67 protein-coding genes and 1 pseudogene (1 of these 68 cut by a window edge) are annotated in these 93,049 nt (G+C 72.8%); 14 read left to right on the top strand and 54 right to left on the bottom strand.

What is annotated here, in order from left to right:
• Positions 1–402: 402 nt before the first annotated feature.
• The 3 genes from CD790_RS05635 to thyX all read right to left on the bottom strand — a co-directional run bounded on the left by CD790_RS05635 (position 403) and on the right by thyX (position 4,030).
• Positions 403–2,088: a ribonuclease J gene (locus tag CD790_RS05635; protein ID WP_144381808.1), complete on the bottom strand. Its 1,686-nt coding sequence runs from the start codon at positions 2,086–2,088 to the stop codon at positions 403–405.
• 105 nt (positions 2,089–2,193) lie between these two features.
• Complete coding sequence (gene dapA, locus CD790_RS05630) at positions 2,194–3,093, bottom strand: 4-hydroxy-tetrahydrodipicolinate synthase (protein ID WP_144381807.1); 900 nt, start codon at positions 3,091–3,093, stop codon at positions 2,194–2,196.
• A gap of 184 nt (positions 3,094–3,277) precedes the next feature.
• Positions 3,278–4,030 carry an FAD-dependent thymidylate synthase gene (gene thyX / locus CD790_RS05625; RefSeq protein ID WP_144381806.1) on the bottom strand — a complete coding sequence of 251 codons (753 nt, stop codon included), beginning with the start codon at positions 4,028–4,030 and terminating at the stop codon, positions 3,278–3,280.
• 279 nt (positions 4,031–4,309) lie between these two features.
• Here thyX and CD790_RS05620 point away from each other — a divergent pair, with 279 nt between their 5' ends.
• Positions 4,310–4,552, top strand: coding sequence for a hypothetical protein (locus tag CD790_RS05620; protein WP_144381805.1), 243 nt, complete (start codon positions 4,310–4,312; stop codon positions 4,550–4,552).
• Positions 4,553–4,629: 77 nt separating this feature from the next.
• Entirely contained in the window at positions 4,630–5,187 is a 558-nt protein-coding gene (locus CD790_RS05615) for a hypothetical protein (protein ID WP_144381804.1), read from the top strand.
• 70 nt (positions 5,188–5,257) lie between these two features.
• Here CD790_RS05615 and CD790_RS05610 read toward each other — a convergent pair whose 3' ends face one another.
• The 7 genes from CD790_RS05610 to eccD form a co-directional block, all read right to left on the bottom strand.
• Positions 5,258–5,710, bottom strand: a complete 453-nt coding sequence (locus CD790_RS05610) for a tetratricopeptide repeat protein (RefSeq protein WP_144381803.1) — start codon at positions 5,708–5,710, stop codon at positions 5,258–5,260.
• A 10-nt stretch (positions 5,711–5,720) separates the two neighbouring features.
• Positions 5,721–6,476: a 4-hydroxy-tetrahydrodipicolinate reductase gene (gene dapB / locus CD790_RS05605; RefSeq protein ID WP_144381802.1), complete on the bottom strand. Its 756-nt coding sequence runs from the start codon at positions 6,474–6,476 to the stop codon at positions 5,721–5,723.
• A gap of 57 nt (positions 6,477–6,533) precedes the next feature.
• The gene (locus CD790_RS05600; RefSeq protein ID WP_144381801.1) at positions 6,534–7,913 is read right to left on the bottom strand and encodes a pitrilysin family protein; all 1,380 of its coding nucleotides are present in this window, start codon (positions 7,911–7,913) and stop codon (positions 6,534–6,536) included.
• Positions 7,910–10,129, bottom strand: coding sequence for a polyribonucleotide nucleotidyltransferase (locus CD790_RS05595; protein WP_144381800.1), 2,220 nt, complete (start codon positions 10,127–10,129; stop codon positions 7,910–7,912). The genes CD790_RS05600 and CD790_RS05595 overlap by 4 nt, the downstream gene beginning before the upstream one ends.
• A 392-nt stretch (positions 10,130–10,521) precedes the next feature.
• A complete protein-coding gene (gene rpsO / locus CD790_RS05590) occupies positions 10,522–10,809 on the bottom strand; it encodes a 30S ribosomal protein S15 (protein ID WP_144381799.1) in 288 nt (95 codons plus the stop codon).
• Between the two features lie 208 nt (positions 10,810–11,017).
• Positions 11,018–12,478, bottom strand: a complete 1,461-nt coding sequence (locus tag CD790_RS05585) for a PQQ-binding-like beta-propeller repeat protein (RefSeq protein WP_144381798.1) — start codon at positions 12,476–12,478, stop codon at positions 11,018–11,020.
• A 494-nt stretch (positions 12,479–12,972) separates the two neighbouring features.
• Positions 12,973–14,442, bottom strand: coding sequence for a type VII secretion integral membrane protein EccD (gene eccD, locus CD790_RS05580; protein WP_144381797.1), 1,470 nt, complete (start codon positions 14,440–14,442; stop codon positions 12,973–12,975).
• A gap of 162 nt (positions 14,443–14,604) precedes the next feature.
• Here eccD and eccCa point away from each other — a divergent pair, with 162 nt between their 5' ends.
• Positions 14,605–18,564, top strand: a complete 3,960-nt coding sequence (gene eccCa, locus CD790_RS05575) for a type VII secretion protein EccCa (RefSeq protein WP_144381796.1) — start codon at positions 14,605–14,607, stop codon at positions 18,562–18,564.
• A 168-nt stretch (positions 18,565–18,732) separates the two neighbouring features.
• On the opposite strand, the gene CD790_RS05570 is transcribed toward eccCa, so the two are convergent.
• The 16 genes from CD790_RS05570 to eccB form a co-directional block, all read right to left on the bottom strand.
• Positions 18,733–19,662 carry an SUKH-3 domain-containing protein gene (locus CD790_RS05570; RefSeq protein WP_144381795.1) on the bottom strand — a complete coding sequence of 310 codons (930 nt, stop codon included), beginning with the start codon at positions 19,660–19,662 and terminating at the stop codon, positions 18,733–18,735.
• Complete coding sequence (locus CD790_RS05565) at positions 19,659–20,048, bottom strand: YwqJ-related putative deaminase (RefSeq protein WP_144381794.1); 390 nt, start codon at positions 20,046–20,048, stop codon at positions 19,659–19,661. The genes CD790_RS05570 and CD790_RS05565 overlap by 4 nt, the downstream gene beginning before the upstream one ends.
• Positions 20,041–20,517, bottom strand: a complete 477-nt coding sequence (locus CD790_RS05560; RefSeq protein WP_186318869.1) for an SUKH-3 domain-containing protein — start codon at positions 20,515–20,517, stop codon at positions 20,041–20,043. Before CD790_RS05560 ends, CD790_RS05565 begins: the two co-directional genes overlap by 8 nt.
• A gap of 57 nt (positions 20,518–20,574) precedes the next feature.
• Positions 20,575–22,335: a YwqJ-related putative deaminase gene (locus tag CD790_RS05555; RefSeq protein ID WP_144381792.1), complete on the bottom strand. Its 1,761-nt coding sequence runs from the start codon at positions 22,333–22,335 to the stop codon at positions 20,575–20,577.
• A gap of 149 nt (positions 22,336–22,484) precedes the next feature.
• Positions 22,485–22,841: a hypothetical protein gene (locus tag CD790_RS05550; protein ID WP_144381791.1), complete on the bottom strand. Its 357-nt coding sequence runs from the start codon at positions 22,839–22,841 to the stop codon at positions 22,485–22,487.
• A 67-nt stretch (positions 22,842–22,908) separates the two neighbouring features.
• Positions 22,909–23,646: a hypothetical protein gene (locus CD790_RS05545; protein WP_144381790.1), complete on the bottom strand. Its 738-nt coding sequence runs from the start codon at positions 23,644–23,646 to the stop codon at positions 22,909–22,911.
• A 26-nt stretch (positions 23,647–23,672) separates the two neighbouring features.
• On the bottom strand, positions 23,673–23,975 hold the full coding sequence (locus CD790_RS05540; RefSeq protein ID WP_144381789.1) for a hypothetical protein: 303 nt from the start codon (positions 23,973–23,975) through the stop codon (positions 23,673–23,675).
• 21 nt (positions 23,976–23,996) lie between these two features.
• Positions 23,997–24,788: a hypothetical protein gene (locus CD790_RS05535; protein WP_144381788.1), complete on the bottom strand. Its 792-nt coding sequence runs from the start codon at positions 24,786–24,788 to the stop codon at positions 23,997–23,999.
• Positions 24,789–25,010: 222 nt separating this feature from the next.
• Positions 25,011–25,244 carry a DUF397 domain-containing protein gene (locus tag CD790_RS05530; RefSeq protein ID WP_144381787.1) on the bottom strand — a complete coding sequence of 78 codons (234 nt, stop codon included), beginning with the start codon at positions 25,242–25,244 and terminating at the stop codon, positions 25,011–25,013.
• An 80-nt stretch (positions 25,245–25,324) separates the two neighbouring features.
• Positions 25,325–26,734, bottom strand: a complete 1,410-nt coding sequence (locus CD790_RS05525; protein WP_260867325.1) for a S8 family serine peptidase — start codon at positions 26,732–26,734, stop codon at positions 25,325–25,327.
• A 95-nt stretch (positions 26,735–26,829) separates the two neighbouring features.
• A complete protein-coding gene (locus tag CD790_RS05520) occupies positions 26,830–28,350 on the bottom strand; it encodes a WXG100 family type VII secretion target (RefSeq protein WP_144381786.1) in 1,521 nt (506 codons plus the stop codon).
• Between the two features lie 20 nt (positions 28,351–28,370).
• Positions 28,371–28,820 carry a hypothetical protein gene (locus CD790_RS05515; RefSeq protein WP_144381785.1) on the bottom strand — a complete coding sequence of 150 codons (450 nt, stop codon included), beginning with the start codon at positions 28,818–28,820 and terminating at the stop codon, positions 28,371–28,373.
• 110 nt (positions 28,821–28,930) lie between these two features.
• A complete protein-coding gene (locus CD790_RS05510) occupies positions 28,931–29,215 on the bottom strand; it encodes a WXG100 family type VII secretion target (protein WP_144381784.1) in 285 nt (94 codons plus the stop codon).
• Positions 29,216–29,265: 50 nt separating this feature from the next.
• Entirely contained in the window at positions 29,266–29,616 is a 351-nt protein-coding gene (locus CD790_RS05505; RefSeq protein ID WP_260867324.1) for a WXG100 family type VII secretion target, read from the bottom strand.
• A gap of 245 nt (positions 29,617–29,861) precedes the next feature.
• Positions 29,862–31,283: a type VII secretion-associated serine protease mycosin gene (gene mycP / locus CD790_RS05500; protein ID WP_260867359.1), complete on the bottom strand. Its 1,422-nt coding sequence runs from the start codon at positions 31,281–31,283 to the stop codon at positions 29,862–29,864.
• A gap of 104 nt (positions 31,284–31,387) precedes the next feature.
• Positions 31,388–32,995 (bottom strand): type VII secretion protein EccB, encoded by a 1,608-nt coding sequence (gene eccB / locus CD790_RS05495; RefSeq protein WP_144381783.1) that lies wholly within the window; start codon positions 32,993–32,995, stop codon positions 31,388–31,390.
• A gap of 283 nt (positions 32,996–33,278) precedes the next feature.
• Here eccB and eccE point away from each other — a divergent pair, with 283 nt between their 5' ends.
• The 3 genes from eccE to CD790_RS05480 all read left to right on the top strand — a co-directional run bounded on the left by eccE (position 33,279) and on the right by CD790_RS05480 (position 39,605).
• A complete protein-coding gene (eccE, locus tag CD790_RS05490; RefSeq protein ID WP_144381782.1) occupies positions 33,279–34,547 on the top strand; it encodes a type VII secretion protein EccE in 1,269 nt (422 codons plus the stop codon).
• A gap of 68 nt (positions 34,548–34,615) precedes the next feature.
• The gene (locus CD790_RS05485) at positions 34,616–35,440 is read left to right on the top strand and encodes a hypothetical protein (protein WP_186318891.1); all 825 of its coding nucleotides are present in this window, start codon (positions 34,616–34,618) and stop codon (positions 35,438–35,440) included.
• 286 nt (positions 35,441–35,726) lie between these two features.
• On the top strand, positions 35,727–39,605 hold the full coding sequence (locus CD790_RS05480) for an SCO5717 family growth-regulating ATPase (RefSeq protein WP_144381781.1): 3,879 nt from the start codon (positions 35,727–35,729) through the stop codon (positions 39,603–39,605).
• A gap of 209 nt (positions 39,606–39,814) precedes the next feature.
• Here the strand turns inward: CD790_RS05480 and CD790_RS05475 are convergent, their stop codons facing one another.
• The 9 genes from CD790_RS05475 to rimP all read right to left on the bottom strand — a co-directional run bounded on the left by CD790_RS05475 (position 39,815) and on the right by rimP (position 53,802).
• Entirely contained in the window at positions 39,815–40,777 is a 963-nt protein-coding gene (locus CD790_RS05475) for a bifunctional riboflavin kinase/FAD synthetase (protein WP_186318868.1), read from the bottom strand.
• Positions 40,778–40,882: 105 nt separating this feature from the next.
• Positions 40,883–45,535, bottom strand: coding sequence for a serine protease (locus CD790_RS35535; protein WP_260867322.1), 4,653 nt, complete (start codon positions 45,533–45,535; stop codon positions 40,883–40,885).
• 732 nt (positions 45,536–46,267) lie between these two features.
• Positions 46,268–47,191, bottom strand: coding sequence for a tRNA pseudouridine(55) synthase TruB (gene truB / locus CD790_RS05460; RefSeq protein WP_144381779.1), 924 nt, complete (start codon positions 47,189–47,191; stop codon positions 46,268–46,270).
• A complete protein-coding gene (gene rbfA, locus CD790_RS05455) occupies positions 47,188–47,640 on the bottom strand; it encodes a 30S ribosome-binding factor RbfA (protein ID WP_144381778.1) in 453 nt (150 codons plus the stop codon). Before rbfA ends, truB begins: the two co-directional genes overlap by 4 nt.
• Positions 47,641–47,755: 115 nt before the next feature.
• On the bottom strand, positions 47,756–48,052 hold the full coding sequence (locus CD790_RS05450; RefSeq protein WP_144381777.1) for a DUF503 domain-containing protein: 297 nt from the start codon (positions 48,050–48,052) through the stop codon (positions 47,756–47,758).
• Positions 48,053–48,225: 173 nt separating this feature from the next.
• Positions 48,226–51,333 carry a translation initiation factor IF-2 gene (gene infB, locus CD790_RS05445; RefSeq protein WP_144381776.1) on the bottom strand — a complete coding sequence of 1,036 codons (3,108 nt, stop codon included), beginning with the start codon at positions 51,331–51,333 and terminating at the stop codon, positions 48,226–48,228.
• A 160-nt stretch (positions 51,334–51,493) separates the two neighbouring features.
• Positions 51,494–51,790: a YlxR family protein gene (locus CD790_RS05440; RefSeq protein ID WP_144381775.1), complete on the bottom strand. Its 297-nt coding sequence runs from the start codon at positions 51,788–51,790 to the stop codon at positions 51,494–51,496.
• A gap of 417 nt (positions 51,791–52,207) precedes the next feature.
• Positions 52,208–53,212 carry a transcription termination factor NusA gene (gene nusA, locus CD790_RS05435; RefSeq protein ID WP_144381774.1) on the bottom strand — a complete coding sequence of 335 codons (1,005 nt, stop codon included), beginning with the start codon at positions 53,210–53,212 and terminating at the stop codon, positions 52,208–52,210.
• Between the two features lie 2 nt (positions 53,213–53,214).
• A complete protein-coding gene (gene rimP, locus CD790_RS05430) occupies positions 53,215–53,802 on the bottom strand; it encodes a ribosome maturation factor RimP (RefSeq protein WP_144381773.1) in 588 nt (195 codons plus the stop codon).
• A 552-nt stretch (positions 53,803–54,354) separates the two neighbouring features.
• Here rimP and CD790_RS05425 point away from each other — a divergent pair.
• From CD790_RS05425 to CD790_RS05415, 3 genes are all read left to right on the top strand, one after another.
• Complete coding sequence (locus CD790_RS05425; protein ID WP_144381772.1) at positions 54,355–54,912, top strand: twin-arginine translocation signal domain-containing protein; 558 nt, start codon at positions 54,355–54,357, stop codon at positions 54,910–54,912.
• A 274-nt stretch (positions 54,913–55,186) separates the two neighbouring features.
• On the top strand, positions 55,187–55,696 hold the full coding sequence (locus CD790_RS05420) for a ferritin-like domain-containing protein (RefSeq protein WP_144381771.1): 510 nt from the start codon (positions 55,187–55,189) through the stop codon (positions 55,694–55,696).
• A 128-nt stretch (positions 55,697–55,824) separates the two neighbouring features.
• The gene (locus CD790_RS05415; RefSeq protein WP_144381770.1) at positions 55,825–56,769 is read left to right on the top strand and encodes an aminoglycoside phosphotransferase family protein; all 945 of its coding nucleotides are present in this window, start codon (positions 55,825–55,827) and stop codon (positions 56,767–56,769) included.
• 154 nt (positions 56,770–56,923) lie between these two features.
• On the opposite strand, the gene CD790_RS05410 is transcribed toward CD790_RS05415, so the two are convergent.
• The 7 genes and pseudogenes from CD790_RS05410 to CD790_RS05380 form a co-directional block, all read right to left on the bottom strand.
• A complete protein-coding gene (locus tag CD790_RS05410; RefSeq protein WP_144381769.1) occupies positions 56,924–58,624 on the bottom strand; it encodes a proline--tRNA ligase in 1,701 nt (566 codons plus the stop codon).
• A 153-nt stretch (positions 58,625–58,777) separates the two neighbouring features.
• Entirely contained in the window at positions 58,778–59,317 is a 540-nt protein-coding gene (locus CD790_RS05405) for a GNAT family N-acetyltransferase (protein ID WP_144381768.1), read from the bottom strand.
• Positions 59,318–59,442: 125 nt separating this feature from the next.
• A complete protein-coding gene (locus tag CD790_RS05400; RefSeq protein WP_144381767.1) occupies positions 59,443–60,285 on the bottom strand; it encodes a GNAT family N-acetyltransferase in 843 nt (280 codons plus the stop codon).
• A 443-nt stretch (positions 60,286–60,728) separates the two neighbouring features.
• A pseudogene (locus tag CD790_RS05395) lies at positions 60,729–61,479 on the bottom strand (flavodoxin-dependent (E)-4-hydroxy-3-methylbut-2-enyl-diphosphate synthase).
• A 175-nt stretch (positions 61,480–61,654) separates the two neighbouring features.
• On the bottom strand, positions 61,655–62,959 hold the full coding sequence (locus tag CD790_RS05390; protein ID WP_144381766.1) for an RIP metalloprotease: 1,305 nt from the start codon (positions 62,957–62,959) through the stop codon (positions 61,655–61,657).
• The gene (gene dxr / locus CD790_RS05385; protein WP_144381765.1) at positions 62,956–64,269 is read right to left on the bottom strand and encodes a 1-deoxy-D-xylulose-5-phosphate reductoisomerase; all 1,314 of its coding nucleotides are present in this window, start codon (positions 64,267–64,269) and stop codon (positions 62,956–62,958) included. The genes CD790_RS05390 and dxr overlap by 4 nt, the downstream gene beginning before the upstream one ends.
• 444 nt (positions 64,270–64,713) lie before the next feature.
• Positions 64,714–66,678, bottom strand: coding sequence for an acyl-CoA dehydrogenase family protein (locus CD790_RS05380; RefSeq protein WP_144381764.1), 1,965 nt, complete (start codon positions 66,676–66,678; stop codon positions 64,714–64,716).
• 1,134 nt (positions 66,679–67,812) lie between these two features.
• On the opposite strand from CD790_RS05380, the gene CD790_RS36580 reads away from it, so the two are divergent.
• Entirely contained in the window at positions 67,813–72,144 is a 4,332-nt protein-coding gene (locus tag CD790_RS36580) for a CHAT domain-containing protein (RefSeq protein WP_144381763.1), read from the top strand.
• 124 nt (positions 72,145–72,268) lie between these two features.
• On the opposite strand, the gene CD790_RS05370 is transcribed toward CD790_RS36580, so the two are convergent.
• The 3 genes from CD790_RS05370 to CD790_RS05360 form a co-directional block, all read right to left on the bottom strand.
• Positions 72,269–73,714: an aldehyde dehydrogenase family protein gene (locus tag CD790_RS05370; protein WP_144381762.1), complete on the bottom strand. Its 1,446-nt coding sequence runs from the start codon at positions 73,712–73,714 to the stop codon at positions 72,269–72,271.
• Between the two features lie 325 nt (positions 73,715–74,039).
• Positions 74,040–75,869 carry a PucR family transcriptional regulator gene (locus CD790_RS05365; RefSeq protein WP_144381761.1) on the bottom strand — a complete coding sequence of 610 codons (1,830 nt, stop codon included), beginning with the start codon at positions 75,867–75,869 and terminating at the stop codon, positions 74,040–74,042.
• A gap of 325 nt (positions 75,870–76,194) precedes the next feature.
• Positions 76,195–78,468 (bottom strand): ATP-binding protein, encoded by a 2,274-nt coding sequence (locus CD790_RS05360; protein ID WP_144381760.1) that lies wholly within the window; start codon positions 78,466–78,468, stop codon positions 76,195–76,197.
• A gap of 411 nt (positions 78,469–78,879) precedes the next feature.
• Between CD790_RS05360 and gabT the strand changes: the two genes are divergently transcribed.
• Positions 78,880–80,238 (top strand): 4-aminobutyrate--2-oxoglutarate transaminase, encoded by a 1,359-nt coding sequence (gene gabT / locus CD790_RS05350; protein WP_144381759.1) that lies wholly within the window; start codon positions 78,880–78,882, stop codon positions 80,236–80,238.
• Positions 80,239–80,781: 543 nt separating this feature from the next.
• Positions 80,782–81,651 (top strand): phosphatase PAP2 family protein, encoded by an 870-nt coding sequence (locus CD790_RS35525; protein ID WP_313956471.1) that lies wholly within the window; start codon positions 80,782–80,784, stop codon positions 81,649–81,651.
• Positions 81,652–81,683: 32 nt separating this feature from the next.
• Here CD790_RS35525 and CD790_RS05340 read toward each other — a convergent pair whose 3' ends face one another.
• The 7 genes from CD790_RS05340 to CD790_RS05310 form a co-directional block, all read right to left on the bottom strand.
• Positions 81,684–82,163, bottom strand: a complete 480-nt coding sequence (locus CD790_RS05340; protein ID WP_313956469.1) for a hypothetical protein — start codon at positions 82,161–82,163, stop codon at positions 81,684–81,686.
• A 176-nt stretch (positions 82,164–82,339) separates the two neighbouring features.
• On the bottom strand, positions 82,340–83,752 hold the full coding sequence (locus tag CD790_RS05335) for an FAD-binding oxidoreductase (RefSeq protein WP_144381757.1): 1,413 nt from the start codon (positions 83,750–83,752) through the stop codon (positions 82,340–82,342).
• Positions 83,753–83,757: 5 nt separating this feature from the next.
• Entirely contained in the window at positions 83,758–84,591 is an 834-nt protein-coding gene (locus CD790_RS05330) for an ABC transporter permease (protein WP_144381756.1), read from the bottom strand.
• Positions 84,591–85,514: an ABC transporter permease gene (locus tag CD790_RS05325; protein ID WP_399216996.1), complete on the bottom strand. Its 924-nt coding sequence runs from the start codon at positions 85,512–85,514 to the stop codon at positions 84,591–84,593. The genes CD790_RS05330 and CD790_RS05325 overlap by 1 nt, the downstream gene beginning before the upstream one ends.
• A 2-nt stretch (positions 85,515–85,516) precedes the next feature.
• A complete protein-coding gene (locus CD790_RS05320) occupies positions 85,517–86,671 on the bottom strand; it encodes an ABC transporter ATP-binding protein (protein WP_144381754.1) in 1,155 nt (384 codons plus the stop codon).
• Positions 86,672–86,700: 29 nt separating this feature from the next.
• Positions 86,701–87,951 carry a PotD/PotF family extracellular solute-binding protein gene (locus CD790_RS05315; RefSeq protein ID WP_144381753.1) on the bottom strand — a complete coding sequence of 417 codons (1,251 nt, stop codon included), beginning with the start codon at positions 87,949–87,951 and terminating at the stop codon, positions 86,701–86,703.
• A gap of 205 nt (positions 87,952–88,156) precedes the next feature.
• Positions 88,157–89,692, bottom strand: coding sequence for a gamma-aminobutyraldehyde dehydrogenase (locus tag CD790_RS05310; RefSeq protein ID WP_144381752.1), 1,536 nt, complete (start codon positions 89,690–89,692; stop codon positions 88,157–88,159).
• 224 nt (positions 89,693–89,916) lie between these two features.
• On the opposite strand from CD790_RS05310, the gene CD790_RS05305 reads away from it, so the two are divergent.
• Positions 89,917–90,489 carry an NADAR family protein gene (locus CD790_RS05305; RefSeq protein WP_186318867.1) on the top strand — a complete coding sequence of 191 codons (573 nt, stop codon included), beginning with the start codon at positions 89,917–89,919 and terminating at the stop codon, positions 90,487–90,489.
• 96 nt (positions 90,490–90,585) lie between these two features.
• Here the strand turns inward: CD790_RS05305 and CD790_RS05300 are convergent, their stop codons facing one another.
• Positions 90,586–91,083 (bottom strand): DUF4190 domain-containing protein, encoded by a 498-nt coding sequence (locus CD790_RS05300; protein WP_144381750.1) that lies wholly within the window; start codon positions 91,081–91,083, stop codon positions 90,586–90,588.
• 206 nt (positions 91,084–91,289) lie between these two features.
• Positions 91,290–91,946, bottom strand: a complete 657-nt coding sequence (locus CD790_RS05295; protein WP_186318866.1) for a DUF4190 domain-containing protein — start codon at positions 91,944–91,946, stop codon at positions 91,290–91,292.
• 904 nt (positions 91,947–92,850) lie between these two features.
• On the opposite strand from CD790_RS05295, the gene CD790_RS05290 reads away from it, so the two are divergent.
• A protein-coding gene (locus tag CD790_RS05290; protein ID WP_399216961.1) for an adenosine deaminase crosses the window boundary here: on the top strand, positions 92,851–93,049 show its 5' portion. The gene runs 872 nt beyond the window's last position; only the first 199 of its 1,071 coding nucleotides appear in the window; the start codon lies at positions 92,851–92,853; its stop codon lies off the right edge, out of view.

Below are 93,049 nucleotides of genomic sequence, written 5' to 3'. Positions count from 1 at the left end.
TGATGGCCCTTCGACGGGGTATCAACATATCTGGCGTTGACTTTTGGCACGCTGTTGAGTTCTCAAGGAACGGACGCTTCCTTCGGTCCCACTGTACTGATTAGATCCAGTACCGGGCCCTCCGGGCGCTTCCCTTCGGTGTTTCCAACCTTACCAGATTCTTTTTCGTTTCCCCTGCTTCTCGAAAGTCGCAGTCGATCCGAATTTGTTTCCGGTGGCCGTTGGAGTGGCCTTTGCCTTTCGGCTGATCCGACTTTATCAGAATTCTCTGAGCCGAATTCCCGCCCCTCGGAGGATGACCCGAGGCGCCTGAGCGCTTCGCGTTCCCCGTGAGGTGGAGCCGTAAACGTACTGGAGCGGGGCGCTCGATGCAAATCGAGCGCCCCGCTCCCTGAGTCATCGTCAGACCTCGACCACGACAGGCAGGATCATCGGCCGCCTGCGGTAGGTGTCGGAGACCCACTTGCCGATGGTGCGCCGCACCACCTGCTGCAGCTGGTGGGGGTCGGCGATGCCGTCGGCGGCGCACTTGGCGAGCGCTTCCTCGATCTTCGGGGTCACCCCGACGAACGCGGCGTCCTCGATACCGGAGCCACGCGCCTGGATGTGCGGACCCCCCACGATCTTGCCCGTGGTGCTGTCCACCGCGAGGAAGACGGAGATGATGCCCTCTTCCCCGAGGATGCGGCGGTCCTTGAGCGAGGCCTCGGTGACGTCGCCGACCGAGAGGCCGTCGACGTACACATAGCCGGCCTGCACCTTGCCGACGATCTTCGCGACGCCGTCGACCAGGTCCACCACCACGCCGTCCTCGGCGATGACGCATCGGTTCTTCGGCACGCCGGTGAGAGCGCCGAGCTCCGCGTTGGCGCGCAGGTGGCGCCACTCGCCGTGGACGGGCATCAGGTTGCGGGGCTTGCAGATGTTGTAGAAGTACAGCAGCTCGCCCGCGGAGGCGTGCCCGGAGACGTGCACCCGCGCGTTGCCCTTGTGGACCACGTTGGCGCCCCATCGGGTCAGACCGTTGATCACCCGGTAGACCGCGTTCTCGTTGCCCGGGATGAGGGACGAGGCCAGGATGACGGTGTCGCCCTGGACGATGCGGATCTGGTGGTCCCGGTTGGCCATCCGGGAGAGGGCGGCCATCGGCTCGCCCTGAGAGCCGGTGCACACCAGCACGATCTCGTCGTCCGGCAGGTCGTCGAGGGTCTTCACGTCCACCACGAGCCCGGCCGGGACCCGCAGATAGCCCAGGTCGCGCGCGATCCCCATGTTGCGGACCATGGAGCGGCCGACGAACGCCACCCGGCGCCCGTACTCGTGGGCGGCGTCCAGGATCTGCTGGATGCGGTGCACGTGGCTGGCGAAGCTCGCCACGATGATGCGCTTCTGCGCACCGGCGAAGACCTGGCGCAGCACATTGGAGATGTCGCGCTCGGGCGGCACGAAGCCGGGGACCTCGGCGTTGGTCGAGTCCACCAGCAGCAGGTCGATGCCCTCCTCGCCCAGCTTGGCGAAGGCGGGCAGGTCGGTGAGCCGGCCGTCCAGCGGAAGCTGGTCCATCTTGAAGTCGCCGGTGTGCACGGCCATGCCCGCGGGGGTGCGGATGGCGACCGCCAAGGCGTCCGGAATGGAGTGGTTGACCGCCACGAACTCGCAGTCGAAGGGGCCGATCCGCTCGCGGTGGCCCTCCTCCACCTCCAGTGTGTAGGGGCGGATGCGGTGCTCCTGGAGCTTCGCCTCGATGAGGGCGAGCGTCAGCTTGGAGCCGATCAGCGGGATGTCGGCCTTCTCCCGCAGCAGGTAGGGGACACCGCCGATGTGGTCCTCGTGGCCGTGCGTGAGCACGATGCCGTCGATGTCGTCGAGGCGGTCCCGGATGGACGTGAAGTCCGGCAGGATCAGGTCGACTCCGGGCTGCTCCTCCTCGGGGAAGAGCACTCCGCAGTCGACGATCAGCAACCGGCCGCCGTACTCGAAGACGGTCATGTTGCGGCCGATTTCGCCCAGGCCGCCGAGCGGGGTGACGCGCAGGCCGCCCTCGGGGAGCTTCGGCGGCGGGCCGAGCTCGGGATGCGGATGACTCAAAAGACTCTCCTCACCACACACGCCACATGCCCCCGTGGGGGCACATGGCGCGCGTGACCTTCGTGCACTTGCTGATGTGTCTGTATGCAGTTGTGAAGTCTGTGGTTACAGCTGTACCCCGCCGGCGGCCAGATCGCGCTTCAGCTGTTCGGTTTCCTCCGGAGAGAGCTCGACCAGGGGCAACCGCAGCGGGCCGGCCGGCAGGCCCTGGAGGGCGAGGGCGGCCTTGGTGGTGATCACGCCCTGGGTGCGGAACATCCCCGTGAAGACCGGGAGCAGCTTCTGGTGGATCTCGGTGGCCTTGGTGACGTCGCCGGCGAGGTGGGCGTCGAGCATGGCGCGCAGTTCGGGGGCGACCACGTGGCCGACCACGGAGACGAAGCCGACGGCGCCCACGGACAGCAGCGGAAGGTTCAGCATGTCGTCGCCGGAGTACCAGGCGAGGCCCGAGCGGGCGATGGCCCAGCTGGCGCGGCCCAGGTCGCCCTTGGCGTCCTTGTTGGCGACGATGCGCGGGTGCTCGGCGAGCCGGACCATGGTCTCGGTGCTGATCGGGACGCCGCTGCGGCCGGGGATGTCGTAGAGCATCACCGGGAGGCCGGTGGCGTCGGCGATGGCCGTGAAGTGGCGCTGCAGCCCCTCCTGCGGGGGCTTGCTGTAGTACGGGGTGACGGCCAGCAGGCCGTGCGCGCCGGCCTGCTCGGCGGCGCGGGCGAGCTCGATGCTGTGTCGGGTGTCGTTGGTGCCGGCTCCGGCCACGATGTGGGCGCGGTGGCCGACCGCGTCGACCACGGCCCGTACGAGCTGGGATTTCTCCACATCGCTGGTGGTGGGTGACTCGCCGGTGGTGCCGTTGACGATCAGGCCGTCGTTGCCGGCGTCCACCAGGTGGGCGGCGAGCCGCTGCGCGCCGTCGAGGTCGAGCGCGCCGTCCGGGGTGAATGGCGTGACCATGGCGGTCAGCACACGCCCGAAGGGGGTCTGCGATGTGGATGTCGGAGCCATGGGACCAACGCTACTCGTAGCGTGCCCCGGTGCGCTCCTTCGGGGCGGCGACATGGAGCCCGGCACTGCCTGCTCGGGGGTTCAAGCAGTGCCGGGTCCGTATGTTCAGCCTAGATGAACTTCACGAAATGCCGCAATACGGACACTTCTTGCTACCGGCCCGTACGACGGCTGCCGGGACGTCCTACGGCGCGACCCGGCCGTTGTTGTTGAACGCCGCGTAGGTCAGCGGCATGAGCTTGGCCCACTCCGCCTCCATCAGCTCGCCCACCATCTCGATCTCGCGCTGCGGGAAGGACGGCACCGTGGCCTGCTCGTGCTGGGTGCGCAGCCCGAGGAAGTGCATGAGCGAGCGCGCGTTGCAGGTCGCGTACATCGAGGAGAAGAGGCCGACCGGCAGCACCGAGCGGGCCACCTCACGGGCCACCCCGGCGGCCAGCATCTCCTGGTACGCCTCGTACGCGTGGCGGTAGGCGTCCTCCATCACCCGGCCGGTCAGCTCGTGCTGCGCCTGGGTGCCCTCGACGAACCGGTACTTGCCCGGACGGCCCTGCTGGACCAGCTTGCGGGCCTCCCCCGGCACATAGAAGACGGGCTGCAGCTCGCGGTAGCGACCGGACTCCTCGTTGTAGGACCAGCCCACACGGTGGCGCATGAACTCGCGGAAGACGAAGATCGGGGCGCTGATGAAGAAGGTCATCGAGTTGTGCTCGAACGGGCTGCCGTGGCGGTCCCGCATCAGGTAGTTGATCAGCCCCTTGGAGCGCTCCGGGTCCTTCTGGAGCTCATCCAGGGACTGCTCCCCGGCGGTGGACACGCGAGCGGCCCACAGCACGTCGGAGTCGGCCGCGGAGTGCTTGACCAGCTCGACGGTCACGTCGCTGCGGAAGCTGGCCTGCCGCTCACTCTCGGCGTTCTCGGCAAGGGTCTCGGTCACCGACGGGGTCCTTCCATCTGCATCGCACGGGCGCCGCCCAGCTTACGGGCCACCACCGACACTCCCCCGTCCCATCGTTCCCCCGGGCGGCGGTCGGGGCCACCGTCGGCCCGCGCCGACCGGGCCGTCCGCCTCGGCGGCGCAAGGGAAACCACGGACCTGCCGCGCAAGAGGGGTCGGCGAAGAAGGCCGGAAAAGAAGTGTGAGAAGGGGCACCTTCCGAGCCGTTTTCGCGTCTAACTGTTCGAGATCCCCCATCGAGGTCCCAGGAGGACGCCCATGTTTCGCCGGCGAGAGCCCGTGCCATTCGCCTTCGTGGCCGAGGCCGATCGCTTCCGCAGCAATATCACCCCCCCGCCCCGGCGGCGCGCGAGCGTGAGCCAGGTGGCCGGCCGCACCCTCATCGGGCTGACCGTGGTCGCCGGTTTCGCCGCCGGGCTGCTGTTCGGTACGCCCGCGCTGGAGTCCGGCCCGCAGAACACCCGACAGGTCCAGCATTCCGAGGCGTCGACCGGGCGCTGAGAGCGACCGGGAGGGCGCTGGGATAGCCTCACCCCACCACAGCCAGATCGCGCCGTGCGTGTGAGTGAGGACCATTCGTGCCCCTGCCGTTCCTGACCGCCGAAGCCGACTCCGAGGAGTCCGCGGCGGGCGCCGAGCCCCTGCCCTACGAGGATCGGGATCGTTGGCGGCGACCGTACCGCCCCGGCCCCTGGCGGGTGGGCGGCGCGGCGCTGCTGCTGCTCCTGGCCTCGTACATCCTCTTCTCCGCCCTGATCATCGCCCTCGCGGGCGCGCTGCCCGGTGCCGGCATCTGCATCGGCGCGGCCACCGTCGTCATCATCGGCGCGGTGCGGCTGGTCCGGGCGGGCATCTGGGTGAGTGCCTACGGCGTGCGCCGGGTGGGGATGTGGGGGACGACCACGGTCGAGTGGAGCAAGGTCGACTCGATCCGCACCGTCCAGCAGCCCGTGAAGTGGTTGGGCCTGCCCCGCACCGTGCAGGGGCAGGCCCTTTCGCTTGCCCTGACCTCCGACGAGCCGCTGAAGCCGCTGGTCACCGACCACAACGCGGACTTCCTGGGCCGCCGCGAGGCTTTCGACATGGCGGCCGACGCCGTCGAGGACTGGGTCACGGAGTACGGCGTACGGTCCTGACCCGACCGCCGTCACCACCGCGACCGACGAGAGCGCCGCGACCGAGCCGGTCCGGGCCTGGCCGATACGGCTAGGCGCGGACCGGCTTTCCGTCGTGCAGGGCGATGGCGCGCTGCATGGCCTTGCGGGCGCGCGGGGTGTCCCGGGCGTCGTGGTAGGCGATGGCCAGGCGGAACCAGGCGCGCCAGTCGTCCGGGGCCTCCTGGGTCTCGGCGCGGCGCCGGGCGAAGACCGCGTCGGCCGAGTCGCGGTCGACGCGACCGCTCGGGGTGCGGGCCAGCTCGTCGACCGGCAGCCCGCCCTCGGCCTCCAGTTCGCGGGCCAACCGGTTGGCGTCGCGGGCGAAGACCGTGGTCTGCCACAGGAACCAGCAGCCGATGAACGGCAGCACCAGCACGGCCGCGCCGAAGGCGACCGTCACCGGGGTGCCCTGCCGGATGAGCAGGACACCGCGGCTGCCGACCAGGACGAAGTAGACGACCAGGACGGCGGCGAGGGCGAAGTACGTGATCTTTGCGCGCACGGCTCGGGCCTCAGTCCAGGTCCAGGAAGTGCTCCAGGCCGAGGGTCAGCCCGGGGTTGGTCGGCACGCGGCGGGCGCCGAGCAGGATGCCCGGCATGAAGCTGCTGTGGTGCGTGGAGTCGTGCCGGATGGTGAGGGTCTCGCCGGTGTCGCCGAGCAGCACCTCCTGGTGGGCGAGGAGACCGCGGAGCCGCACCGAGTGCACCGGGATTCCGTCCACGTCGGCGCCGCGCGCGCCGTCCAGCGCGGTGACCGTGGCGTCCGGCTGCGGGGCGCAGCCGGCCTCCGCGCGGGCCGCGGCGATCAGCTGGGCGGTGCGGGTGGCGGTGCCGGAGGGGGCGTCCGCCTTGTTCGGGTGGTGCAGCTCGATGACCTCGACGGACTCGAAGTAGCGGGCCGCCTGCTGGGCGAAGCGCATGGTCAGCACCGCGCCGATGGAGAAGTTCGGCGCGATCAGCACGCCGACCTCCGGGGCCGCGGCCAGCCAGCCGCGCAGCTGCGAGAGGCGCTCGTCGGTCCATCCGGTGGTGCCGACGACGCCGTGGATGCCGTGGCGCACACAGAAGTCGAGGTTGCCCATGACGGAGCCCGGGTCGGTGAGCTCGACCGCGACCTGCGCGCCCGCCTCGACCAGGGTCTCCAGCCGGTCGCCGCGGCCCAGGGCGGCGACGAGTTCCATGTCCTCGGCGGCCTCCACGGCCCGTACGGCCTCGGAGCCGATGCGGCCCCGGGCCCCGATGACCGCCACCCGCAGCTTGCTGCTCATTGCTCGATTCCTTCTCTAGGGGTCCAGGGGGCGGAGCCCCTGGAGAAACCACACGCGCTACGACACCGCTTCGTCCAGCCGGGCCGCCTGCCTGTCCTTCAGCGGGCCGATGACGGACAGCGAGGGACGCTGTCCCAGTACATCGCGGGCCACCTCGCGGACCTCGTCCGGGGTGACGGCCTGCATCCGCGCCAGCATGTCGTCGACCGACATCTGCTCGCCCCAGCACAGCTCGCTCTTGCCGATGCGGTTCATCAGCGCGCCGGTGTCCTCCAGGCCGAGCACGGTGGAGCCGCACAGCTGGCCGACGGCGCGCCGCAGCTCCTCATCGGTGATGCCGTTGCGCGCCACCTCGTCGAGCTGGTCGCGGCAGATCTTGAGCACGTCGTGCACCTGGCTGGGTCGGCAGCCGGCGTAGACGCCGAACAGGCCGCAGTCGGCGAACGAGGAGGTGTACGAGTAGACGCTGTAGGCCAGGCCCCGCTTCTCCCGGACCTCCTGGAAGAGCCGGGAGCTCATGCCGCCGCCGAGCGCGGTGTTCAGCACGCCCAGCGCCCAGCGTCGGTCGTCGGTGCGGGCGATGCCCGGCATGCCGAGGACGACGTGCGCCTGCTCGGTCTTGCGACCCAGCAGCTCCACCCGGCCCGCGGTGCGGATCGTCCGGGCGCCGTCGCGGGGGGCCATCGGGACCGCGTCGACGCGGTCCAGCGCGCCGGCCCGCTCGAAGGCGCGGCGTACCAGACGCACCACCTTGGCGTGGTCGACGTTGCCGGCGGCGGCGACGACCAGGTGGGTGGGGTCGTAGTGCTTCTTGTAGAAGCGGGCGATGCGGTCGCGGGTGAGGGCGTTGATGGTGTCGACGGTGCCCAGCACCGGACGGCCGAGGGGGGTGTCGCCGAGCATGGTGTGCGCGAACAGGTCGTGCACGCAGTCGCCCGGGTCGTCCTCGGTCATCGCGATCTCTTCGAGGATCACCCCGCGCTCGGCGTCCACGTCCGACGCCTCGATGACCGAGCCGGTGAGCATGTCGCAGACCACGTCGATGGCCAGCGGCAGGTCCGTGTCGAGCACCCGCGCGTAGTAGCAGGTGTACTCCTTGGCCGTGAAGGCGTTCATCTCGCCGCCGACCGCGTCGATGGCGGCGGAGATGTCCAGCGCGGAGCGGCGCCGGGTGCCCTTGAAGAGCAGGTGCTCCAGGTAGTGGGTGGCCCCGTTCAGCGACGGGGTCTCGTCACGGGAGCCGACGTGGGCCCAGATGCCGAAGGTGGCGGAGCGCACCGACGGCAGGGTCTCGGTGACCACGCGCAGCCCCCCGGGGAGGGTGGTCTTGCGGACGGTGCCGATGCCGTTCTCGCCCTGGAGAAGCGTTTGGGTACGGGCGACGGCCCGCCCCTCCGAGGAGGTGCGGGCCGTCGTCCGGTGCGTACGCGACGTCACTTGGCAGCTTCGTCCTTCTCGCCCTCGGCGGCGTCCTCGTCCTCCAGGACGGGGATCAGGGAGAGCTTGCCGCGCTGGTCGATCTCGGCGATCTCCACCTGGACCTTGGCGCCGACCGCGAGCACGTCGTCGACGTTCTCCACACGCTTGCCACCGGCCAGCTTGCGGATCTGCGAGATGTGCAGCAGGCCGTCCTTGCCCGGGAGCAGGGAGACGAAGGCACCGAAGGTGGTGGTCTTCACGACCGTGCCCAGGTAGCGCTCGCCGACCTCGGGCATCGTCGGGTTGGCGATGCCGTTGATGGTGGCGCGGGCGGCCTCGGCGGACGGGCCGTCGGCGGCACCGATGTAGATGGTGCCGTCGTCCTCGATGGTGATCTCGGCGCCGGTGTCCTCCTGGATCTGGTTGATCATCTTGCCCTTGGGGCCGATGACCTCACCGATCTTGTCCACCGGGATCTTGACGGTGATGATCCGCGGGGCGTGCGGGGACATCTCGTCCGGCGTGTCGATGGCCTCCATCATCACGTCGAGGATGTGCAGGCGGGCGTCGCGGGCCTGCTTGAGGGCCGCGGCCAGCACCGAGGCCGGGATGCCGTCGAGCTTGGTGTCCAGCTGCAGCGCGGTGACGAACTGCTTGGTGCCGGCGACCTTGAAGTCCATGTCGCCGAAGGCGTCCTCGGCGCCGAGGATGTCGGTCAGCGCCACGTAGTGCGTCTCACCGTCGATCTCCTGGGAGATCAGACCCATGGCGATACCGGCGACCGGGGCCTTCAGCGGCACACCGGCGTTCAGCAGCGACATGGTCGACGCGCAGACCGAGCCCATCGAGGTGGAGCCGTTGGAGCCGAGCGCCTCGGAGACCTGACGGATGGCGTACGGGAACTCCTCGCGGGTCGGCAGGACCGGCAGGATGGCGCGCTCGGCGAGCGCACCGTGGCCGATCTCCCGGCGCTTGGGCGAGCCCACGCGGCCGGTCTCACCGACGGAGTACGGCGGGAAGTTGTAGTTGTGCATGTAGCGCTTGCGCGTCTCGGGCGCCAGCGTGTCCAGCTGCTGCTCCATGCGGAGCATGTTGAGGGTGGTGACGCCCAGGATCTGGGTCTCGCCACGCTCGAACAGGGCCGAACCGTGGACCCGCGGGATCGCCTCGACCTCGGCGGCCAGCGTACGGATGTCCGTGACGCCGCGGCCGTCGATGCGCTTGCGCTCCTTGATCACGCGCTCGCGGACCAGGCTCTTGGTGAGCGAGCGGTACGCGGCGGAGATCTCCTTCTCGCGGCCCTCGAACTGCGGCAGCAGCTTGTCGGCGGCGACGCCCTTGATCCGGTCCAGCTCGGACTCGCGCTCCTGCTTGCCCGCGATGGTCAGCGCCTGGGCCAGCTCCTCGCGGACGGCGTCGGTGAGCGCCTCCAGGACGTCGTCCTGGTAGTCGAGGAAGATCGGGAACTCGGCGACCGGCTTGGCGGCCTTCGAGGCCAGATCGGCCTGCGCCTTGCAGAGGACCTTGATGAAGGGCTTGGACGCCTCCAGACCGGCGGCGACGACCTCCTCGGTCGGGGCCTCGGCGCCGTCCTTGACCAGGGTGATGGTCTTGTCGGTGGCCTCGGCCTCGACCATCATGATCGCGACGTCGCCGTCCTCCAGGACGCGACCCGCGACGACCATGTCGAAGACGGCGTCCTCGAGCTCGGTGTGGGTCGGGAAGGCGACCCACTGGCCCTTGATCAGCGCGACGCGGACGCCGCCGATCGGGCCGGAGAAGGGCAGGCCCGCCAGCTGGGTGGAGGCGGAGGCGGCGTTGATCGCGACCACGTCGTAGAGGTGGTCGGGGTTGAGCGCCATGATCGTGGCGACGACCTGGATCTCGTTGCGCAGGCCCTTCTTGAAGGACGGGCGCAGCGGGCGGTCGATCAGCCGGCAGGTGAGGACCGCGTCCTCGGAGGGGCGGCCCTCGCGGCGGAAGAACGAGCCGGGGATCCGCCCGGCCGCGTACATCCGCTCCTCGACGTCCACCGTCAGCGGGAAGAAGTCGAGCTGGTCCTTGGGGTTCTTGGAAGCAGAGGTGGCCGACAGCACCATGGTGTCGTCGTCCAGGTAGGCCACGGCGGAGCCGGCGGCCTGACGGGCCAGCCGGCCCGTCTCGAAGCGGATGGTGCGGGTGCCGAAGGCGCCGTTGTCGATGACGGCCTCGGCGTAGTGGGTCTCGTTCTCCACCAGGAAAATCTCCTCGTCTGCGTCCCCTCGTCCGTGTGATGGGGGGACGGTGGTGGAGCAGCGCCCCTGGCCGTTGTCCGGCGGCCGGGCCGGTCTTCGATCGAAGCCACCGGAATTGCCAGTTCCGGGAGCCACTACCGAGGACCGGCGCCTGCGGCGCCCGACAGGCGCTGGGGTGAGGCGCTCCTCCTCGTTCGTTATGGCGTTGTTGGGACCAGACTACAAAGCTTCGGCCATCCTCACGACGGCTGAATCGTCCGGTACCCGTGGTGTGCGGCGTCGTGCGGGGGCGCGCAGGCGCCTCTTCTCCGCCGCGTCAGGCGGCCCGCCCGGCCACACATACGGCAAAGGGAGCGGCCCCCTGGCGCGGGAACCGCTCCCTTCACAGCGTGTTACTTGGCGCCCGCCGCACCGCGGCGGATGCCCAGGCGGTCGACCAGCGTACGGAAACGCGTGATGTCCTTCTTCGCCAGGTACTGCAGCAGGCGGCGGCGCTGGCCGACCAGCAGCAGCAGACCACGGCGGGAGTGGTGGTCGTGCTTGTGGGTCTTGAGGTGCTCGGTCAGGTCCGAGATGCGGCGGGAGAGCAGCGCGACCTGGACCTCGGGGGAGCCGGTGTCGCCCTCCTTGGTCCCGAACTCGGCCATGATCTGCTTCTTCGTAGCGGCGTCGAGCGACACGCGTACTCCTCTGGGGTTCTTCGTCTGGCCACCGAGTGCCCCTGGTCTGCGTCTCAGGAGAGCTTCCGTTACTCGGGAGGCGGGGTCCGCTGGGCGCTGTCTCCAGAGCCTTCGGGGAAGGCTCCGGGGGCGCGTACACAAACGGCCGTCACACAGCGTACCAGTCTCCGGGACGGTGCGCCCCGGAGGATCGGCGCGCGGCCGGGCGTCACGGCCCGAAGGCCATGATCAGACTGCCTGGTCGGTCGGTGCCCGGCGTGTCGTACACGTGGTCCGCGGCGATGTAGAGGCGACCGTGCTCATAGGCGTACATCGCGTCCTCGAAGCCGCTCTCCGCCTCCGCCGTGGCCGCGGGGTGGCGCAGCAGGGTCCTGGGTCTCCCGCCGTTCGGGCCGATGCCGACGACTCCACCCGCCGTCCCGGCGGCGGGGAACCGATAGGCGACGAGGTCGTCGCCCTCGGTGCGCAGCGGGCGCATGGCCTGGCCCCCGGTGTGCCACTTCCGTCGGCCGGTCCCGAGGTCGTACGCCTCGATGTCGTTGGTGCGGGTGTCGCCGCTGTCGTGGATCTCGGTGCTCAGGTAGAGCGTGTCGGCGGTGGCGACGGCGCCCTGGCAGCCGTCGAGGACGGCGGTGAAGGTGTCGTCCTGGTCGCAGTGGAGTTCGTAGTCCGGGGCCCGGGTGTCCAGGACGGCGCGCTCGGTGCCGCCGTCGGTGAGGGAGCGGAAGCGGACCGACTCCGCGTCTCCCCTCTTGGCGGTGCTGACGACCACGGGGGAGGTGGACAGGACCCGGGCGACCTCGTGGCCCTTGGGCAGGCGGTAGGTCCAGGCGATTCTCCCCGAAGGAGTGATCTTCTGGAGCTTCGCGGTGTTGTCGCGGCAGGAGTAGGCGCGCAGCAGGACCTCTCCGCCCGCGAAGCCGCCCACCGAGCAGGCGGGGCTGAGGGGGGCGAGGCCGACCTCCTCCCCGTCGCTCGCCCTGACCAGGGCCGAGCCGCCGGTCCAGGTCAGCCCGACGAGGTCGCCGCTCTGGGCGATCGACAGGTCGGTGTGGCCGCTGGCCCAGACGGGGCCCTTGGGGGCGGGCCGGTCCCAGAGTTTGGCGCCCTTGTCCAGGTCGACGAGGGCCAGCCGGCTGCACGCGTTCTTCCCGGGGCCTTCGTAGGCGATCACGACCCGGTCGGCGGTCCGCAGGGCGGGGGTCGCGCAGACGCGCTTCGGGAAGGTGATGGCCCAGCGCTCGGCGCCGTCGTCGGCGCGGCCGACGAGCCGGTTCTGCTCGGTCTTGACGACGTGGTCGTCGCGCACCCAGAAGCCGGGGAGGGCGACGCCGCTCCCGGGGACGTCGGGGGCGGGCGTCTGGAAGAGCACCCGGGCCTCGCCGGGGCGGCGGACGGCGTTGGGGTCCAGCGTCGGGGTCCGGCCGGCCCCGCTCGGGGTGGGCTCCTTCGTCGGCCGGTCGTCGTGGCGGGTGGCCGGTGCGGTGTCGGGACGGGCGAGGGGTCGTCCGGGGGCGTCGTCTCCGCCGCCGAGCACCGCCCACACGCCGCCGCACGCGGCCAGCGCTAAGGCCAGGGCCCCGCAGACGACCAGCGCCGTACGCCTCCTCCGGCCCGGGCCGCGCCGCGGTCCGCCGGCGCCGGTGTGCGGCACGCCGGTGTGCGGCACCGGCGGCGGTCCGTACGGGGAGGGCGCGGGCGGTCCGGGCGGGGGCGGAGGGCCGAAGCCCGGGGGCGGCACGGGCGGCGCCGACGGGGGCGGGCCGCCAGGGGCCGGCGGCACGGCCGGATCCGACGGGGGCGCGGCGGTGGGTCCGGTTCCGCCGGCCGGAGCCGGCGGCGCCGGCGAGGGTTCGGCGGTGGGACCGACGGTCGGGGTGAGCCCGGTCCCCCAGGTGTTCACCCCCGTCTGCCACTCCTGCGGCGCGCTGTCGTCGGCCGGCGCCGCGGGCCACCGCGGGGCGCCGAGGCCGGGCGGAGGCGGGCTCTCGTCACCGGGCCGGTGGGGCGGCGGGGGCATCGCGGTCACCTTTCTCGCCTGGGGCCGGGCCGGGCGTTTCTCGCTTGGGGCCGGGGCCGGGCGCCGGCGCGCCGCCGTACGGAGTGGGCCGCCCGCCACCGGCCGCCGCCTCCCGCACACCGCGCGCCGCGGGGCCTAAGCGGTCAAGCGGTCATCTCGCGCGCCGTGGTGTAGACGTCCAGCACCGCCAGGCACAGCGGCACCAGGGAGAGCAGCAGCGCCCCCTCGGTCAGGTCGGAGACACGGCCCCAGAACGGGGTGAGGCCCTTGTTGGGGACGATCAGGCCGATGGCGGTGATCAGGGCGGCGCCGACGGCGACGGCCGCGGCCAGCCAGACGGTCCTGACGTGCATCTCGGTGCCGTTGCCCAGCAGCAGCTCGTGGACCTTGGAGAGCGGGGGGTTGAGCGAGAGTCCGAGGATCAGCAGCGCGAGCGCGGAGATCCCGGCGCCCAGGACGGTGGAGACCTGGGAGGTGTAGCGGAACAACCGGGCGCGCAGCAGCATCGCCAGGCCGCCGGCGAGGGCGAGCAGCTGGCCCCACATCGACCCGGAGAAGCCGAGGACCGCGGCCGAGACCACGACCACCGCGGAGCAGCCGCCGAGCAGACCCAGCAGCAGCTCGTGGCCGCGGCGCGCCTGGAGGGCGATGCGCTCGGCGTCGACGGGCTCGGCCGGCAGCGGCCCGTCCGCGTCGATGTCCAGCTCGACGCGGCCGACCGCTCCGCGCGGTGCCACATAGCCGATGGGCAGCCGGGCGACACGGGCCGAGAGGCCGGGCAGGAAGGCGATGGCGCCGATCGCGACGGCGGTGCTGACGGCCGCCGTGTTGGTGGCGCTGGCCTCGGCGAGGATCTGTAGGAACGAGGCGATGGTGCCGAACGCGGAGAGCAGCACCGCGGCGACGAACGGGGCGTCACCGACCGGTGTGGCGGCGACCAGCGCCACGGACACCACCAGGACGCAGGCGCAGCCCAGCAGGAACTGGAGCCGGCCGACCCCCTCCCCCTCGTCGAGTTCGAGGATGCCGGATCCGGCGATCATCACATGGGGGAGCGCGGCCAGCCCGAGCGCGACGGCGGAGCCCCGGTCCCCGTAGACCCGGGCCCGCACGCCGGCGAAGACCGCGAGCAGCAGGCCGAGGACGGCGGCGATGACGCCGGGCGGGCTGTGCATGTCGTGGCGCACCGGGTCGGAGTACCAGAGCACGAAGCCCATCAGGACCAGCAGCAGCGAACTGCCGGCCAGGGCCGAGTTGCGCAGGAAGCGCTCGTTCCACAGGGTGCGGTCGCGGGCGACCGCGGCGGCTATCGCATCCGACACGTCGTCATGGACGGCGGGCGGAAGGGACTGCGCGAAGGGGCGCAGCGAGAGCAGGTCGCCGTCGAGGACGCGCTGGGCGGCGAGCGAGCGGTGGCCGTCCAGGACGGTGCCGTCCCGGCGCACCAGGTGGTAGCCGACCGGCGCCGCCTCGGACTGGGTCTGCCGGGTCAGACGCAGGATCTCCGGATACAGGTCCGCCAGGGCGATGTCGTCCGGCAGGGCGACATCGATCCGGCTGTCCGGTGCGACGACCGTCACTCGGCAGAAACCGGTCGTTGTGGTCGAACTCACCTGCTGGGCTCCCTCATTCGCTGTCGCGCATGGTGCGGGTGGTCACCCTACCGGGCGGCCTTCGGATGGTGTCCACGTAGGATCACCAGACGTCGAGCGCGAGCGCCGCCACGGGGGCGCCGGTCCAACCGTCCAGCCCACGCCGAGGGATTGATAACGCCGGTGAGTCAGATCATCGTGAAGCGACCGCCTCGGGTCATGCCACCCGAGATGCCCGCGGATGAACTGCGGCTCGAAGCCCCTCCCGAGCTCCCGCGCGGGCAGCAGGAGGGCATGGCCATGCAGCTCCTGCCGATGCTCGGCATGGGCTCCTCCGTGGTGTTCTTCTTCATGCCGAACACCCACCCCTTCATGCGCATCATGGGCGCGATGATGCTGGTGTCGACCCTGGCCATGGTCATCGCGCAGGTGGTCCGCTACCGCAAGGGCTCGCAGGGCGAGGCGCTGGAGGGCCGCCGCGACTACCTGAAGTACCTCGCCAAGACCCGACGCAGGGTGCAGCGCACCGCGCGGGCGCAGCGGGACGCCCAGTTCTTCCTGCACCCCAGCCCGGAGCAGCTGTGGGCGCTGGTGGCCGAGGGCAGCCGGCTGTGGGAACGCCGCATCGGCGACAACGACTTCGCGCAGGTCCGCATCGGGCTGGGCCCGCAGGAGCTGTGGACGCCGCTGGTGGCGCCGGAGACCGCGCCGCTGGACGAGCTGGAGCCGCTGTCCGCGGGTGCCCTGCAGCAGTTCGTGGCCACCCACAACTCGCTCGACGGGCTGCCGATGGCGGTCTCGCTGCGCGCCTTCTACCACCTCACCATCTCCGGGGAGCCGGAGCCGGCGGCCTCCTCCACGCGGTCGCTGGTGGCGAGCCTGGCCGCGCTGCACTCCCCCGACGACCTGGTGATCGCGGTGGTGGCGGCGAACAGCGCCGCGGAGCGCTGGGACTGGGTGAAGTGGCTGCCGCACACCCAGGTCCCCGGGACCGTCGACGGCGCCGGCAGCAAGCGGCTGTTCAGCGACAACCTGCCCGAGGTGGAGGAGCTGCTGAAGAGCCGGCTGGAGGGGCGGCCGCGGTTCAACCCCGACGGGCAGACGTTGTTGGACCAGCCGCACGTGGTGGTGGTCCTGGACGGCGGGCTGGTGCCGCCGGACTCGCTGCTGGCGGCCCAGGAGGGGCTTCAGGGCGTGACCGTGGTGGAGCTGGCGCCGGGGCTGCCGGACGAGCCCCGCGGCGGGCTGAACCTGGTCGTCCGCCCCGGTCAGCTGCGGGTCGAGTCGGGCGGCGCGGTCTACCGCGGCACCCCGGACGAGCTGACGCTGGAGGCGGCCGAGGCGCTGGGGCGGCAGCTCGCCCCGCTGCGGATGAGCGCCGGCGGCGAGGACGACGAGCCGCTGCTGGCCAACCTCGAGTTCACCGACCTGCTGGGGCTGGGCGACGCCGCCGCGGTCAACCCGGACACCGCCTGGCGGCCGCGCTCCACCGCGGAGCGGCTGCGGGTGCCCATCGGCGTCGGCGAGGACGGCTCGCCGGTGATGCTGGACCTGAAGGAGGCCGCGCAGGAGGGCATGGGCCCGCACGGCCTGTGCGTGGGCGCGACCGGCTCCGGAAAGTCCGAGCTGCTGCGCACCCTGGTGCTGGGCCTCACGGTCACCCACTCCTCCGAGACCCTCAACTTCGTGCTCGCCGACTTCAAGGGCGGCGCGACCTTCGCCGGCATGGCCCACCTGCCGCACGTCGCCGCGGTCATCACCAACCTCGCCGACGACCTGACGCTGGTGGACCGCATGCGCGACTCCATCACCGGTGAACTCCAGCGCCGCCAGGAGCTGCTGCGCTCCGCCGGCAACTACGCCAACCTGAACGACTACGAGAAGGCGCGCGCCGCCGGCGCCCCGCTGGAGCCGCTGGCCTCCCTCGTACTGGTCATCGACGAGTTCAGCGAGCTGCTCACCGCCAAGCCCGACTTCATCGACATGTTCATCCAGATCGGCCGGATCGGCCGTTCGCTGGGTGTGCACCTGCTGCTCGCCTCCCAGCGGCTGGAGGAGGGGCGGCTGCGCGGTCTGGACACCTATCTGTCCTACCGGATCGGTCTGCGCACCTTCTCCGCCGCCGAGTCCCGCACCGCGATCGGCGTGCCCGACGCCTACCACCTGCCGTCGATCCCGGGCTCCGGCTATCTGAAGTTCGGCACCGACGAGATGGTCCGCTTCAAGGCCGCCTACGTCTCGGGCACCTACCGGGCCTCCACCACCGCGGTCACCGCCGGCGGCGCGCTGCCCACCGACCGCCGTCCGGTGCTGTTCACCGCGGCCCCGGTGCCGATGCGCTACGTCGAGCCCGACCCGGACTTCACGTACACCCCGGACACCACGGACGACGCGCTCGCCGACACCGTCCTCGACGTCATCGTGCGCTGCCTGGAGGGGCAGGGCCCGGCGGCGCACCAGGTGTGGCTGCCGCCGCTGGACGAGGCGCCGTCGCTGGACCAGATCCTCTCCCCGCTGGCCGTCACGCCGGAGCGCGGACTGCACGTCTCGGGCTATGCGCGCAGCGGTGGTCTCACGGTGCCGCTGGGCATCGTGGACAAGCCCTTCGAACAGCGTCGCGACATCCTGTACCACGACTTCTCCGGTGCGGCCGGCCACATGCTGATCGTCGGTGGTCCGCGCTCCGGCAAGTCCACTCTGCTGCGCACCCTGATCGGTTCCTTCGCGCTCACCCACACCCCGGCCGAGGTGCAGTTCTACGGCCTCGACTTCGGTGGCGGCGGCATGATGGCCGTCGAGGGGCTGCCGCACGTCGGCGGGGTGGCCTCCCGACTCGACCCGGAGAAGATCCGCCGGACGATCGCCGAGGTCACCGGCATCCTCAACCAGCGCGAGGAGTTCTTCCGGGACAACAGCATCGACTCGATCAGCACCTACCGGCAGCTGCGCGCCGCCGGTCGGCTGCCGGGCGAGCCCTGGGGCGACGTCTTCCTGGTCATCGACGGCTGGCAGTCGTTCAAGACCGACTACGACATCCTGGAGCCGGTCGTCTCCGACCTCGCCACCCGCGGGCTGGGCCTCGGCGTGCACCTGATCGCCACCGTCACCCGCTACATGGAGATGCGGGCCGGGCTGAAGGACCAGCTGCTGGGCCGGCTGGAGTTCCGCCTCGGCGACCCGATGGACTCCGAGTTCGACCGCAAGGTCGCGGCGAACGTGCCGGTCGGCGCGCCGGGCCGCGGTCTGAACCAGCAGAAGCTGCACTTCCTGGCCGGTCTGCCGCGTATCGACGGCTCCTCGGACGGAGCCGACGGCCTGGCGGAGGGCACCGCCGCGTTCGTCACGGCCTCGGCCGACAACTGGCCGGGGCCGCACGCCCCGCGGGTCCGGATGCTGCCGCGGATGCTGCCGGCGCAGGAGCTGCCGGGCGGGGCCGAGGAGCCGGGGCGCGGTGTCGCCGTCGGCATCGACGAGATGCACCTCAAGCCGGTCTTCTTCGACTTCGACGCCGACCCGTTCCTCGCGATCTACGGCGAGACCGAGTCCGGCAAGACCGCGCTGCTGCGGCTGCTCATCAAGCAGCTCACCGAGCGGTACACCCCGGAGGAGGCGCTGTTCATCGTCGGCGACTACCGGCGCAGCCTGCTGGAGTGCGTGCCCGAGCCGCACCTGGTCGGCTACGCCACCACGCAGAACGCGTTCGAGAAGTACATCGCCGACATGAACGCGCTCATCACCAGCCGCATCCCGGGCACGGACGTCACCCCGCAGCAGCTCCGCAACCGCAGCTGGTGGAAGGGCCCGCGCGCGTTCATCGTGGTCGACGACTACGACCTGGTCGGCACCAGCTCCGGCAACCCGATGGCGCAGCTGGTGGACAACCTGCCGTACGCGCGGGACGCGGGCGTCAACATCATCATCGCCCGCAACACCGCGGGCGCCGGCCGCTCCTCGTACGAGCAGTTCATCCAGCGCTTCAAGGAGCTGGGCGCCCAGGGCGTCCTGCTGTCCGGCTCCCCCAGCGAGGGCGAGCTGATCGGCCCGGTCAAGGCCCGACCGCTGCCGCCGGGCCGCGCGCTCCTCGTCTCCCGACGGGGCGGGGCGTCGCTGATCCAGACGGGCTGGCTGCCGCCGCAGGACTGAGCGCCGGCGGCCGGGACCGGCCGGAATACGGAAACGCCTCGCGGCCCATCGCAGCGCATGCGCTGTGGTGGGCCGCGAGGCGTTTGCCGCGTACGCAGTGGCGGCGGGGCAGCGGGGGCGAGCCTGGCGAGCTCGGGAACGTCAGGCCGTACCGGGCTGTTGGGGGCCTCAGGAGGCGCGGCCGGCCGCGTACCGCTCGATCTCGTCCGCGGCGGCGGACAGGGCGGGCCGCGCGGCGGCGTCCAGGGCGAGCCGGGTGGGGGTGGTCATCCGCACGGTGAGCCCCTCGTCGCCGGGGCCGCCCGTGGCCACGGAACAGCTCACACCGCCCCGAGCCTCGGCCTCCGGGAGCAGCTCCAGGGAGATCATCGCGCTGCCCAGCGGCGCGCCTTGGGCCTGTTGCCGGATGTCCTCCGCCAAGGGCTCGGCGTTGGCCTCCAGCGCCCCCGGGCGCAGCCGGAACTCCTGGTCGAGGTGGAGCTGGCCGAAGCCCCGGAAGCCGACCGCCCGCGCGTGCAGCGCCTGTGTCGTCAGCACCCCGTGCCGATGCAGCACGTACGCCAGCACCAGGGCGGTCTTCACCAGGTCGGGGACGAGGTCCTCGCCCGGGGCGCGCGCCGCCGACCACCGCCGGTGCCCGGGCGCGGCCCGGCGCGGCGCGTGGCCCTCGGCCAGAGCGGTGAGCCCGGCGGCCACGGTGTCGCCCAGCAGCCACCAGCCGCTGAGGTCGCGGGCGAACAGCCGCCCCTCCTCGTCGACCGCCAGCAGCGCGTCGGCGTCCGTCCGGCCGAACGGGAAGAGGTACCGGCCGAGCTCCGCGCCGAACACCGCGAGGGTGTCCAGGGCGTGGTGGGCGAGCGCCGGATCGATGACGCACCCGGTGGGGGCGACGTCGACACCGGGACCGGCCGGGGCGATGGTGAGCCCGTGGAACTCGCGTACGGCGCGGACGGCGGCGGGGAACGGCTGCCAACCGGTGTCCCCGTAGCGCGCCAGGGCGCTCGCCGTCGGCAGCAGGTCCAGCAGGGCGCGCTCCCCGGCGTCCCGGCCGGGATGCCAGCCGGAGGCCGTCAGGGCCTGGTGCTGTATGACGCTCATGACTCCAGGATCTTCACTCCGAGCCGCTCCAGCAGCGCGGAGCAGGACCGGCAGGGCAGGGTGGTGCGGCCGTGGTCCGGGTCGCCGTCCTCGCGGATCAGCTTGGAGATGCTCACCGCCCCGACGAAGTGCGGCACCGCCTCGTCGAGCGTGGTGTGGCCGCCGCCGGCGCGTGCCTCGTCCAGCCCCCACAGCTGGTCGGAGACGAGCGCGGACTCGGCGCAGTAGCCGAGGAAGGGCTCGCGGAGGGCCACCGGGAGGGCGTCGAAGAACTCCCGTACGGCGGGGTGCAGATCGGGGGTGCCCTCACCGACCAGGTTGGTCTGGCTGTGGATGGTGCCCTGGACCAACAGGCTGGCGGCGACCCCGAAGGCGGTGTCAGACAAAGAACTCCTCCGCGTCCTCGTGGGCACCGGTCAGCAGGCTGCTCAGGACCTCGTACTTCCCATGTCCCAGATAGTACGGACCGGACCAGTGGGTGTAGAAGAAACGGTCGAGCGGGTCGATGAGGACGACGCCGTTCTCGATCCGCTCGAAGGCCACGGGGAAGAGCGGCTGCCGCAGGTCGTCGGACAGCTCCTTGATCGCTTCCGCGTCGCCCTCGCTGAAGAACCGGGCGGCGAACACACAGTGCTCGGTCCGCTCGCCGAAGGGGCGCTCCAGGTCGAGGAGCGCGAACTCGCGGAGGAAGGCGACGGCGGCCGGCGAGGGGGTAGCCGAGCAGCCGCGGGCCGCGAGCCCGGCGGTGGTGGCCCGCATGAGCTCCGCCGCCTCGGCGCCGGCGTCCCGTCCCGGCTGCCAGCCGGCCGCGCGCAGGCGCGTCTCGATCTCTTCGTGGGTGAGCTGGGGAGACACTGCTTTCTCGTCCTTGTTCCGATGTGGGCTGGATGTCACGCGGACGGTGCCGCGGCCCTACTTGACGACCCTGATGCCCAGGGCCGGCAAGGCATGTTTACAGGAATTGCACGCCGGAAGGTGATCGCCCTTCGAGAGGACCTTGTTCCCCGTCTCGCGATCAAACACATCATCGATGGTGCGCGTGTCCATCACGCCCCCCTCCAACAGCTTTCTCGCCTCCTTGGGGTCGGTGATCTGCCCGGTGGGGTCGAGCTTGTGCAGCCGGTCCGAGAGCAGGGCGATCTCGGCGCACTGCCCATGCCCCTTCCCGGTCTCGACTCCCGAGTCCTTGATGTCCTGGTAGAGCCGGTCCAGCGCCGGGTGGACGTCCGGGGTCTGCTTCCGGATCGCCTCCTCCCGTGCCTCGCCCTGCAACTGCTTGGAGATCTTCTTCTTCTGGAAGCTGGTGTGCGAGGTGATCTCGCCCTGGTGCAGAAAGCTGCCGGCGCAGCCGTCGGTGCGTCGGCTCTTGCCGACGTCCGTCACCCCCTTGGCCTCCGGCGGGATCTCCCGGCGGGAGTCCTCGATGAGCTTGTCCGTGCGCTCCCGCAGCCTGTCCTCCTGCTCCTTCTGGGACAGACCGTTCACGTTCACCGAGTCCAGCCGGTGGTGGCGGGTCTCCCGGGCGGTGCGGCCGTGCCAGTTCGGCGGGTCGTCGCCGTTCGAGCCGTTGCCCCCGCCGCCCGGGCCCTTGCCGCCGCCACCGCCGCCGGGACCCTTGCCACCACCGCCGCCCCCGGAGCCGCCGGAGTCCTTGCCCACGTCCGGCTTGCGGACCCCGGCGAAGCTGTCGCGGGCCTTCTTGTTCTGGCCCTGCTGCGCCCCGCCCGCCTTGTCGAGGGCCGTTCCGACGTCGCCCAGATGCTTCTTCAGCTGGCCGTGGGAGTCGCCGATCGTCTTGATCGCCTTCTCGAAGGCGTTCTCGATGACCTGCGCCAGGTCGCCGCGCCCCTTCGTACGGTTGAAGTGGCCGCGCCCGAGCCGGAGGTGACCGCTGCCCTTCTCGTCCAGGTGGAGGGAGTGGCTGTGCACACGCGAGGCGAAGCGGCCGTGCTCGTAGTCGTCGAACTCCAGGTCGGCGAGGCCGCCCGGAGCGCCGGCGCTGGCCAGCACCAGACCCCCGCCGCCGTCCGCGCTGGCGAGTTGCATGCCTTCCTTGCCCGCCTTGGCGGTCTGGTTCAGATCGACGCCGTCCTGGATCCCCGCGGCGTCGGCGGCGACTTGGACCACGAGGTCCGTCGCCATGTTCTCCAGCGCGGCGAAGACCGGGCCGGTCACGACCGCGAGCACCTGCTCGGCGGCGACCTCGCCCGCCTCCTTCAGCAGCCGTTTGACGACGGTACGGGTGACCGCCACGCCGGCCAGCGCCCCGAGCTCGGACAGGCCCAGGGTGAACGGCGCCGCGATCTGTGCCGCGGTGACCTCGGCGGCGAGGATGCCCAACTGCACGATCGCCGCCAGTTTGGCGCCTTCGACGACATAGGCCGCCCCCTCCAGCGCCCCGGCCAGCAGCCGACTCGCCTCGGCGAGGTTGTGCAGGTGCTTGCCGTTGAGCTTGTTCACATGGGCGTTGATGGCGGTGGCCATCTCACCCTTGTTGGTGGAGATCAGCCGGTTCAGCGCGGTGTTGGTGTCACCCCGACCCGTGTCGACGGCCTCTGCGAAGCTCTGCAGCGACTTGGCCGTCTCGCGGTAGTCGTCCTCGTCGACGTTCGGCCAGGTGACGCCGATCAGATCGAGGACCATCGCCAACTCGTCCGGTAGGACGACTCCCATCCCCCGTACCCCCATGCCTTGCTGATACAGCCATGTACGGAGTGAAGGACGTCGCTCTTCGGGGCGCCAGTTCCCTATTGATCATGAATTACGCAGCTGGGGCGGCCCGTCACCCTGAGGTGATGGACCGCCCCTGTGGCGCGTGGAGTTCACAGCTCCCTGATGAGCTTGCGGGCCACGTCCGGCGGGAGCCAGAAGTACTGCAGCCTGAGCTGTCGTACGGCACTCGCCTCTCCTCGTTCGTCCCGCGTCCGGCGGAGCGCCGCGGTGTCCACCGAGGCCCGCAGCTCATCGAACGAGGCGAACCGTCCGGCGTACCAGTCACGCTGCTTTCTGCGCCGCGCGTACACTTCGGCCCATCCCGGGCAGAAGATCGCGACCAGGCAGAGGACGACAATCACCGGCGGCGGAGGCAGCTGGACGGCGTCGTCGGTGAGCACGGGCAGCCACAGCCAGCCGAGCGAGCTCAGTCCGGCCCCCCAGAGGGCCACTCGTGGTCCGTACACGGCTTCACTCCCCGCCTTCACGGTGATGACGGCTCAGGACATCCCCGGCACGCGTCGCTTCGGTGGATCAGGCCGTGCCCACCGGCCACTTGCCGTCGGGGAAGTTGGTGTTGTCGCTGGCCTCGCCGGTGAGCGTGGCCCTGTCCGACCACTGGGCGGTGATCACGGCGCCGAGGGCGGCCACCGCCCCCCAGAAGACGACCCCTCCGACCGCCACCTCTCCGGCGACGATCAGCCCGGCGGGAGCGAAGCCGACCACGGAGGCGGCCGCCGCCGACGCGGCCATCAGCGCCGGGATCAGCTGGACGAGGAAGGTGCCGATCGCCGCATAGAAGGTGACCCCCGCCGCCGCGCAGAGCTTCAGCGAGCCCGCGATCTTGTCCGCGCTGGTGCCGATCTGCCCGGCGGCACCGGACTGGGTGTAGACGGCGTCGGTGTAGGCGCTGGCACCCTCGCCCTTCCACTCCTTGGGGGCCTTGAGGTTGAACTTCTGCGTACTGGCAGCGACGCTGGTCGCCTTCCCCCGGATCTCCTCCCCCTCCCAGGTGACGGCGTCCATGAACATGATGACCGGGGCGGCCACGCCCTTGAGGAAGTCGAGGATCTTTTCGACGATCCAGTTGATGCCCTCGATGACCTTGTTGCAGATGCCGATCAGCATTTGGGCGACCGGGTTGGGCACGTACCACTGGTTGGCCGTGTGCTCCACCTTCGGGCCGAGCTTGGTCGTCGTCGTCTGCATCGTGGTGAGGCCACCGGTCATCTTGTCGATGATGGCCTGGAACTGCGCCTGATTGAATCCCATGAGATCTCCCCGTTCTCCCGGCTCGCCTAGTACGCGTCCTTCACGGACTTCGTCGTCTCGACCTCTTGGTCGTCGTATGCCTTCGCGTTCTTCACCAGTGCGTCCGCGATCTCCGACATCCGGCTCTTGCCTTCGCCGCAGCGGGCCGACAGATGGTCGATGGCATCCGTGTACGGGCCGTGGATCATCTGGAATATGCCCCATTCGAGCCGGGTCGGCGTCATGCCCTTGATCTTCGTCCCGGCCTCACCGATCGCCGTGGACTGCTTGTCCCACATGCTCGCGTCGGTGCGTATCGCGTCGGTGATGACTTTGAGTCCGTCACTCAAGGCTCTTCATCCTTCCGGAGATCAGTTGAGGAAGCGTTGCGGGTTGTTGAGGATCGCCAGCGCCTCGTCCATCACGCCGCTCAAGTGGAGGTTCGCGAGTCCCGCCGCGCCGGCGCTCTCGGACTGTTCGGCCTTGGCGAGGGCCTGGGCCAGCGCCTCCTCCAGCGCCTTGCCGAGCCGGACGGCCGTCTGCTGGGCGGCCCACTGCGGGTCCACCTCGCAGGAGACGAGGCCGTGCTGGGAGAGGGTGATGCTGACCCGGCGCCCCGCGGACTCCCCCTTGACCTCGGGCGGCGCGAACGAGTCCTCGCTCGCGCCCTCGAGCATCTCGAAGCCGGTGAGCACGTCCTCCATCACCTGGTCCAAGGGCCGCGGAACGACATGCCGCAGATCCCGCTGCTCGGGCATACCCGCAGGCGGGAGGCCGAACGCCGCCCCCGAACCCGAGTACGTACTGGCGGCGGGCGCGGAGCCGAGCGCGCCGCGGAGATCGCCGACCCGCTCCGCCCGGCGCTCCCATCCCATGTCGGTGAGCGACCGGGACCAACGCTCCAACCAGTCACTCATCGCGGACCCGTACGCCTCGACGACGGCCTGTCCGATGCTCTCGGGATGCTGTCGACGCTGCCAGTCGGAGGCCACCTCGATCGACTCCGGCAGCCCCTTGGGGCCGAGTCGGACACGGACGGCGCCCTGCGCGTCCATGCCTTCCGCGCGCTCCGGCGTCAGGCTGTTGATGTCCGACATGAATTGCTGCAGATTCCGCATGTAATCCTGGAATTTCTGCAGCTCGCGAAAGATGTCATCAGCCATACTTCCCCCTGTCTGGCCGGTCACAAGGACTTCTGTGCCCTTGTGTCCAGCGACCAAGAAGCACCGCTTGTTGACCTTCGATTTGGCACACGTTAGCACGTTCTTAACGCCTCAGGGGAACCCTTGTTCGCGTCATCACAGGGGCGTGATCTTTGCATCATTCCTGTGACAGAAAAGGGTTGACATCGCGTTGCCGGCCGCACACCTCAAGCCCACTTCATATCACTCCACGTCGAACTCCCCGTCCCGGGCCCCGAGCACGAAGGCCGTCCATTCCCGCTCGGTGTAGCGCAGCACGGTACCCGGGTCGGCCGACGACCTCATCGCCACCGCCCCGCCCGGCAGATACGCAATCTCCACCCGCTCCTCCGACTCGGCGGTCCCCGGCGCGCCCACCCACTCGACATCGGAAATGTCGAGGGCGTACAGCTCGGCCTTCTCCTGCGCGTCAGCCATCAGTTCTATTTCCCTTCAACCGGCTCGGCCCCCACCGCCTCGCGAGAGACGATGAGGGCCAAGGAAACGGGCGATATCTGCTATTGGTCCTGCCGCGGAGGCGCCGTCGGCGGCTGCGGCGGATGGGGGAACTGCTGCCCATACGGCGGCGGCCCCTGCGGGTGCTGCGGCACGTGGGGCGCCGGGGGTGCGTACGGCGCGTTCTGCGCACCCGGCGGGTACGGATAGGGGTACGGCGGCGCGCCGGCGGCGGGGGGCGCGCTCTGCGCACGGGCGGCCTTACGGCGCCGAACCACCGCCCGCACCCCGAAGAACGCGGCTACGCAGACGCCGACCGCGCCGATGACCCTGCCAGTGCTCTCAGCCGGATCGCTACCGGAACCGCTGGCGGAGGAGTCGACCGTCTCGCTCTCCTCACCCTTCTCACCCGGCGACGCCGGAGCGGCCGGCTTCTTGGAGGCGGACGGCGAAGGCGACTTGCCGTCCGACGAGCGCTTCTCGTTGAGCTCGACGAGCGGATTGACGTCGGCGGGGCCCGGGTTGCCCTTGTTCTCCAGCACGTTCAGCCGAGGCCGGACGGAGCCGTAGCCGAGGTAGCGGCTGGGAAGGGGCGGATCCGGCTTCCCCGCGGTCTCGATCATGACCCGAAGGACCTGGTTCCCGGTCCAGTCGGGGTGCTTGGCCCAGATCAGCGCGGCGGAGGCGGAGGCGAGGGCGGTCGCTTGACTGGTGCCTTCGCTATGACAATATCCCGGCTGGTCAGGTCCGCAACGAATAGGAATGTCAACCCCAGGGGCTGAGAGCCCAAGGTAACCGCCGTAGCTCGAGAACTTCGCCCATGAAAACTCTGAATCGTATGCCCCGACAGCAACGACGCCGTTCACGGCAGCGGGATACGAGATGAAGTTTCCCTTGTCTCCATCGTTTCCCGCACCTGCAAAGATCAGCTTTCCACGCTTGATAGCGTAGGCAGCGGCCTCCTCGATCTCCCGCTCTTGTTTGTCATCGAGCTGAACCATGTTGAACGCCACAGAGATATTGAGAATCCGGGCATCGCTATCGGCCGCGTAGCGGATGGCCTTGACCATCCCCGGCACGCTATTGGTTTCAGTTTTGGTCGACCCGAAAATCGTGAGCGGAAGGATCTGCGCACCGGGAGCAAGGCCTTTGATTCCTTGGTTATTTACCCCGTTGCCAGCGATGAGCATGGCCATCGCTGACCCGTGCCCATCCTTGTCCCGGTGTGCCCCCTTCTCCGGCTCGACGAAGTTCTTCCCCTTCAGAACCTTCCCGGCGAGCTCCGGAACAGAGGGATTAACACCACCATCTAGTACAGCGACAGTAATGCCCTTACCAGTGCTGACCTTCCACATCTTCTCGGCCTGCATCTTGTCCAGGTACCACTGTCGCTCGCGCATGGTCTGCGCAGCAGCAGATGGCGCGAAGGCGCCGCTCACAGCGAGCAGAGAAGCAAGCACAGGAATCACCACCCGCGCTCCACGACGTGCAAGCGTGACTGTCGTTTTCATCCCACCTACTCGCGTTCTCTGCTCACCGTCAGCGGTCACCAACTGCTGGTCTCGCCCTACTCGATGACGGGAGGGACGATGTCATCCCTTCCGGTGATCCACGTCTCCTCGTCCTCGAGCTGACGCTGGCGCGTAGCCTGATCATCTCGATTCGGGCGACGCTGCCCGGCAGACCCGCCAAGAGGCGCCCCAGCGACGCCGTTCGCCCCGATCACGCCACGCCCGAGCGCCGTGCCTCCAGAGCCGACGGTGCGCCCAGTGGCGCCGACTGCTCCAGAGCGGCCGCCGACAATCCCGGATCCGCCGCCCATCACAGGGGCACCACGACCCATGGTCTGCGGAGGAACTCCGATGGCACCTCCACCGGGAACGCCTCGCACCGACCCCGTCGGCCCCTGCGGGCTCGGCATGCCCACGATGGGCTTGCCAACCGGAGAGGTTTGAGGCGTAAACGGAGTGATCGGGGGGAGAGGTCCCTTACCCAGCGGGCCCGTAGTGGAAGGAACCCGCGACGGTCCCGGCCCGGGAAGGGTGGGCACGGTACGGCGACCGCCCGGCGCCGGAAGGCCCGGGATGGTTGGCAATTGCGGGGGCCCGCCAGGAATGCTGGGAGGAGTCCCAGGTCCGGGCTGGGGAAGCGAAGGACTCGGCGGTGTGGGCGTAGTCGGAACCGTGGGCGTCTCGGGAACGTGCACGCTGTCGAGATCCGTGTTGCCTTCCGGAATGCTCGGCATGTCCGGGACCCGGCCAGGGCCGTGGTCAGGCTTGGGCGGATCCCCGGGGGTTCCCGGAGAGGGCAATTCGTTACCCGGAAGGGGAACGTCGCGCCCCGGCCTGGGAGGATCAACAACGTCCCCGAGAGGGGGTACGTCTCCGACGTTGGGAGGTCCGGACATCGGCGGGACGGGGTTGACGTGGTGATTGCCAGACGAACCCCCGCCATAACCGGAGCCTCCGGCTCCTTGTGCACCGCCGCCATAGCCGCCAGACGAGCCATAGCTACCGATGCCGTTCCAGACCTTCTCGTCCGGCAACGACGAATCCGGCAACGGCCTGAACACCGGCTCGTTCGACGCCTGCGCGGTGATGTCGTTCTCAGACATCATGTAGTAGGAGGCCAGCTTGTACAGCACGGGAAGGGCTTCCTCCCGTGCCTTGTCGACCTTCTCGAGCCGGGTCTTCTCCTTGTCACCGTCCGCGTAGCACACCAGAAGACCGTCGGACAACGACGACAGCTGTGTCGTGGCGTTGCTGAGCGCCCCGCCCGCGGTCTCCATGGCGGAGCCGACGTTGCCGACCATCTCCGCCATCTTCAGCACCTGCTTGGCGAAGTCGTCGCCCCACTCGCGGAAGGCGTTTCCGCCCTCGCCTTCCCACGTGACGTTGCCGGCCCGCTGCTTGAGCAGGTTGCCGATCTTCTCGAACTCCCCCTTGGCCTTGGTGAGGGCCTCCCCCTTCCGGATGATCTCACCGGAATCGGCGCCCATGACCATGCCGACCATGCGGTCCAAGGAGAGGTTCTCAAAGCCCTGCACGTTGTAACAAGCGTCCAGCGGCGGCAGCTTCTTGTCGCCCACGTCACTATCCCCCGTTCGCCTCAGGCGCCCTTTTTGCCAAGGTCTTCATCGCCACCGGCCTTACCCTTGCCGGATTCCGGCGCGTCCTTCTTACCGTTCTGCTTCTCCCACGCCTCGTAATAAGCCTTGCTGCTCGCCTGGATCTGCTGCAGTCGCTGGGCGTGTTTCTGGTCGGTCGCCTGGTAGTCACCGTCGGCCAGGCCGACCGCGATGCCCATCGCCTCCAACTGCTCGCCCAGCATCTTCGAGAGCTGTTGGAGCTTCAGGTGCATGGTGCTGTAGGCGGTCGCCAGCGTGGGCGACTGCGGGAGTGAGCCGTATGCCGTGGCGGCGACCTTCTGCTCGCCGATGCGCGTGTGGTTGGCGTCGGACTCGCCCAGGTCGAGCAGGAGCTTGTCGACCTTCTTCTTGAACTCCTGCAGTGAGTCGCTGGGAGCGTCCACCTTGCCCTTTGGGGCCGATTCTCCCATGAAGCACCTCCCCTAGTGCCTGATGCCTAACAGCCGTGAGTGTGGGATGTGCGTCAGCGCACATCCCACACTCAGCGGCGGTCTTGATGTTCCGTGGAGGTCAGCCGACCTCAGAGCGACGCGAAGCGGCGGCGCTGGGCCTGGTCGGTGTCACCGTAGCCCTGCACGGCCTGGTTGAGCTTGGTCGCGATGGTGTTGAGGGTCTCGTGCATGTTCTTGACCCGCATGTCCCAGTCGCGCTGGCGGTCGTGGAACGCCTCCTTGGTCTGACCCTCCCAGTGGGCGACCTGGGCTTCGACCCGCCGCTGGAGAGCGACGAGCTCCTCGTGGAGGTTGTCGGCCGTCGTCTTGACGTCGCCGGCAGCCTTGGTCACGACCTCATACGTGATCTTCATGGGCTTTGAGTCTCCTGGGTGTGAAGCGAGCTGACGAGCTGGTGGACGGGTTAGGAAACCTGGAAACGGTCGAGAACGCCGTTGCTGCCCAGGCCGCCGGGGGTGTCGACACCCTTGAAGCTGTTGAGCCGCTCGATCTCGTGCTCGTCGAACCCGTCCCGGCTCGCCGACATGGCCTCCTTGGTGAAGGCGAGCATCTCCTTGATGCGCTTGACGTCGAGGTTCACCCGCTCCTGGAGCGCGTTGTACTCACCGGCCGCGACGCCGGTCCAGTGGCCCTCGATCGCGTCGATCACACGGTTGAGCGTGCCGATCTTGCCCTCGATGCTGTCGTGCATCTTCCCGAGGTCACTGATCAGCACCGTGAGTTCGTCGGACTTAGCACCGAACGTACCTGCCACGCTGAACCATCCCCCATGATTTGGATGTTGTCGGGGCGGCCGCCGTCGCGGCACCCGTTAACCATCAGACCGAAGTTGTCAACTCCCACTCTAGTCACCCTCGAAACGGCGAACTACCGGGTAACGGGGGCTGTGACAGCGCTGTTACAGCAAGGTCAACTTTGCTCTGGCGTACCGTCAGCTTGCTGACACCCCGATGACCTGCTCCTTCCACGAGACCGCCGGGTCCCCCGGACCACGTCGTTTCACGACGTCACCGGGGTTCCCGGGCCGCGTCGGCGGCGCCAGTCGCGCAGCACGACGGCCCCGCCGGTGGTGACCGCCACGAGCACGCCGGCCGCCCCGAGCGCGTAGGTGGCCAGGCGTTCGCGGCGCTCCTGCGGGGTCTCTCCCTCGGGGAGCGGGGTCACCTGCGGCGGCTTCACGTTGGCGGCATGGGGCTTCTCAGCGGTGGGCTTGTCGATCGGGCGCTCGTCGTCGTTGAGGGCCCGAACGGGGTCCACGACGCCCCAGCCGATGTAGCGGTCGCGGCCGTTGACGCCGCGCTCCGCGGTCTGCTCGATCTGCGCCACGACCTGGTGGTTCTTCCAGTCCGGGTGCTTCGCCCGGATCAGGGCGGCGACCCCGGCCACGTACGGGGCGGAGAAGCTGGTGCCGTTGTCGACGCACTGGCCGCCCTTGGGGACGGTGGAGACGATCTCGACGCCGGGCGCGGCCACCCCGATGAAGTCGCCGCTCTGCGAGAAGACGGCGCGCTCGTTGTTGCGGTCGGAGGCGGCCACCGCGAGGACGCCCGGGTAGGACGCCGGGTAGGTCCGGTGCGACTTGCCGTCCGCGCCGTCGTTGCCGGCGGAGGCGACGACCACGATGTCCTCGCTGATGGCCTTGGCGATGGCCAGTTCCAGCTCGGGCGAGGGGCGGCGGCCGGCCGTGTCCTGGGAGATGTTGATGATCTGCGCGCCCTCGACGATGGCCTTCTCGATGGCCAGCGCCATGGTGCGCGGGGTACCGGTGCCGCGGGCGTCGTTCTGTCGCAGCGGGATGATCGTGGCCTCGGGGGCGAGCCCGACGAAGCCGGTGCCCGGGCGCGGGCGCGCGGCGATGATGCCGGCGGCCTTGGTGCCGTGGCCGACCTCGTCGTCCGTGCCGTCACGCGGCTTGGGCGGGGGCGGTGGCGGCGGCTTGGGCTTCGGCTTGGGCTTGGGGTCGCCCTTCTTCCCGTCCTTGGGGTCCTTGGCGTCGTCCTTGGGCTCCGGCTCGGGCTCGGGCTCGGGCTGCGGGCGCTCGGGCTCCTTCCGCGGCAGGTAGTCCGCGCCGCTGCTCGCGTCGACCGCCGTCTTCAGCTGCGGGTTCTCGTTGTCCACGCCGGTGTCGATGACGGCCACCCGCACCGACCTGCCGTCGGGGTCGCGCCCCTTGGTGTCCTTCCACAGCTGGTCCAGGACGATCCGCTGCAACGGCCAGGGAGTGCCCTTGATCTGCTTCTTCATCGGGAAGGTGCACTCGCCGTTCCCGTCCAGGGTCGTCGAGGCCGATCCCGAGCCCGGGCCCCGACCGGCCGCGGCGGCCGGCTCGGCCACCCCCAGCGAGCCGATGAGCCCGATGAGGGCGGCCGTGGCCGCCAGTCCCGCGACCCGGCTCCTACGCGGCGCCCCGTCCCCGTCCATCCGTGTCACCCGTCGTTCCCTCGCTTCCCCCGTGTTCCCAGCCCCGGCGCCGCTGCCTGCGGGCTCCGGTGCCGCCGGTACCGTCCCAACCGGCCCCACGGCCACTACAGGCCCTGCGGCTGTCGAGCGCTGTTGGTGTCCAGGCGCGGCCCGATCGGCAGGAACTGCGACCAGTTGGCGGGCACCGGCAGCGGGTCCACGCCCTGGTAGCCGAGTCGGGTCTGCGCCTCGTTGGCCTCGGTCTGCGGCTGTGCGGCCGGCGCCGGCGGCTCCTCGTCCGTCGGGCCCTCGCCCTCGGTGCCCTTCTGCTCCGCGCCCACGTCGCCGATCTTGGACTTGCCGGTGCTGCTGTCGCTGTTGGCCTGCACCTGGTAGCGCAGCCCGGTGTCGGTGACCAGGAAGACCTGTCCGGTCTTGGTGGACTTGCCCTGGATCTGTCGGTAGAGGAGGCCGGTGCCGGGGGTGACGTAGGCGCTGGTGGCGCCGTCCATGATGGTCGCCGGGTAGTTCTTGCCGGCCCAGGTGCCCAGCCGCGGGGTGGCGTCGGAGCCGACCCCGTCGAGGATGCTGCACACGGTGTCGTGGGCCGCGCCGCCCTCGTTCGGGTCCACGGAGTTGACCTGGCGCGGGCGCTCGACGGGCCAGTTGCGGTCGCCGGAGAACTCCTCCGCGTCCGAGGTGAAGTCGGCCGCGCTGACCTGCTCGGCCTTGCCGTTCTGCTCCAGGTCGGCCAGTTGGCCGCTGCTGAGCAGCAGGTTGGCGACGAAGTCGGAGACGCGGGCGACCTTGCCCTTGAGTACGACGTAGTGCTGCGGGCCGGTGCCGGTGGAGGCGGTGAGCACCATGCCGACCCGGTTGGCCTGCTGCCCCAGGGTGGCCACGCCGGCGTCGGTGCCGACCTCGCCGGGGACCGTGGGGAAGACGATGGGCTGGCCGTCCTTGAGGGTGCCGAGCCAGTCGTCGGTCACCTGCTGCGGGATCGCGCCGTCCGAGAAGAGGGTGCGCAGCAGCAGGTTGTACTCGGGGCCGGTGGCCTCCTGACGGTTCTTCGCGTTGCCGATCAGGTACTTCACCCCGCGCGGGTCCACGAGGTAGCGGGCGCCGGACCTGCCCTGGACGTAGAGCACCTCGGCGCCGCGCAGCCGTTCGGAGCCCTCGACCTTGTCCGCCTCGCGGTCGGCGAAGAGGAAGACCGCCTTCTGGGTGCTGGTGTTGTTGCCGCCGGGCTGTTCGCAGACCGCCCAGTGCTTCTGCTTGCGCGCGTCGTCGGCGGAGGGCATGCGGTCGGGGGCGAACGGGATGCCGAGCGTCGGGCCGCGCGGGATGTCCCCGCTGTCCAGCACCGACTCCTTCACCTTGATGATGCTGGACTTGCCCGGGCTGAGCAGGAGTTTGGCCGAGGCGAGGTTGAGCACCGGGTGGAGCTGCTTCTTGCCGTCGGTCTTCAGCACCACGTAACGGGTGGTGGAGGAGCTGCCGACGATGACATGGGCCTCGGGTTCGTCCCAGCCCTTGGGGGCCGGCGGCTTGAACATGCCCCAGGCGCCGAAGCCCGCGAGGATCAGCGCGCCGATGATCAGACCCGGCAGCACCGCGCGCAGCGGGCGCGGCGCGCCTTCCTCGGTGACGCTGAGCGCAGGCTGCAGGAAGGCGGAGATGGTCCGCTTCCGCGCAAAGGTGTAGGCGTTGAGCTCGTCCCGCCGCGATGCCATGTGTAGCCGCTTCTCCCCGGTTGTCGGCCTCAGTTGTCGGCCTCGGTCCGCGGACGTCCGCCGTGCGCACCGTCCCGGACCGGCTCTCTACTATGCCGGTACCCGAGGGGCGGGTGTGATGGGGGTGTCGAGGGGTGGGGCCGATACGCCGCGTTCCGGGAGGGTTTCGGGCAGGGTTCGGGCGCCGGCGGCGCCGCCACGCGTGTCCGATACCGTGACAGCGCGATCAGCCGACCCGCCGCGACGGGTTGTTCCGGATGAAAAGGACAAGGTGGTCTCCCTGATGAGCTCTGCCACACGCGCGCGCACTCCCGAGCGTGCCGTACCGCGGCAGCCCTCACGCACCACGAGCCTCGGGGCCCCGCGACTGCGGCAGCTGGTGCTGTTCGAGGTCGCGGCCGCCCTGGTGCTGGTCGCCTGGGCCATCTCCCCCTCCCCGCTGCTGGTCGGTCCGGCCGCGGCCGTCGCCGTTCTGCTGCTCGTGGTGGCCGTGTTGCGCCGTCGTCAGCAGCCGGTGCCGGACTGGCTGGCCACCGCGGTGGCGCTGCGCCGTCGTCAGAAGCGCGCCAAGGAGCCGGTTCCGGCCGGCACGGACCCGTCGCTGGCGCCCGCCGTCGAGTGCGATCCGGCGCTGCGTTCGTACGCGTACACCGCGCGCGACCGCCGTGAGATGGGCATGGTGGGCGACGGCACCTTCCTGACCGCCGTGCTCCAGGTGCAGGGCTCCGACGACCCGCTGCGGCCGGGGGCGGCGGAGCGTCCGCTGCCGCTGGGGCTGTTGCGGGACGCGTTGCGGGTGGACGACATCCGGCTGGAGTCGGTGCAGGTCGTCCAGCACACCCAGCCGGCGCCCGCCCCACACCTTCCGGAGCAGTCGGTGGCGGCCCGCAGCTACGGCCCGCTTCAGGAGCAGAGCGGCGCCCCCGCCGTCCGGTTGACCTGGGTGGCGCTCAAGCTGCACCCGGAGCTGTGCTCCGAGGCCGTCGCGGCGCGCGGCGGCGGTCTGGAGGGCGCGCAGCGCTGTCTGGTCCGCGCGGTCGACCAGTTGGCGAGCCGGCTCGCCGGGGCGGGCTTCACCGCCAAGGCATTGGAGGAGGGCGAGCTGGCGTCCGCCGTCGCCACCTCCGCCTGCGCCAACCCGGCCGCCACCGCCCAGGCCGCGCGGGCGAACACGCCCAACCGTCGCACGGTGGAGACATCGCGCGCCTGGCGCTGTGACGACCGCTGGCACACCACCTACTGGGTCGGCCGCTGGCCGCAGCTGGGCGCGGGCAGCGTGCCGCTGCCGCAGGTGGTCGCGCAGCTCACCTCCGTGCCGGCCCTCGCCAGCACCTTCAGCCTGACACTGGCGCACGGCAGCGGGCGCGGCTGGGGCGGCGAGCCGCGGGTGAGCGGACACGTGCGGATCACCGGACGCAGCGACAGCGAACTGGTCGACGCCCGCAAGACCTTGGAGCGGGTCGCGCGGGGCGTCAAGGTCGGACTCGTACGCCTGGACCGCGAACAGCTGCCGGGCATGCTCGCCACTCTGCCGCTGGGAGGCACTCGCTGATGTCCGCCACGACTTCTCCGTCCGCCGCCGGGGCGGCCGGCACCACGGGTACGTCCGGTACGCCGTGGATGCCCGGCGTCACCGGCATACCCAGCTCCGCGGGTCGCGCCGGTGCCGTGCGGAGGCCCGGTTCCGCCGGAGCGGCGGGGGCCGCGGGAGCGCCCCAGGGGGCCGGCGCCGCGGCACCGCGCCGGGCGCGCGCCGGCTTCGGTCTCATCGGTCCGCGCCGCGAGCGACATGCGCTGTCGGCGGAGCAGTTGGCGGCGATGGCGCTTCCGGTCGGCGACGACGGCGTGACCATCGGGGTCGACGCCCAGGGCGTGCCCGCCGTGCTCGGCTTCAGCCGGCCGGAGCCGTTCGACGCGGTGCTCATCGGCGGGTTGTGGACCGCTCAGGCACTGGCTCTGCGCACCGCGGGCACCGGCGCCCGGATCGCCGTCGAGACCGGCCGCCCCCACATGTGGGCCAACCTGGTCCAGGCCGCCGGGGGCGGACAGCAGTGCATGACGGTCTTCGACGTCGGCCGCGTGCCGCCGCAGGGGCCGTCGGTGGGCAGCCCGGTGCTGGTGGTGCGGGACTGCGGCGTGCGCCCTCCGCGGGGACGGGTCTCCGCGTTGCCGTGGCAGGCGGTGCTGACCCTGTTGCCGTATCTGAGCCCGGTCGCGCCGCGCCTCCTGGAGAACGCGGACCTGGTGGGCGTACAGCGCGTCTCCCCCGAGGAGGCGAAGCAGGTCGGCCGGATCATGGGGCTGCCGGACGAGGACGTGACCGCCCTGTCAACGCTGGGGGACGGCGTCACGCTCTGGTGCAACCGGACCTCCCGGCGATACGTCATGACGCAGCCGACCGAGGCCGAGACGGGTCTGCTGGGCTCCCCGCGCCGGGTGGACTGAGCCGGTCACGGGGCGCTTCCCCGACGTCCGCCGCGCGCACGGCGACAGGTGAAGAGGTGCGGTGAGACGTGGTCGAGGCGTGTGCGAGGTGTGCACGAGGTGACGGACGCCCTCCAGGGCGAGACGGGCCTGCCGCCTGGTGCGCAGGGTGATTAGTCTTGTCATACGCGGGCGGAGAACCTGATCACAGGCCCCCCGCGTCACACAAGGGGATAGCCGAGCGCGCGACGGCAACGGTCGGCCTCGCCAGGGACATCCAAGGTGCTCGACCACACCAGGAGGCATTGTGAGCAGCGATCGGGACGAGATCCGCGCGGGCGGAACCACACCCGGCGATGATCGATCCGACGCGGATTTCGAGCACACCGGCGAGTTCACCATCGACTACAGCACGCCGTCCTGGTACACGCAGGACGCGGCGGCGACGCCGGCCCCGCCGACGCCCGCCCCGATCCCCGGTGCCGCGGGTTCGGATCTGTCGGGCTCGGACCTGTCCGGTTCGAACCTTTCGGGTTCGGATCTGTCGAGTTCGGACCTGTCGGGTTCGGGTGCTCCGGTGACGGCCGGCGAGGACGCGCAGGCCGGCGCCGTCCCGGGCGCCGGCGACGCCGAGTCGCCGATGCTCCCGCCGCCGACCGGCCAACCGCTGGCGATCCCCGGACTGCCGGCGCCTGGCGAGGATTTTCCGCCGCCGCCGTCGGTGCCCGCCTTCCCGCCGGTTTCTGAGGCTTCCTCGGCCACGGCGGCGGCCGACGACTCCGCGCCCGCGTCTCCCTCCGAGGCCGTGTCGCAGGACGCGGTCGCCGACGTGACGCCCGCCCTGGAGCCGGAGGCGCGGGTGGAGCCGGCGCCGGCGCCCGCGCCTGAGCCCGAGGCGCGGACGACCGATCCGGAACCCGAGTCGGCGTCTGGGTCGCTGTCGCCGTCGACGTCTGAGCCTGCGTCGGCGTCGGCGTCGATGTACGAGCCGGCGTCTGAGCCGACGTCTACGTCGACGTCCGAGCCGGTGTCGGCGCTGGCCGGCGTCGAGGACACCGCCGAGGGTTCCCGCGGCGACGCGCTCGGCTCCGCGGCGGTGGGCGCCGGGACGGTCGGCGCCGCCGACGCGGCTCCTGACGGCCCGTCCCACGACATCCGCGCGGCGCAGGACGCGTCGCAGCCCGCCGCCGACGCCCCCGTCCGGGACGACGCCTCGTCCGTCGCGGCGGAGACTCCCGCCGACGAGGGCGCGGACCGCGGCGACCTGGTGAGCAACGCCACGATGCGCTTCCCCGGCCCCGCCGCGGCGCGCAGGGCCGCCGAGGCCCGTACGGCGGAGGACGCGGGCGCCGCGCTCGCCGACGCTCCGGCACGCCCCGAGGGCACGATGCAGTTCTCCGGTGCCGCGCTGCGCCGCCGGGCGGCGGCGGAGGGCGTCGACGACTGGCCCGCCCCGTCGGCTGCCCCCGCCGCGGCCCCGGTCGACCCCGCGGCCCCGGTCGACGCCGCGGCCACGGCCGCCCCCGTCGAGCCGCGGGACACCCCGCCGCCGCACGCCGCGGCCGCCGACGCTCCCGCCGCCGGCTGGACCCCGCCGCCGGCCCAGGGCGGCGGACTGCCGCCGCTGCCGCCGGACTTCCAGCCCGCGGCACCACAGGCCGGCGCCGGCGCCCCGGCCCCGGCGGGCGCGCCGGACTCCCCGTGGCCGCCGCAGGCCGCCGCGCCGGTGCCGCCGCAGGGTACGGACCCCGCGGCCGCCGACTCCTTCCAGCAGCAGGCCGCCGCCTGGCCCCCGCCGGTGCCCGGCACGCAGACGCACCCCGGCCCCGTCTCGGCCCCCGGCCCGGTGCCGGCTCCCGGGGCGGGCGCCGTCCCGACGCCCGGTCAGCAGCCGGCGGAGCCGCAGGCGTCCGGTACCCCAGGCAGCCACGAGCTCGCGCGGCCGGCGACCGCCGACGCCGCGGCACCGCAGAACCAGGGCGCCGCGACCCCGGCCGCGCCGCAGGGGGGCTACGGCTTCCCCCAGCCCGCGCCCGCAGCCGCCGTTCCGGGCTCCGCCCTGCCCGGGGCGTCCGGCGCGTCCGGCCCGGGCGCCCCGTCGACCGCCCCCGACCCGTCGACCGGCCCCGCCGGTCAGGCGTCCCCGCAGCCGTATCCGGCGGCGGGCGTCCCCGGCGCGCCCGGCCCGACGGCGCCTGATGGGGGGCCGGCAGCACAGCCCGGCTACGGCTACCCGCAGCCCGGCGCGGCCGGCGGACAGCCCGTGGCACCGGGCCTCGGCCAGGCCGCTCCCCACGCCTCTGCCCCGCAGGGCGGCTACGGATTCCCGCACCCCGGTCCCGGCGTCGCGGCCGCGCAGAGCCAGGGCCTGGTTCCGGGCCAGCCGGCGGCTCAGCAGCCCGCCGCCCATCCCGCCGGCTACGGCTACCCGCAGCCGGGCGCGGCCGCTCCGGTCCCCGGACAGGCCGGACAGCCGGGTCAGCCGGCGCCGGCCGGCTTCCCCCAGGCCCAGCCGCCGGCGCAGGCACAGCCGCCGGCCCACGCCCAGGCGCAGGCACAGCCGCCGGCCGACGTCGCCGCGCGGCAGCCCGTGCCGGGCCAGCCGACCGGGCAGCAGCAGCCGGCCGCGGGGCAGCAGCCCTTCGCCGCGCAGCAGGAGGCCCGGCCCGCGCAGCCGCAGCCCGACCCGCGGCAGGGCGGCGCGCCGCTGCCCGCTGCCGACGCCGGCCCCGTGGACCCGCGGACCGGCGGCTGGCCCACCATCTCGCCCGAGCAGCGCCAGCGCGGGCACGGGGCGGGTGCGCCGCTGGGCTACACGGCGGCGGTGGAGCTCTCCTCCGACCGACTGCTGCGCTCGAAGCCGAAGCCCAAGAAGCAGAATCCGGGCGGTTCGCGGTTCAAGATCGGTGGCAAGAAGGAGGAGGCCGAGCGGCAGCGGAAGCTGGAGCTGATCCGTACGCCGGTGCTCTCCTGCTACCGGATCGCGGTGATCAGCCTCAAGGGCGGCGTCGGCAAGACGACCACCACCACCGCCCTCGGCGCGACGCTGGCGAGCGAGCGCCAGGACAAGGTGATCGCCATCGACGCCAACCCGGACGCGGGCACCCTGGGCCGCCGGGTGCGCCGCGAGACGGGGGCGACCATCCGCGACCTGGTGACCGCGATCCCGTACCTCAACAGCTACATGGACATCCGTCGGTTCACCTCGCAGGCCCCGTCCGGCCTGGAGATCCTCGCCAACGACGTGGACCCGGCGGTCTCCACGACCTTCAACGACGAGGACTACCGCCGCGTCATCGACGTGCTCGGCAAGCAGTACCCGATCATCCTCACCGACTCGGGCACCGGCCTGCTGTACAGCGCGATGCGCGGGGTGCTCGACCTAGCCGACCAGCTGATCATCATCTCGACGCCCTCCGTGGACGGCGCGAGCAGCGCGAGCACCACGCTGGACTGGCTCTCCGCGCACGGCTACGCGGACCTCGTCTCGCGCAGCATCACGGTCATCTCCGGGGTCCGCGAGACCGGCAAGATGATCAAGGTCGAGGACATCGTGTCGCACTTCGAGACGCGCTGCCGCGGCGTGATCGTCGTGCCCTTCGACGAACACCTGGCGGCGGGCGCCGAGGTCGACCTGGACATGATGCGGCCGAAGACCCGTGAGGCGTACTTCAACCTCTCCACCATGGTCGCCGAGGACTTCACCCGGGCGCAGCAGGCCCAGGGCCTGTGGATGGCGGACGGCGACTCCCAGCTGCCGCCGCACATGGCCCCGCCGATGCCGGGCCAGCAGCAGCCCGGCGCCCCCGGCCCGCACCCGCCCCACCAGGCCCAGCACGGCCAGCCGGGTCTGCCGGGCCAGCCGGGCCAGCCCGGCCAGCAGCAGCCGGGCTACCCGCAGGCGCCGCAGTCGGGGGGCCCGCCGGCCGGCTGGCAGCACCAGCCGCAGCCCGGCGCGCCCGGGGCACAGCAGCCGGTACACGGCCAGCCGTACGCCCAGCAGCCGGGCCAACCCTGGCCGCCGCAGGGCTACGGGCAGGGGCAGCAGGCCCAGCCGGGCCAACAGGTGCCGCAGCCCGGGGCCCAGCCGGGCCAGCCCGGCCCGGCGCCCGAGGGCGCCCAGGGCGCACAGCCGGGGCCGTACGGCCAGCCGTACCCGCAGCCGCCCGCCGGCCCGCAGCAGTAGCCGGCCGCATCGGCCCGGTCGGATCAGCCGACCGGGCCGGGTCAGCCGGCGGTCACCCATCGCGCGTCCTTCACGTCGGCATCACGATCCGTATAACGAGGTAAGGCCCCGGGCACGTCGCCCGGGGCCTTACCTCATACATGATCACGAATGCCGGGCCGGAGGGACCCCGGCCGGCCGGTCACCCGCGGTGGCCGGGCCCGGTGGTGTCAGCTCCGGCGCTCCGCCGCGTGCTCCTCGACCAGCTCGCGGGCCCGCTTCACATCGATCGCCATCCGCTCCAGCAGCGCCTCGATCGACTCGAACTTCTCCTGGCCGCGCAGGTAGGCGAGGAAGTCCACCGCCACATGGAGCCCGTACAGATCCAGCCCGACGCGGTCGATGGCGTACGCCTCGACCGTCCGGTCCACCCCGTCGAACTGCGGGTTGGTGCCGACCGAGATCGCCGCGGGCATCATCTCGCCGGCAGCCGTCAGCCAGCCGGCGTAGACGCCGTCGGCCGGGATCGCGGTGTGCGGCAGCGTCTCCACGTTCGCCGTGGGATATCCCAGCTCGCGGCCGCGCTGCGCGCCGCGCACCACGACGCCCTCGACGCGGTGTGGCCGGCCGAGGACCTCCATGGCGCCCTCGACGTCGCCGGCGGCGACCAGCCGGCGGGCGAGCGTGGAGGAGAACGGCTCGCCGCCGCCCGCCTCCCCGCGCTCGTGGAGGTCGATGACCTCCACGTCGTAGTCGTAGGTGGTGCCGAGCTCCTTCAGGAACTCCACGGTCCCGGCCGCGCGGTGGCCGAAGCGGAAGTTCGGCCCCTCCACGACGACGCGCGCGTGGAGCTTGTCGACCAGCACCTTCACCACGAAGTCGGCCGGCGTGAGCTGGGAGAACTCCGCCGTGAAGGGGAGCACCAGGACGGCGTCCACGCCCAGCTCGGCCATCAGCTCCGCGCGGCGGTGGTGCGGCGCGAGCAGCGGCGGGTGGCTGCCCGGCCGCACGACCTCGCTCGGGTGCGGGTCGAAGGTCACCACGACCGTGGGCAGTCCCAGCTCACGAGCGCGCGCCACCGCACGCCCGATGATCAGCTGATGACCGCGGTGCACGCCGTCGTAGGAGCCGATGGTGACGACGCTGCGTCCCCAGTCCTCGGGGATGTCCTCCAAGCCACGCCAGCGCTGCACTGTGCCCGCTCCTCGCCCGAACCTTTGTCTGCCTGTCATGATTTCGCAGGTCTAAGACTGCCATGCCGGTGCGACACCGCTCGCATCGGCCGCCCGGCACGGCCGTCACCTGCCCCTCTGGTCGGCCGTCCACTCCCCGGCGCGTCCTCCCGGCCATTCGCCGGGCCGCCCCTCCGCCCACTCGCTCCGCCGGCCGACGCGCCCTCCCGGCGGCCCGCCGGGCCACTCCCCCGGTCGCTCGTCCGCGCGGCCGGCGGCCCGGCCGCCCGGCCGCTCCCGGAGGCGACGCTCCCCCGGGACCGTCACCGCCTCGGGGCGCTCACGCGGCCACAGCAGCGAGTTCCCGGCCAACACCTCGCACTCTCGGCGCGCGCCCGGCCCCACCACCGCCGCCCACTCCGTCGGCGCGTCCTCCAACCAGCCGCGCACCAGCCGCGCGAACCCCGGCACCTCACGGGCCAGCTGCACCAGCCGCCGGTCGAAGCAGGCCGCGCCCTCAGGGGTGCGGACCATCAGGGCGCCGACGCGGTGCACCAGGTCGCGGGAGCGGGCCTCGCCGCGGTCCGCCGCGCCCTCGGCGGCCGCCCGCAGCAGCGCGTCCAGCACGGCCGCGTTCCCACAGCCCGCGCCGCCCGGCTCACAGCCGCCGTACGGATCGTCGCCGCCGTACCGCTCGCGCTCCAGCAGGACGTCCAGGAGCTCCTGCCGCAGCGGCCGGGAGACCACCGTGCCCGGCGCCGCCAGCACCGGCGCCAGGGCGTGCCGCACCTGCGCGGGCTGGCGCCGCAGCAGGCCGACGACGAGCGGGAAGAGCACCGCCCGCGCGGACGGGCCCTGCTCCAGTCGGCGGTCGACGAACTCCGCGGCGTAGCGGGCGGCGGAGGGGCGGCGCTCCACCAGCTCGCGGACGAGGGCGGCGGCGCGCCGCGCGAGGGCGGGGGCGCCGATCTCGGCCAGCGCGCGGAGCACCTCTCCCACCCCCTCCCCCGGCTCGTACAGCCGCGCCTGTAAGGCGGTGAACACCGGCTCGGGGTCGGTCTCCAGGGCGGGAACGAGCGTGATCGGCGGCAGGTGCGGATCGCCGGCCGCGAAGCGGGCCAGCGCCTGCGGCAGATGCCGGGCCCGGGTCGCCGGGTCGCGGACCAGGAGCGCGAGCGCGGCCCCGTGCAGCGTGCAGTCGGCGGCGCGGTCGAGCAGGGTCAGCGCCGAGTAGCGCAACAGCTCGCGGTCGGCCTCGGTACCCACCCAGCGCACCGCCTGCAGCCCGTAGGCCGCGGCCGCCACGTGCCGCTCGGTGCGCTCGTCGTGCGCCCATCGGTCCACGGCCCGGCAGACCGCCGACGGCTCGTCCTCGGCGAGCACGGTCAGCAGCTCGTCGGCGCGCGGGTGCGCCGACTCGACCAGCGCCTCCACCAGGTCGTCGACGGCCCGCAGGCGATGGGTGTGCAGCAGGGCCTGGGCCGCGGCCGCCACGGTGGGCCGCAGGTCGAGTTCGTCCGGCGGTGCCGAGACCGCCAACGGGCGCTCGTCCGTGAACCACCGGCACAGCAGCGGCTGCACACCGGACGGATCGGCCCGGAGCAGCCCCGCCACGGCCCCCAGGAAGCGGTCCGCGGTGCCCCGCGCGGTGCCGCTCCCCGCCGGCGCGGGCGGCGCGTCCGCGGGGATCAGGCGGCGCAGCAGATCGAGGCGGTCGGCGGTGGTCAGCGGCAGCCGCAGCCAGAACCACGGGCCGAACTCGGCCAGCGCGCCGAGCGGGTGCGGGGAGCGGGGGCCGCCCCGGCCACCGGGGGCGCGGTATCCGCCCGGCGGGCGGACACCGGCGGGGCCCAGCGGCCGGCCGACGGCCCCGGGGCAGGTGGTGGGGCCGATCCATCCCGGCGTGTCGAGCGGGTATCCGGACGGCTCGGCACCGGCCCACTCGGGGGGCCGGCGGAGCGGTGCGCCCGGCCGCGGTCCGGCCGGAGTGACCGGCCGCGGTCCGGCCGGAGTGACCGGGGGCGAGCCGGCCGGCGCTCCGCGCGGCGTGTCGGACGCCGTTCCCGGCGTGGGCGCGGGTGAGGGCGGCGCGGGTGGACGGGCACCGCTGGTGAAACCGCCCTGCTCGATGGAGCGTCGGGTGATGCGGTCCGCCAGCGGCTCCAGGACCTCCCGGTACGCGCCCGCGTCCGGGACCCGCAGCAGGACCTCCCCCAACAGGTGGGCGGCCCACCATGAGGCGTCCGCCGGCGGGGACGGGACGCACGCCGCCAGATGGTCCAGGGCGTCGATCAGGTCCCGCAGCCGGCGGACCAGGGCGCCGGGGCCCGAGCGGCGGCCGAGCAGCAGCAGGGCCTGGACGACGGGGCCGATGCGATGCCGGGGCACGGGGATGCGCCCGGAGCCGCCGGCGCGCCCCGCCCGGCCGCCCCCGCGCGCCGCGCCGTCCGGCTCCCCCGCCACCGCCTCCTGCCACGCGGACGCGGCGGCGGAACCGGGCGGGGGCGGCACGTGTTCCGCGTTCACCGGCGCCGAGGGCGGCCGGGACGGCAGCCGCCCCGGGCCGACCGGGCCCCGCGCTCCCCCGCCCGACCGGGCACCGGGCCCCGGGTCCGATCCACCCCCTGATCCGCCGCCCGAGCCCCCGCCCGCCGGGGCGGCAGCCGTCCCGGCTCCGGCCGGCGACTCCGCCTCCGGCTGGGGCCGGAATCCGTTCCGGGGGCTCGGCGCGGCGATGACCTCCGGGTCGTACCAGCGGTGGACCAGCGCGTAGAGGGCGGCGTCGAGGTCGAGATGGAGGCCCTCCAGCCAGTCCGCGAACTCCTCGTGGGCGAAGCGGTAGCCCCCGCCGGCCGGAACGAGCAGCCCCTCGGAGAGCACGGCCGAGGCCCACCCGGTGCGCCAGGGGAAGATCTCCTCGAAGGAGTCGCGGTCCAGCTCGCCCTGGCCGGGGCCCAGGCAGCGGCGGGCGGCCTCATGGACCTGCCCGGCGACGCGCGCGGCGAGCCGCCGTACGGCCGTACCGCGTCGGGGCGGCCGCTCGGCGGCGGCGAGCCGGACGGCGACGCGCAGACAGACGAGGTCGAGATAGGCGGCGAAGATCTCGCCGCGGTCGGGGGGCGGCTCCTCCGGTTCGGGGGCGCGCCCCGTACGGCCGTCGGCGCGGCGTTCCGCCGCTCCGCCGTCGCGCGCTCCGCCGTCGCCCGTGCCGCTCCCGTCGCCGCTGCCGCCGTCGCCGCTGCCGTCGTTCCTGCCGCTCCCGTCGCCTCCGCCGCTTCCGTCGCCTTCCGCCTCGGGCGTCTTTGGGAGCGCCGCGCGGACCTCGGCGAGCAGGCGGAGGGCGAGAGGGTGCCGGGCGTCGCGCTCGGCGAGCGAGCCCGCCGGCAGACCGTAGCGCTCACGGAGGTGCTCCGCCTGGCGGGGCGAGAGCTCGCCCAGTCGTACGCAGTCGGGCAGCGTCCGCGCGGGGGCGTCGGGCGGGGCGGACACCGCGCGGCGCGGGCGGTGGAGGGCATGGTCGGGGAAGAGCGCCCCGGCCAGCTCCCAATGCTCAGGGCGGCAGGCCACCACCAGCCGGGCGTCGGTCTCGCGCAGCCAGCGGGCCGTGGCCGCGGTCCACTCGGCGAGCCGGTGGGCGAGCGGGGGCGGCATCTCCTCCGGGCCGTCGAGCAGGACGAACAGCGGTCGGCCGGCGGCGCGCGCGAGGCCGGCGACGTCCTCGGGGGTGACGGCCGAGGCATCGCCCACGGTGCCCGCCGGGCCGGCCGAGGCGGTGACGACGCGGCCGGCCGCGCGGAGCGCGCGGGCCACCGCCTCCCGTACGCTCCCGTCCCCCGCCCTCAGGTCCGCCCCGCGCAGCCACACCGTGGGCGCCGGCTCGGGCCCCCGCGCGCGGCGGGCGGCCAGGGCCGCCAGCTCCGTCGTACGGCCCGTCCCCGCGTCGCCGACCAGCCCCAGGACGAGCGCGTCGCCCTGGGCGAAGCGCTCGAACTCCCTTCGGGTCCGGGGCCGCTCCACCGGGCTCTCCGCGGCGCCCGGCGCCCGCCAGGCGCGCGGGCAGCCGGCCGAGCCGACGGAGGTGGCGGTGAGCTGGAGCGCCCCCGCCAGGTTGAGGTCCCGACCGTAGGCGGGCACGGTCGCGGCGTTCCGGTCCAGCAGGGCGGCCAGCGGCCCGTCCGGGTCGGCCGCGGCGGCGGCGCGCAGCGGGATGGCGAAGCCGCCCGCGCGGTGCCCCGCGTGCAGGGCGGTGCCGACCACGCCGACCACGGCCCCGGTGCGCGCGTCCAGCACCGGTCCGCCGGCCGCCTCCCCGCCCAGCTCCATGTCGACGCTCGGGCCGCGCCCCCGCCTCCGCGCGGTGCCGGTCTCCAGGGTCAGCTCCAGCGCCGTACCGAGCAGATGGAATCGGTCAGTCGCGGTGTACGTCACCGGGGCGGAACCGACCACCCGCGCGGTGAGCCAGTCGCGCACCCGCAGCCGCACCGCCGCGTCCGGCTCGACCGTGCCGGCCGCCGCCACCGGCAGCGGCGGCAGCCCGAGCCCCTCGGTCCGCACCAGCGCCAGATCGGCCTCCGGAAGGGCGGTGATCGCCTCCGCGTCCACCAGGAAGGTGCGGTCCCCCGGCGCGTACAGCACCAGCCGCGCCAGCCCGTCCACGGTCTCGTGGCTGGTCACCAAGGTGCCGTGGGCGTCGGCGAGGAACCCTGTGCCGCGCGGGCGCCCGGCCAGGTCGCGGATGCGCACCAACGCCTGGTCCGCCCCGGCCCGCCGCGCCACCATCCGCCGTACCTCCCCCTGGCGCCGCCCCGGGCACCCGCCCCCGGCACCGCGTGCCGCCCTACCAAGCCGTCCGCAGACGTCTCCGGAGGTCCCCGGACGTTCCTGGGCGCCCTCCTCCTCCGGCGTCCTCCGACGGTAGGCAGCGGATGATCAGCGGGACAGTACGTGGCTGGAACGCGCCCCCTTCCACCCCCGTGATTCACTCCGAGCGCCTGCCCGAAGGGGTGAATCACGCCCTCCGAATGGATAAGCAAGAGGAGGTGGGGGGTGAGGAGACGTGGGGCGGGCGGCGCACGCACGGGGCAGCGGCGCCGCCCGCCCCACGGGGCCGCTTGCGCGGGGTGGCGCGTGATAGCTGAAGGTGCCTGGCCTGGTGGGCGGCACCCTGGTGCGCGGTGACCCGCCGGGTGCGGTGTGTTCGGCACCGCCAAAATCGTTCGATGGGCCTCTCGCCGTCGCGGCGGGATCGTGGGCCTGATCCGGTACCGAGAAGGCCCCGCTGACGCCCGCCGAGAGCCCGACACGGCCCCGGTGCGTCCCGCACCGCCGGAATCGTTCGATGGGCCTCTCGCCGTCCCGGCGGGATCGTGGGCCTGAGCCCGCCGAGTCCGGTGGCTGTCGTGGCGGGGTCGCGTGACCTGGCCCCGGCGGGTCGCCCCCTAGGAGGGCCGGCCGGGCTGGGGCAGCCCGGCCGGCGGGGTGGCCTTGGGGGCCGGAGCCCGAAGGTTCGATTCAGGCGAAGACGGCCAGGCTCTTCGCCTTGCCACCGTGGTTCTCGATGAGGGCCAGGAAGCGGCCGTCCGGGGCGAAGACGGCGATGGGGCCGTCGGTGGCCGCGGCGGCCGGCGACAGGCCGGCGGTGGCGATCCGCACGCCGTTGCCGAGCAGGCGGGCCTGTTCGGCGTCCACGTCCCAGCGCGGGAAGGCCGCGGCCGCCGCCTCGGCGATCGGCATGATCTCCAGGGACTCCTGGTGCTGCTCCAGCGTGCGGGCGGTATCCAGGCTGTAGGGGCCGACGCGGGTCCTGCGCAGCGCCGTCAGGTGACCGCCGACGCCGAGGGCCGCGCCCAGGTCGCGGGCGAGCGCCCGGATGTAGGTGCCGGAGGAGCAGACGACGGTGACGTCCAGATCCAGCACGTCGGTGCCGTCCTCGGCGGTGGCCGGGCGGTCCGTGTGCAGGACGAAGGAGGAGACGGTCACCGGGCGGGCCGGGAGGTCGAAGTCCTCGCCCTCGCGCACCCGTGCGTACGACCGCTTGCCGTCGATCTTGATGGCGCTCACCTTGGACGGCACCTGCTGGATGTCGCCGGTCAGCGCGGCGATGCCCTCCTCGACGGCGGACAGCTCCACCCCGATGGCCCCGGTCGACGCGGTGATCTCGCCCTCCGCGTCGTCGGTGAGGGTGGTCTGGCCGAGCCGGATGGTGGCCCGGTACTCCTTCTCGGTCAGCGCCAGGTGACCGAGCAGCCGGGTGGCCTTCTCCACGCCGATGACGAGCACGCCGGTGGCCATCGGGTCCAGCGTGCCCGCGTGGCCGACCCGGCGGGTGCGGGCGATGCCGCGCATCTTGGCGACGACGTCATGCGACGTGAAGCCGGACGGCTTGTCGACCACGACAAGGCCGTCCGGCGTGTGGGGCTTGTCGACACGCTTCATTCCGCGGCGGCGCCGTCCTCGTCGTCCGTGCCCGGCTTGCGGTACGGGTCGGCTTCGCCGGCGTAACGGGCGCCCGAGGACGCCTCGCGCACCCGCGCGTCGGACTGCTTCGCCTTGGCCAGCAGGTCGTCGATGGTGCGGGCGGTGTCCGGCAGCGCGTCGGCCACGAACGTCAGCGTCGGGGTGAACTTCACCCCGGCCGCCCGTCCGACCTCGGAGCGCAGGATGCCCTTGGCGCTCTCCAGGCCGGCGGCCGCGCTGGCCCGCTCCTCGTCGTCGCCGTAGACCGTGTAGAAGACGGTCGCCTCCCGCAGGTCGCCGGTGACCCGGGTGTCCGTGATGGTCACGTGCGAGCCGAGGCGCGGGTCCTTGATGCCACGCTGCAGCTTCTGGGCGACCACCTCCCGGATGAGGTCCGCCAGCTTCTTCGCCCGCGCGTTGTCGGCCACTGGTCCGTCTCCTTCTTGTCTTCCACAATCTTTACTCGGCTGGGGCCTGGGGGCCCGCGGCGGCGCCGCTGATGTCACAGCCTCCAGGTCAGCACAGTCGGCGACCGCGACGCACTCAGTCGTCATGGTCGCCGTGGAGCCGCCGCCGAACGGACAGCAGCTCCACTTCCGGCCGTGCGGCGACGAAGCGCTCACAACGGTCCAGTACGTCCGTGAGGTGCCCCGTGTCCCCGGAGACCACCGCCAGGCCGATTCTGACCCTGCGGTAGAGGTCCTGGTCCCCGACCTCCGCCGCACTCACCGCGTACTTGCGCTGGAGCTCGGCGACGATCGGACGGACGACGGAGCGCTTCTCCTTCAGCGACCGTACGTCGCCAAGAAGGATGTCGAAGGACAACGTCCCTACGTACATATGAGACGGGTCAAGCCACCCGTGGGGCCTCGTGTGTATGCCCTGCGTACTCCGCCGCCATCGGGCGACGGGAACACCAGAACCGTACACGCAACGGCCGGGGCCGATCGACGGAAATAATCCGCCGACCGGCCCCGGGCCGTCTACCGCGTGTCAGCTACGCGATGAGGCGATCAGCCGCGCGGCTTCTCCCGCATCTCGTAGGTGGCGATGATGTCGTCGACCTTGATGTCGTTGAAGTTTCCGAGGTTGATACCGCCCTCGAAGCCCTCGCGGATCTCGGTGACATCGTCCTTGAAGCGACGCAGACCCTCGATGTTGAGGTTCTCCGCGACCACCTTGCCGTCGCGGATGAGGCGCGCCTTGGTGTTGCGCTTGACCTCGCCGGAGCGGATGAGCACACCCGCGATGTTGCCCAGCTTGGACGAGCGGAAGACCTCGCGGATCTCCGCCGTGCCCAGCTCGACCTCTTCGTACTCCGGCTTCAGCATGCCCTTCAGGGCCGCCTCGATCTCCTCGATCACCTGGTAGATGACCGAGTAGTAGCGCACATCCACACCCTCGCGCTCGGCCATCTGCGTGGCACGCCCCTCGGCGCGCACGTTGAAGCCGATGACGATGGCGTCGGAGCCCGTCGCCAGGTCGATGTCGGTCTCGGTGACCGCACCCACACCGCGGTGCAGGACGCGCAGGTCGACCTCGTCGCCGACGTCGAGCTGGAGCAGCGAGGACTCCAGGGCCTCGACCGAACCGGACGCGTCGCCCTTGATGATGAGGTTGAGCTGCTGCACCTCGCCGGCCTTGAGCACCTTGTCCAGGTCCTCCAGGGAGACCCGGCGGGTCCGCTTGGCGAAGGCCGCGTTGCGCTCGCGCGCCGCGCGCTTCTCGGCGATCTGGCGGGCGGTGCGGTCCTCGTCGACGACGAGGAAGTTGTCGCCCGCGCCCGGCACGTTGGTCAGACCGAGCACCAGGACCGGGGTGGACGGACCGGCTTCCTCGATGGCGTTGCCGGTGTCGTCGTGCATCGCGCGGACACGGCCGTACGCGTCGCCGACGACCATGGTGTCGCCGACCCGCAGGGTGCCGCGCTGGACCAGCACGGTGGCCACGGCGCCGCGGCCGCGGTCCAGGTGGGCCTCGATCGCGATGCCCTGGGCGTCCTGCTCCGGGTTGGCGCGCAGGTCGAGCGCGGCGTCCGCGGTGAGGACCACGGCCTCCAGCAGGCTGTCGATGTTCAGGCCCTGCTTGGCGGAGATGTCGACGAACATGGTGTCGCCGCCGTACTCCTCGGCCACCAGGCCGTACTCGGTCAGCTGGCCGCGCACCTTGGTCGGGTCCGCGCCCTCGACGTCGATCTTGTTGACCGCGACCACGATCGGCACGTCGGCCGCCTTGGCGTGGTTCAGGGCCTCGACCGTCTGCGGCATGACACCGTCGTTGGCCGCCACCACGAGGATCGCGATGTCGGTCGACTTGGCACCGCGGGCACGCATGGCGGTGAACGCTTCGTGACCCGGGGTGTCGATGAAGGTGATCTTGCGCTCTTCGCCGTTGACACCGGTGGAGACCTGGTAGGCGCCGATGTGCTGGGTGATGCCGCCGGCCTCGCCCGCCACCACGTTGGTCTTGCGGATGGCGTCGAGCAGACGGGTCTTACCGTGGTCGACGTGGCCCATGACGGTGACCACCGGCGGCCGCGGCATGAGCTCCTCGTCGCCGCCCTCGTTCTCGCCGAACTCGATGTCGAAGGACTCGAGCAGCTCGCGGTCCTCCTCCTCCGGGCTGACGATCTCGATGTTGTAGTTCATCTCGTCGGCGAGCAGCTGCAGCGTCTCGTCGGAGACCGACTGGGTCGCGGTGACCATCTCACCCAGGTTGAACATGACCTGGACGAGCGACGCCGGGTTGGCGTTGATCTTCTCCGCGAAGTCGGTGAGGGAGGCACCCCGCGACAGCCGGACCGTCTGGCCGTTGCCGCGCGGCAGCATCACGCCGCCGATGGACGGGGCCTGCATGGCCTCGTACTCCTGGCGCCGCTGACGCTTCGACTTGCGGCCACGACGCGCCGGACCGCCAGGGCGGCCGAAGGCGCCCTGCGTGCCACCACGGGCACCCGGGCCGCCGGGACGACCGGCGAAGCCGCCGGGACGGCCACCGCCGCCACCGAAGCCGCCGCCACCGCCGGCACCGCCGCCGGGACGACCGGCGAAGCCGCCGCCACCACCGGGACGGCCACCGCCGCCACCGCCGCCGGGACGACCGGCGAAGCCGGGACGACCGCCCCCGCCGCCGCCGGGACGACCGGCACCGCCGGGACCGCGACCGCCGGCACCGGGGCCGGGACGCGGGCCGGCAGCCGGACGCTGCGGCATCATGCCCGGGTTCGGGCGCGGGCCGCCGGGGCCGCCGCCGGGACGCGGGCCGCCGCCCTGGGCACCCTGCGGACGCGGCATGGCGCCCGGGGTGGGACGGGGGCCACCAGGACCGGACGGACGTCCGGCACCGGGGTGACCGCCCTGGCCGGCACCCTGCGGGCGCGGGCCACCGGGCGCACCGGGGGCACCCGGACGCGGAGCGCCACCCGGCCGGGGCGCCTGCGGGCGCGCCATGCCGGTGGAGCCACCGGAGGTGAAGGGGTTGTTGCCCGGACGCGGGCCGGCCGGACGGGCGCCACCGGGGCGCGGCGCGCCGGAACGGCCGCCGGGGCCCTGGTCACGGCCCTGGCCGGGGCCACCCGGACGGGCGCCGGGGCGCGGGCCGGGAGCGGCACCGGGCTTGCCGGGACCACCGGGCTTGGCGCCGGCCGGCTTGGGGGCCGCGGGCGCCGGGGGCGCGGTGAACTCGGGCTGCGCCGGGGCCGGAGCCGCGGGCGCGGCCGGGCCGGGCTTGGGACCGGGCACCGGAGCCTTGGGGCCGGGCGTCGGACGCGGGCCCGGGGTGGGGGCCTGGGCGATCTTGGGGGCCGCCGGAGCCTCGGGCGCGACCGGCCGCGGGCCGGGCGTCGGGGGCTTGGGGGCAGCCGGACGGGCCGTCGGGGCCGGGGCGGCCGCCGAAGGCGAGGGGGTGGGCTTGGCCGGCGCGGCCTTACGCGGCGCCGAGGGCTTACCAGCGGATCGGCCGGAGCCGCCCTGGAAAGCGTCAGTCAACTTGCGAACAACCGGCGCTTCGATCGTCGAAGACGCCGAACGGACGAATTCGCCAAGTTCTTGGAGCTTGGCCATGACGACCTTGCTCTCAACTCCGAACTCCTTGGCGAGTTCGTATACCCGGACCTTAGCCACTTCGCTCCTTCTAGGTCCGGGGTGGTCGTCCGCCGGACCGTCGCTACTTCATGGGCGTACTCATCGCGTACTCATCGAGTGCTCATCGCAATCTCGACCTACTTCCGACTCGCGAGGTACCTGACCGCACGGTGTGCCGTGCCGTTCTTCTTCCTGCTTCTTACGGTGTTGCCTGCTCTGCTCGCGCAGACTGCTCGATGTACCGGCGCAAGGCCGTGGTGTCGAGCGGCCCCGGCCCCCTGAAGGCCCGAGGCAGTGCCCGGCGGCGGACCGCCAGATCGAGGCAGACCAGTGCGGGATGCACATAGGCACCCCGGCCGGGCAGCGTACCGCGCCGGTCGGGGACACAGGCGTCCTCGATCACCACGGTCCGCAGCAGATCGCCCTTGACCGCTCGCTCCCGGCATCCCACACAGGTTCGCTCAGGGCATGCGCGGACGCGCGTCCGGCCAGACACTGTTTAAGTCTACCTCCCCGCGCCGACCTCACCCCATCGGGGCAGTGATCGAACGGTTACTCGTTCGCAACTGATTGTCGAGTGGTTTTCCGGCGCCATGGCCGGAAACCGGCCACCGCGCGCGACGGTGGGGATCCGGCCACCCCCACGGCGGGGGGCGGCGGTGGAAACCGGCCACTCGTCCGGGCGGGGCCGTGCGGTCCGGTGCCCGGCTGTTGCCCCGTGTGGTCTTCACCCAAACGGGTAGCGCGGGCGCCGTCGACGGTGCGACGCGCGGAACCGGCTCCCGCGCGCCGCGCGAGCCGGCCCCCGGCCCGCGAACCGTTCCCGTACCGCTCGGCGAGCGGAACGGGACCGGGCCGGTGCCGGGACGACGGCCTCGCGACCCTCCGTTCCGACACCGGCCCGTCCGGCGTGTCAGTCCTGCCCGGCCGGCTGCTGCTCGGTGTCCGGGCGGATGTCGATGCGCCAGCCGGTCAGTCGCGCGGCGAGTCGGGCGTTCTGCCCCTCCTTGCCGATGGCCAGCGACAGCTGGTAGTCGGGGACGGTCACCCGCGCGGAGCGCGCGGCCAGGTCCACGACCTCGACCTTACTCACTCGGGCCGGAGACAGCGCGTTGGCCACCAGCTCGGCCGGGTCGTCCGACCAGTCGACGATGTCGATCTTCTCGCCGTGCAGCTCGGCCATGACGTTGCGCACCCGGCCGCCCATGGGGCCGATGCAGGCGCCCTTGGCGTTGAGGCCGGAGCGGGTGGAACGCACCGCGATCTTGGTCCGGTGGCCGGCCTCGCGGGCGATGGCGGCGATCTCCACCGAGCCGTCCGCGATCTCCGGCACCTCCAGGGCGAAGAGCTTCTTCACCAGGTTGGGGTGGGTGCGCGACAGGGTCACCGACGGACCGCGCACGCCCTTGACCACCCGAACGACGTACGTCCGCAGCCGCGTGCCGTGGGCGTAGTCCTCGCCGGGGACCTGCTCCTGCACCGGCAGGATGGCCTCCAGCTTGCCGATGTCGACCAGGACGTTCTTCGGGTCCTTGCCCTGCTGCACGATGCCGGAGACGACATCGCCCTCACGGCCCGCGTACTCGCCGAAGGTGATCTCCTCCTCGGCGTCCCGCAGCCGCTGCAGGATGACCTGCTTCGCGGTCGTCGCGGCGATCCGACCGAACCCCGACGGGGTGTCGTCGAACTCTCGCGGCTCCTCGCCCTCCGGCAGGTCCTCGAGGTCCTCCGGGTTCTCCTTCGCCCACACCGTGACGTGGCCGGTTTCGCGGTCCAGCACCACGCGGGCCCGCCGACGGCTTCCCTCGGTGCGGTGGTAGGCGATGAGGAGGGCCGACTCGATCGCCTCGACCAGCAGGTCGAACGAGATCTCCTTCTCCCGTACCAGACCCCGCAGGGCACTCATATCGATGTCCACGGCTACGCCTCCTCCTTGCTCTCGTCGTTCTCGCCGGCGGCAGCCTGGTCCGCGTCGGCGTCCAGGTCCTCGTCGGCGTCCGCGTCCACGGGCTCGCTCGCGGAGGCGGCGGCCGGCTTGCGGTTGAACTCGATCTCCACCCGGGCCTTGGCGATCTCGGCGAAGGCCAGCCTGCGGGCGGTGGGCTTGCGCCCCTTCACGCCGGGCACTTCGAGGTCCACGCCCTCGTCGTCCACGGAGATGACACGCGCGACCAGCTCGCCGCCCTCCACCAGCTGCGCCTTGATCAGCCGACCGGTGGCGCGGCGGTAGTGCCGCCGCTCGGTCAGCGGGCGGTCGGCACCGGGAGAGGTGACCTCGAGGGTGTACGGGGCGCCGCCCATGGCGTCGCTCTCGTCGAGAGCCTGGGAGACCTCACGGCTCAGCTCGGCACACTCGTCCAGCTGCACACCGGCGTCCGAATCCACCACGATCCGCAGCACCCGCCGCTTGCCCGCCGGCGTCACCTCGACCTCTTCCAGATCCAGGTCTCGCGCGACGACCAGCGGTTCCAGCAGTCCGCGCAGCCTCTCGCTCTGGGTGGTGCTCATCCGGGTGACTCCTCGGCCGCGTGTGCTGTTGTGGGAAGGTCGCGTGTCGGGTCAAAGCCTATCCGCTCCGGCACCGGACTGACGATTCGGCTGCGTACGGGTGGGCCCGGCGGCCCGTCAGGCCGTCGGCACGGCCGACGGTTGACCGCGCGATCCGGTCACCGGGCGGCGCGATTCGGCTGCTCGCGGCGGGTCGCGGGCGGTTGCGGCGGGGGCGCCACAGCGGGCGCTTCGGTGCTGGGTACGCTCACCTGCGGTGATCATCGCACTGGAGCGCCCGTGTTCCGCGCCGGAGACACCCGGGCGGCCGACCGCGCGGGAGGGACCGGCGAGGGCCCGGGGCGATCCGGGAGGAGCGGGCGAGACCCGGACGAGCCGGGAAGAGCCGTGCTCGGTACCGGAGTCACCGAGCACACCGGCACCCCGCCGGACGCTGGGAAGACGCTGAGAACCGCCGGAAACGCACCGGGAAGTCGGGAAACACCGAGATCGCACCGAGTACGCCGAGTACGCCGAGTACGCCGAGAAACGAACACACTGGGAACGCCGGGAATGAGGAACGTGGGGCTCACGACGCATCAGCGGGACCCTGTGGGCCCGCGCAGACGACACCTGCTGCTGGTCGGCGGCGCGACCGGCGCCGCCGCACTGCTGGCGGGCTGCTCCGAGACGCCGGCCCGCTCCGACGACGCGCCCGGCGAGAGCCCGGCCGCCACCCGGCTGCGCGAGCGCGCCCACCGCGGCTCGGCCGCGCTGCTCGCCCGCTATGACGCGACCGCCAAGGCGCACCCCACCCTCGCGGAGCGGCTGCGCCCGCTGCGCGAGGAGACCGCACGCCATGTGGCGGCCTTCGCCGCGCGGCCGGATGCCGCCTCCCCCGCACCCGGCTCTCCCTCCGCGCGGGCGGGCGCCGGGCGGAAGCCGGCCGCCGCGCCCGAGGTGCCGCAGGACGGCCGCGCCGCCCTGACCGAGCTGGCGCGCGCCGAGCGGCTCACCGCGGACGAGCGCACCCGCGCCCTCGTCGACGCGCCCGGCGAACTCGCCCGTCTGCTGGCCTCCGTGGCCGCCTGCGGCGCCGCCCACGCCTTCCTCCTCTCGAAGGACGACTGATGCGGCGGCCGACGTACGAGACCCGGCCGGCACCGCCGGCCGGGTCGCGGCGGGGCGGGCCCGCGGCGACCGGCCTTGCCGCCGCCGCGGGCCGGGCCACCGCACGCCCGGTCGCGGTCGACCGAACAGCCGTCAGCCGGACGGCCGTCGACCGGACGGCCGGCTGCCGCGCGGGCCGGCGGACGGTCCGGGGCGTGCTGGGCCGGGGCCCCGGGTGCCGTGGCGTCGTAGAGCAGTCGGCCGTGGGCCGGACCGTCAAAGAGGGGACGCTGAGATGACCGTCGGAGGGGTCCCGGCGAACGCTGGGCGTACGACGCGCGCGGCCGCGCTGAAGGCCGTACAGGCCGCACTGGCGGCCGAGCACGCGGCGGTCTACGGCTACGGCGTCGTGGGCGGCCGGATCGACGACGACCGGCTCGACGAGGCGCGCGAGGGGTACGCGGCCCACCGGGCGCGGCGGGACGCGCTGGAGCGCACCGTACGGAAGCTGGGCGCCACCCCGGTCAGCGCCGCGGCCGCGTACGCGCTGCCCTTCCCGGTGCCGGACGCGGCGGCGGCGGTGCGGTTCGCGGCGGAGCTGGAGCAGCGGGTGGCGGGCGCGTACGCGGACCTCGTGCGGGCCGCGGACGGCGCGCTGCGACGCGAGGCGGCGGGCGCGCTGCGCGAAGCGGCGGTCCGCTCGGTTCGCTGGCGCGGCGGCGGCGTAGCCTTCCCTGGGCTGGCGGAGCGCACCGCGTCGAAGGGCCCGGCCACGCCGGCGCGCCCCAAGGCCGACGCCCGCTGAACGACCGCGGCGCACGCCGGGACGCCCCCGGCCCCGCCGGTCGCCCGTCAGGCGCCGGGGAGCCGACGACCGACAGCTGAATGACCGACGACGAAGACGACGATGAAGATGAAGGGGACTGCTCAGGAATGGCAGCAGCACCGCAGCCCGGGGGCCGGGACACGGCCCCCATCACGCCGCCGCAGCGGCTGCTGAATGCGCTGAGCGACATCTCCGAGGGCCCGGTGCGGGCCTGGCTGGACGCGCTGCCCGACGCCGTCGAACGACAGCTGGCGGACTGGGAGCTGACGCTGGAGCGGGTCCAGGTCCCGGGCGGCCTGGGCAGCCTGGTCGCACTCGTACGGCAGGCCGACGGCACCCCCGCGGCGCTGAAGTTCCCGGTGCCGGGGCCCGCGGCGCGGCACGAGGCGGCGGCCCTGGAGCACTGGGACGGCTGGGGCGCGGTACGCCTGCTGCGCGCCGACGCCGAGTCCGGCGCGCTGCTGCTGGAGCGGCTGCGCGCCTCCGTGACGCTGCGTTCGCTGGCGGAGGCCAAGGCGATGCTGGAGGCGGCCGGCACGGTGCGGCGGCTGTGGGTGCCGCCGGCCGACGACCATCCGTTCTCCACGCTCGTCGAGCGGACGGAGGCGGACGCGGACGCGCTGCGCGCCCTGGAGGCGCGGGGTTCGGCCGCCGACGCCGGGTCACTTCTGGAGGAGGCCCTGTCGCTGCGCGCCGAGTTGGCCGCGTCCGCGCCCGAACAGGTGCTGCTGCACGGCGACTTCCGACAGGCCAAGGTGCTCGCCGGCGAGCGGGCGCCCTGGCTCGCGGTCGGCCCGAAGCCGGTGGTCGGCGAGCACGCCTACGACCTCGCGCGGCTGGTGCTCGACCGCTACGAGGACCTGGCCGCGGGCTCCGGCCCCGCGTCCGCCACCCGACGCCGCGTCACCCGGCTCGCCGACTCCCTGGACGTCGACCGCGACCGCCTCCGCGGCTGGGCCCTCTACCGCGCGGTCGAGGAGGGGCTCCGTGCGATGGCCGCCGGCGAGCGTCGGCGCGGCGAGCTGCTCCTGGAGTTCGCGGGCTGGCTGTAGCCGCCCGCCGCGCGGGGCACCGCGGAAGCGCCGGCACCGCGGAAGCGCCGGCCCCGCGGGGCGCCGCGGAAGCGCCGCCCGCGCGGCAGGCTCCGTCCGTACGGCGGCCCGCCTGGACGGTGTCTGGCCGCGCGGATGGCCGGCGGGGCGGGATTCAGGCCGTGAGTCGGCCGACGGCCTCCTCGACCGGGAGGTCCTGACGCTCGCCGGTGCGGCGGTCCTTGAGCTCGACGAGGCCGTCCTTGGCGCCCCGGCCCACGATGAGGATGGTGGGCACGCCGATGAGCTCGGCGTCGGTGAACTTGACCCCGGGAGAGACGCCCGCGCGGTCGTCGACCATGACCCGTACTCCGGCCGCGCCGAGCCTCTCGGCGATGTCCAGGGCGAGTTCGGTCTGCAGTGCCTTGCCCGCGGCCACGATGTGCACGTCGGCCGGGGCCACCTCCCGCGGCCAGCACAGACCGGCCTCGTCGTGGGTCTGCTCGGCCAGGGCGGCCACCGCGCGGGAGACGCCGATGCCGTAGGAGCCCATGGTGACGCGGACCGGCTTGCCCTCCTGGCCCAGGACGTCGAGCTGGAAGGTGTCGGTGTACTTGCGGCCGAGCTGGAAGATGTGGCCGATCTCGATCGCCCGGTCGAGCGCGATGCCGGCGCCGCAGTTCGGGCAGGGGTCGCCGGGCTCGACCACGACGACGTCCAGGTACCGGTCGACCTGGAAGTCCCGGCCGCAGACGACGTTCCTGGCGTGCGTGTCGGGCTTGTTGGCGCCGGTCACCCAGGCGGTGCCGGGGGCGACGCGCGGATCGGCGAGGTAGCGGAAGGCGGTGCCGGCCATGCCCTGCGGACCGACGTAGCCCCGGACGAGGTCGGGCCGGTCGGTGAAGTCCTCGGCGGTGACCAGTTCCACCACCGCGGGCGCCAGATGCTCGGCCAGCTTGCCGAGGTCGACCTCGCGGTCCCCGGGCACGCCCACCGCGGTGATCTCTCCGTCGACCTTGACCAGGAGGTTCTTGAGGGTGGCCGAGGCGGGGACGCCCAGGTGCTCGGCGAGGGTCTCGATGGTCGGGGTGTCCGGGGTGTCCAGCTCCTCGACCGGGCCGTGCTCCACGCCCTCGACCGGCGGCACGGTGACCGTCACGGCCTCCGTGTTGGCGGCGTACTCGCAGTTCGGGCAGTCGACGAAGGTGTCCTCGCCGGCCGCGGCCGGGGCCAGGAACTCCTCCGACGCCGAGCCGCCCATCGCGCCCGAGACCGCCGAGACGACGCGGTAGTCGAGGCCCAGCCGGGCGAAGATCCGCTGGTATGCCTCGCGGTGCAGCCGGTACGACTCGGCCAGCCCCGCGTCGTCGGTGTCGAAGGAGTACGAGTCCTTCATCTGGAACTCGCGTCCGCGCAGCACTCCGGAGCGCGGCCGCGCCTCGTCCCGGTACTTCGTCTGGATCTGGTAGAGGATCACCGGCAGGTCCTTGTAGGACGTGCACTGGTCCTTGACCGTCTGGGTGAAGATCTCCTCGTGGGTGGGGCCGAGCAGATAGTCGGCGCCCTTGCGGTCCTTGAGCCGGAAGAGCAGGTCGCCGTACTCGTCCCAACGGCCGCTCGCCTCGTACGCCTCACGCGGCAGCAGCGCCGGCAGCAGCACCTCCTGGGCGCCGATCGCGTCCATCTCCTCGCGCACCACACGGGAGACGTTCTCCAGCACCTTCTTGCCGAGCGGCAGCCAGGTCCACACGCCCGCGGAGGAGCGACGCACGTAGCCGGCGCGCACCAGCAGCTTGTGACTGGCGGTCTCGGCGTCGGCCGGATCGTCCCGCAGCGTCTTCAGCATCATCCTGGACATGCGCTGGACGTGGACCATGATCTTCTCCTGCGGCGTGGCTGGTGGCGCTGTGCGCTCGTACGACGGGATGTGCGAGAGGTTAGCTCCGGCGGTCGGCATCCGGGAAACGGGTTGTGTCCCGCCGAACCGGCCGTGCCTGCCGGCTGAACGGCCTCGGGTCGGTGGTGCCCCCTAGGGGCGGCGGTACAGCGGCAGCCAGGCTCCCATCACCGCGTAGGGGCTGGGCGCGCTGGGGAAGACCACCGCGCGCGCGAGGTCCCGGTAGCCGAGGCTCCGATACAGGGCGCGCGCCGGTGACTCCGTGTCGATCGCCGAGAGGATGGAGCGCGGCTCGCCGGCGCCGTCGGTGATCGTCGTGATGAGGGACCGGCCGATCCCCCGGTTCTGGTACGCCGGGTGCACATGCAGCTCGGTGATCACGAACGAGTCGTTCAGCCAGTCCTCGTATCCGGTGGCGCGCAGATACGGTTCGACGACCGTGGACCACCAGTGCGTGCGATCGTTGGGCATGCCGTACACGAAGCCGACGAGGCGACCGGTGGCGGTGGTGGCGCCCAGTGCGCGCGCCCCGGGGCTCGTGAGATGGCGCAGCACGATGTGGCGTCGTACGCCGACCTCCTCCTCGGTGAGGCCGAAGGCGAGCGCCTGCACGGCGAGGGCGTCGTCCACCCGTGCGGCGAGATCGAGTGGCCCGACGACGACGTCATCCATGGCGGCACCCTACTGGGCCGCGGGCGGCCGCGGATCGGAACAGCGCGCCGGGGGTGGACCGGGGTCAGGACGGGGGCACGGGGGTGGTGACGACGGGGCGAGGACGGGGGAGCAGGCGCGGGTGCTCAGAAGAGCACGCTCATGAACGCCCCGACCTCCGCGAAGCCGACGCGGCGGTAGGCGGCGCGGGCGGCGGTGTTGAAGTCGTTGACGTACAGGCTGACGACCGGGGCCACCTCGCGCAGCGCGTAGCCGAGGACCGCCGCCATGCCGATCTCCGACAGCCCGCGGCCGCGGTACTCGGGGGCCACCCACACACCCTGGATCTGGCACGCCTGAGGGGTGGCGGCGCCGATCTCGGCCTTGAACACGACCTGGCCGTTCTCCACCCGGGCGAAGGAGCGGCCGGCGCCGACCAGTTCGGCGACCCGCGCCTGGTAGAGCAGCCCGCCGTCGCCGGCGAGCGGGGAGACCCCGACCTCCTCGGTGAACATGGCCACGCACGCCGGCATGATCAGGTCCATCTCGTCCTTGCGGATGCGGCGCACCAGGGGGTCGGGGGCGACATCGGCGGGCATCGAGGTGGTGACCATCAGCGGCTGGTGGGAGCGGACCTCGCGGGCGGGGCCCCAGCTCGGCTCGAGCAGCGACCACAGCTCGGCGGTGGCCTCGGCGGGGCCGACGATGGAGGAGCAGCGCCGGCCGGAGCGGCGGGCGCGCTCCGCGAAGGCGTGCACGGCCTCGGAGGTGGCGCAGATGGGGACGAGGTTGGCGCCGGCGTAGCAGAGTGATTCCAGTCGGCCGCCGCTGTACCAGCCCCACATCTCGCCGCCGAGCCGCCACGGGTCGAGGCCGGCCGCCTGGACGCGGGCGGTCACGAAGGCGTTGGAGACCGGGTCGCGGTCGAGGACCGCGAGCGCGGCGTCGAGCTCGCCGGGCTCCAGCACCCTGGTGGTGGTCGTCAGCACGTGTCGGTCTGCCTCACCGTTGCGGGGCCACGGGGGCCGGGGGACTCGATCTCACGAACTGTACCTCGGGCGTTTGCGCGGGTGTCCGGCGCGTATGGGACGTTCGCGGAGCCGTGTGTGCGGGGCCGGGGCTGTGTGTGGGGGCCGGGGACGGGGCCTCCGGGCCAGGGGTCCGGGACCGTATATTTACGGGCAAGTAACCCAACACGCGGCGCTCTCGCTCTTTGCCCACAAATATACGGAAGCGTCCCGGACCTCCCTGCCCCTGCGGCCCCGCCCCCTCCCGCCGTCTCCCGGCTGGCCGAGGAGGGGAGAGGCTGCCCTGGGCCCTGCTGCCGTCCGTCGTCTGACGGTCTCGCCCGCTGCGTCTTCCGGCTTTGGGAAGAGGGGCGGATGCCTGCCCTGGTTCCCGCTGACTTCCGTCGGGTGGGTGGCTCTGGCGTTCAGCCGGCTACGGAGACCTGGGGCTCGCCCGAGGGGGTGCCGTCCTGCTCCATCTGCTCGGCGAGCTTCATGGCCTCTTCGATGAGGGTCTCGACGATCTTCGACTCGGGTACCGTCTTGATCACCTCGCCCTTCACGAAGATCTGCCCCTTGCCGTTGCCCGAGGCCACACCGAGGTCGGCCTCCCGAGCCTCGCCGGGACCGTTCACGACACAGCCCATCACCGCCACCCGCAACGGCACCTCCATCCCCTCAAGACCCGCGGTCACCTGATCCGCCAGCTTGTAGACATCCACCTGGGCGCGGCCGCAGGAGGGGCAGGAGACGATCTCCAGTCGACGCTGGCGCAGGTTGAGCGACTCCAGGATCTGGATGCCGACCTTGACCTCCTCCGCCGGCGGGGCGGAGAGGGAGACCCGGATGGTGTCGCCGATGCCCTCCGAGAGCAGGGCACCGAAGGCCACCGCCCGCGATCACCGGGATCTGCGACTTCCTCGCGATCACCGGCAACGCGTCCGCGTCATCCTGCGAGGGGCAGGCCACCCGCACGATCTGACAACCCGAGGCCGTCAGCTCCGCGATCTGCTGCAACGTCGCACCGATGTCCGCCGTGACCGTCGTCGTCATGGACTGCACCGACACCGGCGCGTCGCCACCCACGGCCACCGACCCGACCTGGATCTTGCGGCTCACACGGCGGTCGGCGAGCTTGGTCGGTACGGAAGGCATTCCGAGCGAAATCGCGGTCATGTTGCGGCAACCCCAAGGTATGGATCAAGGTCCCGAGATCGGCGGGCTCCAGGCTTCGAGGTTACGGCACCGCCAGACCGCCGAGCACATCGCGCCCCCGCCCCCGGACACACGTCGGCGGCCGGGCGTGCAGGCCGCCCGACCGCCGTACGTCCTTCCGGTGAAGGGCGCGTGCTCAGCTGATCCGTACCGGATTCACCACATCCGCTATCAGCACCAGGAGGGTGAAGCAGATGAAGATCCCGGCGACGACGTAGGCGACCGGCATGAGCTTGGCCACGTCGAAGGGTCCCGGGTCGGGCCGCCGCACCAGCCGTGCCACATGCCGGCGGATCGACTCCCACACCGCGCCCGCGATGTGCCCGCCGTCCAGCGGCAGCAGCGGCAGCATGTTGAACAGGAAGAGGGAGAGGTTGAAGCCCGCCAGCAGGAAGAGCATCATCGCGACCTGCTGGGAGGCCGGGATGTCCAGCTGTGGGATCTCGCCGCCGACCCGTGCCGCGCCGACGACGCCCATCGGGGAGTCCGCCTTGCGCTCCCCGCCGCCGAAGGCCGCGTCCCAGAGGTCGGGGACCTTGGAGGGGAGCGAGATCAGCGAGTCGACGCCGTCCTCGACCATGGTGCCCATGCGGTCGACGGACTCGCCGAAGGACTGCTTGACGACGCCGTTGGCCGGGGCGAAGCCGAGGAAGCCGGCCTTGACGTAGCTGCCCTCGACGTAGCCGCCCTTGCCGTCGGTCTCGGCCACCTCGTTCTGGATGAGGTTGGCGTGCAGTTCCTTGCGCTCGCCGTCGCGCTCGACGGTGATCGTGGCCGGGCCGATGGTCTTGCGGATGTTCTGCTGGAGGGTGGACCAGTCGGGGGTCGGGTGCCCGTTGAAGGCGACGATCTTGTCGCCGGCGCGCAGGCCGGCGGCCTTGGCCGGGGAGTCCTTGGCGCCCGCGGGGCACTTGTCGGTGTCCTTGGCGGAGGCCGCGACCACGCACTTGTTGACCGAGCCGACCGTGGTCGTCTGCGTGTTGATCCCGAAGGTCATCATCACGCCGAGGAAGATCACGACGGCCAGGACCAGGTTCATGAAGGGACCGGCGAACATCACGATGACGCGCTTCCACGGCTTGCGCGTGTAGAACAGCCGCGTCTCGTCGCCGGGCTTGAGCTCCTCGTAGGCGGCCGACCTGGCGTCCTCGATCATGCCGCGCCACGGCGAGGTGGAGCGCGCGACGATCTTGCCGTCGTCACCGGGCGGGAACATCCCGATCATGCGGATGTAGCCGCCGAGCGGGATGGCCTTGATCCCGTACTCCGTCTCGCCCTTCCGCCGGGAGAAGATCGTCGGCCCGAAGCCGACCATGTACTGCGGCACCCGGATGCCGAAGAGCTTGGCCGTGGAGAGGTGGCCGAGCTCGTGCCAGGCGATGGAGAACAGGAGTCCGAGGACGAATACGACTATGCCGAGGACGGTCATCAGTGCCGTCATACGCGAGCCTCCGGGGTCGACGTGGCCTTCGCCGCACGAGCGGCCAGTTCACGGGCGCGGGCGCGGGCCCACGTCTCCGCTTCCAGGACGTCCGCGACGGTCAGCCGGGTTCCCGCGGCGGGTGTCCCGCTCGCTCCGCCTTGGCTCATTTTCACGACTCCGGATGCCAAGCCCTCGGCCACCACTTCCGCGACCGTATCGACAATGCCATTGAAGGGCAGCTTGCGCGCCAGGAACGCGTCGACACACTCCTCGTTCGCGGCGTTGAAGACGGCCGGCGCGGTCCCGCCCAGGGTGCCGACGTGCCGGGCCAGCTTGACCGAGGGGAACGCCTCGTCGTCGAGCGGGAAGAACTCCCAGCTGGCGGCCTTGGTCCAGTCGCAGCCGGGGGCCGCGTCCGGGACCCGCTCCGGCCAGCCGAGACCCAGCGCGATCGGCATCCGCATGTCGGGCGGGCTCACCTGGGCGAGCGTGGAGCCGTCGGTGAACTCGACCATCGAGTGGATGTAGGACTGCGGGTGGACGACGACCTCGATGCGGTCGAAGGGGATGTCGAAGAGCAGGTGCGCCTCGATCACCTCCAGGCCCTTGTTGACCAGCGTCGCGGAGTTGATCGTGACGACCGGGCCCATGGCCCAGGTGGGGTGTGCCAGCGCCTGCTCGGGGGTGACCTGGGTCAGCTCGTGCTTCGACCGGCCTCTGAAGGGGCCGCCGGAGGCGGTGACCACCAGCTTGCGGACCTCCTGGCGGGTGCCGCCCAGCAGCGCCTGGAAGAGCGCGGAGTGCTCGGAGTCGACCGGCACGATCTGGCCGGGCTTGGCGACCGCCTTGACCAGCGGCCCACCGACGATCAGCGACTCCTTGTTGGCCAGCACCAGCACCCGGCCCGCCTCCAGGGCGGCCAGAGTGGGGGCAAGGCCGATGGAGCCGGTGATGCCGTTGAGCACGGAGTGGCACGGGGAGGCGGCCAGCTCGGTGGCGGCGTCGGGCCCGGCCAGGATCTCGGGCAGCGGCTCGCCGGGCCCGTACGCGGCGGCCAGTGCCTCCCGCAGCGCGGGCACCTTGTCCGCCTGGGAGACCGCGACGGTGCCCACCCGAAGCTTGCGGGCCTGCTCCGCGAGCAGCTCGACCCGGCCGCCGGCGGCGGAGAGTGCGGTCACGCGGAAGCGGTCGGGGTTGCGCAGCACCACGTCGATGGCCTGGGTGCCGATCGATCCGGTGGAGCCCAGGATCACGATGTCGCGGGGGGCTCCGTCGGCGGCGGTGGCCGCCGGGAAGCGGAGGTGCGGGTCAGCCAGGGAGTCCGTCATCCCCCCATTGTGTCCGGTCGCGCTGGTGGCTCGAGCAAGGGCACCCCCGGGGTCCGCGTTGTCGGACCGGCCGCCGAGAGTCCGGCGACCGGCCCCGCACGCACCGGCGAATGAGCCGAGGCCCTGCGACCGCGTACGCGATCCGGCCCCGTGGGGCCGGCCTCATGGGCCCCGCGCGCGTTCGGCCCGTGGGGCCCGCCCCACGGCCCCGCGCGTACTCCGGCCACGTACGGACCGGCGAGTGAGCCGAAGGGCGCGCGGCTGCCGAAAGGGAGAGCGCGCGGAGCCTGTGAGGAACGAGCAGGCGAGCACGGTCGAGTGTCGGCAGTCGCTGAGAGCGCCCGGAGGCGAACCGAGCCCTCAAAAAAAGGGGGCGCACGGTCGAGTGTCGGCAGCCGCTCACAGCGCCCGGAGGCGAACCGAGCCCTGAAAAGGGGGGCGCGCTCAGCGGAAGGGGCGGTGCACGTTGTCCTTTCGAGACGGGCCGGGGGTGGCGTCGGCGATCCAGGGGCCGTCGTCGCTGGGGTCGAGGACGCCCTCCTCCAGCCACCCGTAGGAGCCGGACATCACACCGGCGACGATCGTGCGGTCGAGGTCGTCGGTGTTGGTCCACAGTCGTGCGAACAGCTCGTCCGCGCGGATCCGGGCCTGTCGGCAGAAGACGTCCGCGAGTTGGTACGCCTCCGTGCCGTGGTCGCCCTCGCCGCGCAGCTTCTCGGCCCGCACGCAGGCGGCGCTCATCGCGAACAGCTCGGCGCCGATGTCCACGATGCGGCCGAGGAAGCCCTGTTTGGTCTCCATCCGGCCCTGCCAGCGCGACATGGCGTAGAAGGTGGAGCGGGCGAGCTTACGGGCGGAGCGCTCGACGTAGCGCAGATGGCCGGAGAGGTCGCGGTGGCCGGCCGGGTTGAACTCGGCGTACGCGCGGGGCAGCTGGCCGGGGCCGGTGACCAGGCCGGGCAGCCAGCGGGCGTAGAAGCCGCCGGCCTTGGCGACCGCTCGGCGCTTCTCCGCGAACGACTTGTCGGGGTCGATCAGATCGCCGGCGACGGACAGATGGGCGTCGACGGCCTCCCGGGCGATCAGCAGGTGCATGATCTCGGTGGAGCCCTCGAAGATCCGGTTGATGCGCATGTCGCGCAGCATCTGCTCGGCCGGGACGGCCCGTTCGCCGCGGGCGGCCAGCGAGGCGGCGGTCTCGAAGCCGCGCCCGCCGCGGATCTGCACCAGCTCGTCCGCCATCCGCCAGGCCAGCTCGCTGCCGTACAGCTTGGCCAGCGCGGCCTCGATGCGGATGTCGTTGCGGTCCTCGTCGGCCATCTGGGAGGCGAGGTCGAGGACGGCCTCCAGGGCGAAGGTGGTCGCCGCGATGAAGGAGATCTTGGCGCCGACGGCCTCGTGTCGGGCGATCGGCTTGCCCCACTGCTCGCGGGCGGCCGACCACTCGCGGGCGATCTTCAGGCACCACTTGCCGGCGCCCGCGCACATGGCGGGCAGGGAGAGCCGGCCGGTGTTGAGGGTGGTCAGCGCGATCTTCAGGCCGGCGCCCTCGGGCCCGATGCGGTTGGCCGCGGGGACCTTGACCCGGTGGAACCGGGTGACGCCGTTCTCGATGCCGCGCAGCCCCATGAAGGCGTTGCGGTTCTCCACCGTGACGCCTTCGGAGTCCGCCTCGACGACGAAGGCGGTGATGCCGCCCCTGTGGCCCTCGGAGGTGGGCACCCGTGCCATGACCACCAGCAGGTCGGCGACCACGCCGTTGGTCGTCCACAGCTTCACGCCGTCCAGGATGTAGCCGTCCTCGCCGTCGGGGACGGCCACCGTGGCCAGCCGGGCCGGGTCCGAGCCGACGTCCGGCTCGGTCAGCAGGAAGGCCGAGATGTCGGTGCGGGCGCAGCGCGGGAGGTAGGTCTCCTTCTGCTCCTGCGTGCCGAACTGCTTGAGCGGCTGCGGTACGCCGATCGACTGGTGGGCGGAGAGCAGCGCGCCGATGGCGGGGCTGACGGAGCCGACCAGGGCGAGTGCCTTGTTGTAGTACACCTGGGTGAGCCCCAGGCCGCCGTACTTGGTGTCGATCTTCATCCCGAGGGCGCCGAGCTCCTTGAGCCCCTCGATGGTCTCGTCCGGGATCCGCGCCTCACGCTCGATCCGCACCGGGTCGATCCGGGTCTCGCAGAAGTCCCGCAGCTTGGCGAGGAACTCCTCGCCGCGCCGGACGTCGTCGGGGGCGGGGCTCGGATGCGGGTGGATCAGGTCGAGCCGGAAGCGGCCGAGGAACAGTTCCTTGGCGAAGCTCGGCTTCCGCCACGCCTGCTCCCGGGCGGCCTCGGCGACCTGGCGCGCCTCACGCTCGGAGACGCTGCGTACGGGAGGTACGGGGGTGTCTTCGGGGATCGTACGAGCGGTCATGAGGCTCACCTCGCCGCGGAGTCGGGGTAGTTGGGCCGGTCATCTACCGACCGGTGCTACTGCTGCGTATGTACCCGATACGGGAATTGTGTACCAGCCCTCGCGGCGCCGCGCTGCGGGACGGGGCCGCCCTCGGACACTCACCGGGGGCTCTCGGGCCGCTCAGTTGTCCGGAACGCTACGGCCGTTTCGACCAGAAGTCCGATTCGCCCACCCAGGCGGCCGACTGCTGCCACACTCGCCCGGGGACGACACTCCGTGCCGTGCAGGGGGGTGCTGCGCATGGCGAGACACTGGCCTGGTTTCAAGGCGTCCGGTCGCCACGGACGCCGACGGAAGGCGGAGCGCGGACGGCTGGATGCCGCCGTACGGCACTCCGAGCCACCCGGCCGCGGGGACCCGAACGACCGAGGACCGGGACCGTTGGCGCCGCTGGGCGAGGGCGGTGGTGAGGGCGGGGCGACGGGCGCCGCGGCGGGTGTGTCAGCGAGCCCGTCAGCGCTGGGCGCGGGGGGCGACGCGGGCTCGGATGCGGGGTGGGACACGCTGGGCGCCGGGGGTCTCGGGGGCGCGGAGCGGGATCCCGCGTGCCTTTTCTCCGCGGCTGGGCCGTTCGAGCGGGTCTCCCCGGCTGGGCCGTTCGAGCGAGCGGCCCCTTACGTCGAGCCCGGATACGCGCTCCAAACCCCCGCCCCGCCCTCCGTCACCGAGCCCTTGCCCGACTCGGGCAGGTCCGCTGAGCCGTTCGGGTGGACCGAGCCTCGCGCGGACGGCGGGTACGGCCCCTCCGGCGGGCCGGAACGGCTCAGGGAGGGCGTCACCGAGCGGAGGGTCGCCGGGCCGCCGCACGGCGCGGGGGCGGAACCGGTACCGGCCGGCGTCCAGCTCACCCGGGCGGTGGCGGGCGGCGGGACGGAGTCCGTCACCGTGAACGAGGGGGCCGGGCCCGGCTCCGGGTCCGGGTCCGGGTCCGGATCGATGTCCGGGGCCGGATCGATGTCCGGGGCCGGATCGATGTCGGCGTCGGCGCCAGGGCCGGGGTCGGAGTCGGGGTCAGGACCGGTGTCGGAGTCAGGGCCAGTGTCGGCGTCGGCGTCAGGACCGGTGTCGGCGTCGGCGTCAGGGTCGGCCGTGGTGGCGGCGGTCGATCCGGCCCTGGCCGTCCGTGGGGTCGATCCCGCCGATCCGCTGGGCTCGGCCGATCGGCTGCGGGCGGCCTACGCGCGGTCCGGAGATCCGCGGTTGCTGTCGCGGGCGGTCCGTATGGGGCGGCTGGCGGTGGGGCTGTACGGCCAGCGGGCGCAGAACACGGCGCCATGGCCTTCGCACCGTCGTGACGGCGAGGTCGCGATGGCGGACCACCCGTTGCGCGTCCTGAGTCTGACCCTGCTGGGGACGCTGCTGCGGTTGAGCTATCGGGGTGACGGGGCCCCGGAGACGCTCGCGGAGGCGGTGGACGCCGGGCGGGCGGCGGTCGCCGCGACCACCCCGGAGGACCCCGGCTACAGCCGGCATCTGGGCGGCCTGGCGGACTCCCTCCAGGAGGTGTTCGAGCGCACCGGCGACATGACGGCGTTGGACGAGGCCATCGCGCTGTACCGACGCTGCCTGGCGGTGTGCCCGTCCCGGACGCCGGGTTACGCCCGACTGCAGTCCGAGCTGGCCCGCGCCCTGTTGCGCCGGACCCGCCGGGAGCCGGACCCGGCGCTGCTGGACGAGGCGGTGCTGTTGTGCCGTTCGGCCGTGCGCGGCACGCCGGCCGGGCGGCCGCAGCACCCGCTGCGCTTGGCCGACCTGGGCTCGGCGCTGCTGCGGTACGCCACGTCGACCTCGCACCGCGCCGCGCTCGAGGAGGCCGTCGAGGTCCACCAGCGGGCGCTGGCCGCACTGCCGGCCGGCCATCCGGCGGGCGAGCGGATCCGGGCGGAGCTGGGTCGGTGCGCGCGGGTGCGCCAAGCCATCGAGGCGGGGCGCGGCCGCGCGGTGCCCCCGGGGGCCGGCGCGCCGGGCGCCCCGCGGGCCGGGCCGGCGGTGGCGTGGGCCGGCGAACTGGCACGGGCCGCGTCGCACCTGGCGGCGTACGAGCGGTCCCGGAGCCTGCCCGACCTGGAACGGGCCATCAGCGGGTTCGAGTCCGTGCTGCGCTCCCCCGCGCAGAGCGCGATCCGCGGGGCGGCGGCCGACGGCCTGGGTACGGCCCTCTGGTCGCGGTACACCCGCGGCGGCGACCTGCGCGATCTGGACCAGGCGGTCGCCCTGTTCCGGGAGGCGCTGGCGATGCTGCCGCCGGAGACCTCGGAGGCGCACGGCGCGAACGCGAACCTCTCCGGGGCGCTCTGGGTCCGCTGGCTGCGCACCCGCGACGGCGAGGACCTCACCGGCTCCGTCGGCCTCGCCCGCGCCGTGCTCCTCGGCACCGCGGTGGACGATCCGCGCCGCTGCGGCCGGCTGCTGTGCCTCGGCACCGGCCTGCGCGCCGTCCACCAGCACTTCGGCGACCCGGCCGCGCTCGTCGACGCCGTGCGCACCCTCCGCCAGGCTGTCGCCGCGGCCCCGGACGACGGCGACGCCCGAGCCCGCTCCCGCGCCGAACTGGCCGAGGCGCTCCGGCTGTGGGCCCGGACAGCGGCGGTCCCCGCCCGGCAAGGCCATGTCCACCGCCCCAGCCCACACGCCGCCACGCCCCACGGTGGAGCCACCGCCGCGGACTGGCCGGGCGGCGCGGACTGGCCGGGCGGCCCGGCGGGGGGAGTCGGTGGCATCGGGGGCGGGGGCGGTGGGGCGGCGCGCCCGACGGGCGACCGCGGACCGACCGGAGTGCCCGGAGTCGGCCCGCCGGGGGCTACCGCCGCAGCCTGGGACGAACGACACCCGACCGGAGGCGGACCGCAGCACGCGGCCGGGTGGCGACCGGCCGGCTCGGACGGGAGCTGGCCGGACCACCCGGCCGGCGCCGGATCCCACCCCTCCGCGCCCGGACCGGACCACCCGGTCGGGGCCGGATCAGACGAGGCGGCCGGGTCCGGATCGGACGACACGGCCGAGGGCGGGTCGGACGACATGGCCGGGGGCCGGTCGCGGGTCGGGGTCGCGGCCGCGCTGGCGGAGGCGGTGGACCTGGGGCGGGCCGCGCTGGCGCTGACGCCGCCGGACCAGACGGTGTACCCGTATCTGGAGGCCGGCCTGAGCCGCAGCCTGTCGCAGCGGTACCGCGCCGGCGGGGACCCGTACGACCTGGCGGAGGCGGCCGCGGCCGCGCGGCGCGCGGTGGAGGCCACGGCGCCGGGTCACCCGCACCGGCCGGAGCGGCTCACGGCGTTCACCGGGGTCCTGCGGCTGGTGTACGAGGCGCGACGGGACGGCCAGGCGCTCGGCGCGCTGCTGCGGGTGGCCGAGGAGGCCGCGCGTACGGTGCCCGTCGGGCATGCGCTGCGCGCTGCGGCGGTGTGCGCGTACGCCGACGCGCTGGCGGTCAGGGGCGCCGTCGAGCACGACCTGGACGCGACCCTCGCCGCGGAGTCCGGTTACCGGGAGGTCGCCGAGGACGCCCTGGCCGCGATCGGCGAGCGGGTGGCGGCCGCGCGGAGCTGGGCCGAGTGCGCGTACGCCGTCGGGGGCGCGGAGCGGGCGATGCGCGCGTACGAAGTGGCCGTGGAGTTGCTGCCGCGCATGGCGGCGCGCCGCGCGGAGCCGGAGCGTGCCTCGGCGAGGCCGTCGCCCCGGGCGGGCCGGCCGAACCTGGCGCGCCCGGCGGATCCGATGAACCGAGTCGACCCGATGAACCGGATGGACCCGACGAACCGGGCGGGCCCGGCCGGGCTCGCCTCGCGGGCCGCCGCCTGCGCCATCGAGCTGGGCGACCCGTGGCGCGCCGTACAACTGCTGGAGCTGGGGCGGGGGGTGACGCTGGCCCACGCGCTGGACGCACCCGCCCCGCACGCCGACCTGTGGGAGAGCCACCCCGGGCTCGCCCATCGACTGCTCCGGCTACGGGAGGCGTTGGACCGGCCGGCGGAGCCGGACGGCCCTGGCCTCGCGGGCTGTGCCGCGGGTCTGGAGAACGGCGGCGCGGGGGCCGCGGCGCGACTGGAGGATCGACACGCGCTGGTCGAGGAGTGGGCGCGGCTGACGGACCGCATCCGTCGAACACCGGGCTTCGCGGGATTCCAACTCCCGCCCGACGTGGCGGAGTTGCGGGCGACGGCGGAGCGCCTGGGCGGCCCGGTGGTGATCGTGAACGTCAGCGAGACGCGCTGCGACGCCCTGCTGCTGGACGGCGGCGAACCGCGGATCGTGCCGCTGCCCGGGCTGCTCCTACCCGAACTGCTCGATCGATCCGCGGACTTCGCGGCCGCCGTGCGCGCCGAGGCCGAGGATGAGGTCTTCCGGGTGCTGGAGTGGCTGTGGGAGGCGGTGGCCGAGCCGGTGCTGACCGCCCTCGGGCTCACCGGTCGGCAGCAGCGCAGGCCGTCGCGCCGGGAGCGGGGCGTGGAGCGTCCCCTGCCGCGGCTGTGGTGGATCCCGACCGGCCCGCTGACCGCGCTGCCGCTGCACGCGGCCGGGCGTCGCACCGCCCCGGGCGGCCGCGCCGACGGTGTGCTGGACCGCGCGGTCTCCTCGTACGCGCCCACGCTGGGCGCCCTAGCCCGCACCCCCGCCGCGGCGCCGCGACCGGCTTCCGGCGGTGGCGCGGTGGAGCCGCTGGTCATCGCCGTGCCGGGCGGGACGAGCGGGAGAGGCGAGATCGGCTGGATCGGCGGGCCGGACGGGATGACCGCGCGGAACACACCGGCTGGCTCGGTACGGTCGGCCGTTTCCGACGCCACGGGTGTGTCCGGGGTGCCGAGCCCCCTCTCGGGGGTGACCGGGGGAACGATGTCCGACCCCTCGGGTCGGCCGGGCCTCCCCAGGGTGCGGCGGGAGGCCGCCGCGCTCACCGGGCGACTCCCCGGCACCCGGGTGCTGACCGGCGAGCGGGCGCGGCGGGAGGTCGTCCTGGAGACCCTGCACCGGCACCGCTGGGTGCACTTCGCCTGCCGCGCGGTCAGCGATCCGGACGATCCGTCGGCCGGTCGCGTGCTGCTCTACGGAGCGGAGGCGAGCGGTGGCCACGACCCGCGGCCGCTGACCGTCGCCGACATCGCCCGGCTGCGGCTGGGCGACGAGGCGGAGCTGGCCTTCCTGTCGGCCTGCGAGACCGCGCGGGCGGGCGAGACACCGGGCGCGGAGCCGCTGCATCTGACCGGGGCGTTGCGGCTGGCCGGATACGCGCACGTGGTCGGCACCCTGTGGGTGGCGGACGACGCGGTCGCCACGGGGCTGGCCGACGACTTCTACGCGGCGCTCGGCGACCCGGCCTCCGCGCGGAACGCGGCGCGCGCCCTGCACCGGGCGGTGCGGGGCGCGCGTGAGGCCCACCCGACGGCGCCCACCCGATGGGCGGCGCACATCCACGTGGGCGCCTGACGGACGACGGACGACGGACGAGCGAACCCCGGCCGTACGACGCCGAAACGGTGCCGTACGACCGGGGTGTCGGTCCTGGGGTCCGACCTGAGGTCGGAACTGGGGGTCGGACCTGGGGGTCGGACTACAGCTCGATGCCGGTGACGACCATGACCCGCTCGTAGGTGTAGTCGTCCATGGCGTAGCGCACGCCCTCGCGGCCCACGCCGGACTGCTTGGCGCCGCCGTACGGCATCTGGTCGGCGCGGTAGGACGGGACATCGCCGATGATCACGCCGCCGACCTCCAGCGCGCGGTGGGCGCGGAAGGCGGTCTGCAGGTCACGGGTGAAGACGCCGGCCTGGAGGCCGTACTTGGAGTCGTTGACGGCGTCGAACGCCGCGGCCTCCCCGTGCACCTTGGTAACGGTCAGCACCGGGCCGAAGACCTCCTCGCGGGCGATGGTCACCTCGCCCGGCACCTCGGCCAGCACGGTCGGCGCGTAGGCGGCGCCGTCCCGCTTGCCGCCGGTGAGCACCTTGGCGCCCGCGTCCACGGCCTCGTCGACCCAGGTCTCGACGCGCTTGGCGGCGTCCTCGCTGACCAGCGGGCCGACATCGGTGGCGTCGTCCGACGGGTCGCCGGTCACCTGCGCCTCGACGGCCGCGACGATCTTCGGGACGAGCCGGTCGTAGACCGAGGCGTCGGCGATGACCCGCTGCACCGAGATGCAGGACTGGCCACCCTGGTAGTTGGAGAAGGTGGCGATGCGGCCGGCCGCCCAGTCGAGGTCCGCCTCGGAGGAGAAGTCGGGCAGCACGACGGCGGCGCCGTTGCCACCCAGCTCCAGCGTGCAGTGCTTGCGCGGCACCGAGTTCATGATCGCGTAGCCGACGGTGTCGGAACCGGTGAAGGAGATCACCGGCAGCCGCTCGTCCTGCACCAGCGCGGGCATCCGGTCGTTCGGCACCGGCAGCACGGACCAGGAGCCGGCCGGCAGCTCGGTCTCGGCCAGCAGCTCACCCAGAATCAGCGCGGACAGCGGGGTGGCCGGCGCCGGCTTGAGGATGATCGGGGCGCCGACGGCGATCGCCGGGGCGACCTTGTGGGCGCACAGGTTCAGCGGGAAGTTGAACGGCGCGATGCCCAACACGACGCCGCGCGGGAAGCGGCGGGTCAGCGCGAGCCGGCCGACGCCGCCCGCGTCGGTGTCCAGGCGCTGCGCCTCGCCGCCGTTGTAGCGGCGGGCCTCCTCGGCCGCGAAGCGGAACACGGAGACGGCACGGCCGACCTCGCCGCGCGCCCACTTCATGGGCTTGCCGTTCTCGGCGGAGATCAGCTGCGCGATCTCCTCGGTGCGCTCGGCCAGTCGCTTGGACACGTGGTCGAGCGCGGCCGCCCGTACGTGCGCGGGCGTCGCGGCGAACTCGTCCCGCGCGGCGAAGGCCGCGGCCACGGCCTCCTCGACCTGGGCCTCCGTGGGGACGCTCACCGCGCCGACGAGACGACCGTCCCAGGGGGACGTGACGTCGAAGGTGTCCTCGCCGGTCGCCTTACGGCCGGCGAGCCAGAACGCGTGGGTGGTAGTCACAGCGGATCCCGGCCCTTCCGAAGTGGTGGGTTGGTGCGGTTGGCTCTCACCCTCCACCGTAGGGGCGCCGCGCCCAAACGGCGTTTGTCCGGCAAGGAGCAGTCGACCGCGCCGGCACACCGCTATGGCGTGCACACGCCGCCCGGGACGCGGCGCGGACACCGCGAGGAGGACGGGGACTGGCGGCCACCGCGAGCGACGGTGCGGGGGTGGGGCGGGGCCCGGACGCAGCGCGGCGTGAGTGAGGGGCGCGACCGGGTCCGCCCCTCGGGGCACGATCAAGTCCGGCCTCCGGACCCGTTCAGGTCCGGGCCGCTGGGCCCGGTCAGGTCTGGGAGGACGATGCGGTCGCCTTCAGGGCGAGCCAGAGTTCCATGCGGACGTCGGGGTCGTCGAGCGAGCGGCCGAGGATCTCCTCGACGCGGCGCATGCGGTAGCGGAGCGTGTGCCGGTGCACGCCGAGGTCGGCGGCGGCCGCGTCCCACTGGCCGTGCCGGGACAGCCAGGCGCGCAGCGAGGCGACGAGGTCGCCGCGACCGGTGGCGTCATGGTCGCGCAGGGCGCGGAGCATGCCGTCGGCGAAGGCGCGCACCGCGTCGTCGGCGAGCAGGGGCAGCACGGAACCGGCGGCGACCTCCTCGTGTTCGACGAGCACCCGGCCGCGCCGGCGGGCCACGGACAGCGCCTGCTCGGCCTGGCGGTAGGCGCCGACGGCGGCGATCGGGCCGGCGGGAGCCGAGAGGCCGATCACCAGGTCGTCGTCCGGCGCCGGGGGCGCGGCGGCACGGTCGCGCGGGCGGGTGGCGGAGCCGCGGCGCTCCTCCACCGCGGCGGCGTGTTCCGCGCAGGCGGCGACGGCCGCGCCGCCGTCGGAGGCGAGGACGATGAGCCGTTCGCCGTCCGGGACCACCAGGACCGCCTCGCCGGTGCGGGCCGCCGCGGTCTCCACCGCGTCGGCGAGCGCGCCAAGCGGGTCCGGGGCGAGCTCGCCGCTCGGCGCCCCCGGCCCGTTCGCCGCGGCGGCGGCCGGAGTCGCCGCCCCGGCCCCGGTGGCGGTCGGGGCGGGCGCCAGCGCCGCGTTCACCGCGTTGCCCGCTTTCGGCGCCTTCACCGGTTTCGCGGTGCCGCCGATGCCCTCGATCGGGAGGTCCTCCCCCGCGTATGCGCCGGGCTGCGTCCCGGCGGCGCTCGGCGCGGCCTCCGCGACCAGCATTCGGAACGGCGCGTCGAGGAGCCCGCCGTACAGCCGCCCGGCCACGGCGTGGGCGTGGTCGGGCTCGCCCGCGAGCAGCATCCTCAGCACCGCCGCGCCCAGGCGGCCCTCCGCCTCCTGGAGGGAGCGGGACCGTTCCGTGGTCAGCGTCAGCAGGGCCACGGCGGAGTGCACGGCATAGCGCTCGGCGGTGCCGAGCGGGGCGCCGGTGCCCACCGCGAGCACGCCGCGCGCCCGGCGGCCGGTGCCGAGGGACTGCAGCTCGACCCGGTCGGCGGCGTCCTCGGCCTCCTCGCCGCCGGTGCCGCCCACGACAGCGCTGGCGGGGGCGGGGCGGGTCCGCAGTCGCTCCACGTCGGCGGAGAGCCGGGCGGCCCGGCGGGCCGCCCAGTCGGGGGCGGCGGCGACCACGGCGCCGGAGGCGTCGTACAGGGCGGCCCACCCGTCGAGGTGTGCGGCGAGCCGGGCCAGCAGCGCGGCCGGCCCCTCCATGCCCATGGCGGCGCGGGTCAGCTCGCGCTGCGCCTCGAAACCGGCGGTCACCGCCCGGTACTGGTCCGCCGCTATCGCCGCCGAGACGGCCTTGCTGATGGCTATGAAGGGGGTGCGGCGGGGCACCTCGAGCAGCGGGAAGCCCTCGTCGCGGGCCGCGGCGACCAGCGCCTCCGGGACCGTGTCGTAGTTGACGCCGACGGCGAAGCCGAGGCCCACGACCCCCGCGCCGGCGAGCCGGACCACGTAGCGGCGCATGGCCTCCGGGTCCTCGGCGTCCAGCTTCATCGCGGTGATCAGCAGCAGCTCGCCGCCGTCCAGGTAGGGCGTCGGGTCGGCCAGCTCGCTGACGTGCGCCCAGCGCACGGGGGTCTCCAGCCGTTCCCCACCCGCGAGCACGGTCAGCTTGAGCGCGGAGTGGTGGACGAGTGAGGCGAGGGTGGGAGGCATGACACCTTCGATACGGCTGTGGTGCGTGTGGTCGGGCAGGCGGCTCGGCGGGGCGAGGTGAGCGGCTCGTGCCGGGCTGAGGCGACAGGCCGCGGAACGGCGTACCGCGCCCGGCAGGGCTCCGGCCCGGACGGCGTCCGACCGACCACTACGCCCTGTATGAACCACCGCCATCAATTCTGCCTCAGTGGAGCCGTCGGGCCCTCATCGCGCTGCCCGGTCCCCGTCCACGGCCTCAAGGGGAGCCGGGCCCCACTCCCGGCTCCGACCGGTCCGGCCAAGGTCGGACCGGTTCCCACCGGTCCGGCCAGTGGTCCGGCCGGTCTCATCCGCGCAGGTCCACCAGCACCGGGGGCGCGCTCTCGCCCCGCACCGAGGTCACGGACAGCACCGCGTGCCCGGGTGGTACGGAGTGCGCCAGCTCCGAGGCCGACCAACGCTCGCGCTCCACCTTGCGGACGGTCACGGACTGCACCGTGGCGGCCTTGCCGGTCACCACCCTGCGGATGAAGTGCAGCACCTTGGTCATCGGCTCGTCGGAGATGATCTGTCGGTCGGTGACGTCCCGAGTCTCCACCCATGCCGTCCCCCAGACCTCGGCGAACCGCGCGCCGTCCCACGTGGTCACTCCCGCGTACGCCATGCGGCAGCCGACCGCGCCCAGCAGCGCGCTGCGCAGCGCTTCGGGAACGTCGTCCAGCGTGCGCAGCGTCAGGACCGCGCCCGCGTTGGCCGAGCGGAGGCGCTGGATGCCGCGCAGCGCCTCCGGGGTGACGGTGTGCGAGGCGTCGTCGAGGACCAGACAGGCGAAGAGCGAACGGTCGGCCCGGCCCACCGCGCACTCCGTGAACTGCGCCAGCACCAGTCGGGCGAGCATCCGCGACGCCTCGGCGTGCCCGCGCTCGGGGAGGTCGATGCGCACCCTGAGCGGGTGTTCCAGCGCCCGCAGCGAGAAGGGACGCCGGCCGCCGCGCGTGTCGAAGAAGTCCGCGAAGGCCGGCCGGTCCAGCAAAGCGATCCGGTCGGCGAGCAGCGCCCCCACGTCACCCGCGGCGGCGGCCTGACGCACCCGCGCGTCCAGCTCCCGGGCCTGCGCCTGCTGCCCGGCCTCGTCGAGCGCCGCGCGGAGGGCGGCCAGGGCCGTCTGCGAGCCGTCGAGCAGCTCGCGCAGTTCGGGCACGGAGGGGAAGCGGCCGTGGGCCGCGCGATAGGGGCCGAGCAACTGCGCCAGCGCGGTCGCGGCCCGCCGGCTGTCCCCGCCGGGCAGGCCGTGCGCCATGTCGCCGACCAGCGCCTCCGCCAGCACGCCCGCCGCCTCGTCGGGGTCGGTGGTGCCGCCGTACAGGTCCAGGTCGTAGGCCGACTCGGGACGGCCGATCTTCACCACGACGTCGAAGGCGTCATCCGGTCCGATCCCGGCACCCGCGGGCCCGACGGCCACCACGGCGACCCGCCCGGCCAGCGCCTGGAGGCACAGCGACTCGACCACCGGCCGCACCAGCCGCCCGGTCTTCCCCGCCCCCGGCGGCCCCACCGCCAGCAACGAGGTGCCCAGCACCGCCGGGTCCAACGCCATGCTCACGTCGCGGAACTCATACGGATTACGCAGGTCGTCCGTGGCCCTGCCCAGGCGCACCTGGCCGGCGATGAGGTCGTGCCGCGCCGTGCGCACCGGCAGATCGCGCACCCCCGATGGGTGCGCGCAGGCCGACGCGCCCTCCCGCAGCACCGTGTCCGTGAACGCCGCCAGCCGCCCGGGCTGCGCCCGCACCGACTCCCACGCCCGCTCGAGCCGGGCGTGATCCACATCGTTCATCACCCCCGCCCGCGCCTCCGCCGCCAACCGATCCGCCACCCCATGCGCCCCGGCGGCCCGCAGATGGGGCCATTGGGCGGGGTCGGTCTCTGGTTGAGTGCGTTGCGTTGTCTCGCGCCTTTGACGGAAGTGTCGAAGCAGCGGCTCTGCCAACCGACGAGCGAGCTCCGGCCAATGCCCGACCCGTCCAAAACCGAAAGCGATCAGCCCCTTAACCAGCCACACATAGCCATCCGCCACCAATGCGCCACCTTCGGTGCCTCGCCATGAATCTGGGAAGAACAGAATCAGAGGCAGGCGCCACCAATTGCCGAGGTAGTTGTTGGAGAGCAGGGCCCAGAGCAACCAAGCGCACAGGAATGCGATCAGAGCCCCGCTGACAAGCCTCCGGGTAGGGACGCGCTCTGGATCTTCAACGGGCTTGGGCCTGTGCCCGAACGTCCACACCCCCGGCCCGCCCGCCGTCCGCGGCGTCCGCAGCCAGGTCAGGAACGGCGACTGGACCGCGGGGGACGCCGGCCCGGTGGAGAGCGTCGCACCGGGCGCGGTCCCGGGAGGCGGGGGTACCGGCGGGGCGGGTGGAACAGGCGGCGGCACGGAGTCGACAGGGGCCGGGGTCGGCGGTGCGGCCGGCGGGGTGGGCTGGGCGGGAGGGGACGCAGGAGCAGGAGGGTTCATGTCGGCTGGCGGGCCCGGGGGGACTGCCGGGACGGGTGGGGTGGCAGGGCGGGGCACCGCGTCCCGCCGGGTCCCACGTGAGTCGTACGTGCCCTCGGTGTCCATGCGCCGCCCCTTGCCCCCTGACCAGCCAAGCCATCTGTCGTACGCACACGCGTGCGCACCCCATCCGTGTACGCCGACCTTCAGGGGCTCAATCTAGTGGTCCCGGCCGGGTGGTTCGGTGACACATCCGGATGCCGCGCCCAGCCGGAGCACACGATCACCCACCGGCCGATGCACCGGCCGGGCCGCCACCCCCTCCCCCACCGCTCCTGGCTCCCCCCCCCCCACCACCAGCCCGCCGCCCCCAAAGCAGACCCGTAGGAGGCCCGCCTCCGCCCCTCACCCCGCACCCCCGCTATGTCCGTCGCGGACAACGCAACACGTCCACTGCTCCCGATCGGAACATGCCTCATCGGTGCCACCGCCCCTAGCCTGCGTCTAAAACCTCTGTTCTTTCCCCTGGAGCACCTCATGACCGAACTGACCGGAGGACCGTCCCTCCCCCAGGAGCGCCGCGTCGTCACCGCGATCCCCGGCCCGAAGTCCCAGGAGCTGCAGGCCCGCCGGCTGGCGGCCGTGGCTGGCGGTGTGGGCTCGGTGCTGCCGGTCTTCACGGTGCGCGCCGGCGGCGGCGTCATCGAGGACGTGGACGGCAACTCCCTCATCGACTTCGGCTCCGGCATCGCGGTGACCTCGGTCGGCTCCAGCGCCGAGGCCGTGGTGCGCCGCGCTTCGGCGCAGCTCGCCGACTTCACGCACACCTGTTTCATGGTGACGCCGTACGAGGGCTATGTGGAGGTCTGTGAGGAGCTCGCCAAGCTCACGCCGGGCGACCACGCCAAGAAGTCGGCGCTGTTCAACTCCGGCGCCGAGGCCGTCGAGAACGCGGTGAAGATCGCCCGCGCCTACACCAAGCGCCAGGCGGTCGTCGTCTTCGACCACGGCTACCACGGTCGTACCAACCTCACCATGGCGCTGACCGCCAAGAACATGCCGTACAAGCACGGCTTCGGCCCGTTCGCCCCCGAGGTCTACCGGGCCCCGCTGGCGTACGGCTACCGCTGGCCGACCGGCCCGGAGAACTGCGGCCCGGAGGCCGCCGCCGCGGCCATCGACATGATCAGCAAGCAGGTGGGCGCGGAGAACGTCGCCGCGATCATCATCGAGCCGGTGCTCGGCGAGGGCGGCTTCATCGAGCCGGCCAAGGGCTTCCTGCCGGCCATCGCGCAGTTCGCGAAGGACAACGGGATCGTCTTCGTCGCGGACGAGATCCAGTCCGGCTTCTGCCGCACCGGCCAGTGGTTCGCCTGTGAGGACGAGGGCATCGTCCCGGACCTGATCACCACCGCCAAGGGCATCGCCGGCGGCATGCCGCTGGCCGCCGTCACCGGCCGCGCCGAGATCATGGACGCCGCGCACGCGGGCGGCCTCGGCGGCACCTACGGCGGCAACCCGGTGGCCTGCGCCGCCGCGCTCGGCGCCATCGAGACCATGCGCGAGCTGGACCTGAACGCCAAGGCCAAGCGCATCGAGGAGGTCATGAAGGACCGCCTCGCCGAGATCCAGAAGAACGCCGCGAACGGCGACATCATCGGTGACATCCGCGGCCGTGGCGCGATGATCGCGGTCGAGCTGGTCAAGCCCGGCACCAAGGAGCCCAACCCGGAGGCGGCGGGCGCCCTCGCCAAGGCGTGCCACGCCGAGGGCCTGCTCGTCCTCACCTGCGGCACCTACGGCAACGTGCTGCGCTTCCTGCCGCCGCTGGTGATCGGCGAGGACCTGCTGAACGAGGGTCTGGACATCATCGAGGGCGCCTTCGCCCGCATCTGAGGCACCTTCACTCGAGCCTGAGGCGTCTTCATTCGGGCCTGAGGCACCTTCGCCCGGATCTGAGGCGTCTTCATTTCAGGTCTCAGGCACCTTCGCCCGGATCTGAAACGGGCGGCCGCGATGACCCGCCCCGCCCGAGTCCGGACGCCGTCGATGCTCCACCGGCCGTCCGCCCCGCCTCTGGTGACCCTGCGTCACCTTCGGCGGGATGGACGGCGGGGGCGGCGTGAAGAAGATGTGCGGGGCCCATGTCGGACAGGTGATCCGACTGTCGGCCCCGCGCTCGCTGCCGTACGGTTTCTGCAGATGAGAGAAACACCCCGCTCGCAGGGGACTGCGAGCGACGCCGAGCCGGTGCTTCCCCAGCTCCGACCCGGCCGTGCCCTCGCGCACACCACTGGAGCCCTCGGCTCTGGATCTCCTCACCGATCGGACGGCCGCCCGCCCCAAACCCCCCGGGGCGCGCGGCACACCGGTCGCGTCGGCGGCCCCGGAACTACCCCCCCTGTTCCGGGGTCGCCGGCTGTTCTGCTCACGCTCTGTGTGCTTCTCTTCGTGATCGTGACCTGGCAGGTGGCCGCCCAGGGGCCCCTGCGCGAGCTCGACGAGCACATCGGATCCGGCGCGCGCGGCCGGCTGCTCCCCGCTTCCCTCGCGGAGATCCTCGCCGACCTCGGCAACACCACCGTCGCCCTGCCCGTACTCGGAGTGGCGATCGCCTACGCGGCCTGGCGGGGCCGTCGCCACGCCGGACGGAGCCCGGGGACGGTAGGGGGCCCGCCCACCGCGAACACACCTCCTGTGGAGACGACCCCCGCGGCCCCGCCACCGGCGGACGCAGCATCCGTACGGCGAGCGCCCGACGCCCCGGGGTCGGCCGCCGTACCGGGGGCGTCCGCCGAAGGGGACGCGTCCGGCGGAGGGGACGGACCCTCGCTACGAAGGACGCCCGCCGTACGGGGGACACACGCCGTAGGACGACGCCCCTGGTGGCTGCCGCCTCTCGCGGCGGCTCTGGCCATGGCCTTGGTGCCGGCCCTCGTCGCACCGGTGAAGACGCTGCTCGCCCGGCCGGCACCGCCGGGACCACTCGCGGGCACGGACGGCTTCTATCCCTCCGGCCATGCCGCCACCGCCGCGCTCGCCTACGGGGCGGCCGCGCTGCTCCTGCTGGGGTGCTCCGAACGCTCCCCCGCCCCACGCCGCCGCCGGCCCCTGGCCGCCGCCGTGGCCGCGGCCGTCGTGGTGGCGGTGGTCAACGTCGGCGTGGGGGTCGGCCTGGTGCTGCGCGGCTACCACTGGCCGCTGGACGTGGTCGGCGGCTGGTGCCTGTCCGGCGTGCTGCTCTCGGCCGTCCTCATGGTGACGACCCGCTCGCCGCGCCGCCGGCGGGAGGAGCGGCCGGACCGCTGACCAGGCACCGGGCAAACCGGGGGCAGCCGTTCTTACCGCCGGGTGAGGCGCAGGGTCGCCTCATGCATGGCCAGTTCGAGGGCGCCGGGGTCGGTGAGTCGGCCGGAGCCGTCCGGCGGCACCAGCCAGCGCACCCCGCCATGGGGCCGCCCCGGATGCGGGACCACCACCCAGCTGCCGGCGCCGGCGCCGCGCACGCCGGTGCCCACCCAGTGGTCGGTGGTGCCCACCGGGACGAGGAAGCCCACCCGTGCGTCGTGGTAGGCGCCGATCACCGGGCCGGGTCGGTCGGGGCGGCGCTGGAGCACGTCCAGCGCCGCCATGCCCAGCCGGCCCGGCAGGATCAGGACGTCCCAGAGTCTGCCGGCGGGGAGTAACGCCACCCCCAGCGGGTGACGCTCCCACTCCCATCGGCAGGCTCCGGGGTCGGGGGCGGCGGAGGCCAGCCACTCCAGGGCGTCCAGCCGCCCCACGCCGCCGCCCGTGTCGCCGGTAGCCGCTTCGTCGCTCACGTCGTTCCTCTCCGTCCGTCGGCGCGCCGTGGCGCGCGTGGCGTGTTCACGGGAGGAGAAGCGGGGCGACGCGGATCCTTACGGCGTTATGGCTACCCGTTGGTAGTGACGTGGCGCACACGGCCACCGCCTACCGGCGTGTGGCGGGTGCCGGCCGGGAGGGGCCGTCCGTCGGCTCAGCTGTCGAAGCCGAGTCCCGCCTTGTCCATCGCCTTCAGCCACAGGTTCCGCCGCCCGCCCCGCTGGTCGGCGCGGGTCATCGACCACTGGGTGATGCCGATGCCCGCCCAGCGCAGCGGCTCCGGCGGGAACGGCAGCGGCTTCGTGCGGACCATCTCCAGCCGGGTGCGCTCGGTCTGTCGGCCGTCCAGCAGGTCGAGCATCACGTTGGCGCCGAAGCGGGTGGCGCCCACGCCGAGGCCGGTGTAGCCGAGGGCGTAGGCCACGCGCCCGCTGTGGGCCGTTCCGAAGAAGGCGGAGAAGCGGGAGCAGGTGTCGATCGCGCCGCCCCAGGCGTGGCTGAAGCGCACCCCTTCCAGCTGGGGGAAGCAGCGGAAGAAGTGTTCGGCCAGGGTCCGGTAGGTGTCCGGGTGGTAGTCGTACTCGGCCCGCACTCCGCCGCCGAAGCGGTAGACGATGTCGTAGCCGCCCCACAGGATGCGGCGGTCGGCGGTGATCCGGAAGTAGTGGAAGTGGTTGGCGTAGTCGCTGAGCCCCTGGCGGCGCTTCCAGCCGATGGCCGCGAGCTGCTCCTCGGTCAGCGGCTCGGTCATCAGCGCGTGGTCGTAGACGGGCACGACGTACGGGCGGACGCGCCGCACCGGGGAGGGGAAGGCGTTGGTGCCCAGCGCGACGCGGCGGGCTCGGACGCGTCCGTAGGGCGTCCTGACGGTCGCTCCACCGCCGGAGGTGACGGGGCGTCCGGCGCGGGTGTGCTCGTAGATCCGCACCCCCAGGTCCAGGCAGGCCCGCTTCAGGCCCCAGGCGAGCTTGGCGGGGTGCAGCATGGCCACGCCGTCGCGGTTCCAGAGCCCGGCGAGGAAGGTCGGCGAGTCGACCTCGGCGCGCAGCGCGTCGCGGTCCAGGAACTCGTGTCCGCCCAGGCCCAGCCGCTCGATGTCGGCGGCGGCCTCGCGGAGCTCCTCGACCTGGTGCGGCTCGGTGGCGATGTCGATCTCGCCGGTGCGCTCGAAGTCGCAGTCGACGGCGTAGCGGGTGAGGGTGTCCTGGATCTCGTCGAGGTTGGCGTGGCCGAGCCGCTCCAGCTCCTTGAGCTCGTCGGGCCAGCGGCTCAGGCCGTTGCCCAGGCCGTGGGTGAGGGAGGCGGCGCAGAAGCCGCCGTTGCGACCGGAGGCGGCCCAGCCGACCTCCTCGCCCTCGACCAGGACGACGTCCCGGTCGGGGTCGCGCTCCTTGGCGAGCAGGGCGGTCCACAGACCGCTGTAGCCGCCGCCGACGACGAGCAGGTCGCACTGCTCGTCGCCGACGAGGGCGGGCTGGGCCTTGGGCCGGCCGGGGTCGTCGAGCCAGTAGGGCCTGGGTTCAGCGTCGGAGAGGCTTCGGACAAAGTTCATGGCTGCTGAGGCCATGATTCTCAGCTCCTTTTGCGGCGAGAGCCGGCCAGTTGGCCGACGAGTACGCACAGCACGGCGATCGCGAACATCGCGGTCCCGATCACGTTGATCTGGACCGGGGTGCCGCGCTGTGCCGATCCCCACACGAACATGGGGAAGGTCACGGTGGATCCGGCGTTGAAGTTCGTGATGATGAAGTCGTCGAAGGAGAGCGCGAAGGACAGCAGCGCGCCGGCGGCGATGCCGGGGGCGGCGATGGGCAGGGTGACCCGCAGGAAGGTCTGCACCGGGCTGGCGTAGAGGTCCTGGGCGGCCTGCTCCAGCCGCGGGTCCATGCTCATCACGCGCGCCTTGACGGCGGTCACCACGAAGCTGAGGCAGAACATGATGTGCGCGATGAGGATGGTCCAGAAGCCGAAGTCGACGCCCATGTTGAGGAAGAGGGTGGCCAGCGAGGCGGCCATCACCACCTCGGGCATCGCCATCGGCAGGAAGATCAGGCTGCTGACGGCGGAGCGGGCCCGGAAGCGGTAGCGGGCCAGTGCGAAGGCGATCATCGTGCCGAGGACGGTGGCGCCGATGGTCGCCCATATGGCGATCTTCAGGCTGAGCGCGAGCGAGCCGCAGAGGCCGGCGACCCCGCACGGGTCGGTCCAGGCGTCGGTGGAGAACCGCTGCCAGGCGTAGTTGAACCGGCCGTTGGGCTTGTTGAAGGAGAAGACCAGGACGACGAGGTTGGGGAGGAGCAGATAGGCGAGGGTGGCCAGGCCCGCCAGCACCACGAGGTTGCGGCGCAGCCAGCGGCTGAGGGCGGTCAGCGGTCCCCCGGCCGCCGTGGGAGTCGTGGGGCTCATCAGACCAGGTCCTCCGTCCCGGACTTGCGGATGTAGACGGTGACCATCGCGAGGATCGCCGCCATGAGGATGAAGGACAGCGCGGCCGCCGTCGGGTAGTCCAGGACCCGCAGGAACTGCGACTGGATGACGTTGCCGACCATCTTCTGGTCGGCGGAGCCCAGCAGCTCGGCGTTGATGTAGTCGCCGGCGGCCGGGATGAAGGTGAGCAGGGTGCCGGCCACCACGCCGGGCATCGACAGCGGGAAGGTCACCTTGCGGAAGGTGGTGAAGGGCCGGGCGTACAGGTCCCCGGCGGCCTCGTGCAGCCGGCCGTCGATGCGCTCCAGCGAGGTGTAGAGCGGCAGGATCATGAAGGGCAGGAAGTTGTACGTCAGCCCGCAGACCACCGCCAGCGGCGTGGCCAGCACCCGCTCCCCCTCGGTGAGCCCGAGCCAGCTGGTCACGTCGAGCACGTGCAGCGAGTTGAGCACGGAGACGACGGTGCCGCTGTCGGAGAGGATCGTCTTCCAGGCCAGGGTGCGGATGAGGAAGCTGGTGAAGAACGGGGCGATCACCAGGATCATCAGGACGTTTCGCCAGCGGCCCGCCTTGAAGGCGATCACATACGCCAGCGGGTAGCCGAGCAGCAGACAGCCGAGGGTGGCGGAGGCCGCGTAGAGCACCGAGCGGAGGAACTGCGGGTAGTACTCGGTCAGCGCGTCCCAGTAGGTCTGGACGTGCCAGGTGACCTTGAAGCCCTCCTCCAGCGAGCCGGTCTGGAGCGAGGTCGACGCCTGGTAGACGAGCGGGGCGGCGAAGAAGACCAGCAGCCACAGGATGCCCGGCAGCAGCAGCCAGTAGGGCACCAGGCGCTTGCGGGTGGCGGGCTTGCGCACCTTGAGGGGCGGCGTGTCGAGCGGTGGCGGGGCGTCGGTGGTCACGCTCACGAGACCTCCTCGTCCACGTCCGTGCCGGCCTCGATGTCCTGGTCGGCGTCGAGGCCGAAGGTGTGCCGCGGGTTCCAGTGCAGGACGACCTCGGCGCCGGGTACGAGCCGCGGGTCCCGCTCGATGTTCTGCTCGTAGACGGAGAGCGCGGGGCAGGCCGGGCTGTCGATGACGTACTGGGTGGAGACGCCGATGAAGCTGGAGTCGCTGATCGTGCCGCGGACCTGGTTGCCCCCCCTGGCGATGGTGTCGGCGGCGTCCGCGTGGGTCAGCGAGATCTTCTCCGGGCGTATGCCGACCAGCACCTTGTCGCCGGTGCGGGCGGTGGTGGTGCAGCGCTCCGCCGGCAGTCGGAGGGTGGCGTCGGCGGCCCGTACCACCAGGTCGCCGCCGGACTTGTCGGTCACGGACGCGGCGATCAGGTTGGAGGTGCCCAGGAAGTTGGCGACGAAGGTGGTGCGCGGGTTCTCGTAGAGCTCGGCGGGGGCGCCCAGCTGCTCGACCCGGCCGCCGTTCATCACCGCGACGGTGTCGGCCATGGTCATGGCCTCTTCCTGGTCGTGGGTGACGTGGACGAAGGTGATGCCCACCTCGGTCTGGATGCGCTTGAGCTCCAGCTGCATCTGCCGGCGCAGCTTCAGGTCCAGGGCCCCCAGCGGCTCGTCCAGCAGCAGCACCCGCGGGTGGTTGATCAGCGCCCGGGCGACGGCGACGCGCTGCTGCTGGCCGCCGGAGAGCTGGTGCGGCTTGCGGCGCGCGAAGTCGCCGAGCTGGACCAGCTCCAGCATCTCGTGGACCTGCTTCTTCACCGACTTGACGCCGCGGCGGCGCAGCCCGAAGGCGACGTTCTCGTAGATGTCCAGGTGCGGGAAGAGCGCATAGCTCTGGAAGACGGTGTTGACCGGGCGCTTGTACGGCGGCAGGGCGGTGACGTCCTGGCCCGCGAGCTCGACCGTTCCGGTGCTGGGGTCCTCCAGTCCCGCGATCATGCGCAGGGTGGTGGTCTTGCCGCAGCCGGACGCGCCCAGCAGCGCGAAGAAGGAGCCGGCGGGGATGGTCAGGTCGAGGGGGTGCACGGCGGTGAAGGAGCCGTAGGTCTTGCTGATCCCGGTGAGGCGGACATCGCCGCCGGAGGGGGCCGGTGGTGTCATGAGTGGCATCTCTCCGTTGTCTGGCGTTGTCAGGCGCCGATGAGCTTCGCGAACTTGTCCTCGAACGCCGTCTCTTCCTTGCTGCTGAGCGAGCGGAAGGCGTGCGACGTGGCGGCCATCTCCCCGGTGGGAAGGATCAGCGGGTTCTCGGCCAGGTCCGGGTCGATTTTCGCAAGCTCCTCGCGGACCCCCTCCACCGGACAGACATAGTTGATCCAGGCGGCGAGCCGGGCGGCGACCTCGGGCTCGTAGAAGTAGTCGATGAGCCGCTCGGCGTTCTTCTTGTGTCGCGCCCCGCTCGGCACCAGCAGGTTGTCGGTGGAGATCATGTAGCCGCTGTCCGGGATGGCGAACTTGATGGCGGGGTTGTCCGCCTGCAGCTGGATGAGGTCGCCGGCCCAGGCGACACAGGCGGCGATGTCGCCCTTGTCCAGGTCGTTGGTGTAGTCGTTGCCGGTGAAGCGGCGGATCTGGCCCCTGTCGACGGCCTTCTGGACGCGGGCGATGGCGGCGTCGAAGTCGTCTGCCGTGCAGCTCTCGGGCTTCTTGCCCATGTCGAGCAGGGTCAGCCCCATGGTGTCGCGCATCTCGGTGAGCATCGCGACCCGGCCCTTGAGCTCGGGGTCCTCCAGGAGCTGGGAGATCGAGTCGACCTTCTTCCCGCCGGTGGCCTTCTCGTTGTACGCGATGACGGCGGGGATGCCGGTCCACGTGTAGGAGTGGGCCCGGCCGGGGTCCCAGTCGGGGCTGCGGAACTGGGCCGAGAGGTTGGCGTAGGCGTGCGGCAGGTTGGCCGGGTCCAGCTGCTGCATCCAGCCCAGCCGGATCATCCGGCCGGCCATCCAGTCGGTGACGCAGATCAGGTCACGGCCGGTGTCCTGCCCCGCCGCCAGCTGCGGCTTGAGCTTCCCGAAGAACTCGACGTTGTCGTTGATGTCCTCGGTGTACTTCACCGCGATGCCGGTGCGGCGTTCGAACCCCTCCAGGGTCGGATAGTGCTTGTTGTCGTCGCTGACGTCGATGTACTGCGTCCAGTTGGAGAAGGAGAGCCGCTTCTCCCGGTCGGAGTGGTCGTCGGAGGGGCCGGCCCCGGCGCGGGTGGCGGCCGGGATGCCGCAGCCGCTCAGGGTGCCGAGCCCGCCGACGGCGAGGAGTCCGGTGCCACCGGCGCGCATGAGGGAGCGCCGGGTCATCGCCATGCGGCCGCGGGTGAGGCTGCGCCGCATGGCGGCGATCTGGGGCGGGGACAGGCTCTCCGGCCCGTGCTGATCCTGCTCCATGCTGTGCCCTCTCTGGGGTCGGGCCGGTGGTCAGCCGGTGGGGTGGTGTGGTGCCTGAGCGCTCCGTGGGAGGTTCGGTGCTGGGCCGTCGGTCGTCTGCGGGCCCGTTGGGGCGGGGCGTGCCCACGCGGCGGGAGCCGTGTGTCTCACTCGGCCCCGCGCCCCGTCAGGCCCCGCCGAACCGCGACCGACGTCACCGAACTTCTCAGCGGTCCCCGAAGATGGTGCGGTGCCAGTCCTTCCTGGCGATCGCCGTGTTGTCGTACATGACGTGCTTGACCTGCGTGTACTCCTCGAAGGAGTAGGCCGACATGTCCTTGCCGAAGCCGGAGGCGCGGTAGCCGCCGTGCGGCATCTCGCTGATGATCGGGATGTGGTCGTTGACCCAGACACAGCCGGCCTTGATCTCCCGGGTGGCGCGTCCGGCGCGGTAGACGTCGCGGCTCCAGGCGGAGGCGGCGAGGCCGTACGGGGTGTCGTTGGCGAGCGCCAGCCCCTCGTCGTCGGCGTCGAAGGGCAGCACCACCAGCACCGGCCCGAAGATCTCGGACCGCACCACCTCGCTGTCCTGCGGGGCCCCGGTGATCAGGGTCGGCCGGTAGTACGCGCCCTTGGCGAGTTCGTCCCGCGGGGCCTCGCCGCCGGTGACCACGGTGGCGTACGCCCGGGCCCGGTCCACGAAGCCGGCGACGCGGTCACGCTGGGCGTGCGAGATCAGCGGGCCCAGGTCGGTGTGCGGGTCGAACGGGTCGCCCAGGCGCACGCTCGCCATCAGGTCGGCGACGGCGGCGACGAAGGCGTCGTACAGCGGCCGCTGGACGTAGGCGCGGGTGGCGGCGGTGCAGTCCTGGCCGGTGTTGATGAGGGCTCCGGCGACCGCGCCGTGCGCGGCGGCCTCCAGGTCGGCGTCGTCGAAGACCACGAAGGGGGCCTTGCCGCCGAGCTCCAGATGGAGCCGTTTGACGGTGGCGGTGGCGAGCTCCGCGACCCGCCTGCCGACCGCGGTGGACCCGGTGAAGGAGGTCATGGCGACGTCCGGGTGGCCGACGAGGTGCTCACCGGCCTCCTTGCCCGCGCCGGTGACGATGTTGACGACGCCGTCCGGAATGCCCGCCTCGGTCGCCGCCTGGGCGAACATCAGCGAGGTGAGCGGGGTCAGCTCGGCGGGCTTGAGGACCACGGTGTTGCCCGCGGCCACGGCCGGGAGGATCTTCCAGGCCGCCATCTGCAACGGGTAGTTCCAGGGGGCGATGGAGCCGACCACGCCGATGGGCTCGCGGCGTACGTAGGAGGTGTGGTCGCCGCTGTACTCGCCCGCCGACCTGCCCTCCAGGTGGCGCGCGGCCCCCGCGAAGAAGGCGGTGTTGTCGACGGTGCCGGGGACGTCGAACTCGGTGGAGAGCTTGATCGGCTTGCCGCACTGCAACGACTCGGCTCTGGCCAACTCCCCGGCCCGGTCGGCCAGGACGGCGGCGAAGCGGTGCAGTGCGTCGGACCGCTCGCCCGGGGTGGCGCCCGCCCAGCCGGGGAACGCCTCCCGCGCGGCGGCGACCGCCGCGTCCACGTCGGCGGGGCCCGCCAGCTCGTAGCCGTAGACCTCCTCGCCGCTCGCCGGGTCGACGACCGCGTGCCGGCGGCCGGAGGTGCCGGCACGCAGGGCGCCGCCGATGTACTGCGCGCCGGCGGCGAAGCGGTCCTGTACGTCGTTCTGTGCCTGGAAGCGGTTGTCCTGGTCGCCCATCACGCTCTCCTCCGCCGTCCCCGTCCCTGAGGTGCCGGCGTAGCTCCAGCTCGAATTGAGTGCCGATCCTGACAGAGGGAATCCCCTTCAACAAGTGATTCCGTTGTTGCCTTTTGGTTACGCGACGAAATCTATCGAGGGGCCGTGATCGCGTCCGCCACTGTGTCGGGCCGCGGCGGAAATCCCGTTACGGAGTGTCAGTGGCGGATGCCAGACTCATCCGCATGACGATCATCGACTCCAAGGACGCCCTGCTGGAGCGGGTGCTCTCGGGCGAGCGCGTGAAGTACCTGCACTTCTGGGGCCACACCCCGCGCCGCGACGGCCGCGTGGGCCCGAGCTGCCTCAGCCAGTGGTGGCCGTCCCCCTTCACCGTCGACGGCGTCTCCTACGCGACGGCGGAGCACTGGATGATGGCCGCCAAGGCGCGGCTCTTCGGGGACGCCGAGGCCGAGCGGCACGCCCTTGACGCCGCCAACCCCGCCCTGGCGAAGAAGGCGGGGCGACTGGTGCGCGGCTTCGACGAGGCGGTGTGGCGGCGCGAGCGCTACGCCATCGTGGTCGAGGGCAGCGTCCACAAGTTCCGACACGACCCCGAGCTGCGGGCCTTCCTGCTGTCGACCGGCGACCGCGTCCTGGTCGAGGCCAGCCCGATGGACCGGATCTGGGGCATCGGGCTGGCGGCCGACGACGAGCGCGCGCACTCCCCCGAACACTGGCGCGGGCTCAACCTGCTCGGCTTCGCCCTGATGGAGGCCCGCCGCCGGCTCGCGGCGGAGTCGGGGACGGCGGCCTAGGAGCTCGGGAAGAGTACGGGCCCGGGGCCCGGGCCGGGGCCCGAGAGATCGACGGCGTCTGTCGGCAGGTCTGCCGGACAGTCGTCAGAAGGTCTGTCAGAAGACCGAGTCGATGGCCGCGCCCAGCGCGGCGAGGTAGAGGAACGGGATGACCATGCCGATGATCCCGCAGACCAGACCCGCGGTCGCCGAGCCGGCGTTGCCGGCCTCACCGCGCTTGGCCTTGCCCTTGCCGACGGCACCGAAGATGATCGCCAGGATGCCGAGGATGACGGCGAAGACCCACAAGAAGTAGGTGATCCCGCAGACCAGGCCGATGATGCCGCACACCAGCGCGGCCGTGCCCATGCCGTTGCTCTGCTGCATCGGCATCACGGCGCCACCGGGGTATCCCGGGTATCCGGGGTAGGGCCCGGCGGGCGGGGCGACGGGGTATCCGTTGCCGGGGGCGCCGGGGTAGCCGTTGCCAGGGGCGCCGGGGTACCCCTGGGGCGGGGCCGGCGGCTGCTGCGGGGCGGTGGCGTACGGGGTCTGGGGGTGGCCGCCTAAGGCGTTCGGGTCATAGCCGGGCTGGCTGGGGGTGTTGCTGGACATGCGTGGTTTCCCCTCCATGTTTGCGTCGCGCAATGCTATGGGGTGAAGTCACCTTCAGTCAGCTCGACGGCACTGTCGGTTCCGGATGCCAGAACAGGCCCTGGATGTGATGCCGGGGGAAGCGGGGGACGCGGCCAGCCTGACGCCCGGGGTGCTGGCCCGGGGCCAGGCCCCGGGCCGTCGGTGCCGTCGGTGCCGTCGGCGAGCTAGTACGGACGGTCGACCCACGCTACCGAGCCGCGCTCGGACGCGTTCGAAGCGTCGAAGGACTCCACCCGCACGACGGTGGTGCGCGCGTAGGGGTCGTCCTCCTCGTCGTCCTCGGCCTCGATGTAGACGAACAGCATGATCAGGCTGGCGATCACGGCGCACACGCCGAGGATGATCCCGGCCAGCGCCTGGCTGCCGTTGGTCGCCTGGCCGCGCGCCGCCTTGGCCCGGCCGAGCGTGCCGAAGACGATCGCCAGGATGCCGAGGATCGCGCCGAAGACCACGCTCACGAACAGCACGGCGCCCACGATGCCCAGCACCAGGGCCGCCGTTCCCTGCCCGTTGTCCGGCAGGTACGGGCCGGCGCCCCACCCCGGACCGTACGGAGAGCCGGGGTAGCCGTAGGGCGCCGGCGCGGGCGGATAGGTCGGGTGGTGCCCGTAACCGCCGTGTCCGTACCCCTGCTGCGGGAGGTATCCAGCCGGCCCGGGGCCAGGGCCGGGGCCGGGGTATCCGTACGGCCCGGTCGGGTACGCGCTGGGGGTGCCGGGCCCGGTCGGCGCCTGTGGGGGTGGCGGGACGGGAGCGCCCCCGGCCGGTGGCGCACCCGGCACCGTCGGCATGCCGATCGTGCCCGGCGGCGGCCCGGCCACGGGGACACCCCCCGGCGGAGGCGGCACGGGAGGCACACCGCCCGCTCCCGGCCGCGCGGCGGCCCCGGGGGCGCCGCTACGGGCGGGCGGCACGAAAGGCGGGGCAGGCGCGGCCACCGGCGGCGCCGGGGGCATGGCCGGCGGGGCGGCCTGCGCGGCGATCCCCCCCGCCGGGACGATCCCCGCCGCCGCGGTCGGGGCGGTCGCCCGCTCCGGCCTGCCCGGCGCCTCGGACTTGCTCAGCGCCACCGGCCGTTCCGGCGCCGCCCACGGATCCCGCTCGCGCCCCGCCCCGGAAGGGGACGAGGGAGCGGCGGGCGACACGCGGTCCTCCGCGGAGCCGGCATACGACGTTTCCTCGGCCTTCGCCGCCACGGGGGTCGCCTCGGGCGCCGATGCGGGAGAGGGCACCGAGCGAGCCGGACCGGCGACGGTGTCGGACGTCGTCGCCGGTGCCGACGCCACGGGCGCCGGGCCCCCGGACGGCCCCGACTCCGGCGCGGCCCCCACCGCCGTGTCCTCCTCGGCGGCCGCCGCGGCAGCGGATCCCGCGTCGGCTGAGTCCGCCGACGCGACGGCGGACGACGGCGAGCCCTCCGGCCCCTCGGCCGCCGAGGCCGGCGCCCCGGCGTCGACACCGGTCGACGGCGTGGGCGCGTCGGGCGAGGGTCGCGAGCCGGTCGCGTCGGACGGTGGCGCCGTCTCCGGCGGGGAGCCCGGCGAAGGCTCGGGCGGGGAGCCCGGCGAAGGCTCGGCCGGCGCGGTGGTATCCGCCCCCGGAGCCGACCGCTGCGGCTGCTGTGACGGTTGCTGCTCGGGCTGCTCGGCCATGGTTCTCCCCCACGCGATGCGGTGCCGGCCATGCTACGGCCTCCCTCTCACCGGGCGCCGCCACCCATCTACGATGTTCGGAGCCCGCCGCGCGCGGCGGCCCGTCCTCAGGAGGGATCCGATGACCGACCTCAACGCCTTCATCGCCGGCATGCCGAAGGCCGAGCTGCACGTCCACCACGTCGGGTCCGCCTCCCCCCGCATCGTCGCCGAGTTGGCCGCGCGGCACCCCGACTCCCGGGTGCCCACCGACCCCGAGGCGCTGGCGGACT

Source organism: Streptomyces sp. SAJ15 (assembly GCF_007595705.1).
GTDB lineage: Bacteria > Actinomycetota > Actinomycetes > Streptomycetales > Streptomycetaceae > Streptomyces.
The sequence above is the reverse complement of the archived record's forward strand: the minus strand, read 5'-3'. Positions and strand labels throughout refer to the sequence as shown.

Coding starts and splice junctions, on each gene's coding strand:
- CD790_RS05415 (WP_144381770.1), top strand. CDS start 55,825: ATGGCAGCAGCACCGCAGCCCGGGGGCCGGGACACGGCCCCCATCACG.
- CD790_RS05310 (WP_144381752.1), bottom strand. CDS start 89,692: ATGGGCGACCAGGACAACCGCTTCCAGGCACAGAACGACGTACAGGAC.
- CD790_RS05620 (WP_144381805.1), top strand. CDS start 4,310: ATGTTTCGCCGGCGAGAGCCCGTGCCATTCGCCTTCGTGGCCGAGGCC.
- CD790_RS05315 (WP_144381753.1), bottom strand. CDS start 87,951: ATGGAGCAGGATCAGCACGGGCCGGAGAGCCTGTCCCCGCCCCAGATC.
- CD790_RS05330 (WP_144381756.1), bottom strand. CDS start 84,591: ATGAGCCCCACGACTCCCACGGCGGCCGGGGGACCGCTGACCGCCCTC.
- dapA (WP_144381807.1), bottom strand. CDS start 3,093: ATGGCTCCGACATCCACATCGCAGACCCCCTTCGGGCGTGTGCTGACC.
- mycP (WP_260867359.1), bottom strand. CDS start 31,283: ATGGACGGGGACGGGGCGCCGCGTAGGAGCCGGGTCGCGGGACTGGCG.
- CD790_RS05320 (WP_144381754.1), bottom strand. CDS start 86,671: ATGACACCACCGGCCCCCTCCGGCGGCGATGTCCGCCTCACCGGGATC.
- gabT (WP_144381759.1), top strand. CDS start 78,880: ATGACCGAACTGACCGGAGGACCGTCCCTCCCCCAGGAGCGCCGCGTC.
- dxr (WP_144381765.1), bottom strand. CDS start 64,269: ATGACGGACTCCCTGGCTGACCCGCACCTCCGCTTCCCGGCGGCCACC.
- CD790_RS35535 (WP_260867322.1), bottom strand. CDS start 45,535: ATGGTGGCGCGGCGGGCCGGGGCGGACCAGGCGTTGGTGCGCATCCGC.
- CD790_RS05510 (WP_144381784.1), bottom strand. CDS start 29,215: ATGAAGATCACGTATGAGGTCGTGACCAAGGCTGCCGGCGACGTCAAG.
- CD790_RS05570 (WP_144381795.1), bottom strand. CDS start 19,662: ATGAGCGTCATACAGCACCAGGCCCTGACGGCCTCCGGCTGGCATCCC.
- eccB (WP_144381783.1), bottom strand. CDS start 32,995: ATGGCATCGCGGCGGGACGAGCTCAACGCCTACACCTTTGCGCGGAAG.
- CD790_RS05360 (WP_144381760.1), bottom strand. CDS start 78,468: ATGGACACCGAGGGCACGTACGACTCACGTGGGACCCGGCGGGACGCG.
- CD790_RS05305 (WP_186318867.1), top strand. CDS start 89,917: ATGACGATCATCGACTCCAAGGACGCCCTGCTGGAGCGGGTGCTCTCG.
- CD790_RS05425 (WP_144381772.1), top strand. CDS start 54,355: ATGAGGAACGTGGGGCTCACGACGCATCAGCGGGACCCTGTGGGCCCG.
- eccE (WP_144381782.1), top strand. CDS start 33,279: ATGAGCTCTGCCACACGCGCGCGCACTCCCGAGCGTGCCGTACCGCGG.
- truB (WP_144381779.1), bottom strand. CDS start 47,191: ATGAAGCGTGTCGACAAGCCCCACACGCCGGACGGCCTTGTCGTGGTC.
- CD790_RS05300 (WP_144381750.1), bottom strand. CDS start 91,083: ATGTCCAGCAACACCCCCAGCCAGCCCGGCTATGACCCGAACGCCTTA.
- CD790_RS05450 (WP_144381777.1), bottom strand. CDS start 48,052: ATGTACGTAGGGACGTTGTCCTTCGACATCCTTCTTGGCGACGTACGG.
- CD790_RS05535 (WP_144381788.1), bottom strand. CDS start 24,788: ATGGCTGATGACATCTTTCGCGAGCTGCAGAAATTCCAGGATTACATG.
- CD790_RS05365 (WP_144381761.1), bottom strand. CDS start 75,869: ATGCCTCCCACCCTCGCCTCACTCGTCCACCACTCCGCGCTCAAGCTG.
- CD790_RS05335 (WP_144381757.1), bottom strand. CDS start 83,752: ATGGCCTCAGCAGCCATGAACTTTGTCCGAAGCCTCTCCGACGCTGAA.
- CD790_RS05380 (WP_144381764.1), bottom strand. CDS start 66,678: ATGACCGCTCGTACGATCCCCGAAGACACCCCCGTACCTCCCGTACGC.
- CD790_RS05405 (WP_144381768.1), bottom strand. CDS start 59,317: ATGGATGACGTCGTCGTCGGGCCACTCGATCTCGCCGCACGGGTGGAC.
- CD790_RS05410 (WP_144381769.1), bottom strand. CDS start 58,624: ATGGTCCACGTCCAGCGCATGTCCAGGATGATGCTGAAGACGCTGCGG.
- dapB (WP_144381802.1), bottom strand. CDS start 6,476: ATGAGCAGCAAGCTGCGGGTGGCGGTCATCGGGGCCCGGGGCCGCATC.
- rimP (WP_144381773.1), bottom strand. CDS start 53,802: ATGAGCACCACCCAGAGCGAGAGGCTGCGCGGACTGCTGGAACCGCTG.
- CD790_RS05420 (WP_144381771.1), top strand. CDS start 55,187: ATGACCGTCGGAGGGGTCCCGGCGAACGCTGGGCGTACGACGCGCGCG.
- CD790_RS05485 (WP_186318891.1), top strand. CDS start 34,616: ATGCCCGGCGTCACCGGCATACCCAGCTCCGCGGGTCGCGCCGGTGCC.
- CD790_RS05390 (WP_144381766.1), bottom strand. CDS start 62,959: ATGACGGCACTGATGACCGTCCTCGGCATAGTCGTATTCGTCCTCGGA.
- CD790_RS05515 (WP_144381785.1), bottom strand. CDS start 28,820: ATGGGAGAATCGGCCCCAAAGGGCAAGGTGGACGCTCCCAGCGACTCA.
- CD790_RS05555 (WP_144381792.1), bottom strand. CDS start 22,335: ATGGGAGTCGTCCTACCGGACGAGTTGGCGATGGTCCTCGATCTGATC.
- CD790_RS05545 (WP_144381790.1), bottom strand. CDS start 23,646: ATGGGATTCAATCAGGCGCAGTTCCAGGCCATCATCGACAAGATGACC.
- CD790_RS05530 (WP_144381787.1), bottom strand. CDS start 25,244: ATGGCTGACGCGCAGGAGAAGGCCGAGCTGTACGCCCTCGACATTTCC.